This window comes from Pseudomonas sp. JAI120, assembly GCF_014207255.1.
Taxonomy (GTDB): Bacteria; Pseudomonadota; Gammaproteobacteria; order Pseudomonadales; family Pseudomonadaceae; genus Aquipseudomonas.
On sequence record NZ_JACHCZ010000003.1, the window covers coordinates 286,344 to 370,802 of the forward strand.

The 84,459-nt window shown below is 61.1% G+C and carries 77 protein-coding genes; 26 read left to right on the forward strand and 51 right to left on the reverse strand.

Going from position 1 to position 84,459, the window contains the following annotated elements:
• The first annotated feature begins 54 nt into the window (after positions 1–54).
• Entirely contained in the window at positions 55–306 is a 252-nt protein-coding gene (locus HDC32_RS18835) for a YfhL family 4Fe-4S dicluster ferredoxin (RefSeq protein ID WP_008364838.1), read from the forward strand.
• Positions 307–377: 71 nt separating this feature from the next.
• Here the strand turns inward: HDC32_RS18835 and mutM are convergent, their stop codons facing one another.
• Together mutM and HDC32_RS18845 are read right to left on the reverse strand one after the other, a co-directional pair.
• Entirely contained in the window at positions 378–1,190 is an 813-nt protein-coding gene (gene mutM / locus HDC32_RS18840) for a bifunctional DNA-formamidopyrimidine glycosylase/DNA-(apurinic or apyrimidinic site) lyase (RefSeq protein ID WP_184745105.1), read from the reverse strand.
• Between the two features lie 21 nt (positions 1,191–1,211).
• Positions 1,212–2,024 (reverse strand): HDOD domain-containing protein, encoded by an 813-nt coding sequence (locus tag HDC32_RS18845; protein ID WP_184745327.1) that lies wholly within the window; start codon positions 2,022–2,024, stop codon positions 1,212–1,214.
• Between the two features lie 227 nt (positions 2,025–2,251).
• On the opposite strand from HDC32_RS18845, the gene HDC32_RS18850 reads away from it, so the two are divergent.
• The 3 genes from HDC32_RS18850 to ilvD all read left to right on the forward strand — a co-directional run bounded on the left by HDC32_RS18850 (position 2,252) and on the right by ilvD (position 6,915).
• A complete protein-coding gene (locus tag HDC32_RS18850) occupies positions 2,252–3,448 on the forward strand; it encodes a class I SAM-dependent rRNA methyltransferase (protein WP_053127951.1) in 1,197 nt (398 codons plus the stop codon).
• A gap of 249 nt (positions 3,449–3,697) precedes the next feature.
• Positions 3,698–4,858: an MFS transporter gene (locus tag HDC32_RS18855; protein ID WP_184745107.1), complete on the forward strand. Its 1,161-nt coding sequence runs from the start codon at positions 3,698–3,700 to the stop codon at positions 4,856–4,858.
• A 215-nt stretch (positions 4,859–5,073) separates the two neighbouring features.
• Entirely contained in the window at positions 5,074–6,915 is a 1,842-nt protein-coding gene (gene ilvD / locus HDC32_RS18860) for a dihydroxy-acid dehydratase (protein ID WP_131697527.1), read from the forward strand.
• A gap of 63 nt (positions 6,916–6,978) precedes the next feature.
• On the opposite strand, the gene HDC32_RS18865 is transcribed toward ilvD, so the two are convergent.
• The 4 genes from HDC32_RS18865 to HDC32_RS18880 form a co-directional block, all read right to left on the reverse strand.
• On the reverse strand, positions 6,979–9,426 hold the full coding sequence (locus tag HDC32_RS18865) for a TonB-dependent siderophore receptor (protein WP_167656946.1): 2,448 nt from the start codon (positions 9,424–9,426) through the stop codon (positions 6,979–6,981).
• Positions 9,427–9,557: 131 nt separating this feature from the next.
• Complete coding sequence (locus HDC32_RS18870) at positions 9,558–10,514, reverse strand: FecR family protein (protein WP_184745109.1); 957 nt, start codon at positions 10,512–10,514, stop codon at positions 9,558–9,560.
• Entirely contained in the window at positions 10,511–11,044 is a 534-nt protein-coding gene (locus HDC32_RS18875; protein WP_167656944.1) for an RNA polymerase sigma factor, read from the reverse strand. The genes HDC32_RS18870 and HDC32_RS18875 overlap by 4 nt, the downstream gene beginning before the upstream one ends.
• A 203-nt stretch (positions 11,045–11,247) precedes the next feature.
• On the reverse strand, positions 11,248–12,306 hold the full coding sequence (locus HDC32_RS18880; RefSeq protein WP_131697528.1) for a haloacid dehalogenase-like hydrolase: 1,059 nt from the start codon (positions 12,304–12,306) through the stop codon (positions 11,248–11,250).
• Positions 12,307–12,548: 242 nt separating this feature from the next.
• On the opposite strand from HDC32_RS18880, the gene HDC32_RS18885 reads away from it, so the two are divergent.
• On the forward strand, positions 12,549–13,940 hold the full coding sequence (locus HDC32_RS18885; RefSeq protein WP_131697529.1) for an L-cystine transporter: 1,392 nt from the start codon (positions 12,549–12,551) through the stop codon (positions 13,938–13,940).
• 95 nt (positions 13,941–14,035) lie between these two features.
• Here the strand turns inward: HDC32_RS18885 and HDC32_RS18890 are convergent, their stop codons facing one another.
• Positions 14,036–14,548, reverse strand: coding sequence for a dihydrofolate reductase (locus HDC32_RS18890; RefSeq protein ID WP_027606124.1), 513 nt, complete (start codon positions 14,546–14,548; stop codon positions 14,036–14,038).
• A 69-nt stretch (positions 14,549–14,617) separates the two neighbouring features.
• Here HDC32_RS18890 and HDC32_RS18895 point away from each other — a divergent pair, with 69 nt between their 5' ends.
• Together HDC32_RS18895 and HDC32_RS18900 are read left to right on the forward strand one after the other, a co-directional pair.
• Positions 14,618–15,997, forward strand: coding sequence for a DUF2868 domain-containing protein (locus tag HDC32_RS18895; RefSeq protein ID WP_184745111.1), 1,380 nt, complete (start codon positions 14,618–14,620; stop codon positions 15,995–15,997).
• Positions 15,990–17,357, forward strand: coding sequence for a DUF3482 domain-containing protein (locus tag HDC32_RS18900; RefSeq protein ID WP_184745113.1), 1,368 nt, complete (start codon positions 15,990–15,992; stop codon positions 17,355–17,357). The genes HDC32_RS18895 and HDC32_RS18900 overlap by 8 nt, the downstream gene beginning before the upstream one ends.
• Here the strand turns inward: HDC32_RS18900 and HDC32_RS18905 are convergent.
• From HDC32_RS18905 to HDC32_RS18935, 7 genes are all read right to left on the reverse strand, one after another.
• Positions 17,354–17,908, reverse strand: coding sequence for a phosphonate degradation HD-domain oxygenase (locus tag HDC32_RS18905; protein WP_145336951.1), 555 nt, complete (start codon positions 17,906–17,908; stop codon positions 17,354–17,356). The two genes, HDC32_RS18900 and HDC32_RS18905, sit on opposite strands and share 4 nt — an antisense overlap.
• Positions 17,908–19,032 (reverse strand): TIGR03364 family FAD-dependent oxidoreductase, encoded by a 1,125-nt coding sequence (locus HDC32_RS18910; RefSeq protein ID WP_184745115.1) that lies wholly within the window; start codon positions 19,030–19,032, stop codon positions 17,908–17,910. The genes HDC32_RS18905 and HDC32_RS18910 overlap by 1 nt, the downstream gene beginning before the upstream one ends.
• Before the next feature lie 118 nt (positions 19,033–19,150).
• Positions 19,151–20,173: a putative 2-aminoethylphosphonate ABC transporter substrate-binding protein gene (locus HDC32_RS18915; protein ID WP_167656829.1), complete on the reverse strand. Its 1,023-nt coding sequence runs from the start codon at positions 20,171–20,173 to the stop codon at positions 19,151–19,153.
• Between the two features lie 22 nt (positions 20,174–20,195).
• Positions 20,196–21,902 (reverse strand): putative 2-aminoethylphosphonate ABC transporter permease subunit, encoded by a 1,707-nt coding sequence (locus tag HDC32_RS18920; RefSeq protein ID WP_184745117.1) that lies wholly within the window; start codon positions 21,900–21,902, stop codon positions 20,196–20,198.
• Between the two features lies 1 nt (position 21,903).
• On the reverse strand, positions 21,904–22,968 hold the full coding sequence (locus HDC32_RS18925) for a putative 2-aminoethylphosphonate ABC transporter ATP-binding protein (protein ID WP_131697536.1): 1,065 nt from the start codon (positions 22,966–22,968) through the stop codon (positions 21,904–21,906).
• A gap of 246 nt (positions 22,969–23,214) precedes the next feature.
• The gene (locus HDC32_RS18930; RefSeq protein WP_167656832.1) at positions 23,215–24,078 is read right to left on the reverse strand and encodes a LysR family transcriptional regulator; all 864 of its coding nucleotides are present in this window, start codon (positions 24,076–24,078) and stop codon (positions 23,215–23,217) included.
• A gap of 16 nt (positions 24,079–24,094) precedes the next feature.
• The gene (locus HDC32_RS18935) at positions 24,095–26,347 is read right to left on the reverse strand and encodes a heavy metal translocating P-type ATPase (RefSeq protein ID WP_184745119.1); all 2,253 of its coding nucleotides are present in this window, start codon (positions 26,345–26,347) and stop codon (positions 24,095–24,097) included.
• An 85-nt stretch (positions 26,348–26,432) separates the two neighbouring features.
• On the opposite strand from HDC32_RS18935, the gene cadR reads away from it, so the two are divergent.
• On the forward strand, positions 26,433–26,873 hold the full coding sequence (gene cadR, locus HDC32_RS18940; protein WP_184745121.1) for a Cd(II)/Pb(II)-responsive transcriptional regulator: 441 nt from the start codon (positions 26,433–26,435) through the stop codon (positions 26,871–26,873).
• 55 nt (positions 26,874–26,928) lie between these two features.
• On the opposite strand, the gene HDC32_RS18945 is transcribed toward cadR, so the two are convergent.
• The 3 genes from HDC32_RS18945 to HDC32_RS18955 all read right to left on the reverse strand — a co-directional run bounded on the left by HDC32_RS18945 (position 26,929) and on the right by HDC32_RS18955 (position 29,475).
• The gene (locus tag HDC32_RS18945) at positions 26,929–27,762 is read right to left on the reverse strand and encodes a thymidylate synthase (protein ID WP_131697540.1); all 834 of its coding nucleotides are present in this window, start codon (positions 27,760–27,762) and stop codon (positions 26,929–26,931) included.
• A gap of 52 nt (positions 27,763–27,814) precedes the next feature.
• Positions 27,815–28,627 carry a prolipoprotein diacylglyceryl transferase gene (gene lgt, locus HDC32_RS18950; RefSeq protein ID WP_090401608.1) on the reverse strand — a complete coding sequence of 271 codons (813 nt, stop codon included), beginning with the start codon at positions 28,625–28,627 and terminating at the stop codon, positions 27,815–27,817.
• A 65-nt stretch (positions 28,628–28,692) separates the two neighbouring features.
• On the reverse strand, positions 28,693–29,475 hold the full coding sequence (locus HDC32_RS18955; protein ID WP_131697541.1) for a sulfite exporter TauE/SafE family protein: 783 nt from the start codon (positions 29,473–29,475) through the stop codon (positions 28,693–28,695).
• Positions 29,476–29,596: 121 nt separating this feature from the next.
• On the opposite strand from HDC32_RS18955, the gene HDC32_RS18960 reads away from it, so the two are divergent.
• Positions 29,597–30,343 (forward strand): NRDE family protein, encoded by a 747-nt coding sequence (locus tag HDC32_RS18960; protein WP_131697542.1) that lies wholly within the window; start codon positions 29,597–29,599, stop codon positions 30,341–30,343.
• A gap of 118 nt (positions 30,344–30,461) precedes the next feature.
• Here HDC32_RS18960 and ptsP read toward each other — a convergent pair whose 3' ends face one another.
• A complete protein-coding gene (ptsP, locus tag HDC32_RS18965; RefSeq protein WP_092489401.1) occupies positions 30,462–32,741 on the reverse strand; it encodes a phosphoenolpyruvate--protein phosphotransferase in 2,280 nt (759 codons plus the stop codon).
• Positions 32,742–32,763: 22 nt separating this feature from the next.
• On the reverse strand, positions 32,764–33,243 hold the full coding sequence (locus HDC32_RS18970) for an RNA pyrophosphohydrolase (protein ID WP_053128161.1): 480 nt from the start codon (positions 33,241–33,243) through the stop codon (positions 32,764–32,766).
• Positions 33,244–33,386: 143 nt separating this feature from the next.
• Between HDC32_RS18970 and HDC32_RS18975 the strand changes: the two genes are divergently transcribed.
• Entirely contained in the window at positions 33,387–34,043 is a 657-nt protein-coding gene (locus HDC32_RS18975; protein ID WP_131697543.1) for an HAD family hydrolase, read from the forward strand.
• 111 nt (positions 34,044–34,154) lie between these two features.
• Here the strand turns inward: HDC32_RS18975 and HDC32_RS18980 are convergent, their stop codons facing one another.
• Both HDC32_RS18980 and ilvA read right to left on the reverse strand, forming a co-directional pair.
• Positions 34,155–34,568: a DUF2269 family protein gene (locus HDC32_RS18980; protein ID WP_131697544.1), complete on the reverse strand. Its 414-nt coding sequence runs from the start codon at positions 34,566–34,568 to the stop codon at positions 34,155–34,157.
• Between the two features lie 41 nt (positions 34,569–34,609).
• Positions 34,610–36,124, reverse strand: coding sequence for a threonine ammonia-lyase, biosynthetic (ilvA, locus tag HDC32_RS18985; protein ID WP_145336926.1), 1,515 nt, complete (start codon positions 36,122–36,124; stop codon positions 34,610–34,612).
• Positions 36,125–36,260: 136 nt separating this feature from the next.
• Here ilvA and rpiA point away from each other — a divergent pair, with 136 nt between their 5' ends.
• Positions 36,261–36,932, forward strand: a complete 672-nt coding sequence (gene rpiA / locus HDC32_RS18990) for a ribose-5-phosphate isomerase RpiA (protein WP_131697546.1) — start codon at positions 36,261–36,263, stop codon at positions 36,930–36,932.
• Between the two features lie 71 nt (positions 36,933–37,003).
• Here rpiA and HDC32_RS18995 read toward each other — a convergent pair whose 3' ends face one another.
• The 4 genes from HDC32_RS18995 to HDC32_RS19010 form a co-directional block, all read right to left on the reverse strand.
• A complete protein-coding gene (locus HDC32_RS18995; protein ID WP_131697547.1) occupies positions 37,004–37,918 on the reverse strand; it encodes an SdiA-regulated domain-containing protein in 915 nt (304 codons plus the stop codon).
• 121 nt (positions 37,919–38,039) lie between these two features.
• Complete coding sequence (locus tag HDC32_RS19000) at positions 38,040–38,966, reverse strand: SdiA-regulated domain-containing protein (protein WP_184745123.1); 927 nt, start codon at positions 38,964–38,966, stop codon at positions 38,040–38,042.
• Positions 38,967–39,137: 171 nt separating this feature from the next.
• Positions 39,138–39,803 carry a fumarylacetoacetate hydrolase family protein gene (locus tag HDC32_RS19005; protein ID WP_184745125.1) on the reverse strand — a complete coding sequence of 222 codons (666 nt, stop codon included), beginning with the start codon at positions 39,801–39,803 and terminating at the stop codon, positions 39,138–39,140.
• Between the two features lie 22 nt (positions 39,804–39,825).
• The gene (locus HDC32_RS19010; protein ID WP_145336929.1) at positions 39,826–41,220 is read right to left on the reverse strand and encodes an FAD-binding oxidoreductase; all 1,395 of its coding nucleotides are present in this window, start codon (positions 41,218–41,220) and stop codon (positions 39,826–39,828) included.
• A 205-nt stretch (positions 41,221–41,425) separates the two neighbouring features.
• On the opposite strand from HDC32_RS19010, the gene serA reads away from it, so the two are divergent.
• Positions 41,426–42,655, forward strand: a complete 1,230-nt coding sequence (gene serA, locus HDC32_RS19015; protein WP_010167810.1) for a phosphoglycerate dehydrogenase — start codon at positions 41,426–41,428, stop codon at positions 42,653–42,655.
• Positions 42,656–42,723: 68 nt separating this feature from the next.
• Here the strand turns inward: serA and HDC32_RS19020 are convergent, their stop codons facing one another.
• Positions 42,724–43,164: a DUF4399 domain-containing protein gene (locus tag HDC32_RS19020; RefSeq protein WP_131697550.1), complete on the reverse strand. Its 441-nt coding sequence runs from the start codon at positions 43,162–43,164 to the stop codon at positions 42,724–42,726.
• A gap of 134 nt (positions 43,165–43,298) precedes the next feature.
• On the opposite strand from HDC32_RS19020, the gene HDC32_RS19025 reads away from it, so the two are divergent.
• Complete coding sequence (locus tag HDC32_RS19025; RefSeq protein ID WP_184745127.1) at positions 43,299–43,823, forward strand: transporter substrate-binding domain-containing protein; 525 nt, start codon at positions 43,299–43,301, stop codon at positions 43,821–43,823.
• On the opposite strand, the gene HDC32_RS19030 is transcribed toward HDC32_RS19025, so the two are convergent.
• Entirely contained in the window at positions 43,774–44,256 is a 483-nt protein-coding gene (locus tag HDC32_RS19030; RefSeq protein ID WP_131697552.1) for a DUF523 domain-containing protein, read from the reverse strand. The two genes, HDC32_RS19025 and HDC32_RS19030, sit on opposite strands and share 50 nt — an antisense overlap.
• Before the next feature lie 2 nt (positions 44,257–44,258).
• On the reverse strand, positions 44,259–44,891 hold the full coding sequence (locus HDC32_RS19035; RefSeq protein WP_131697741.1) for a 2OG-Fe(II) oxygenase: 633 nt from the start codon (positions 44,889–44,891) through the stop codon (positions 44,259–44,261).
• 131 nt (positions 44,892–45,022) lie between these two features.
• Between HDC32_RS19035 and HDC32_RS19040 the strand changes: the two genes are divergently transcribed.
• The gene (locus HDC32_RS19040) at positions 45,023–45,775 is read left to right on the forward strand and encodes a DUF2059 domain-containing protein (RefSeq protein ID WP_131697553.1); all 753 of its coding nucleotides are present in this window, start codon (positions 45,023–45,025) and stop codon (positions 45,773–45,775) included.
• Between the two features lie 58 nt (positions 45,776–45,833).
• On the opposite strand, the gene HDC32_RS19045 is transcribed toward HDC32_RS19040, so the two are convergent.
• Positions 45,834–46,775 carry an alpha/beta hydrolase gene (locus tag HDC32_RS19045; protein ID WP_184745129.1) on the reverse strand — a complete coding sequence of 314 codons (942 nt, stop codon included), beginning with the start codon at positions 46,773–46,775 and terminating at the stop codon, positions 45,834–45,836.
• Between the two features lie 99 nt (positions 46,776–46,874).
• Here HDC32_RS19045 and HDC32_RS19050 point away from each other — a divergent pair, with 99 nt between their 5' ends.
• Both HDC32_RS19050 and HDC32_RS19055 read left to right on the forward strand, forming a co-directional pair.
• Complete coding sequence (locus HDC32_RS19050) at positions 46,875–47,450, forward strand: DUF6436 domain-containing protein (RefSeq protein ID WP_184745131.1); 576 nt, start codon at positions 46,875–46,877, stop codon at positions 47,448–47,450.
• A 30-nt stretch (positions 47,451–47,480) separates the two neighbouring features.
• The gene (locus HDC32_RS19055; protein ID WP_184745133.1) at positions 47,481–49,835 is read left to right on the forward strand and encodes a penicillin acylase family protein; all 2,355 of its coding nucleotides are present in this window, start codon (positions 47,481–47,483) and stop codon (positions 49,833–49,835) included.
• Positions 49,836–49,864: 29 nt separating this feature from the next.
• Here the strand turns inward: HDC32_RS19055 and HDC32_RS19060 are convergent, their stop codons facing one another.
• The gene (locus HDC32_RS19060) at positions 49,865–50,836 is read right to left on the reverse strand and encodes a GlxA family transcriptional regulator (RefSeq protein WP_184745135.1); all 972 of its coding nucleotides are present in this window, start codon (positions 50,834–50,836) and stop codon (positions 49,865–49,867) included.
• A 292-nt stretch (positions 50,837–51,128) separates the two neighbouring features.
• On the opposite strand from HDC32_RS19060, the gene HDC32_RS19065 reads away from it, so the two are divergent.
• The gene (locus tag HDC32_RS19065; protein WP_131697558.1) at positions 51,129–51,770 is read left to right on the forward strand and encodes an HD domain-containing protein; all 642 of its coding nucleotides are present in this window, start codon (positions 51,129–51,131) and stop codon (positions 51,768–51,770) included.
• A 112-nt stretch (positions 51,771–51,882) separates the two neighbouring features.
• Here the strand turns inward: HDC32_RS19065 and HDC32_RS19070 are convergent, their stop codons facing one another.
• From HDC32_RS19070 to HDC32_RS19100, 7 genes are all read right to left on the reverse strand, one after another.
• On the reverse strand, positions 51,883–52,767 hold the full coding sequence (locus tag HDC32_RS19070; RefSeq protein WP_095185162.1) for an ABC transporter permease subunit: 885 nt from the start codon (positions 52,765–52,767) through the stop codon (positions 51,883–51,885).
• Complete coding sequence (locus HDC32_RS19075; protein WP_027608406.1) at positions 52,764–53,684, reverse strand: ABC transporter permease subunit; 921 nt, start codon at positions 53,682–53,684, stop codon at positions 52,764–52,766. The genes HDC32_RS19070 and HDC32_RS19075 overlap by 4 nt, the downstream gene beginning before the upstream one ends.
• The gene (locus HDC32_RS19080; RefSeq protein ID WP_027608405.1) at positions 53,681–54,823 is read right to left on the reverse strand and encodes an ABC transporter ATP-binding protein; all 1,143 of its coding nucleotides are present in this window, start codon (positions 54,821–54,823) and stop codon (positions 53,681–53,683) included. The genes HDC32_RS19075 and HDC32_RS19080 overlap by 4 nt, the downstream gene beginning before the upstream one ends.
• Positions 54,824–54,887: 64 nt before the next feature.
• Positions 54,888–55,982, reverse strand: a complete 1,095-nt coding sequence (locus tag HDC32_RS19085) for a polyamine ABC transporter substrate-binding protein (protein WP_145336937.1) — start codon at positions 55,980–55,982, stop codon at positions 54,888–54,890.
• A 155-nt stretch (positions 55,983–56,137) separates the two neighbouring features.
• Complete coding sequence (locus HDC32_RS19090; protein WP_131697742.1) at positions 56,138–57,232, reverse strand: polyamine ABC transporter substrate-binding protein; 1,095 nt, start codon at positions 57,230–57,232, stop codon at positions 56,138–56,140.
• Between the two features lie 181 nt (positions 57,233–57,413).
• The gene (locus HDC32_RS19095; RefSeq protein WP_145336938.1) at positions 57,414–58,778 is read right to left on the reverse strand and encodes an aspartate aminotransferase family protein; all 1,365 of its coding nucleotides are present in this window, start codon (positions 58,776–58,778) and stop codon (positions 57,414–57,416) included.
• A gap of 58 nt (positions 58,779–58,836) precedes the next feature.
• Entirely contained in the window at positions 58,837–60,195 is a 1,359-nt protein-coding gene (locus tag HDC32_RS19100) for a glutamine synthetase family protein (RefSeq protein ID WP_003176780.1), read from the reverse strand.
• A gap of 597 nt (positions 60,196–60,792) precedes the next feature.
• Here HDC32_RS19100 and HDC32_RS19105 point away from each other — a divergent pair.
• Together HDC32_RS19105 and HDC32_RS19110 are read left to right on the forward strand one after the other, a co-directional pair.
• Positions 60,793–62,169 (forward strand): glutamine synthetase family protein, encoded by a 1,377-nt coding sequence (locus HDC32_RS19105; RefSeq protein ID WP_003213894.1) that lies wholly within the window; start codon positions 60,793–60,795, stop codon positions 62,167–62,169.
• Between the two features lie 203 nt (positions 62,170–62,372).
• On the forward strand, positions 62,373–63,002 hold the full coding sequence (locus HDC32_RS19110) for a TetR/AcrR family transcriptional regulator (protein WP_184745137.1): 630 nt from the start codon (positions 62,373–62,375) through the stop codon (positions 63,000–63,002).
• Between the two features lie 122 nt (positions 63,003–63,124).
• Here the strand turns inward: HDC32_RS19110 and HDC32_RS19115 are convergent, their stop codons facing one another.
• From HDC32_RS19115 to argE, 10 genes are all read right to left on the reverse strand, one after another.
• Positions 63,125–63,340, reverse strand: coding sequence for a molybdopterin-binding protein (locus HDC32_RS19115; RefSeq protein ID WP_003176783.1), 216 nt, complete (start codon positions 63,338–63,340; stop codon positions 63,125–63,127).
• A gap of 28 nt (positions 63,341–63,368) precedes the next feature.
• Entirely contained in the window at positions 63,369–64,175 is an 807-nt protein-coding gene (ssuB, locus tag HDC32_RS19120) for an aliphatic sulfonates ABC transporter ATP-binding protein (RefSeq protein ID WP_184745139.1), read from the reverse strand.
• Complete coding sequence (gene ssuC, locus HDC32_RS19125; RefSeq protein ID WP_184745141.1) at positions 64,172–64,960, reverse strand: aliphatic sulfonate ABC transporter permease SsuC; 789 nt, start codon at positions 64,958–64,960, stop codon at positions 64,172–64,174. The genes ssuB and ssuC overlap by 4 nt, the downstream gene beginning before the upstream one ends.
• Positions 64,961–64,969: 9 nt before the next feature.
• Entirely contained in the window at positions 64,970–66,118 is a 1,149-nt protein-coding gene (ssuD, locus tag HDC32_RS19130) for an FMNH2-dependent alkanesulfonate monooxygenase (protein ID WP_184745143.1), read from the reverse strand.
• A gap of 25 nt (positions 66,119–66,143) precedes the next feature.
• Complete coding sequence (locus HDC32_RS19135; protein ID WP_027608397.1) at positions 66,144–67,112, reverse strand: sulfonate ABC transporter substrate-binding protein; 969 nt, start codon at positions 67,110–67,112, stop codon at positions 66,144–66,146.
• Positions 67,113–67,211: 99 nt separating this feature from the next.
• Positions 67,212–67,805: an NADPH-dependent FMN reductase gene (gene ssuE / locus HDC32_RS19140; RefSeq protein ID WP_027608396.1), complete on the reverse strand. Its 594-nt coding sequence runs from the start codon at positions 67,803–67,805 to the stop codon at positions 67,212–67,214.
• Positions 67,806–68,006: 201 nt separating this feature from the next.
• Positions 68,007–68,645 (reverse strand): peroxiredoxin, encoded by a 639-nt coding sequence (locus HDC32_RS19145; protein ID WP_184745145.1) that lies wholly within the window; start codon positions 68,643–68,645, stop codon positions 68,007–68,009.
• Positions 68,646–68,937: 292 nt separating this feature from the next.
• Positions 68,938–70,338, reverse strand: coding sequence for an OprD family porin (locus HDC32_RS19150; protein WP_184745147.1), 1,401 nt, complete (start codon positions 70,336–70,338; stop codon positions 68,938–68,940).
• Between the two features lie 622 nt (positions 70,339–70,960).
• Positions 70,961–72,262: an amino-acid N-acetyltransferase gene (gene argA / locus HDC32_RS19155; protein ID WP_090401578.1), complete on the reverse strand. Its 1,302-nt coding sequence runs from the start codon at positions 72,260–72,262 to the stop codon at positions 70,961–70,963.
• 133 nt (positions 72,263–72,395) lie between these two features.
• Positions 72,396–73,544, reverse strand: a complete 1,149-nt coding sequence (argE, locus tag HDC32_RS19160; protein WP_131697565.1) for an acetylornithine deacetylase — start codon at positions 73,542–73,544, stop codon at positions 72,396–72,398.
• Between the two features lie 159 nt (positions 73,545–73,703).
• Here argE and HDC32_RS19165 point away from each other — a divergent pair, with 159 nt between their 5' ends.
• A complete protein-coding gene (locus HDC32_RS19165) occupies positions 73,704–75,071 on the forward strand; it encodes an inorganic triphosphatase (protein WP_184745149.1) in 1,368 nt (455 codons plus the stop codon).
• Between the two features lie 62 nt (positions 75,072–75,133).
• Here HDC32_RS19165 and HDC32_RS19170 read toward each other — a convergent pair whose 3' ends face one another.
• On the reverse strand, positions 75,134–75,604 hold the full coding sequence (locus tag HDC32_RS19170) for an Lrp/AsnC family transcriptional regulator (RefSeq protein ID WP_069558544.1): 471 nt from the start codon (positions 75,602–75,604) through the stop codon (positions 75,134–75,136).
• Positions 75,605–75,731: 127 nt separating this feature from the next.
• Here HDC32_RS19170 and HDC32_RS19175 point away from each other — a divergent pair, with 127 nt between their 5' ends.
• From HDC32_RS19175 to HDC32_RS19200, 6 genes are all read left to right on the forward strand, one after another.
• A complete protein-coding gene (locus HDC32_RS19175; protein WP_184745151.1) occupies positions 75,732–76,070 on the forward strand; it encodes a hypothetical protein in 339 nt (112 codons plus the stop codon).
• Positions 76,071–76,153: 83 nt separating this feature from the next.
• Positions 76,154–77,833, forward strand: coding sequence for a GspE/PulE family protein (locus HDC32_RS19180; RefSeq protein ID WP_184745153.1), 1,680 nt, complete (start codon positions 76,154–76,156; stop codon positions 77,831–77,833).
• Between the two features lie 77 nt (positions 77,834–77,910).
• Complete coding sequence (locus HDC32_RS19185; protein WP_027608388.1) at positions 77,911–78,831, forward strand: SPFH domain-containing protein; 921 nt, start codon at positions 77,911–77,913, stop codon at positions 78,829–78,831.
• 10 nt (positions 78,832–78,841) lie between these two features.
• A complete protein-coding gene (locus tag HDC32_RS19190; protein WP_184745154.1) occupies positions 78,842–79,288 on the forward strand; it encodes an NfeD family protein in 447 nt (148 codons plus the stop codon).
• A 69-nt stretch (positions 79,289–79,357) separates the two neighbouring features.
• Positions 79,358–79,672, forward strand: a complete 315-nt coding sequence (locus tag HDC32_RS19195; protein ID WP_003176799.1) for a DUF2388 domain-containing protein — start codon at positions 79,358–79,360, stop codon at positions 79,670–79,672.
• Between the two features lie 163 nt (positions 79,673–79,835).
• Positions 79,836–80,978 carry a DegT/DnrJ/EryC1/StrS aminotransferase family protein gene (locus HDC32_RS19200; RefSeq protein ID WP_184745156.1) on the forward strand — a complete coding sequence of 381 codons (1,143 nt, stop codon included), beginning with the start codon at positions 79,836–79,838 and terminating at the stop codon, positions 80,976–80,978.
• Between the two features lie 65 nt (positions 80,979–81,043).
• Here HDC32_RS19200 and gcvH read toward each other — a convergent pair whose 3' ends face one another.
• From gcvH to HDC32_RS19215, 3 genes are all read right to left on the reverse strand, one after another.
• On the reverse strand, positions 81,044–81,427 hold the full coding sequence (gene gcvH, locus HDC32_RS19205; protein WP_028618385.1) for a glycine cleavage system protein GcvH: 384 nt from the start codon (positions 81,425–81,427) through the stop codon (positions 81,044–81,046).
• A 52-nt stretch (positions 81,428–81,479) separates the two neighbouring features.
• Positions 81,480–82,562, reverse strand: a complete 1,083-nt coding sequence (gcvT, locus tag HDC32_RS19210) for a glycine cleavage system aminomethyltransferase GcvT (protein WP_145336947.1) — start codon at positions 82,560–82,562, stop codon at positions 81,480–81,482.
• Between the two features lie 155 nt (positions 82,563–82,717).
• On the reverse strand, positions 82,718–84,334 hold the full coding sequence (locus tag HDC32_RS19215) for an iron ABC transporter permease (protein WP_131697572.1): 1,617 nt from the start codon (positions 84,332–84,334) through the stop codon (positions 82,718–82,720).
• Positions 84,335–84,459 lie beyond the last annotated feature (125 nt).

An 84,459-nucleotide genomic window follows, 5' to 3' on the forward strand; every position in this document is an offset into this window, starting at 1 on the left:
ATTGCGCGCATTAGTTTTCAGATGCCTTGGCTGACAGCCCTGGCAGGAGTTTCCATGTCCCTGATCATCACCGACGATTGCATCAATTGCGACGTCTGCGAACCCGAGTGCCCGAACGCCGCCATCTCCCAAGGCGAAGAGATCTACGTGATCGACCCTAACCTGTGCACCCAGTGCGTCGGTCATTACGACGAGCCGCAGTGCCAGCAGGTGTGCCCGGTAGATTGCATTCCGTTGGATGAAGCTCATCCGGAGTCGGAAGAGCAGTTGATGGAGAAGTACCGGAAGATTACCGGTAAAGCCTGAGGTTCTTCAGCGCCTATCAGGGCCTCATCGGGGGCAAGCCCCCGATGGCAATATCAGCATTCACACAGCAATCAGCTCTGGCACCTGGGGCAAAACACACTCGCCCGCTGCCCCAGCACCACATTGCGCAGCTCAGTCCCGCAGACCTTGCACGCCTCGCCACCCCGGCCGTAGACGAACAATTCCTGCTGGAAATACCCCGGCTGCCCGTCACCACCGATAAAGTCCCGCAACGTGGTGCCGCCACGCTCGATCGCCGCCGCCAGAATGCGCTTGATCTCGATCGCCAGCTTCAAATAACGCCCGCGTGAAATGCCGCCGGCGGCGCGACGCGGATCAATCCCCGCCGCAAACAACGCCTCAGTCGCATAGATATTGCCCACACCGACCACCACCGCGTTGTCCATGATGAACGGCTTCACCGCCATGGACTTGCCGCGAGACAACTGAAACAAGCGCTCACCATCAAACAGGTCCGTCAGCGGCTCCGGCCCCAGGCGGATCAGCAGTTCATGGTTGTGCGGGTCCTGGCTCCAGAGCATCGCGCCGAAACGCCGAGGGTCGGTGTAGCGCAGGGCCAGGCCGGACTCCAGCTCGATATCCACATGTTCATGCTTGGCCGCCGGCATGCCGACCTCCACCAGGCGCAGGTTGCCCGACATGCCCAGGTGGCTGATCAAGGTGCCCACTTCGGCGTTGATCAACAGGTACTTCGCCCGCCGCTCCACCAGCACGATGCGCTGGCCGGAAAGGCGCACATCGAGGTCTTCCGGGATCGGCCAGCGCAGGCGCCGCTCACGCACCACCACGCGGCTGACCCGCTGGCCTTCCAGATGCGGCGCAATGCCGCGCCGGGTGGTTTCGACTTCTGGTAACTCGGGCATGTGTACCTCGTGAAGGGGGGATCAGTGCGCGCCCAGTTCGCGGATCGACAACTTCAGGCTTTCGAAGTCGTAGTCCGACAGGCCCACGTAGTCCAGCACCAGGTGGCCGATGGCATTCCACTCATGATCCGCCGACTGATTGCCCAGCACGCGGTAGGACGAGCAGATGTGCTCGGCCATCTTCAGGATCGCCAGCAGGTTTTTCAGCTGCGGATTGCGCGACGACTCATCGCTGAAGACCGCCAAGGCATTGTGGTGGTTGGCGATGGCGTCGGTCACATGCTCCGGCAGGCGCCACGATTTGGCGGTGTAGTAGCCGACCACCGCATGGTTGGTGTTGAACGCATTGTTTTCGGTGTCGACCACGCGGCAGTCGGGGCCGGCGTTGGCGTAGGCTTCTTCGAGCACCGTCATGTAATTGGGGAAGCGCTTGAGCATCAGCGGCACGCCGCAATCGTGGAACAGCCCCAGGGCATAAGCCTCGTCCACCGCCTGGGCGCCGGTGCGCTTGGCCAGGGTCAGGCAGGTCATGGCCACGTCCTGGGCGGTATCCCAGAAGCGGTTGAGGGTGACGATGGTGTCGTCGCTCATCTCGCCCCGGATCGACAGGGCGTTGATCAGGTTGATGATCGACCGGCTGCCCAGCAGGTTCACCGCGCGCTGGATCGAGGCGATCTTGTTGCTCAGGCCGTAATAGGACGAATTGACGATCTTCAGCAACGCGCCGGACAGGCCCGGGTCCTGGGAGATCAACCGCGCGATCACTTCCAGGTCCGGGTCGGGCATGTACTGCTCCATCTGCAAATCCACCATGATTTGCGGCTGGGGCGGCACGCTGATGCCTTGGAGGGCCTGCTGGATCTGTTCGGCGGAAAGCTCTTGGGACATAAGTACATACTCTGGGATAGACGGGGATTCTAACCCCGATGGGAAGCTCACCGACACCTCAAAAACCGGATTGGAACCGGACCAAATGTGGGTGCCAGCTCCCACATGTCCGGCGGCGCGGCCAACAGGGGCGCAACACGGTATACTCCCGCTCTTTTTTCCGGAGCGACGTCATGTCCCTGCCAAGCCTGCGTCTCAAAGCCAACGCCGATCGTCGTTTGCGCAACGGCCACCTGTGGGTCTACAGCAACGAAATCGACGTGGCCGCCACCCCTCTCCACGGCTTCCAGGCGGGCGACCAGGCTATCCTGGAAGCGGCCGGCGGCAAGACCCTCGGCATCGTGGCCATGAGCCCGAACAACCTGATCTGCGCACGCCTGCTGTCGCGCGACATCAAGTTGCCGCTGGACAAGTCGCTGCTGGTGCACCGCATCAACGTCGCCCTTTCCCTGCGTGATCGCCTGTTCGACAAGCCGTTCTACCGCCTGGTCTACGGCGATTCCGACCTGCTGCCGGGCCTGGTAGTCGACCGTTTCGGCGACATCCTGGTGGTGCAGATCGCTTCGGCGACCATGGAGGCCCATAAGGAAGACGTGATCGCCGCACTGACCCAAGTGCTCAAGCCAAGCGGCATCCTGTTCAAGAACGACTCCGCCGCGCGCGACGCCGAAGGCCTCAACCGCTACGTCGAAACCGTGTTCGGCCTGGTGCCGGAGTGGGTGGCGCTGGAAGAAAACGGCGTGAAATTCGAGGCCCCGGTGATCCAGGGCCAGAAAACCGGCTGGTTCTACGACCACCGCATGAACCGCGCGCGCCTGGCCCCATACGCCAAAGGCAAACGCGTGCTCGACCTGTACAGCTACATCGGCGGCTGGGGCGTACAAGCCGCGGCCTTCGGCGCCAGTGAAGTGTTCTGCGTCGACGCCTCGGCCTTCGCCCTCGATGGCGTGGAGCGCAACGCCGCGCTGAACGGCGTTGCCGAGAAGATGACCTGCATCGAAGGCGACGTCTTCGAAGCCCTCAAAGAACTGAAAGCCAGCGAAGAACGCTTCGACGTGATCGTCGCCGACCCACCGGCCTTCATCAAACGCAAAAAAGACATGAAGAACGGCGAAGGCGCCTACCGCCGCCTGAACGAGCAAGCCATGCGCCTGCTCAGCAAGGACGGCATCCTGGTCAGCGCCTCGTGCTCCATGCACCTGCCGGAAGATGACCTGCAAAACATCCTGCTGACCAGCGCCCGCCATCTGGACCGCAATATCCAGATGCTTGAGCGTGGCGGCCAGGGTCCGGATCATCCGGTGCACCCGGCGATTGTCGAGACCCGGTATATCAAGAGCATTACGTGCCGTTTGTTGCCAAACAGCTAAAGCCAAGCACAGATAAAAATGTGGGAGGGGGCTTGCCCCCGATAGCCGTGTGTCAGCCAGCTAATAGGGGGCTGACACTACGCAATCGGGGGCAAGCCCCCTCCCACATTTGTTTTGTGGTTGCCGTGAAAACTTTTCCTACCCAAGCAAGCCACGTCCATTCAGGAAGTTTCTCTCAACGCTTTTGATTGAATTCCACTTTTCGCAGACTAGTATCGGTTTCTGGTTTTACTCCGGAAAACAAAAACAATGTCTGGGCCCTCCCTCTCCCGCTTTATCCTCATCACCTGCATTTCACTGATCAGCTTCTTCCCGATCAATATCCTGCTGCCCTCCTTCCCCGCGCTGGCAACCCGCTTCGAAACGCCCAGCGCAGACATCGCGCTGTCCATCAGCCTGTTCACCCTGGTCTTTTCCATCTCCCAACTGGTCGCCGGCCCGCTTTCGGATAAATGGGGGCGCAAGGAAGTGCTGCTCGGCTGCATCACGCTGTCGATCCTCGGGGCGATAGGCTGCGCAATGGCCCCGGATTACCTGACCTTCCTGCTGTTTCGCACGGTCCAGGCCATGGGCTGCGGCTTCTTCGTATTGGGCCATGCACTGGTGGAAGACCTGTTCGACGAACAGGACCGAGCCCGGGTGCGCCTCTATTACATGACCCTGAGCGGCTCGTTTGTCGCGCTGTCGCCGCTGATCGGCTCCTGGCTGCAAACCACCTTCGACTGGCAAGGAAGCTTCTATGGGTTTGCGCTCATGGCATTGGGCATGTTGATCCATGCGTTTTGCATCCTGCCTTCCAAGGCTGCCAGCCCGCACCACGCGCCAGTCTCGATCCTGGGCACGCTCAGAGCGGTCGCCGCCAATCGCGACTTCCTGCGCTACTGGTGGATCGCCGCCTTGGTGTTTGCCTGCTACTTCGCCTTGATCAGCGTGACGCCGCTGATTTTCATGGATGCGCTGAAGCTGTCCGAATACCAATATGCGTGGGTGCTGACGGTGTACGGCGTGGCCTATCTGCTCGGCGGCGTTGCTGCCTCGTACCTGCAAAAACGCATGGCGCTGTCCCGGCAAATCAACATCGGCCTCGGACTATTGCTCGTCGCGGGTGTGCTGTTGACGCTGATCATTATTTTTGAAGCCATCACCACCTTGACTCTGCTGATCCCGATGCTGATCAGCGCCCTGGCCGTGACGCTGGTTCGTCCGGCGGCGATTTCGGCGGCGATGCTGTTGTTCTCGAGCAGCGCGGGCACTGCCGCATCGGCCGGGAACAGCATCATGTTCCTCACGGCCGCCATCAGCAGTGCGGCCTTGGCACAAACCGGAACGCATCTGCTGCTGACCATTGCGGTGAGCTTCATTGTGTTCAGCCTTTGGGGCTGGTTGACGAATTTACGGGTCGGACGCTAACGCTTTCCCCCTCGCTCCTACAGGAAGACGGTGTAGAATCGGCCCTATTCATCGCCAGTCATCCCCCGGCGGGTTTATGAGCTCAAGGCCAATGCGCACGGCGATCCCGTCACGTTTGCGGCAACTTCCGGACACCAGTGCCATTTTTCGGGTGTTCCAGACGTCAATAGAAGCTCACTCCCCTTTGATACCGATTAGCCGCCCGGAGTGCTCCAATGCCTGATTACCGCTCGAAAACATCCACCCACGGCCGCAACATGGCCGGCGCCCGCGCACTGTGGCGTGCCACGGGGATGAAAGATGACGACTTCAAGAAGCCGATCATCGCCATTGCCAACTCGTTCACCCAGTTCGTACCGGGCCACGTGCACCTCAAGGACCTGGGCCAACTGGTCGCCCGCGAGATCGAACGCGCTGGCGGTGTAGCCAAGGAATTCAACACCATCGCCGTGGACGACGGCATCGCCATGGGCCATGACGGCATGCTGTATTCCCTGCCGAGCCGCGAGATCATCGCTGACTCCGTGGAGTACATGGTCAACGCCCACTGCGCCGACGCCATCGTCTGCATCTCCAACTGCGACAAGATCACCCCCGGCATGCTGATGGCCGCCCTGCGCCTGAACGTCCCGGTGATCTTCGTCTCCGGCGGCCCGATGGAAGCCGGCAAGACCAAGCTCGCCTCCCATGGCCTGGACCTGGTCGACGCCATGGTCATCGCCGCCGATTCCAGCGCTTCTGACGAGAAGGTTGCGGAATACGAGCGCAGCGCCTGCCCGACCTGCGGTTCGTGCTCCGGTATGTTCACCGCCAACTCGATGAACTGCCTGGTGGAAGCCCTCGGCCTGGCGTTGCCGGGCAACGGTTCGACCCTGGCCACCCACAGCGACCGCGAGCAGCTGTTCCTGCAGGCCGGCCGCACCATCGTCGAGTTGTGCAAGCGCTACTACGGCGAGAACGATGAGTCGGTGTTGCCGCGCAATATCGCCAACTTCAAGGCGTTCGAAAACGCCATGACCCTGGACATCGCCATGGGCGGGTCCACCAACACCATCCTGCACTTGCTGGCCGCGGCCCAGGAAGCCGAGATCAATTTCGACCTGCGCGACATCGACCGTCTGTCCCGCCATGTGCCGCAACTGTGCAAGGTCGCGCCGAACATCCAGAAGTACCACATGGAAGACGTGCACCGCGCCGGCGGGATCTTCTCGATCCTCGGCTCCCTGGCCCGTGGCGGCCTGCTGCACACCGACCTGCCGACCGTGCACAGCAAATCCCTGGCCGAAGGCATCGCCAAGTGGGACATCACCCAGACTGACGACGAAGCCGTGCACACCTTCTTCAAGGCAGGCCCGGCTGGCATCCCGACGCAAACTGCGTTCAGCCAGTCGACCCGTTGGGACACCCTCGACGCCGACCGTGAAAACGGCTGCATCCGCAGTGTCGAACACGCCTACTCCAAAGAAGGCGGCCTGGCCGTGCTGTACGGCAACATTGCCCTCGACGGCTGCGTGGTGAAAACCGCCGGCGTGGATGAATCCATCCACGTCTTCGAAGGCCGCGCCAAGATCTACGAAAGCCAGGACAGCTCGGTACGCGGCATCCTCGCCGACGAAGTGAAAGAAGGCGACATCGTGATCATCCGCTACGAAGGCCCTAAAGGCGGCCCGGGTATGCAAGAGATGCTCTACCCGACGTCGTACCTGAAATCCAAAGGCCTGGGCAAAGCCTGCGCCCTGCTCACCGACGGCCGTTTCTCCGGCGGCACCTCGGGCCTGTCCATCGGCCACGCTTCACCTGAAGCCGCCGCCGGCGGTGCGATTGGCCTGGTGCAGGACGGCGACAAAGTCCTGATCGACATTCCGAACCGCTCGATCAACCTGTTGATCAGCGATGAAGAACTGGCAGCGCGCCGGGTCGAGCAGGACAAGAAAGGTTGGAAGCCGGTGGAGAAGCGTCCGCGCAAAGTCACGACCGCGTTGAAGGCCTATGCCTTGCTGGCGACCAGTGCCGACAAGGGTGCGGTACGTAACAAGGCCATGCTGGATGGGCTGTAAGGGCTAACCGCCACACATGAAAATGCCCCGCCAAATGCGGGGCATTTTTATATCCGGATGTAATCAGAACTGCGGTGTGTAGGTCATGGTGAACATCACATTACGCGGATCGCCGTAGTAGTTGCTGCCCCAGTTCGCGTTGTAGGCAGGGATGTAGTACTTCTTGTCGAACAGGTTGTACAGGTTCGCCGCGACGGTGAACTCCTGGTTGATCTTGTAGGCCACCCGCGAATCCCACAGTGCATTGCCCGGCACGCTGAAGGTGCGGTCGTAGGCCACGGTACTGCTTTGCGCGGTCACCCCGGCGCCGACGCTGACTTTGTTCCAGTCACCCGGCAACTGGTAATCGCCCCAGACCTTGAGCAAGTGCTTGGGTGTCCAAGTGCTGAATATCTTGCCTTCGTAGGTGTCGTCCTTGAGAAATTTGGTGGTGTTGTAGGTGTAGCTGGAGACCAGTTGCAAACCCGGCAGCACTTCGCCGCCCAAGGTGGCTTCCAGGCCTTGACTGCGGACCTTGCCCGAGGCGACCGAGCAGTACCAGCCATCGCAGTTCATTGGCCCTTGAAGGTCTTGGACGCCGCGATTTTCCTGGTCATAACGGAAGATCGCAAACGAGGTATTGAGACGACCATCCGCCAACTCACCCTTGAGACCCAACTCGTAGTTCTTGCCCTCGATAGGCTTGAGCAAGGAGCCGGAAGTTGTCCGGTTGGTTTGTGGTTCGAACGCATCGGCGTAACTGGCATAGGCAGACCATTGGTCATTGAGGGCATATACCAGGCCCGCATACGGCGTGACCTTGCCACTAGTCTGAGTGGCGCTTCCAGACGGGCTGCCGTACGCCCCCCTGGAACCACTTTGGTCGATGTAGGAATAGTCATACCAACTGGTACGCGCACCAACGATCAAGGTCAGCGGATCGAGCACTTTCACGCGCCAGGTGCCGTAGATGCCCTTCTGACGAATGTCGTACCAGCTCCTCGACGCATTTCCTGCCTGAAACAGCTGGTACTTATCGCGCTGCGGACGGTTGTGGTCGATGTTGAAAATATCCGCGCCAGCCGTTGCCGCCCGCGACCACTGGTCGGTGGTGGTGAGTTTGGAATAGTTGGCGCCCAACACCATCTCCTGTTGGAAACCCAGGCCTTCAAACTCGCCGTTGACATACACATCCGCACCGCGACTTTTGGTATTGAAGTCAGTAACCCAGTCCACATAGCGCACGTTACCGGAGTCGCCGGGGTTGGGGATGGCGTCCCATGTCGCTTGGTATGTCGCGTCGTTATGTTCGTCCATCGCCACGAGGGCGGCTTTCACTTTCCAGTCGTCGTTGAAGCGATGCTCGATGTCGGCAAACACCTGGGTTTGGTTGTTGACGGCGCGGTTCCAGCTGGCACCGACGAAGGTCGAGCGTGACAGCCCAATATCGTTGCCGTTGGCGTAACGGGGCAGCGACATGAAGTTGGGGCGCGAATGGCCTTTCTGGTTGCTGATGCCCACGCCCACGGTGGTATCAGGCGTGAAGTCGTAGTCCATCGCCGCGTAGACCGTCTGATTCCAGCCGCCGACATAATCGACAAAGGAGTCGGTGGTGTCGTAATCCGCCACAAACCGGCCGCGCAACGTGCCTTCAGCGTTCAGCGGGCCGCCGGCATCGACCTGGGTGCCGTAGTGATCCCAGGAGCCGGCCTTGGCGGTGATGGTCACCGTTGGCGCCTGCTGGCCGCGTTTGCGCACCAGGTTCATGGTGCCGCCGGGGCTGTTCGCGCCTTGCAGCAAAGCGGCCGGGCCGCGCAGGGTTTCGACGCGGTCGTAGATCGCCATGTTTTCGGTGAGATAGCTGCCCAGCGCGTAGGTATTACGCGGAATGCCTACGCCGTCGTATTGCAGGGTGCCGATCTCGAAGCCACGGGAGAAGATGAACATGCCGGGGCCGGGGGATTTGGTCGCGGTCAGGCCGGGCGTGCGCTTAACCACTTCGGAGAGCTTGGTGGTGTTCTGGTCGTCCATCTGCTTGCGGGTCATGACGCTGACCGATTGCGGGATGTCCTTGAGCTTTTGCTCGCCCTTGCCCAGGGTCACCGCGCCGGTGGTGTAGGAGCCGCTGCCTTCGGTGGTGGCGCCCAGGTGTTCGGCGCTGATGGTGGTGGCGCCGACTTCGATGGCGGAGCCTGTGTCCATGTGCTTTTCCAGGGTCACGGTGTCCGCGTTGATAAACGCCGCACTCAGCCCGGTGCCGCCGAGCAGTTGCCCCAAGGCTTCGCGCTGGCCGAGGTTGCCTTTGACACCCGGCGATAGCACGCCCTGAGTCAACTCACCCGACACCAGCACCTGAACTCGCGTCACCGCCGAAAACGCCGCCAGCGCACCGTCCAGGCTTTGCCCCGCAATATCGAAGCGGTAGCTCTGGGCCTGGGTGGTTTCGGCGGCCTGCAAATACAGCGGCGCAGTGCCAAAGGCCATGGAAATGGCCAGTGCCAACAAGGACCGTGCGGCGAATCGGTGTGCCATGGATGGTGCTCCCCGGTGCAAAAAGTCTGTGATCGGCGCCGCACTACTTGAGAGTGCTTACTATTTACGCCTCAGTGATCAAGGACGAGTGCTTGGGGAGAAACCCTGAAATTTTTTTCAAAAAGTTGCGATTACGATGCCTTACCTTCGCGCAACACCAGTAAATACGGGGTGTAGTGCTCGGCGTGCAGATTGAGGGTGTACTCCAGCGCTTTGATCACGGCGTCGGGTTTGTCGATTTCAAACACACCCGACACCACGCGGTTGCGCAGCGCATCACCTAGCACCAGGGTCTTGCCGGGCCAATAGCGATTCAACTCGCTGACCACTTCCGACAGCGGTTGCTGGCGAAACACCAGTTGCCGTTGGCGCCAGGCAAAGCCACTGGCCGGGTCGAAAGCATGGACCTCGGCCAGGCGTTGGCCTTGATATTCAACGGCCCGACCTGGCTCCAGGTATACCGGCTCACCGCTGCCGGCACTGACCTGCACCATGCCCTGCGCCACCTGCACGCGTGTTTGCGCATCGCGCCGCGCAACGCTGAACTGCGTCCCGACCACCCTCACCCAGCCGTCGCCCGACTGCACCACGAACGGCCGTGCCGGATCCTTAGTGACGTCGAAAAAGCCTTCGCCACGCAGCAAACGGATTTGCCGTTCGCCCCCGCTCAAACGAATCTGCACCGCGCTGTCGGTGTTGAGTTGCAGATGCGAGCCGTCGGCCAGCTCGATGCTGCGCGACTCGCCGGTGCCGGTGGCGTAGTCCGCGCGCAGGCGGTCGAGCCATGGCGTGTTCTGGACGGTAAGCCCCACGGCCAGCAACACCGCCGCAGCACACGCCCAACGCTGCCAGGCTCGCGCCGGTTTCTGCCAGGCGGCCTGTTCGGCGCGGCGAATCACCCGCGCCGGTTCGCGCAGGCCGCCGAGCATCGCCTGCACTTCCTGCCAGGCGTCATCCTGGGCCGGGCCTTGCCCCAGCCAGGCGGCAAAGGCGTCCATGTCGGCCGCCGTCACGTCCTCGGCCTGCAGGCGGAAATACCAGCCGGACGCTTCGTCGAACAACACGTCGGCAGTGGGGGTGGCGGTCATGACCGACGTCCTTGTTCATCGCAGGCAAGCCGCGTCTTGATGTAGGCGCGGCATTCGATCAAGGCGCGGCGCAGTTGGTATTCCACACTGCGGGCCGTGATCGACAGGCGTTCGCCAATCTCGCGGTAGGAAAGTTCGTCAACATGATAGAGCAGGAAGATCTGCCGAGTCGCTTCAGGCAACGCCAGGATCGCGTCCTGCATCAGTTGTTCCTGTTGGTAGGCGGCCAATTGCTCGTCGGCACCTGGGTTGCTGCACGGCAGCTCTTCGCTGGGCTCGCCGGCGTCCAGGCGCTCACGACGGATGGCCTGGCGCTGATGATCGCGCACCAGGTTGCTGGCGATGGTGAAGAGGAAGGCTGGGAGGTTATCGATCTTTTCGCCGCAATCCATGCGAGCCAGGCGCAGGAACGACTCCTGAGTCAGGTCGGCGGCCACCTGGGCGCTGCCGGTGCGGCGAGTGACGAAGGCTTCGAGGGCTTTCTTCTGCTCCGCGAACAGGCGCGCAATCTGCGAATTCCAGGAGGACACAGCACTACCTTGAGAAGAACGTCGGGTTCAAGAAGTGCGCACGCTAGCAGAGGATGAGATTGACTCGCAATTGATATCTATTTTTGCCTGGGTTTTATGGTGTTCTTGAAGCCGCCATCGGCGGCAAGCCCCCTCCCACATTTTGATGTGTGCACACCTTCGAATGGGGGAGCTGGCTTGCCTGCGATGCAGGCGACTCGGTGTTACTGAATCTCGTCAGGCTTGACGATCACCCAGTTCTTGTCCGCCGTTACCGGCAACCCTTCCTTGGCTTGCGCCGCCGCATGCTTGGCCATCATGCCGTTGAGTTGGGCCATGTATTTGTCCTTGCGGTTGATCCACAGGTGGATGCCGCCCTTGGCCACGTCCACATCGTGGAACAGCATGTAACCGTCACTGGTCGGCGTATCGCCGCCGACGATCACCGGTTTTTTCCATTCGTCGATGTAGGTCAGGATTGCCGCGTGCTTGCCGGCCATCCAGGTCGCCGGGGTCCACAGGTAGGGGGTCAGCTCCAGGCCGAGGTTGGCTTTTTCGTCGTATTTGCCGGCGGCGATCTGTTTGCGTGCGGTGGTCAGTTCGCCGGTCTTGCGGTCCTTGAGCAAGGTCGTCACGCCGATGACATTCTCGGGTTTGACGTTGTAGCCGTACTTCGGATCGGCGGCGACCATACGCACCAGCTCTTCCGATGCGGCGGTCATTACGTACACCTCGATGCCATTTTCCATCAGCTTGTTGTACAGCTCGGCCTGGCCGGTGAAGACCTTCGGCGGCTGTACCTCGGACTGCTTCACCACGTCGCCTTCGAAATAGCTGACCGGCACCGGTTTACCGGAGGCCATCAACTCATCCACCTGGACCTTGAGTTCCTTGAGGGTGAAGCCGGAAAACACCTGCGCAACCCACGGGTAGCAGACCATGTCGTCGACTTCGCAGAGGCGATAGTAGTAGCTGAACAGACTTTCCTTATGGTCGGCGGTGTCTTTGAACGGCATAAGCTTGAGCGACGGATCGAGGCTGTCGCGGGTGATCAGGCCCTTGTTTTCCATGTAGGGCAGCAGGGACTCTTCGAGGTCGTAGCGGTAGCTGGTGTTGTCCATGTCGAACACCGCGAAGTTACCCTTGTTGGCGTTGGCGGCGATCATCTCGTTCAGTTGTTTGGCGGCGGGTGCCGGCCAGTGTTTCAACTCTGTGGCGGCGAACGCCTGGCTGGCGAGTCCGAGGCAGAATGCGGCGGCTAGTAATTTCGGCGCGAGCTTCATAGGCGTTGTCTCCCTGAGTGAAAGACATGGACGCTAACAAATCACTGTGACAGTTCCCAACACGAGCACGACGGTGTGCGTCCCAATTCCGTCACGGGCATACGTCAGAGCGTCAGCGCCTTATTCCGAAAACGACAGGCACCATTCCATATCGGTATTAAATCAATATATTTCAAGCTGTTAGCATTTCCGGCTCGCAATCGCAGGCTCACGCGATTGGCTGCTTTCTCAACGGAGCTTCAATGAATCTGCCCCTGATTCTCAACTTACTGGTGTTCGTGGCCCTGTTGCTGGGCCTGGCACAAACCCGTCGCACAAATTGGAGCCTCGCCAAGAAGGTTCTGTTCGCCCTGGTCCTCGGCGTAGCGTTCGGTACGGCCTTGCACGCCATTTACGGCGACGGCAACCCCGTGCTCAAGGCCTCCATTGGCTGGTTCGACCTGGTCGGCAACGGTTACGTGCAACTGCTGCAAATGATCGTGATACCGCTGGTATTCGCCTCGATCCTCAGCGCCGTGGCGCGCCTGCATAACGCCTCGTCCCTGGGCAAGATCAGCTTCCTGACCATCGGCACACTGCTGTTCACCACCGCGATTGCAGCGCTGATCGGTATCGGCCTGACCAACCTGTTCGGCCTCACCGCCGAAGGCCTGGTGGCCGGCACCCAGGAACTGGCGCGCCTGCAAGTGATCCAGAGCGATTACGCCGGCAAGGTTGCCGACCTGAATATCCCGCAGTTGCTGCTCTCGTTCGTGCCGGCCAACCCGTTCGCCGATCTGGCCCGGGCCAAGCCGACGTCGATCATCAGCGTGGTGATTTTCGCGGCATTCCTCGGGGTTGCCGCACTGCAACTGCTCAAGGATGACGTGGAAAAAGGCCAGAAGGTGCTCAACGCCATCGACACCCTGCAAGCCTGGGTGATGCGTCTGGTGCGCCTGGTGATGAAGCTAACCCCTTACGGTGTACTGGCGCTGATGACCAAGGTGGTCGCCGGTTCCAACCTGCAGGACATCATCAAGCTCGGCAGTTTTGTCGTGGTGTCGTACCTGGCCCTGGGCCTGATGTTTGTGGTGCACGGCCTGTTGCTGTCCCTGGCCGGGATCAACCCGCTGCGCTTCTTCCGCAAAGTCTGGCCGGTGCTGACCTTTGCCTTCACCAGCCGCTCCAGCGCGGCGGCCATCCCGCTGAGCATTGAGGCGCAGACCCGCCGCCTGGGCATCCCGCAATCCATCGCCGGCTTCGCCGCCTCATTTGGCGCGACCATCGGCCAGAACGGTTGCGCGGGTCTCTACCCTGCCATGTTGGCGGTGATGGTAGCGCCGACCGTGGGCATCAACCCGCTGGACCCGCTGTGGATCGCGACCCTGGTAGCGATTGTGACCTTGAGTTCGGCCGGTGTGGCGGGCGTGGGCGGCGGCGCGACCTTTGCCGCGTTGATCGTGCTACCGGCCATGGGCTTGCCGGTGTCACTGGTGGCGCTGCTGATTTCCGTGGAGCCACTGATCGACATGGGCCGTACGGCGCTGAACGTGAATGGTTCGATGACGGCGGGGGCAATTACCAGCCAGATCATGGGGCAGACGGATAAAGCGTTGTTGGATGCGGATGAGCATGCGGAGTTAGCGCAGGCCTGATAGGCCGCCATCGGGGGCAAGCCCCCTCCCACAGTTGATCGAGTTCCAACATGAGAATGCGGTCGAGTGTGGGAGGTGGCTTGCCCCCGATGCTTTTAGGCTTTTTCCCAGACTTCGAAGTTGTAAGCCGGCTTATCACCTTCGGCGGGGTTCGGCAGATTGGAAACCAACTTCCACTGGCTCGCATCAAACGCCGGAAACCACGCGTCCCCCTCCGGACTCAGCGCCACGCGCGTCAGGTACAGGCGATCCGCCTGTTCGAGCCCCTGCGCATACAACTGCGCACCTCCGATCAGCATCAGCTCATCCGCGCCCTGCTCCAGCGCCCAGGCTTCGGCCCGCGCCACGGCGGCATCAAGTGACGGAAAAACTTCCGCACCTTCCAGCGCCAGGTCGGTCTGACGGCTGACCACAATGTTCAAGCGCCCCGGCAGCGGTCGGCCCAGGGAGTCCCAGGTCTTGCGCCCCATGATGATCGGCTTGCCGAGCGTGGTGGCCTTGAAATATTTGAAATCCCCCGGCAAATGCCAGGGCATGCTGTTGTCGACGCCGATCACGCGGTTTTCACCGAGGGCTGCGATCAGGCTTAAAGGGAGAGTTTTTTTCATGGCGACGAGAATACCAGAGGTGCGAGTCAGCAGTTATGCTCCAGGCTCACGAACACAACAGGATGGCGCGTGACAGCACTGAACCCCCTGCAAAAACTCTGGCTGACGGAAACCGTACGCCTGCGTGAAGAACACGCCGGCCCCCTGGAAGACCAGGAAGCCAATCGCCTCGCCCGCACGGCGGGCGGCGACCTGCCGACGCGCATTCAACAACGCGCCCTGCACCTGGCCGAGCGCGATGGGTTGACCGCCGCCCTCACGCGCTGGCTGCAAGGCGCACGCCTGGCCCTGGTGCTGCTGGCGGTGGTGGCCGTCATCAGCGGCGCGGGCCTAGCCTTTGCTGCGCTGGGCAACGGCTTGACCGCGGTGAATGTGTTCTGGGCCCTGGGCAGCCTGCTCGGCTTGAACCTGATCCTGCTGTTGAGCTGGGCGTTGGGCCTGCTGTTTGCCGGCGAGCACGGCGCCAGCCTCGGGCGCCTGTGGTTGTGGTTGAGTGAAAAACTTGCGCGCGATGCCAAGGCCGCCCAGTTGGCCCCGGCGTTGCTGCTGTTGCTGCAACGGCAGAAACTCAATCGCTGGGCGGTCGGTGTGCTGGTCAACAGCCTCTGGTTGCTGGCGCTGCTCAGCGCGCTGGTGATTCTGCTGACGCTGCTCGCCACCCGCCGTTACGGCTTTGTGTGGGAAACCACTATCCTCGGGGCCGACACCTTCGTCGCCGTGACCCAGGCCCTCGGCACCCTGCCCGCCCTGCTGGGCTTCAATGTGCCGACCGTCGAGATGATCCGCGCCAGCGGCGATTCCGCCCTCAACATCGAAAGCGCCCGCCAGGCGTGGGCCGCTTGGCTGGTAGGTGTGTTGCTGATCTACGGCCTGCTGCCAAGGTTGATCCTCGCCCTGCTGTGCCTGTGGCGCTGGAAACGCGGGCGCGCCGCCTTGCGCCTGGACCTCAACCTGCCCGGCTACAGCCCACTGCGCGAACGCCTGATGCCCAGCAGCGAGCGCCTTGGTGTCAACGATGCCGCGCCGGAACAACTGCACCACGTCACCGGAGGCGTCAGTGCGCTGGACAGCGACGGTGCCTTACTCGTCGCCATCGAACTGGACGATCAGCACCCCTGGCCGCCCAAGCTGCCGGCCAATGTGAAGAACGCCGGCATCCTCGACAGCCGCGAATCGCGCAACAAGCTCCTGGAGCAACTCAGTCGCTTCCCACCCGCACGCCTGGCCATCGCCTGCGACCCGCGCCGCTCGCCCGACCGTGGCAGCCTGGCGCTGGTCGCCGAACTTGCACGCAGCGCCGCCGCCACCCGTGTATGGCTGCTGCAAGCCCCGCCCGGCCAGGCGCTGGATGCCGAGCGCCTGGGCGACTGGCACAGCGCGCTGCAACAACTGGAGCTGCCGTTCGCCGACTGCGCGCCGTTGAACTGGCTGGAGACCGGTCATGACTAAACCACTGAAACTCGCCGTGGTCGGCCACACCAACGTCGGCAAAACCTCGTTGCTGCGCACCCTCACCCGTGACGTCGGTTTCGGTGAAGTCTCCCATCGCCCTAGCACCACGCGGCATGTCGAAGGCGCGCGCTTGTCGGTCGACGGCGAAGCCTTGCTGGAGCTGTACGACACGCCCGGCCTGGAAGACGCCATCGCTCTGCTCGATTACCTGGAACGCCTGGATCGCCCCGGCGAACGCCTGGACGGCCCGGCCCGCCTGGCGCGGTTCCTGGAAGGCAGCGAAGCCCGCCAGCGTTTCGAGCAGGAAGCCAAGGTGCTGCGCCAACTGCTGGCATCGGACGCCGGCCTGTATGTGATCGACGCTCGCGAACCGGTGCTGGCCAAGTACCGTGATGAACTGCAAGTGCTGGCCAGTTGCGGCAAACCGTTGCTGCCGGTGCTCAACTTCGTCAGCAGCAGCGACCACCGCGAGCCGGACTGGCGTGAAGCCTTGGCGCGCCTCGGCCTGCATGCGCTGGTGCGTTTCGACAGTGTCGCGCCGCCGGAAGACGGTGAGCGCCGCCTGTATGAAAGTCTCGCCCTACTGCTGGAAAACGCCCGGCCGCAGTTGCAGCGCTTGATCCTCGACCAGGATGCCCAACGCCAGGCCCGTCAACAGAGCGCCGCGCGGTTGATTGCCGAATTGCTGATCGACTGCGCCGCGTGCCGACGCAGCGTGGTGACTGAAGATGAGCAACAAGCCATCAGCGATTTGCGCAAGGCGGTGCGTCAGCGCGAGCAAAAATGCGTGGAGGTCCTGCTCAAGCTGTTCGGCTTCCGCCCGCAGGATGCCGCCGCCAGCGACCTGCCGTTGCTCGACGGCCGCTGGGGTGATGACCTGTTCAACCCGGAAACCCTCAAGCAACTCGGCGTGCGCGTGGGTGGTGGTATCGCGGCGGGCGCGGCGGCCGGGGCCGGAGTGGACCTGCTGGTCGGCGGGCTGACCCTCGGCGCCGCAGCCCTGGCGGGCGCCATCGCCGGTGGCGCGTTGCAGACCGCGCGCAGCTACGGCAGCCGCCTGCTGGGCAAGATCAAAGGCCAACGCGAGCTGACCGTGGACGACAGCGTGCTGCGCCTGCTCGCCCTGCGCCAGCGTCAGTTGCTCAAGGCCCTGAACCTGCGCGGCCATGCGGCGATGCACAGCATCAAGGTCGATACGCCCCAGGACAAGACCTGGCGCGAAGGCAAATTGCCGGACGCGTTGCACAAGGCCCGCGCCCACCCGCAGTGGTCGTCCCTCAACCCCCACGCCAAACTGAGCCAGGCCGAGCGCCAAGAACAGGTCGAAGCCCTCGCCCAGCGCCTCGACGAGACTTAAGCCGCCAGCAGCTGCCGGGCCTTGGCCTTGAGCACTTGCAGGTCGAGCACCGGCACGTGCATTTGCTTGGCCTGTTCGTCCCAGTGGCGCATGCGCAGGCTGACCTGACACAGCGGGTCTTGCTCAAAGGCGCGGGCCTCCTCGGCCGTCATCACACCGCCCTGGTAACCCAGGGTGCGGCGGCTGGCCTCGCTCAAGCGTGCGTAGTAGTCCGGCTGGCTGAACGTCAGGTAGCGCTTGGCCTGGACGTGGTACTCCACCAGCCTGGCCAGGCGCTCACTGAAGCCTGCGCGACGCAAATAGTCGGCGCCCAACCGTTCATGGCTGACCACGCCGTAACCGCCCATGTTCTCGCCATCCTGGCCACAAAGATGGCCGATATCGTGGAAGAACGCCGCCAATACCACCTCATCATCGAAACCCTCGGCCATGGCCAACTGCGCGGCCTGGGACATGTGCTCGATCTGCGACACCGGCTCGCCGATGTAATCCGCCGTGCCGTGCTGCTCGTACAAAGCGAAGACTGCGGCAATCGCCTGTTCCGGGGTCATCACGCTTGCCCCCACAGGGTTGTGATATTGCGCTCGGCCATCGCCGGCCCCACGCTCATGCCCACGCCGGTGTGCATCAAGGCAGCGCTCACGCCAGGTGCGGCCTGCACAAATGAAAACGGCGCCGGGCCCCTGGCCCCGTAGACGCCCTGCCAGCGTTCCATCACCTGGATCTTGCAACCCAAGGTCTGCTCGGCCAACTCGATCATCCAGTCATCCACCTGCTCGGCATTGAACGGCGAGGCATCGCTGCCGTAGTCGTGGGAGTCGCCGATGATCAGTTCGCCATGGGGCGTCGGGCTGATCAGCAGGTGAATCCCGTGTGCATGAAGGTGGGGCGCATCGCGCAGGATCTGCGCCTGTACCGGCGCGGCTTCAGGCAGGTCGGCAAAGGCGCCGTAATGCACGCAACTGAGGCCGGTGAGCAACGCGTGTTGCAGGTTGAGATTGAGCGCAGGCCGGACGCGCAGCATTTGCAGGCGGCAGATCTGTGGGTTGAGTCCCGCGATGGCCTCGGCCAACAGAGTTTGATAATCGTGGCCGGAACAGACGATGACCTGCTCGCCACGAAAACTGCCCGCCGTGGTGTGCACCTGGCCCGGCTCCACGTCACGCACCAGGGTGGAGAAGTAAAATTCCACACCCAGTTGCTGGCTCAGGTAGTGGATCAGCGCCGGTATCGCCTCACGCGAGTACAGTTGCTGGTCGTCCCTGCCATGCAGCGCGGCGCGGTGATGGCGGAACTGGCCGCCATACAGATCTTTCAACGCCGCGCCTTGCAACAGGTCGACGTTGTAGCCGTGTTCACGCGCGCGGCCGGCGCAGAAGGCTTCCAGCAGATGCTCTTCGGCTTCGGTGCGGGCGAACAGGTACGAGCCGTTGCGCTTGAGCTGCAGGCCGGCGGTTTGTGCCCAGTGGCCCCAGATCTCGCGGCTTTCCCGCGCCAGGTCGAGCATCGGCCCCGGCGGCTGCCCGGTCACCAGGGCCTGGCCGAAGTTGCGCACCGAGGCGCCCAGGGGCGTGGCGCTGCGCTCGAACACCTTGACCTTGAGCCCACGCCTGGCGGCGGCGTAGGCGTGGGACAGGCCGAGGATTCCGGCGCCGATGATCAGTAGTTGTGTCATGAAGTGATGTCCTGTTTTCAAGACCGCCATCGGGGGCAAGCCCCCTCCCACAGGGGTACGCATTCCAAATGTGGGAGGGGGCTTGCTCCCGATGAGGCCAGTAGCCCTAACGAAAACCTTACTGCCCCGCCACCTTCTCCGACTTGCCGTCATAGCGCTTACGCCACTCGGTCAAAATGCTGTCGCGATTCTTCGACGCCCAGGCAAAGTCGTTCTTGATCAAACGCTGCTCGTAGTCGGCCGGCAATTCGGTCTGCGGCTTGGCGATCCCCGGCTGGGCGAGCACGGCGAAATTGTCCTTGTACAGGTCCATCGCCGCTGTACTGGCGGAAAAGTCGGCGAGCTTTCTGGCGGCGTCCGCATGGGCGGTGCCCTTGATCACGGCGGTGGCTTCGATATCCCAGCCCAGGCCTTCCTTCGGCAGGATGATGTCCAGCGGTGCGCCCTGGCGCTTCAGCTGCACGGCCGGATACTCAAAGGAAATACCGATCGGGAACTCACCGGAAGCCGCCAGCTTGCAGGGCTTGGAGCCCGAATGTACGTATTGGCCGATGTTCTGGTGCAAGTCGTCCATGTACTGCCAGCCCTGCTTCTCGCCGAAGGTTTGCAGCCAGGCGCTCACATCCAGGAAGCCGGTGCCGGACGATGCCGGGTTGGGCATTACGATCTTGCCCTTGTACTCGGGCTTGGTCAGGTCTTGCCAGCTCACCGGCTTGGTCAGGCCCTGTTTCTCGGCTTCGACCGTATTGAAGCAAATGGTCGCGGCCCACACATCCATGCCGACCCAGGCCGGTGGGTTGGCGGCGTCACGGTAATGCTTGCCGATCTTGTCCAGGTCCTTGGGGGCGTAGTTGTCCAGCATGCCTTGCTGATCGAGGATCGCCAGGCTCGACGCGGCCAGGCCCCAGACGACGTCGGCTTGCGGGCGGTCTTTTTCGGCCAGCAGCTTGGCGGTAATGATGCCGGTGGAGTCGCGGACCCATTTGATCTCGACGTCGGGGTTGGCCTGTTCGAAGGCTTTTTTGTAGGTCTTCAACTGCTCGGCTTCAAGGGCCGTGTACACGGTCAACTCGGTCTTGGCGAAAGCATTCAGGCTGAATGCAGTGAGTACGGCAGCGACCAGCGCCAGGGGCTTGAACATGGAGCACCTCCTTCAGGGATGTTTATTGGCCGGGCGCGGTCTGGCGCCAGGCTTGGGAGCGGCGCAGCGCGCCACGTGAAGCCCACGCCAGCAGCAGCGAAACGCCGGCCGAGGTGAACAGGATCAGGGTCGACATGGCCGCCGCGCCGCCCACATTGCCGGCGTCGTCCATGTTCAACACGGCGACGGCGGCAAGGAGGGTGTCGGGGCTGTAGAGGAAGATCGCGGCGGACACGGTGGTCATCGCCGACACAAACAGGTAGCGCACGATGTCCAGCAGCGCCGGCAGGCAGATCGGTACCGTGACGGTTAAGTAATGGCGATACAGCGGCGCCTTGAGCGACAGCGCGGCCGCTTCGAACTCGGCGTCCAGCTGGCGCAGCGCGGTGGTGGCGGTCATCTGTGCGGTGGTCAAATAGTGAGCAATGGTGCACACCACCAGCAGGGTCATGGTGCCGTAGAACACATGCAGCGGGTTGCCGCTCAGGTTGAAAAAGAACACGTAGCCCAGGCCCAGCACCAACCCCGGCACGGCCATCGGCACAAAGCTGAGCATGCGCAGCGCCAGGTTCAGGCCCTTCTGGCCCTTGGTCTTTTCCATCAGGTAGGCGCCGGTGAAGATCAATACGCTGCCGATCAACGCCGTGCACAACGCCAGGGTCAAGCTGTTGCGATAGGCCAGCCAACCGCCGCCGGCCGTGTCTTCGAACTGGTAGTGGCTGAGCGACAGCGACAGGTTGTACGGCCAGAACTTCACCAACGAGGAGTACACCGCCATGCCGAACACCAGCAGCAACACGGCACAGATCAACAACACGATGAGCAGGTAGCAGCCATCCCGTAAACGCGACGGCACCGGCTGGAAGACTTGGGCGCGGCCACTCATGCCGTCACCTTGGCGACGGCGCAACCAGGCGTCGACGCCAAAGCTGAACAGCGCCGGCAGCAGCAACACCATGCCGATCAACGCCCCCCGACCAAACTGTTGCTGACCGACCACCGCCTTGTAGGCTTCCAGCGCCAGCACCTGATAATCCCCACCGACCACCACGGGCACGCCGAAATCCGTGATGGTCAGGGTGAACACCAGGCAAAACGCCGCAAACACCGCCTGGCGCGTGGCCGGCCAGGTGATGCTGCGGAACGCCCGCGCAGGGCTGGCGCCCATGCTCGAGGCCGCGTCGAACAGACGCGCATCGGCCAGGGACAGCGCCGAGAGCAAAATCATCAGGGCATGGGGGAAGGTGTAGATCACTTCACCGAGCACAATGCCCCAGAAGCCGTAGATGTTGTCCGAGAGCAGCCCGCGCAACAGGCCCTGGTTACCGAACAGATAGACCAGCGCAATGCCCGGCAGCATCGACGGTGCCATCAGCGGCAGCAGCGACAGGCCTCGCCAGATGGCCTTGCCGGGAATCAACGTGCGTTGCAGAGCGTAGGCAAACAGGTAGGCCAGCGGTACGACAATGGCCGCTACGCTGAGGGAGACTTTCAGGCTATTGCCCAGCAGCCAGTGGAAGTTGGCGCTGGTGACCAACGCCCGTGCGGCGACCAGGCCACCGCCCTGCCCGGCTTCACTGCTGAAGCCACGCCAGAAGATCGCCAACAGTGGCAGCAATACGGCGATGCCCAGCAGCAACAGCCAGAGCAGTTTGCCGCCGACCACGAAAATACGGTCGCCGGTTTCGGCGCGTGACGCTTGACGCGCCAGAGTCATGACAGCGGCCATCTCAGGCAAACACCTGCAGGCTGCGCGGCGGCAAGGCGACCCAGATGTCCTGGGCGCCCAGGCGCGGCATGGCTTCCGGGGCCAGCTCGGCAAGCAGCGGATGGCCGGGCAGTTGCTCCAGCTCAAAGCTCATGCGGCAGCGGTTGCCGAGGAAGGTGATCTCGCGGACCTTGGCCGGGAACAGGTTTTCTTCATGCACCGGCGGGTTGACGCTGATGGCTTCCGGGCGGCAGAACAGCCGGCCAGACTTGGCCCCGCCGGCATCCTCGGCCAGGCGCATGTTCATCCCGCCGACCTGGGCATGGCTGGCACTGTTGCGGCTGAACGGCAGCCAATTGCCCTGGCCGACAAACTCCGCCACAAACGGCGTGGCCGGGCGGTCGTAGATTTCCTGGGGCGTAGCGTATTGCTCGACCTTGCCGTTGTTCATCACGGCAATGCGGTCGGCCATCAACATGGCTTCGTCCTGGTTGTGGGTGACCATCAGGGTGGTAATCCCGAGGCGCCGTTGCAGCTGGCGCAGCTCGGTGCACAGATGTTCGCGCACGCGGGCATCGAGGGCCGACATCGGCTCATCCAGCAACAGCAACGACGGGGCCGGCGCCAGCGCACGGGCCAGGGCGACGCGCTGCTGCTGACCGCCGGAGAGTTGGCCGGGGTATTTCTTTTCACTGCCCAAAAGGCCGACCAGCTCCAGCATCTGGCCGACACGCTGGCGCACTTCATCGCGACCGCTGCCGGTGAGGCCGTAGCCGATGTTCGCTTCGACGGTGAGATTGGGAAACAGCGCGTAGGACTGGAACAAAATGCCGTAGTCCCGAGCCTGGGGCGGCAGCCGGGAAACATCGCGATCACCCAGGTAAAGTTCGCCGCTGTCCTGGCGTTCCAGGCCGGCGATGCAGCGCAGCAACGTGGTCTTGCCGCAGCCGGAAGGGCCCAGCAGGCACACCAGCTCGCCGGCAGCTACGTCCAGGGACACATTGTCCAACGCAGTAAAAGCGCCGAAGCGTTTCTGGATACCGCGCACGTTCATCGGCGCGCCGGGTTGGGTCAGGGCTGTGTTCATGGTGGCACCTCATCAAACTGATGAAGGCCATGCTAGGCAGGCAATGCGTCCCTCTTGTGGCAGAAAGGCAAAACGCGGCGATAGTGGTATTCGCAGATTTGTGTAGGACTCTAAGAGCTGAGTTGCTGGGTACATCGCCATCGGGGGCAAGCCCCCTCCCACATTTGACCGAGTTCCAACATGGAAATGCGGTCACCTGTGGGAGGGGGCTTGCTCCCGATTGGTCCCCACAGCCACTACAAGGCTTTAGATTGGCGACATTTCCTGCGCCAACCCCAAAAACGCCGCCGGCAGGCGAGCGCCTTTTCGTTCTTTGAGGCAGTACAGATACTCCGGAATCTGCGGCGCATTCTCGATGGTCAGCACCCGCAATTGTGGGTCATGGGGCACTTCCTGGCGGGCGATGATGCTGATGCCGATATTGCGCAGCACCGCTTCGCGGATCGATTCACGGCTGCCGATTTCCAGCAGCGGCCCGTAATTCACGCCGGCGCCTTGCAGCATCTCTTCCGTAAGCCGTCGCGTGGTGGAGCCCGCTTCACGCATCAACAGCGTATGCCCGGCCAACGCACTGAGCGGTACATGGTCGAGCTTGGCCAGTGGGTGATTGCGGTGCACCGCCAACACCAGGGGATCGGTGCCCAGCACGCGGCGGATCAGGCGCGGGTCTTCGAGCAACTGCGAGGACGCGGCGACATCGACGCGGTAATCGTCCAGTGCTTCGAGCACCTGCTGGGAGTTGCCGATTTCCACCGACACTTCCACGTGCGGCAGGCGTTCGCGAAAGGCTTTGACCAAGTCGAGGATGTAGTACGGCGCCGTCGCGGCGATTCTCAGCGCCCCCTGGACCTGGCCGCTGTTACGCAGGAAAAACTCGATGTCCGCTTCCTGCTGCAGCAACGTCTTGACCATCGGCAGCAGGCGCGCGCCCTCGTCGCTGACGGTGAGGCGGCGCCCGCCACGGTAGAACAGCTCAACGCCGTACTGGCTTTCCAGGTTGCGAATCTGGGTGGTGACCGTGGGCTGGCTCAGGCCGAGTTTTTTCGCCGCCTGGGTGATGCTGCCCAGGCGGGCAACCATAAAAAACGCCTTCAGCTCGGCACTCAGCACACCACCCTCTCATCCTCTATTTGCGCAACAGGCGCAGGCCATTGAACACCACCAGCAGGGCCACGCCCATGTCGGCGAACACCGCCATCCACATGGTAGCCATGCCCAGGAACGTGACCACCAGGAAGATCGCCTTGATCACCAGCGCCAGGGTGATGTTCTGCTTGAGGATACTCGACGTTTGCCGCGACAAACGAATGAATGCCGGAATCTTGCGCAAATCATCGTCCATCAAGGCGACGTCGGCAGTTTCGATGGCGGTGTCGGTACCTGCTGCAGCCATCGCAAAGCCAATCTCGGCGCGCGCCAGGGCCGGGGCGTCGTTGATGCCGTCGCCGACCATGCCAACCCGGTAGCCTTGGCCGTAGAGGGTTTCGATGGCGTGCAGTTTGTCGGTGGGCAACAGGTCGCCCTGAGCCTGGTCGATGCCGACCTGAGCGGCAATCGCCTGGGCGGTGTGGGTGTTGTCGCCGGTGAGCATCAGGGTCTTGATGCCCAGCTCATGCAATTGCTGGATGGCTTCGCGGCTGCTGTCCTTGACCGTGTCGGCCACCGCGAACAGGGCCAGCGGGCCGGACGTGTCGAGCAACAGCACCACGGACTTGCCTTGTTTCTCCAGGGCAAACAGTTTTTCCTCCAGCTCCGGCGAGCATAAGCCCAGGTCTTCCACGAGGCGGTGGTTGCCCAAGTGGTAGGTCTGGCCATTGATATCGCCGCGCACGCCGCGACCGGCCAGGGCTTCGAAGTTATCCACAACGTGCACAGGCAGGTTTTTATCCACAGCCGCGTTGGCGATTGCCAGGGACACCGGGTGGTCGGAACGCCCGGCCAAACTGGCAGCCAGGGCCGGGGCGCTGTCTTCGACAGTGGGGAACAGCGCAAGGTAATCGGTTTGCACCGGCTTGCCGTGGGTGATAGTGCCGGTCTTGTCCAGCGCCAGGTAGTCCAGCTTGTATCCGCCCTCCAGGTACACGCCGCCCTTGATCAGGATGCCTTTGCGCGCCGCAGCCGCCAGGCCGCTGACGATGGTCACCGGGGTGGAAATCACCAACGCGCAAGGGCACGCCACCACCAGCAGCACCAGGGCGCGGTAGATCCAGTCGAACCAGGCGCCAGCCATGAACAGCGGTGGGATTACGGCCACGCCCAGGGCGAACAGGAACACGGCCGGGGTGTAGATTTTCGAGAAGCTGTCGACAAAGCGCTGGGTCGGTGCCCGTGCGCCCTGAGCCTGTTCCACCGCATGGATGATGCGGGCCAGGGTGGAGTTGTTGGCGGCCGCCGTGACCTTGTACTCCAGGGAACCGGCCTGGTTGATGGTGCCGGCGAAGACTTTATCGCCCACGGTCTTTTCAATCGGCAGGCTTTCACCGGTGATCGGCGCCTGGTCGATGGTGGATTGGCCGGCGGTGACTTCACCGTCCAGACCAATGCGCTCGCCAGGTTTTACCCGCACGATTGCGCCCAGTTCAATGCTTTTGACCTCCGTTTCAATCCAGCGGCCATCAGCCTGCTGAACCGTGGCCTGTTCCGGTGTCATCTGCATCAAGCCACTGATGGCATTGCGCGCACGGTCCAGGGACTTGGCTTCTATCAACTCGGCCACGGTGAACAGGAACATCACCATCGCCGCTTCCGGCCACTGGCCAATCAGGATCGCGCCGGTGACCGCGATACTCATCAGCGCGTTGATGTTCAGGTTGAGGTTTTTCAGGGCGATCCAGCCCTTCTTGTAGGTGGTGAGGCCACCGCTGAGGATCGACACCAGTGCCACGATGGCGATGACCCAGGTCGGCGCGGCGTTGGTGAAGTGCAGTATTTCTGCGCCCAACGCCCCCACACCGGACAACGCCAAGGGCCACCAATGCTTCTTGGCAGGCGGCTCGGCGGCCAGGGTACCCTCCACGATCGGGTCGGCCTGCATGCCCAGGGACTTGATCGCATCGATGATCGGCGCGGTGCTCGGCAGATCATGGGTGACGCCGAGGATGCGGTTGATCAGGTTGAATTCCAGCTGCTGCACACCGGCCAGCTTGCCCAGTTTGTTCTGGATCAGCGTCTGCTCGGTGGGGCAGTCCATGGCTTCGATGCGGAAGGTGCTCAGGCGCGAACCGGCGGTGGGCGCCTCGCTCAACTGCACCAGTGCAGGCGCGGGCGTGCCGGAACAGCACGAACCGCCATGACCGTGGTCATGCACAGGCGTGAGTTTCTTCGAGCCATGATCATGTTCGTGGTCATGTTTGTGCGGGGTATGGAGGGAGTCGCTCATTCTGTCGCGTCCGTAAAGGTGCCTGTTGCCAAGTAAAGACCCTGTAGCCACTATAGGGTCAAGCACCCATTTGGAGATTGCTGCGATGAAGATCGGCGAACTGGCCAAACTGACCGACTGCCCGGTGGAAACCATCCGTTATTACGAGAAAGAAGGCCTGCTGCCACCCCCGGCACGCACCGAGGCCAACTACCGCGTGTATACCCAGGCGCACACCGAGCGGCTGATCTTCATACGCAACTGCCGCAGCCTCGACATGACCCTGGAAGAAATCCGCAGTTTGCTCGGCTTACGGGACAGCCCTCAGGACCAGTGTGAAAACGTGAATGCCTTGATAGATGAGCATATCCACCATGTGAAAGCGCGGATTGACGGGCTGTTGGCGTTGCAGGAGCAGTTGCTGGACCTGCGTCAACGCTGTGGCGGCGGGGACCACTGTGGGATTTTGCAGCAGTTGGAGGTCAGCGGAGGTGTTGCCACCAGCGAGGCCGAGCCTTCACATGTGGGCAGAAGCCACGGCCATTAAACAGGCCAAATGTGGGAGGGGGCTTGTCCCCTTCCACACTGGACACCGTCAGACTCTAGATGGCGACATCGGCCTTGATGCTTGGATCAGCGTCATAGCCCACGATTTCAAAGTCTTCGAACTTGTAATCGTAGATCGACGCAGGCTTACGCTTGATCACCAGTTCCGGCAGCTTCTTCGGCGTGCGCGCCAGCTGGGTCTGGATCTGTTCCATGTGGTTGCTGTAGGCGTGGGTGTCGCCGGTGGTGACGATGATCTCGTGGGGGATCAAGTCGCATTGCTGGGCCAGCATGTGGGTCAGCAGCGCCAGGGCGGCGGTGTTGTACGGCAGGCCGAGGAACACGTCGGAACTGCGGATGTACAACTGCATCGACAGATGGCCGTCATGCACGAACGCCTGGTACAGCAGGTGGCACGGTGGCAGGGCTTGCTTGCCGTTGCGCGCGTTTTCCTGCGGGCTCCTGGTTTCGTCCGGCAGGTATTCGACGTTCCAGCCGTGGAACAGGATGCGACGGCTGTTGGGGTTGGTCTTGAGCGTGTGCACCATGTAGTCGATCTGGTTGATCGTGCCGCCATCCTTGGTCGGCCAGGCGGTCCACTGTTCGCCGTACACCGGGCCCAGGTCACCTTCTTCGGTGGCCCATTCGTCCCAGATTTTCACGCCGTTTTCATTCAACCATTTGATGTTGGTGTTGCCGCTCAACATCCAGATCAGCTCGTTGGCGATGCTTTTGAAGTGAAGCTTCTTGGTGGTCAGCAACGGGAAGCCGTCGGCCAAGTTATGCCGATACTGACGGGCGAACACGGCCTTGGTGCCGGTGCCGGTGCGATCGCCCTTGGTCAATCCATTGGTCACGACGTCGTTTAGTAGTTCGAGATATTGCTTCATGTCATTACCTGTATCGTTGAAGCCGGGACCTCGCAGGCCCCGGCATTCGAATTTAAAGCGCGGTGTTCTTCAGCGGTTGCGGGCGGTTGTACGCCCACCACAGCAAGCCCAGGCCGACCAGGATCATCGGAATGCTGAGCACTTGCCCCATGGTCAGCCAGCCCCACGCCAGGTAGCCCAGTTGGGCATCCGGCACGCGCACGAATTCGACGATGAAACGGAAGATCCCGTAGAACAGCGCAAACATGCCGGAAACGGCCATGGTCGGGCGCGGTTTGCGCGAGAAGAGGTACAGGATAAGGAACAGTGCCACGCCTTCCAACGCGAACTGGTAGAGCTGCGACGGATGGCGCGGCAGTTGCGCCGGGTCGCTGAACGGCGGGAACACCATGGCCCACGGCACGTCGGTCGGCTTGCCCCACAACTCGGCGTTGATGAAGTTACCGATGCGCCCGGCCCCCAGGCCGATCGGCACCAGGGGCGCGACGAAGTCCATCAGTTGGAAGAACGACTTGCCGTTACGACGGCCGAACCACCAGGCGGCGATCATCACGCCGATAAAGCCACCGTGGAATGCCATGCCGCCTTTCCACACTTCAAAGATCAGCGTCGGGTTGGCGATGTAGGCAGAGAGATCGTAAAACAGCACATACCCCAGTCGCCCGCCGACAATAACGCCCATCGACAACCAGAACACCATGTCGGAGAGCTTCTCCTTGGTCCAAGTCGGGTCGAAACGGTTCAGGCGCCGGGAGGCCAGCAGCCATGCACCGCCGATGCCGATCAGGTACATCAACCCGTACCAGTGGATTTTCAGCGGACCGATGGCCAGGGCCACCGGGTCGATCTGCGGGTAAGGCAGCATTGCGACTCCTCGTTAAATCATTCGTTATGGCGACCGGACCATGCCCGGGCGCGATTAAGCCTGCGTTACAGCAAAAAATTCAAACCGACACAAAACAGCAAGCCGGCGAACAACCGCTTGAGCAAGCGCGGCGACAACCGGTGCGCCAGGCGTGCGCCGAAACGGGCAAACACCATGCTGGTCAGGGCAATGCCCAGCAGCGCCGGCAAATACACGAACCCTAGACTATGAGCGGGCAACAGCGGGTCATGCCAGCCCAGAATCATGAAACTTAATGCACCGGCCAGGGCAATCGGCAGACCACAGGCGGACGAGGTGGCCACCGCCTGTTGCATCGGCACGCTGCGCCAGGTCAGAAACGGCACGGTCAGCGAGCCGCCGCCGATGCCGAAAATCGCCGAAGCCCAGCCGATCACGGTACCGGCCAGGGTCAGGCCAAGCTTGCCCGGCACCGTACGGCTGGCCTTGGGCTTGACCTCCAGGGCCAGTTGCACGGCGATGATCAGGGCGAATACGCCGATGATCTTCTGCAAGTTGGGGCCGGAAATCGCTTCGGCGGTCAGCGCACCAAAACCGGCGCCGAGCAGGATACCCACGGTCATCCATACAAAGATCGGCCAACGCACCGCGCCACGTCGGTGGTGCTCACGCACGGCATTGACCGAGGTAAAGATGATTGTTGCCAGGGACGTGCCCACGGCCAGGTGGGTCAGCACCTGCGGGTCGAAGCCCTGCAAGGTGAAGCTGAACACCAGCACCGGCACGATGATGATACCGCCGCCCACGCCAAACAGCCCGGCGAGCACACCCGCACACGCGCCCAGCAGCAAATACAGCAGAAATTCCATGGGAGCCCCCAAACCAAGTCCGGCATGTTAACGGATGGAAGGCATGCGACCCAACTGGATACGATGGAACGCTGCTGCCTGTGTGGGTAGAGTGGCTAAAAACACAAAAGGGAATCGCCTGATGTGCCTGATTGTTTTTGCCTGGCGGCCGGGCCATGCCCAGCCACTGATCGTCGCGGCCAACCGTGATGAGTTCTACGCCCGCCCCAGCCTGCCGCTGGCCCAGTGGCCGGATGCGCCCGAAGTCTACGCCGGCCGCGACCAGGAAGCCGGCGGCACCTGGCTGGGAGTTAATGCCGATGGGCGGTTTGCCGCCCTGACCAACATCCGTGATCCTCACCAGCCGCCTGCACGCAAGTCCCGCGGTGAACTGGTGGCGCGGTTTCTCAGTGGTTCGCTACCGATTGACGAATATTTGGCCGACGTTAACGGCCGTTCGATTGAATATGCCGGATTTAACCTACTGGTGGGGACGCGGGAAGCGTTGTGGCATTACAACGCCAATCACACCGAGCCGACGCAGTTGAAAGCGGGCGTGTATGGGTTATCCAATGCTGGGCTGGATACACCTTGGCCGAAACTGCTTAAGGCCAAAGCCGCGCTGAGTGAGTTGCTGAACGATCCCCAGCCCGAAGCGCTACTGGAGATTCTGAGCGATCCGCAGATTGCACCGTTTGCCGAGCTGCCGGATACCGGCGTGGGGTTGGCGACGGAGAGTTTGCTGTCGAGTGTGTTTATCGCCAGCCCGAGTTATGGGACACGGGCGAGCACGGCGTTGATTGTGAATGCCGATGGCACGCGGCGGATGGTGGAGCGAAGCTTTGGACCGCATGGTGGGCGGTTGGGCGAGGTAGACATCAACCTGTAGGAGCGAGGGGGACGCCTAGTTCTTGCTCGCGAAAAACCTGAGAACGCCGCGGGGAATCAGGCACCCCGCGTTATCGTTGACGTTCTTCGCGAGCAAGAACTAGGCGTCCCCCTCGCTCCTACAAGGTTTTGGCGGAAGCCGGATTGATCATCCGCGTCAGCCCCAGGTTCTTCAGCGCCAATTGCAGCGAGCTGTGGATAACCTGCGGGTTGTCGATGGTCATCAACTCCGCCAGCAGATCCTTGGCCATGCTCAGCTCAACCTGGCGCAGCATCCACTTCACCTTCGGCAGGTTGGTGGCGTTCATCGACAGGCTGTCAAAGCCCATCGCCATCAACAGCACCGCCGCCGCCGGGTCGCCGGCCATCTCACCGCAGATGCTCACCGGCTTGCCTTCGGCATGGGCGTCGCGCACCACGTGTTGCAGGGCTTGCAGCACCGCCGGGTGCAGGTAGTCGTAGAGGTCGGCCACCCGTGGGTTGTTACGGTCCACGGCCAGCAGGTACTGGGTCAGGTCGTTGGAGCCCACCGACAGGAAGTCCACCTGCCGCGCCAGCTCCTTGGCCTGGTACACCGCCGCCGGGATTTCGATCATCACGCCAATCGGCGGCATCGGCACGTCGGCGCCTTCGTCGCGCACTTCGCCCCAGGCGCGGTGGATCAGGTGCAAGGCTTCTTCCAGCTCATGGGTGCCGGAGATCATCGGCAGCAGGATACGCAGGTTGTTCAGGCCTTCGCTGGCCTTGAGCATGGCACGAGTCTGCACCAGGAAGATTTCAGGGTGGTCGAGGGTGACGCGAATACCGCGCCAGCCGAGGAAGGGGTTGTCTTCCTTGATCGGGAAATACGACAGTGACTTGTCGCCGCCGATGTCCAGGCTGCGCATGGTCACCGGCAACGGGTGGAAGGCGGACAGTTGCTCGCGATAAATCGCCAGCTGCTCCTTCTCACTCGGGAAACGCTGGTTGATCATGAACGGCACTTCGGTGCGGTACAGCCCCACCCCTTCGGCGCCGCGCTGTTGCGCGCGGGCCACATCGGCCAGCAGGCCGGTGTTGACCAGCAGCGGTACGCGGTGGCCGTCGAGGGTCACGCACGGCAATTCGCGTAACGAATCGAGCCCGAGCGCCAGTTGCTTCTCTTCTTCCACCACCTCTGCGTATTGCTTGCGCAGGACTTCGCTGGGGTTGGTAAACACCTCGCCGCGATGCCCATCGACGATCATGTCGATGCCATCGACCTTGGAGTACGGCAGGTCGACCAGGCCCATCACCGTCGGAATGCCCATGGCCCGGGCCAGAATCGCGACGTGGGAGTTACCCGACCCCAGGACCGAGACCAGGCCCACCAATTTGCCTTCGGGCACTTCGCCGAGCATGGTGGCGGTCAGTTCTTCACTGATCAGGATGGTGTTGTCAGGGTAGACCAGGTTGGTGGTGCGGTCTTCCTGCAGGTAGGCCAGCAGACGGCGACCGAGGTCACGCACATCCGAGGCCCGCTCGCGCAGGTAGGCGTCGTCCATCAATTCGAAACGGTTGACGTGATCAGTGACCACCTGGCGCAGCGCACCCTGGGCCCACTGGCCGGTCTTGATCACGGTCTTGACTTCGTTCCCGAGGGACGCGTCGTCGAGCATCATCTGGTACACATCGAACAGCGCGCGCTCTTCAGGGCGCAACTGGGTAGCCAGCTTGGTCGACAGGTTGCGCATGTCGGCGCGCACGCCTTCCAGGGCCGTCTTGAACAGTTTGATTTCAGCGTCGATGTCGTCGACGTGCTTGTCCGGCACCACATCGAGGTCGGCCGGCGGCAACATGACCACAGCAGTACCGACCGCCGCACCCGGCGAACCCGGCACGCCGACGAACTTGGCTTCCTGGATACCCTTGCCCTGGCCCCCCAGGCCGCGAATCGAGCCAGTGGCTTCGGCGTGGGCAATAACCCCGGCGAGCTGCGCGCTCATGGTCACGAGGAAGGCTTCTTCACCTTCGTCGAACTGGCGACGCTCTTTTTGCTGGATGACCAACACGCCGACGACGCGGCGGTGGTGAATGATCGGTGCGCCGAGGAACGAGGCGTAACGCTCTTCGCCGGTTTCGGCAAAGTAGCGATAACGCGGGTGATCGGCCGCGTTTTCGAGGTTCAGGGGTTCTTCACGCGTCCCTACCAAGCCCACCAGACCTTCATTGGGCGCCATGCTGACCTTGCCGATGGAGCGCTTGTTCAAGCCCTCGGTGGCCATCAGCACAAAACGGTTGGTCTCTGGGTCCAGCAGGTAAACCGAGCAGACCTGGCTGCCCATGGCTTCCTTGACGCGCAACACAATAATCCCCAACGCCGCCTTGAGATCCTTGGCGGAGTTAACTTCCTGGACGATCTTGCGCAGCGTATTGAGCATGGCTCGGGGTCGAACTCCGTCGTCAGTCGCGCGATAAAAGGCGCGGGGCAAGCTCTTTGAGAGCGCGACGATAAACCTCGCGCTTGAATGTCACCACCTGGCCCAACGGGTACCAATAGCTGACCCAGCGCCAGCCATCGAACTCCGGTTTACCGGTCAAATCCATCCGCACCCGCTGCTCGTTGGAGATCAGGCGCAGGAGAAACCATTTCTGCTTCTGGCCGATGCACAGCGGTTGGCTGTGGGTACGCACCAGGCGTTGCGGCAAACGATAGCGCAACCAGCCCCGGGTACAGGCCAGAATTTGCACATCTTCGCGCTCAAGGCCTACTTCTTCATTCAACTCACGGTACAAGGCGTCTTCAGGGGTTTCATCGGGGTTGATCCCGCCTTGAGGAAACTGCCAGGCATCTTGGTTGATTCGGCGAGCCCATAGCACCTGTCCGGCATCATTCGTAAGAATAATCCCGACATTAGGACGGAAACCATCGGGGTCGATCACGGCAACAACCTCGCAAACGCATGTCGCCGCATTGTTCCACAAAGGTTGTTCCAGCGGCAACGAGGCTTCTTACCTTATGTGCACTCTTGTGAAAAGACCGTATTCTTGACGCCTTTTTACAGACTTTTCAGCGAGTAACTGCAATGCGCCTGGCTTTATTCGACTTGGACAACACCCTTCTCGGCGGTGACAGCGACCACGCCTGGGGCGATTACCTCTGCGAACGGGGGATTCTCGACGCGGTCGCCTACAAAGCCCGCAACGACGAGTTCTATCAGGACTACCTGGCCGGCAAGCTGGACAACGCCGCCTACCTGAACTTCTGCCTGGAAATCCTCGGCCGCACCGAGATGGCACAGTTGGACGAATGGCATAACGACTATATGCGCGACTGCATCGAGCCGATCATGCTGCCCCTGGCCGCTGAACTGTTGGCCAAGCACCGCGCCGCTGGCGACAAGCTGGTGATCATCACCGCCACCAACCGTTTCGTCACCGCGCCAATTGCCGCACGCCTGGGCGTGGAAACCCTGATCGCCACCGAATGCGAGATGGAAAACGGCCGCTACACCGGACGCAGCACCGATGTACCGTGCTTTCGCGAGGGCAAGGTGACGCGCTTGAATCGTTGGCTGGAAGAAACCGGGCATAGCCTGGAAGACAGTTACTTCTATAGCGACTCGATGAATGACCTGCCGCTGTTGGAGCAGGTGACGCATCCGGTGGCGGTGGACCCCGACCCGAATCTGCGCGCTGAAGCCGAGAAGCGTGGTTGGCCGGTGATTACGCTGCGTAGCTGATGGCCCTATCGGGGGCAAGCCCCCTCCCACATTTAACCGAGTACATCCTTTGGAATGCGGTCGAGTGTGGGAGGGGGCTTGCTCCCGATGCAGCCGACGCGGTTTAAAACCCTAAACCGGCTTGGCGCCCATGAGCCCCGCAATCGCCACAAACCCCACCAGGCTCACCACCGCCAGCACCAGGGTAAAATTCAAGCTGCCGCCCTCGCCTTTGCGCAGCCGGTTAAGCCGTGCCACCAGCCAGAACCAGGCCAACGCGGCCACGGTATAGAGGATGCTGGAACCCAGGATCCAGGTCTGCCCCAATGGCCAGCCGACCAGATGCACCAGCCACCAGCCGGTAAACGGCATGCTGACCATGCAAACGCCCATCAGCAACCACACGAACGCCCACGGGCGCTGCACAGTCACGGCCGGGCCGGCGCTGCGCTTGCGCCAGGCCAACAGCGCCAGGCCGAGGCCGCTGAGCAGCAGCACCACGGTGGCCGCTATGTGGATAACTTTGAGGGTGGTCAGGGTTTCCATGTGTCGTCTTCCTTAAAGGCCGCCCCAATCAGCGTAGTCGCTCAACCGAGAAACAGTTTGTAGGCCGGGTTGTCACTCTCATCCCAGTACGGGTAGCCAATGGCTTCCAGTGCTGCCGATACCAGATGGCGCTCGTTCGCCGGCACTTGCAGGCCGGCGACCACACGGCCGTCAGCGGCACCGTGGTTGCGATAGTGGAACATCGAGATGTTCCAGCGCCCGCCCAATTTGTTAAGAAAGTTGAACAGGGCCCCCGGACGCTCCGGGAATTCGAAGCGAAACACCACTTCATCACTGACCTGGGCCGCATGCCCGCCCACCATATGGCGGATGTGCAACTTGGCCAGCTCGTTCTCGGTCAGGTCCAGCACCGGGAAACCCTGGCTGGTGAGGCTGGCGATCAGCGCACTGCGCGGGTCGTTTTCCGGGTGGGTCTGCACGCCGACAAAGATGTGCGCTTCGCTGCCGGAGTGGTAGCGGTAGTTGAATTCGGTGATCTGGCGCTTGCCCACGGCCTCGCAGAACGCCTTGAAGCTGCCCGGCTTCTCGGGGATGGTCACGGCGATGATGGCTTCGCGACCTTCACCCAACTCGGCGCGCTCGGCCACATGGCGCAGGCGGTCGAAGTTGACGTTGGCGCCGGAGTCGATGGCTACCAGGGTTTGCCCGGTGATGCCACGGGTTTCCACGTATTTCTTGATGCCTGCCACGCCAAGCGCGCCGGCCGGCTCGGTGATGGAGCGGGTGTCGTCGTAAATGTCCTTGATCGCCGCACAGATTTCATCGGTGCTCACAGTGATCACTTCATCCACATAGTGCTTGCAGATCTCGAAGGTGTGCTGGCCGATCTGCGCCACCGCCACGCCATCGGCAAAGATACCCACGGTGGGCAGCACCACACGCTCGCCGGCGGCCATGGCGGCTTGCAGGCAGTTGGAGTCGTCCGGTTCGACGCCGATGATCTTGATCTCCGGGCGCAGGTATTTCACGTACGCCGCAATGCCGGCGATCAGCCCGCCGCCGCCCACCGGTACGAAAATCGCATCCAGCGGCCCAGGGTGCTGGCGCAGGATTTCCATCGCCACGGTGCCCTGCCCGGCAATGGTGTGCGGATCATCGTAGGGGTGAATGTAGACGTAGCCTTTTTCGTCGACCAGTTTCAGCGAGTAGGCCAGGGCCTCCGGGAAGGAGTCGCCATGCAGCACCACTTTGCCGCCACGGGAGCGCACGCCTTCGACCTTGATCTCCGGGGTGGTCTTGGGCATCACGATCGTGGCCTTGACCCCCAGCACCTTGGCCGCCAGGGCCAGGCCCTGGGCATGGTTGCCCGCCGAGGCAGTGACGACGCCGCGCGCACGCTCTTCGGTGGTCAACTGAGTCAGCTTGTTATACGCGCCGCGAATCTTGAACGAGAACACCGGCTGCAAGTCTTCACGCTTGAGCCAGACCTTGTTACCCAGCCGCTCGGAGAGCTGGCGGGCGGTCTGCAGCGGGGTTTCTACGGCAACGTCATAGACGCGCGAGGTGAGGATCTTTTTGACGTACTGTTCAAGCATCGGCGGAAATCACTGGGCGGGTTGGGCAGGGCCAAGGAGTCTAACCCAGCGTTTGGCCGGGCGACCACACGAATCCAGAGGTTTTGTTGGGTTATACTCGCGCCCCTCTTTACTCCCCGCCCGTTCCGGAGCCCGCATGACCCAGGATCAACTCAAACAGGCAGTGGCCCAGGCCGCCGTCGATTTAATCCTTCCTAAACTCGACGACAAGAGCATCGTCGGTGTCGGCACCGGCTCCACCGCCAACTGCTTTATCGATGCGCTGGCCCGGCACAAAGGCGCGTTCGACGGCGCCGTGGCCAGCTCCGAAGCCACCGCCGCGCGCCTCAAGGGCCATGGCATTCCGGTGTACGAGCTCAACACCGTGAGCGACTTGGAGTTCTACGTCGACGGCGCCGATGAAAGCGACGAACACCTGAACCTGATCAAGGGCGGCGGTGCAGCCCTGACCCGCGAGAAGATCGTCGCGGCGGTGGCCAAGACCTTTATCTGCATCGCCGACGCCAGCAAGCTGGTACCGGTGCTCGGCGCGTTCCCGCTGCCGGTGGAAGTCATCCCGATGGCCCGCAGCCACGTAGCCCGCGAACTGGTGAAGCTCGGTGGCGATCCGGTGTACCGCGAAGGCGTGTTGACCGACAACGGCAACATCATCCTCGACGTGTTCAATATGCAGATCACCAACCCGGTGGAGCTTGAGACCCAGATCAACGCCATCGTCGGCGTGGTCACCAACGGCCTGTTCGCCGCACGTCCGGCGGATGTGCTGCTGCTGGGCACCGCTGAAGGCGTCAAAACCCTCAAGGCCTGATGCAAAACCAAATGTGGGAGGGGCGGTGCGACGATTCGACTTGCCCCCTCCCACATTGGGCGGCGGTATTTTCAGGATTCTGGTTTCTTGAACACGTAGAACAGGTTCGGCTCGCTGACGAGATACAACGTGCCCTCGTCATCCATGGCGATTCCTTCGGCCTGGGGCACCCGTTTTTTCAGGCCATGGCGCCCATTGAGCAGAGATAAGCTGCTCAATGGACGACCGTCGATATCCAGCTCCAACACCAGAAACGACTCATCCGACAGCGCCAGCAGATGGCCGCTGCGCTCGTCGTATTGCAGGCTCGACAGGTCGCGCACAAACAACCCGGCATCGCGCTTGGGGTTGTTGATCACGTGCACCGAGTAGGTTTTTTCCGGTTTGAAATGGGGAAAGCCGTGGACCTCGTAGATCAGCATCGGGTCGCGCTCCTTGGCCACGAACAGGCGCTTGCCTACCGAGTCATAGGCCAACCCCTCGAACCCCTTGTTGCCCCCCACATGCAGGCCCAGGGTCATCTGTTCCGCATCGGCGGCGTCGAGGAATTGGGTATCGTCGTCCACATGCACCTTGATCAGCCGCTGCTGGCGTTCGTCGGTGATGACGTAAATGTTGTCGCTGATAAATTCCACCGCCTCAGCATCACCAAACCCCACCAACGGGATACGTCGCAGGATCTTGCCCTCAAGGGACAGCTCGATCAGCTCGGCGTTTTTATTGGTAACGGTAAACAGGCTCTTGCGCACCGGATCGTAGGTGAGGGCCGAGACATCGTCGTCGAGCCCTTCGATAACCTGGGCCTCAAGGGTCACTCGGTAATCCGCCAGGCCGATGGAGCGCTCGTCCGCCGGCTGACGCCAGGCCTGCCAGTTGAACCAGGCGCGCTCGAACAGGCGAAAGTGCTGCGCAACAGCCCCGGCGCTGACCAGGGCGATCAGCACAAGCATAAAGAGAATGGGTTTGGGGCGGGCAAATCGACGCATCGGGGGGTGCTCAAAGTCAAAAGTGGCGAATGAATATCACGCCTGTCTGAATTTAAACTTAAACGCACCCTGGCGTCTGGCGAATGCCGCTAATAGAGAAATATCCGACGTGATTCGTCTGTTATTTCTGCTTTTCGAAACGATAGAACAGGTTTGGCTCACTGACCACGTAGAGCGTGCCGTCCTCATCCATCGTTACCCCTTCAGCACGGGGGATGGTGTTCTTGAGGCCATTGAAGCCACCGAGCAGGGTCATGAAGCTGACTTGTTCACCCTTCTCGTCCAACTCCAGCAACAAGTGCGAATCGGCCGACAGCACCAGCAGATGGCCGGTGCGCGGGTCGACGGCCAGGGCCGAGAGGTTGCGCATGTCCAACTCTTTACTGGCCAGTTTCTGCTTGCCGCCCTCGAGGGCCTGGCTACCATCGCTTTTCCAGGTGAATAACGCCGGCGGGCGCTCTTCGCCGAGGATCAACTGCTGGTTGCGCCTGTCCCAGGCCACGGCTTCGAAGGCTTTGTTCTGGTCTTTTGACGGACCGAGGTCGTAGTTGGGAAAGTCCGCCTTGTTCAATTGCTGGGTGGCGGCGTCGACCTTGACGATGGTCAGGCTGTGCTGGCGTTCGTCGACCACCGCCATCAGGCCATTTTCCATCACGGTCACGCCTTCCGGGTTGTCCCAGCCATTGAGCGGCATCTTGCGCAGAACATCGCCCTGCAGGCTCAGTTCGACGAGGAAGGGATTCTTGCCCATCACGGAAAACAGGGTTTTGGTCTGCGGGTTGTAGGAGATGTCCGATGCCTCATCCTTCTCCATACCCGGCAACAACTTGGCGTCGATGACGACGTGATAGTCAGGCAACCACACACTTTCGCTGCGCTCGGCGGGAGTTTCAAAGCCCTCCAACACCCACAGCACGCCGCGATCGTCCCAATGCATGGCCCAGGAAAGGCCATAGACGATCACCCCCGCCAGAAACAGCCAGGAATACCAGCGCAGGGCAAAACGAGAACGCGGCTTGGGTGTGGCGGAAGGCAGGGACACGGCCATTGGGTGCTTTTTCCGGAAAGTCAGCGGTAGGTGATAGCACAGGATCAACGGACCCGCGCGCTGGAGGCTGAGGATTATCCGGATGGCGTGTGAAAAAAATGCAAAAGCCGATGCATGAGATGGACTCGGACCCAATGTGGGAGGGGACTTGCCCCCTCCCACACCAGGTGCTTAGCGAACGCTGCTTTCGAAGCGGTTTACGCCGGTCAATTCCAACACCAGGTCATCACCCACATTCAACGGGCCCACGCCGGCCGGGGTACCGGTGAGGATCACGTCGCCGGCCTGCAGCGAGAAGCAACCGGCCATGTACTGGATCATCGGTACGATCGGGTTGAGCATGCTCGCGCTGTTGCCGTCCTGACGCACTTCGCCGTTGATGGTCAGGCGAATGCCAATGTCGGTCACGTCCACGAAGGTGCTGCCGACCACGAACGGCGCAAGCACCGCCGCGCCATCGAAGGACTTGGCGATTTCCCATGGCAGGCCCTTGGCTTTCAGTTCGGATTGCTTATCGCGCAGGGTCAGATCCAGGGCCGGGGCGAAGCCGGAGATGGCATCCAGCACTTCTTCACGGCTGGGCTTGTTCGACAGCGGTTTGCCGATCAGCACCGCGATTTCCGCCTCGTAGTGCACCGAACCACGCTCGGTCGGAATGCTGAAACCGCCTTCCAGCGGGACGACGCAACTGCCCGGCTTGATGAACAGCAACGGCTCGGTCGGCACCGGATTGTCCAGTTCCTTGGCATGTTCGGCGTAGTTACGCCCAATGCACACCACCTTACCCACGGGAAAGTGGATGTTGGTGCCGTCGACATACTTGTGCTGGTAGCTCATGAAACGACTCCTTCGGGGGCGGTTAAACAGCGAAGATCTTGCCAGGGTTCATGATCCCGTTCGGGTCGAACACCGCCTTCACTGCTTTCATGTATTCGATCTCAACCGGCGAGCGGCTGTAGGTCAGGTAATCACGCTTGGTCATGCCCACGCCGTGTTCGGCGGAGATCGAACCGTTGTACTTCTGAACGGTTTCGAACACCCACTTGTTCACGGTGGCGCACTTGGCGAAGAACTCATCCTTGCTCAGGTTTTCCGGCTTGAGGATGTTCAGGTGCAGGTTGCCATCGCCGATATGGCCGAACCAGACAATTTCGAAGTCCGGGTAGTGTTCGCCGACGATCGTGTCAATTTCCTTCAAAAATGCTGGCACTTTCGAGACAGTGACCGAAATATCGTTCTTGTACGGCGTCCAGTGGGAAATGGTCTCGGAGATGTACTCGCGCAGTTTCCACAGGTTGTGCAACTGGGTTTCGCTCTGGCTCATCACGCCGTCCAGCACCCAGCCCTGCTCGACGCAGTGCTCGAAGGTTTCCAGGGCGTGGTTGGCGACTTCTTCGGTGGTGGCTTCGAATTCCAGCAGCGCGTAGAACGGGCACTCGGTTTCGAACGGCGCGGGCACGTCGCCGCGACCGAGGACTTTGGCCAGCGCCTTATCGGAGAAGAACTCGAAGGCGGTCAGGTCCAGCTTGCTCTGGAAGGCGTGCAGCACCGGCATGATCGAGTCGAAATCGGTGGTGCCGAGCACCATCGCCGTGAGGTTTTTCGGCGCACGGTCCAGGCGCATGGTGGCTTCGACCACAAAGCCCAGGGTGCCTTCGGCGCCGATAAACAGTTGGCGCATGTCATAGCCGGTGGCGTTCTTGATCAGGTCGCGGTTCAGCTCCAGTACGTCACCCTTGCCGGTGACGACTTTCATGCCGGCCACCCAGTTGCGGGTCATGCCGTAGCGAATGACCTTGATCCCGCCGGCATTGGTGCCGATATTGCCGCCAATCTGGCTGGAACCGGACGACGCGAAGTCCACCGGGTAGTACAGGCCTTTTTCTTCGGCGACGTTCTGCAATTGTTTGGTGACCACGCCCGGCTGGCACACCGCGGTGCGGTCGGTGAGGTTCACGTCGAGGATCTGGTTCATATAGTCGAACGAAACGACCACTTCGCCATTGGCCGCCACGGCAGCAGCCGACAGGCCGGTACGACCACCGGATGGCACCAGCGCCACCTTATGCTCATTGGCCCAACGGACAATGGCCTGCACCTGTTCGGTGGTCTTGGGGAACACGATGGCGGTCGGCGCGGGCGCGAAGTGCTTGGTCCAATCCTTGCCGTAAGCCTCCAGGGAGTCGGCGTCGGTCAGCACTTTGCCGGGCTCAACCAGGGTCTTTAGCTCATCAATCAGGGCAGGATGGGTCATCGACAGAACTCTCGAACAATTCATGGTCATCCTGAGAACGCTTCACGTCGCAGGAATAGGTGTTTAGCGGGGCGCGTATGCTAGCATACCGCCCCCGCAGGACAGAGCCCAAGGGCGTTTCTGCGGTGACGGCTTTCCTGCCGTCCGGGTCAGCTTGCGCTGCTCGATTCCCTGCCATTTTTCTCCGGGATACAGGTTTACGCAGATGAGCAAGACTTCTCTCGATAAGAGCAAGATCAAGTTCCTTCTTCTGGAAGGCGTCCACCCATCGGCCGTCGACGTACTGAAGGCCGCCGGGTACTCCAGCATTGAGTACATCACCAGTTCTCTGCCGGAAGCCCAGCTCAAGGAAAAGATCGCCGACGCGCACTTTATCGGCATTCGCTCCCGCACTCAGCTGACCGAAGAGATCTTCGACCACGCCAAGAAACTCGTGGCGGTCGGCTGTTTCTGCATCGGCACCAACCAGGTCGACCTCAACGCAGCGCGCGAGCGCGGCATTGCAGTGTTCAACGCGCCGTACTCCAACACCCGTTCCGTGGCGGAGCTGGTGCTGGCCGAGGCCATCCTGCTGCTGCGCGGTATCCCTGAGAAGAACGCCTCCTGCCACCGTGGCGGCTGGATCAAGAGCGCGGCCAACTCCTTCGAAATCCGGGGCAAGAAGCTGGGTATCGTTGGTTACGGCTCGATCGGTACGCAACTGTCGGTACTGGCCGAAGGCCTGGGCATGCAGGTGTTCTTCTACGACACCCTGACCAAGCTGCCATTGGGCAACGCCACCCAGGTGTCGAGCCTGACCGAACTGCTGGGCATGTCCGACATCGTCACCCTGCACGTTCCGGAAACCGCTGAGACCCAGTGGATGATCGGCGAGAAGGAAATCCGCGCCATCAAGAAAGGCGGCATCCTGATCAATGCTGCACGCGGCACCGTGGTCGAGCTGGACGCCCTGGCCGACGCGATCAAGGACAAGCACCTGATCGGCGCCGCAATCGACGTGTTCCCGGTGGAGCCACGCTCCAACGACGACATCTTCGAAAGCCCGCTGCGTGGCCTGGACAACGTGATCCTGACCCCGCACATCGGCGGCTCCACCGCTGAAGCCCAGGCCAACATCGGCCTGGAAGTGTCGGAGAAGCTGGTCAAGTACAGCGACAACGGTACGTCGGTCTCGTCCGTCAACTTCCCGGAAGTAGCCCTGCCGGCTCACCCTGGCAAGCACCGTCTGCTGCACATCCACCAGAACATTCCTGGCGTGATGATGGAGATCAACAAGGTCTTCGCGGAAAACGGCATCAACATCTCCGGTCAGTTCCTGCAGACCAACGAGAAGGTCGGCTACGTGGTGATCGACGTCGATGCCGAGTATTCGGACCTGGCGCAAGAGAAGCTGCAGCACATCAACGGCACTATCCGTAGCCGCGTGTTGTTCTAACGCTGCAAACGCGGCACAAAAAAATGGGAGGCCCGCAGGGGTCTCCCATTTTTTTGTCTGAACACATCTTACTTGACGTTAACCGTGATGACTTTCGAGGCTACCGTCGGATCGAACTGCATGTGCAGCTTGTCGCCGGCCACCAGTTGCAGGGTGTGTTTGCCTGGGGTGAGGGTCAACTCGGTCTCGGTCTGGGCCTTCCCGTAGTGAATCACGGTGTCGGTAGCCGGGATCGGTACGCTGGCGTCAGGCAGCGCTTTCTGGTCGATCAGCAGGTGGTGGTGGCCGGTGCCTGCGGTTTGGTCAGTGGCCGGGGCCAGCTTCAGGCCTTCCATGCCGAATTTGACGGTGAAGGTTTTATCGACGGTGGCACCGTCTTTTGGCGAGACGATAAACACTTTGGCGCCTTCGGGTGGAGCGCTGCGCGGGATGCCGTCGGCGGCGGTCGCCAACATCGAGGCACCCAGCAACAGGCTGGCAATCGTTGCACGGGACAATAGGGCTTTCATTCGCTTCTCCAGTTTTTCTGTGAAATCTGTAGGGTTTCGACAACTTCGCGATAAATTGCTGTCCAAGGCACTCACCACCATAGCAAAGCGATGCTGAACGGCGCCTCGCACATTCGAATTTTCTAGGAGTGACCATGCGCTTTTCGCCTGGCCTGTTACTTTTGCTACCCCTTCTGAGCCCCCTGGCTCACGCCGAACTGATCGACGATGTAAATGATCGCGGCGAACTGCGCATCGCCCTTGAAGCCAAGACCCCGCCCTACAACTTCAAGGAAGGCGACAAACTCACCGGCTTTGAAGTCGAGCTGGGTGAACTGCTGGCAAAAGAAATGGACGTGCGCCCCTCATTTATCACCACCGATGACGCCGATATGCTGCCAGGGGTCTCAACCGGCAAATACGATGTGGCCATCAACCATATCGCTATGACTGCCGAGCTTAAGGATCGTTTCGATTTCAGCGAGGCTTATCACGAGAAGCCTGAGTTGGCGATCCCGTTCCAGAAGGGCAACCCGGCCTTCAAGACGAGCTTGGACGGGGCACTGAAGCGGGTGAAGGACGATGGCCGATTAAAGGCGCTGTCGCAGAAGTGGTTCGAGGGCGACGCCCCTACAGGCGCGCCAACGCCTGTGCCGCCTCAGGCAACTCCAGCTCACTGAACACCTGCACGCCATGGCGCTTGAGCAGCGCCGCCGTTACACCCTCGCCACTGACCTTTACACCGGTGAAGGTACCGTCATAGGTCAGCAGGTTGCCGCAGGACGGGCTATTGGCCTTGAGGATGGCGATACGGATGTTATGGCGCTGCACCAACGCCAGAGCTTGGCGGGCGCCGTCGAGGAAGGCGGCGCTGAAGTCTTCGCCCTCGGCAGTCAGCACTCGGGCGCGGCCTTCCCACACATCGATGCCCTGCCCGCCCGGAATCTCGGCAGAGGGCCTGGGCGTCGGCAAACCGCCCGACACTTCCGGGCAGATCGCAACCACACGACCTTCAGCCTGCCACGCCGCCAACGGGTCGAACGGCCCGCTGGCCCCGCCGTCGTAGCGCACCTTGTGGCCGAGCAGGCAGCGGCTGATCAGAATCTTTTGCATGGTTAAAACGGCTCGTTGCCGCGCCGGCGAAACCACCCGGTGAGGGACAGGCGTTCGCGCGTGGCTGGCATGACTTCGTGGGGCACCTCGCCCGACAGGAACACCACCAGGCTTCCGCCGGTGGGCACCACATCGTATTCGACGCCGTCCTTGAGGTACATGCGCAACTGGCCACCGTGCTCGGGCAGCCAGGCATCGTTCAAGTAGATCACCGCCGAGACCATGCGCCGGTCGTCGTCGCGAAAACGGTCGAGGTGCCTGAGGTAAAACGCGCCGGGCGGGTACATCGCGAAGTGGCTTTCGAAATCCTCCAGGCCGAGGAACAAACCACGGTTCATCGCCAGGCGCAGGCTGTCCATTACCGCCATATAGCTGTCGCAGACCGCCGCGTCGCCCTCCTCCAGCCACTGGATATGGTCGCCGCGAATGCCCTCGCGAATCTCTTGGGCCGGTCCGCGCCCCACCGCCGCAGGGGCTAATTCGCCCTCGGCCGCACGTTTACGGCACTCAGCCGCCAGTTCCAGGGTCAGAGCCTGGGGCAGGAAGCCGTTCTGCTGCGACCAGCCTTTTTCGGCCAGGTCATCAACGATGCGTTGCAGCAGGGGGTGATCGAGGGGTATTTGCATGGCGCGCATAGTATCCATACGCCTGTGAATCCGACAGAGCCGCCGAGCGTCTGAATACACTTTAGTCAGGTGACTGATAGGACTTCTCGACAAATCCTACGCCCGACACGGACAATAGTGGCCGACTGACAGGAGTCCATATGCGTCGTTTGTTTTTTTCCTTGCTGATGTTCTGCGTTTTGCCCGCCTGGGCAGACGGCCATGACCAGTTGTACAAGGTCGCCGGCTGGGCCGAACAACGTGCGCACTTCAATGACGCCCTCAGTGCTGCCCAGCAACGCTACCGCAATAGCCTGCCGCCGGCGGTGTACCAGGCGCTGGTGGACAACAGCAATAAACGCTTTGGCGCCCAGGCCATGGACCAACGTGCCGAGGCGCAACTGCGCAAGAACCTGGCGGACCCCAAGCCCGCCTTGGCGTTCTTCCAGTCGCCGCTGGGCCGCAAGATCGTCGCCGCCGAATTGCTGGCCACGCGCCGTGACCAACTGGCAAAAAATGCCCAGGGCCTGCCCAAGATCGAAGCCGACGCCACCCGCAGCCTGATCATCGGCCACCTGGCCCAGGCCCTGCCTGCCCGTGAAGCCGGGGCCGAAGTGAGCCTGGCGATTGCCGGTGTAGCCGCCGACAGCTTGAGCCAGATGATCCCCGGCCTGCTGGGTGGTGGTCAGGCTCAGGGCATGTTGAATGGGCAGCGTGAGCGGCTGATGCAACAGATCGACAAGGACTTGAACAACACGTTGCTGTACGTCTATCGGGATTTGTCCGACCCCGAGCTGGAGGAGTTCGCGACGTTTGCGGAGTCGCCGGAGGGTAAGGCGTATTACCAGGCGGCGCTGGCAGCGATTCGTGCGGGGCTGGCGGTCGGCCAGAGCACTTCAAGCCTGACGCAGTAGAAAATGTGGGAGGGGCGGTGCGACGATTCGACTTGCCTCCTCCCACATTTGGATTGTGTTATTTCAAATGGTCTGTCAAATACCGGAAATACTCTTCACGAATCTCCGGAATCTCGTTCGCCAGGTGATGCCGGCCACGCGGCAGCATTAACACCTCGGGTTGGTCGAACTTGCCCCGCAGCACCTGCAAGTTGTGCTGCCAATCCACCGTCATGTCGTCCTCACCCTGCACAATCACCGGCCGCCGTGGGCTGCGCGGGGCGGCTTCGATGCGTTTGATCCAGCGCGCCAGCGCCCCTACCCAGGCGGTTGGCAATTGGCGCGGCTGAAGCGGGTCGGCCTCCAGGAATGGCTTGAACTGCGGGTCGTTGGTGTTCTCGCTGAAACGCCGGGCGATGCCTTTGACGAACGGGCGCAGCAGGTAATAGCTGACCTGCGACCACCCCCACGCACGCGGCCGCACCAGCGGTGAGAGCAGGAAGGTCTTGCCTTGGGCCGGGCTCTCGGCCCCCTGGTTGAGCAGGTGGTCTACTACCACCGCGCCGCCGGTGCTTTGCCCGAACAAATGCCAGGGCTGCGGCAATTGCAGCGCTTGGGCCTGGACGAACAGCGCCTGCACCACATCCTGGTACACGGCAAAATCATCGATGCTGGCGCGCGCGCCGCTGGACAAACCATGGCCCGGCAAATCGCAGGCGATCACCACAAAGCCCTGGTCCAGCGCCCAGTTCACTACGTGGCGATAAAGGCCCATATGGTCGTAGAAGCCGTGGAACATAAACATCGTCGCCACCGGCACGGGCGGCCACCACACCTGAGCGACCACCTCAAACCCATCCACCTCGAAACGCCCCAGCCGACTCACTGTCGGCACTTTGCGTGTGCTCAGGTCCAGTCCATAGAAACGCTGGTAGACCCGCGCTTCGGCTGAAAGCGGTTGCGCATCCACCAGGGGCCGCAGGCTTTCGCGAAGATGATCAGGGTCAAAGGTCACGGGCATAAAGGGTTCCAGACTTGCGGCGAAGATGAATATCGAGCTGCGATATTCATCTGTCAGGACAAGCATGGCAAGCTACGCGACCTGCGAGGATAGATCCGAATGCGACAGCCTTACCGTAACGCCCTGTTCGCCAGCCTGATCCTGATCATCTGCGCCGGTGTGCTGTGGGCGGCGTATGACTGGTTCCAGGGCCGCTACCTGCGCGCTTTCAGTGAGCACACGGCAGTGTTTTCCGGCGATGCCCTGCAACTGCCCGCCGAACTCGCAGGCCCCGGGCCGATCCGCCTGGTGCATTTCTGGGATCCGGCTTGCCCGTGCAATGTCGGCAACCAGCAACACCTGGGCGAGTTGATCGAGCAGTACGCGCCCCAGGGCGTCGAGTTCTATGCCCTGCAAAAAGCCGGCAGCCACGGTCAGTTGCCCGATAACCTGCGCCAGATGAAAACCCTCACTACCCTGCCCGGCGCCGACCAGGTGCCGGCCAGCCCGGCCGTGGGCATCTGGGACCGAACCGGCAAGCTCGCGTATTTCGGGCCGTACAGCGAAGGGCTGACGTGTAACGCCAATAACAGTTTTATCGAGCCTATCCTGAAAGCCCTTGAAGCTGGGCGAGAGGTGAATGCCACGCACACCCTGGCGGTGGGCTGCTATTGTTCGTGGTCGAAAGATTTGTAGCTCGCCACCCACTCTCGGTAAGGAATGTCCATGAAGCGCGTCTTGCGGGTTCTCGCGGTTCTGCTGGTGCTGATCGGCCTCGGTGCGGGCTGGTACGTCTACAGCAAGCAACCCAGCCGCCAGGGCACGGTTGAACTGGCCAACCTGCAAGGCTCGGTCACCGTGCGCTACGACGATCGTGGAGTGCCGCATATTCGCGCCGAGAACGAGACCGACCTGTATCGCGCCCTGGGCTACGTGCATGCCCAGGACCGCCTGTTCCAGATGGAGGTCATGCGGCGCCTGGCCCGTGGCGAGTTGGCCGAGGTGCTCGGGCCGAAGCTGCTGGAGACCGACAAGCTGTTCCGCAGCCTGCGCATTCGCGACCGCGCCGCCACCTACGTGGCGCAGCAGGACCATGAGTCGGCGCACTGGAAGGCCCTGCAAGCCTACCTGGACGGGATCAACCAATATCAGGACAGCCACGCCCGCCCGATGGAGTTCGACGTGCTGGGCATCCCCAGGCGCCCGTTTACCGCCGAGGACACCATCAGCGTCGCCGGGTACATGGCCTACAGCTTTGCCGCTGCGTTTCGTACCGAGCCCTTGCTGACTTACGTGCGCGACCAATTGGGCAGCGATTACCTGAAAGTCTTCGACCTCGACTGGCAACCCAAAGGCGCCCTCAACCTGGCCGACAATGACTGGAAAACCCTCGACGCCCTCGCCGCCCTGAGCGAGCAGGCGTTGGCCGACAACGGCTTGCCGCAATTCGAGGGCAGCAACGCCTGGGCCATCAGTGGCAGCCGCACCAAGAGCGGCAAACCGCTGCTGGCGGGTGACCCGCATATCCGCTTTTCGGTGCCATCGGTGTGGTACGAGGCGCAACTGTCGGCGCCGGGGTTTGAGCTGTATGGCTACCACAACGCGCTGGTGCCCGTGGCGTTCCTGGGGCACAACCTGGATTTCGGCTGGAGCCTGACCATGTTCCAGAACGACGACCTCGACCTGATCGCCGAAAAGGTCAACCCGGACAACGCCAACCAGGTCTGGTACCACGGCCAGTGGGTCGACATGACCCGCAGCGAGCAACAGATCGCCGTAAAAGGCCAGGCACCGGTCAGCCTCACCCTGCGCCAGTCGCCCCACGGCCCGATCGTCAATGACGTGCTCGGCGAGAACGGCGGCAAGACGCCGATTGCCATGTGGTGGGCGTTCCTCGACACCCAGAACCCGATCCTCGAAGGTTTCTACCAGCTCAACCGCGCCGACACCCTGGCCAAGGCGCGCGCGGCGGCGGCCAAGGTGTCGGCACCGGGGCTGAATATCGTGTGGGCCAATGCCAAGGGCGACATCGGCTGGTGGGCGGCGGCGCAGTTGCCGATTCGCCCGGCTGGCACCAACCCAGGTTTTATCCTCGACGGCAGCACCGCCCAGGCCGACAAGCTGGGCTTCTACCCCTTCAGCGCCAACCCCCAGGAAGAAAACCCGGCGCGTGGCTATGTGGTGTCGGCCAATGCCCAGCCGGTATCGCCCACCGGCATGGAAATCCCCGGCTATTACAACCTCGCCGACCGTGGCCAGCAGTTGAACGCGCAGTTGAGCGACAAGAGCGTGAAGTGGGATGTGAACAACAGCCAGGCCCTGCAACTGGGCACCACCACCGCCTTCGGCCCGCGCCTGCTCGCGCCGCTGTTGCCGGTACTGCGCGAGGTGGTCACGGACCCGGCGCAGTTGAAGCTGGTGGAACAGCTTGCCAGCTGGAAGGGTGACTACCCGCTGGATTCCACCAGCGCCACGCTGTTCAACCAGTTCCTGTTCAACCTCGCCGACGCAGCTTTCCACCCGAAACTGGGCGATGGTATGTTCAAGACCTTGCTCACGACCCGCGTGATCGACGCCGCCCTGCCCCGCCTGGCTGCCGACCCGGCCTCGCCCTGGTGGGACGGCAAGCGCGCCGACAGCGTCAAGCGGGCCTGGGACAACAGCCTCGCGCACCTCAAGGCCACCTTCGGCGATGACCCGACGCAATGGCAGTGGGGCAAGGCCCATACCCTGACCCACAGTCATCCGCTGGGCTCACAGAAACCCTTGGACCTGATCGTCAACGTCGGCCCGTTCCCGGCCCCCGGCACCCACGAAGTGCCGAACAACCAGTCGGCCGTCATCGGCCCCGCGCCATGGCCAGTGACCTACGGCCCGTCCACCCGCCGCCTGATCGACTTCGCCGACGTGGCCCACGCGCTGACGATCAACCCGGTCGGTCAAAGCGGTGTGCCGTTTGACAAGCACTATGGCGACCAGGCAGAGACCTATATCGAAGGGGGTTACGAGCAGGCGCATTTCAGTGATGAGGAAGTCACGGCGAATACGCGCGGCACCTTGAAGCTGCTACCGGCGCGGTAGCCCTATGCAAGCCAACGCCTACAGTTGGTCTACGCCGTTGCTGGGGGCGCAAAGTTGAGCCGAAACTGCTGCGGCGTCACCCCCAGGCGGCGATTGAACACACTGCGCATGTGCTGGGCATCGCGAAAACCGCATTGGTACGCCACGGTTTTCAATGGCGCGTGAGTACTTTCAAGCATCACCCGCGCCGCATCCACCCGCGCCCGCTCAACAAATTCCGCAGGCGTAACCTGCGCCTCACGGGCAAACACCCGAGAAAAATTGCGCGCGCTCATATTGGCGGCCCTTGCCAGGTCGGCGATGGTCAGATCCCCGGTCAAATTCGCCAATACATACAGCTGCACCAGCGCTACCGCCGATGTGGTTTCGGCGTGGGGTGTAAGAAACGGGCTGAACTGCGACTGCCCGCCCGAACGCTGGGTGAACACCACCAGGCGCTTGGCCACGCTCAAAGCCACTTCCGGGCCGTGGTCCTGGGCCAGCAGGTACAGCGACAAGTCGATGCCCGCCGTGACCCCGGCCGAGGTGTAAAGGTTGCCGTCCTGCACGTAGAGGCGGTCGGCTTCGACCTGAGCCGAAGGACACAGGCGCGCCAGGTCAGCGGCGTCGTTCCAATGGGTGGTGATGGTTTTTCCGTCCAGCAATCCGGCGCGCGCCAGCATGAAGGCCCCGTTACAGATAGAGCCAAACCGTCGCGCCCGGGCGGTGGCGCCACGCAGCCAATCATCGAACGGAGCGCCGAAGTCCTCGAAGGGTAACTGCGGGCCGCCCGCGACCAGCAGCAGGTCATAGGCCTGCAGGGCTTCGCTGTAATGCTTATGGGCCTGGAGTGACAGGCCATTGGAGGCCGCCATCGTGCCGTGGCCTAAACCTATCACTTCCAACTGGTAATGATCTTCGGGCACCAGAAAGCGGTTGGCCTCGCAGAACACATCCATGGGACCGGTCACATCCAGTGACTGGACGCCGGGGAAGATCAGGATCGCGACGGTCTTGTGCATGCTCACAGACACCTTTTTCTAGCGGAATAAAATGCAAACCCTGTGGGAGGGGGCTTGCTCCCGATGGCGCTGTATCAGTCAGCAGATGCAGTGCCTGGTACTCAGCAATCGGGAGCAAGCCCCCTCCCACACTGGGATTTTCGCAGGCTTCCAGAGTGATATCGCCCGCTACACCCTAGTCGATTTCTGCTTGGCACGATGTGTCGGCACATTGGCCGGGATCGCGCCCTCACCGCGCTGGTCGCTGCACCGACCAGCGACCAAACTGACTGCTTTCCAGAGGAGAGCCACCATGACCACCACCATCGCCGGCATCAAGATCCCGGACAGCGCCCTGGCCAAGGCCACCACCGAATACATCCGCGACATCGAATCCGACCTGCTCTACCACCACTCGCGCCGGGTGTTCCTCTTCGGCGCCTTGAGCGGTGAGCGCAAGCAGTTGGCCTACAACCCGGAGCTGCTTTACGTCGGCGCCATGTTCCATGACCTGGGCCTGGTGGAAGGCCATCGCAGTGACGACGAACGCTTCGAAGTGGACGGCGCCAACGCCGCCGCGGCCTTTCTCAAGCCTTACGGGCTGAGCGACGACGATATCGAACAGGTGTGGCTGTCCATCGCCCTGCACACCACGCCGGGCGTACCGCAGCACCTGCGCCCGACCGTGGCCCTGGTGACAGCCGGCGTCGAAATGGACGTGCTGGGCATGGACTACGCCGCGTTCAGCAGCGTGCAGCGCGACGCCGTGGTGCATGCGCATCCACGCGGTGAAGGCTTCAAGGAGTGCATCATCTGCGCGTTTGCCGACGGCTTGCGCCATCGCCCGCAGACCACGTTTGGCAACGTGAAGACGGATGTGCTGGTGGATCAGGAGCCGGGGTTCAAGCCGATGAATTTTGTCGAGGTGATTCGCAAGTCGCCGTGGTTGGCGTAGCGGAGTTGAAATGCGATCAAATGTGGGAGGGGGCTTGCCCCCGATTGCTGAGTGTCAGTCACTGCATCTATTGACTGACCCACCGCCATCGGGAGCAAGCCCCCTCCCACCTTTAGACCGGCGCCTGCGCCCGACGCACGTCCGGCTGTTTCCAGCCATCGGCAGCGGCTTCTTCGATGGCTTGCTGGATGGCCTTCTTGCGCATCTCTTCGGCACGTCGGCTGAAGAACCACACCAGGAAGGTCACCAGCGACACCGCCAGCAGAATCAGGCTGGCCACGGCGTTGATCTCGGGTTTTACCCCAAGGCGCACGGCCGAGAACACTTCCATCGGCAACGTCGTAGAGCCCGGGCCCGAGACGAAGCTGGCCAGTACCAGGTCATCCAGGGACAGTGCGAACGACATCATGCCGCCCGCCGCCAACGACGGCGCGATCATCGGGATGGTGATCAGGAAGAACACCTTCCACGGCCGCGCACCCAGGTCCATCGCCGCTTCTTCGATCGACAGGTCCAGCTCACGCAAGCGCGCCGATACCACCACCGCCACATACGCCGCACAGAACGTGGTGTGGGCGATCCAGATGGTGACGATGCCACGCTCCTGGGGCCAGCCGATCATCTGCGCCATGGCCACGAACAGCAGCAGCAGCGACAGACCGGTGATCACTTCCGGCATCACCAACGGTGCGGTCACCAGGCCGCCGAACAGCGTGCGGCCCTTGAACTGGCTGATGCGCGTCAGCACAAACGCCGCCAACGTACCCAGCGCAACAGCGGCCACCGCCGTGTAGCAGGCGATTTCCAGGGAACGTGCCACCGACCCCATCAACTGGGTGTTGTCCAGCAGGCCCACGTACCACTTGATCGACCAACCGCCCCACACCGTTACCAGCTTGGATTCGTTGAACGAGTAGATCACCAGGATCAGCATCGGCAGGTAGATGAACAACAACCCCGCCACCAGCATGAAGCTTGAGAAACTGACGCGCTTCATATCTTGCCCTCCATCTCTTTGGCTTGGCTGCGGTTAAACAGAATGATGGGCACGATCAGGATCGCCAGCATCACTACCGCCAGGGCAGACGCCACCGGCCAGTCACGGTTGTTGAAGAACTCTTGCCACAACACTTTACCGATCATCAGGGTTTCCGGGCCGCCGAGCAGTTCCGGGATCACGAACTCGCCCACCACCGGGATAAACACCAGCATGCAGCCGGCGATGATGCCGTTCTTGGACAGCGGCACGGTGATTTTCCAGAAGCTGTTGAATGTGCTCGAACCCAGGTCCGATGCGGCTTCCAGCAGGCTCTGGTCATGCTTCACCAGGTTGGCGTACAGCGGCAGGATCATGAACGGCAGGTACGAATAGACCACGCCGATATACACCGCGATGTTGGTGTTGAGGATCTGCAGCGGCTCGTTGATCAACCCCATGGACATCAGGAAGCCATTGAGCAAACCGTTGTTGCTGAGGATGCCCATCCACGCATACACGCGGATCAGGATCGCGGTCCAGGTCGGCATCATGATCAGCAGCACCAGCACGGTCTGCATCTCTTTGCGCGCGGTGGCAATGGCGTAGGCCATCGGGTAGCCGATCAGCAGGCACAGCAGCGTGCTGAAGAACGCCATTTTCAGCGAGCCCAGGTACGCCGCGATGTACAGCTCATCACCTGCCAGCAAACTGTAGTTGGCCAGGTTCAGCACCACCTGCAGCTTCTGTTCGACGTAGGTGTAGATCTCGGTGTACGGCGGGATCGCTACGTCGGCTTCGGCGAAGCTGATTTTCAGGACAATGAAAAACGGCAGAGCGAAAAACAGGAACAGCCACAGGAACGGAATCCCGATGACCACCTGCTTGCCACTGGGGACGATGCGGTGCAAGCGCCGCTTGAGCTTCTTCATGTTCATGTGCGCAGTACCACGCCGCTGTCGTCTTCCCACCACACGTACACCTGGTCACCCCAGGTTGGGCGCTGGCCACGGCGTTCGGCGTTGGCGACGAAGGACTGCACCAGCTTGCCGCTTGGCAGCTCGACGTAGAACACCGAGTGGCCGCCCAGGTAGGCGATGTCGTGCACCTTGCCGCTGGACCAGTTGTGCTCGCAGGTCGGCATTTCGGTGGTGACCAGCAGTTTTTCCGGGCGGATGGCGTAGGTCACCGACTTGTCTTCCACCGAGGTGGCGATGCCGTAGCCCACGTAGATATCGCGGTCCAGGTCCGGGCACTTGAGCACCGCGTGGCCTTCGGCGTCGTCCACCACCTGGGTGTCGAAGATGTTGACGTTACCGATGAATTCGCACACCAGGCGGCTGGTCGGCGTCTCGTAGATGTCGATCGGGCTGCCGATCTGGGCGATCCAGCCCAGGTGCATGATCGCGATGCGCTCGGCCATGGTCATGGCCTCTTCCTGGTCGTGCGTCACCATCACGCAGGTCACGCCGACGCGCTCGATGATCTCTACCAGTTCCAGTTGCATCTGCGAGCGCAGCTTTTTATCGAGGGCGCCCATCGGCTCATCGAGCAGCAGCAGTTTCGGGCGCTTGGCCAGGGAGCGGGCCAACGCCACACGCTGACGCTGGCCACCGGACAACTGATGCGGCTTGCGCTTGGCGTACTGGCTCATCTGGACCAGCTTGAGCATTTCGGCCACGCGGGCATCGACCTCGGCCTTGGGGATCTTGTCCTGTTGCAGGCCGAACGCAATGTTCTGCGCCACGGTCATGTGCGGGAACAAGGCGTAGGACTGGAACATCATGTTGATCGGCCGCTCGTAGGGCGGCATATCGGTGATGTCCACACCGTCGAGGTAAATCCGACCTTCAGTCGGGCGCTCGAAGCCTGCGAGCATACGCAGCAGGGTGGACTTGCCCGAACCCGAACCGCCGAGCAAGGCGAAGATCTCGCCTTTCTTGATTTCCAGGGACACATCGTCCACGGCAATCGTCTCGTCGAACTTCTTCGTGACCCGGTCGATTTTGACCAGCACCTTTTTCGGTGTCTGGTCGCCCTCGAGGGCTTTCTTATAGGCGCCGGAGGCAACTGCCATTTACGAAACTCCCAAAAAAGAGTGCAGTTCGCCCGAGGCGGGCGAACCCAGGATAGTGTGAGCCTTACTTACCCGTCTTGACCTTGGTCCAGCTACGGGTCATTAAACGCTGCACTTTCGGGGGTAGCTCGAAGTTGACGAATGTCCTGTCGAGAACCGCCTGCGGTGGGTAAACCGCTTCGTCGGTGCGTATCGATTGCTCCATCAGCTTGTCCGCCCCTGGGTTAGGGTTGGCGTAGCCGACGGTGTCACTGACCTGAGCGATCACCTCAGATTTCAGCAAATAGTTGATGAAGGCGTGGGCTTCCTTGACGTTGGTGGCATCCTTGGGAATCGCCAGCACGTCAAACCACAGGTTGCCGCCTTCCTTCGGAATTGCGTAGGCGATGTTCACGCCTTTGCCCGCTTCGCTTGCGCGAGCCTTGGCCTGGAACACATCGCCGGAGAACCCGGCGGCCACGCAGATGTTGCCGTTGGCCAGGTCGGAGATGTATTTGGAAGAATGGAAGTAGGTCACGTAGGGCCGCACTTTGAGCAGCTTTTCTTCAGCCTTCTTGTAGTCGTCCGGGTTGGTGCTGTTAGGGTCCAGGCCCATGTAGTTAAGCACTGCCGGCAGCATTTCGTCCGCCGAGTCCATGAACGACACACCGCAGGTGGCCAGCTTCTTCATGTTTTCCGGTTCGAACAACACGGCCCAGGAGTCGATCTTGTCGACGCCCAGCACTTCCTTCACTTTGTCGACGTTGTAACCGATGCCATTGGTACCCCACAGGTACGGCACGGCGTACTGATTGCCAGGGTCGTTCTTCTCCAGGCGCTTGAGCAACACCGGATCCAGGTTGGCGTAGTTCGTCAGCAGCGACTTGTCGAGCTTCTGGAACGCACCGGCCTTGATCTGCTTGCCGAGGAAGTGGTTGGACGGCACCACCACGTCATAGCCGGTACGCCCGGCCAGTAACTTGCCTTCCAGGGTTTCGTTGGAATCAAACACGTCATACACGGGTTTGATGCCGGTGGCCTTTTCGAAGTTGGCCAGGGTGTCGGGGCCGATGTAATCCGACCAGTTATAAATATGCACAGTCGGTGCAGCCTGCACGCTGACAGCCAGCGTGATACCTGCACCTACCAGCAAGGCTTGGCGAAATAAAGAAATTGGCAAGTGGAGGTCCTCTTAAATAGTTGGGCCTTAAAGTTGTTGCCCGGCAACAAAACCGGCGCGCAACTTACCCTCGATAAACCGATCCGGCAAAACTTTCTGTCATTTATTTGTTTCATTAACCACCGCGGGCTGCGCGGTGGTTAACAAAGACCGGTTTATTTACCGGACTTGATCTTGGTCCAGCTGCGTGTCATTTCACGCTGGGTGGCAGCCGGCAAGTCTGCAATGGCGTAGAGCTTGGCTTGCACATCCGCTGGCGGGTAGATGCCCGGGTCATTGGTGATGTCTTTGTCGACCAGTGCGGTGGCCTTCTCGTTACCGTTCGGGAAGCGCACGCTGTTGGTGATCGAAGCCATGACTTCCGGCTTGAGCAGGTAGTTCAAGAACTTATAAGCAGCGTCGACGTTTTCGGCATCTTTAGGGATGGCGACCATGTCGAAGAAGCTACCGGCGCCTTCTTTCGGAATGTCGTAGGCCACCTTGACCTTGCCACCGGCTTCAGCCGCGCGGGACTTGGCCTGCTGGATGTCACCCGAGTAACCCACGGCTACGCAGATGTTGCCGTTGGCCAGGTCGGAGATGTACTTGGACGAGTGGAAGTAGCCGATCGAAGGACGGATTTTCAAGAAGAGCGCTTCGGCCTGCTTGAGGTCTTCTTTCTTCTGGCTGTCGGTTGGCAGGCCCAGGTAATGCAGCGCGATCGGCAGCATTTCGGTCGGCGAGTCGAGGAAGCTCACGCCGCAGCTCTTGAGCTTGGCGATATTTTCAGGCTTGAGCAGCACGTCCCACGAATCGATCTTGTCCACGCCCAGCGCGGCCTTGACCTTGTCCGGGTTGTAGCCGATGCCGATCGAACCCCACATGTACGGGAAAGCATGCTTGTTGTCCGGGTCGCTGACCGACACGGCTTTAAGCAGGGAGGTGTTCAGGTTGCCGTAGTTGGACAGTTTGGACTTGTCCAGCTCCTGGTAGACACCGGCCTTGATCTGCTTGGCGAGGAAGTTGTTCGACGGTACGACGATGTCGTAACCGGACTTGCCTGCCAGCAACTTGGCTTCGAGTGTCTCGTTGCTGTCAAAAACGTCGTACACCACTTTAATGCCCGACTCTTTTTCAAAGTTGGCGATGGTGTCCGGTGCAATGTAGTCGGACCAGTTGTAGACGTGCAGCACTTTATCGTCTGCCTGGGCCGCGCCCGCCATTGCGCCCATCAGGGACAAGGCCAGGAGGGTCTTGCCAGCGTTCTTCAAACCTAATGCCTTCATTTGGTGATGCTCCAATTTTTCTTTTTTGGGCCACGTTCTTTTATGTTCAGCGACCCTTCCAGAGGGCAACAAAACAGGGCGACAGTCTGGCAAGTTCAGGGGCCGGCTTTCAACCAAAGCCCCTACATTTATAACTGCCCGGTGCGCTGCGCACTGAGCCTAGCACTTAGCCCTGCAATGCCGCCAAAGTCAGGTCCAGGCAATGACGAGCCTTGGTCACCAACTCGTCGATTTCAGCCTTGCTGATCACCAGAGGCGGCGAAATGATCATGGTGTCGCCCACGGCACGCATGATCAGGCCATTCTCGAAGCAGAAGGTTCGGCAGATCATGCCTACGCCCCGGCCCTCGTAACGCTTGCGCGTCGCCTTGTCCTGAACCAGCTCAATTGCACCGAGCATGCCGACACCGCGCACTTCCCCCACCAACGGGTGATCCGCCAGCTCCCTCAGACGTTTCTGCAAATACGGTGCCGTTTCGTCGTGGACGCGGTTAACGATTTTTTCATCGCGCATGATGCGGATGTTTTCCAGGGCCACTGCCGCAGCCACCGGGTGGCCGGAGTAGGTGAAGCCGTGGTTGAAATCACCGCCTTCGTTGAGCACGGCCACCACGTCGTCGCGCACGATCAGGCCGCCCATGGGGATGTAACCGGAGGTCAGGCCCTTGGCGATGGTCATCATGTGGGGCTTGAGGTCGTAGAAATCGCTACCGAACCACTCACCGGTACGGCCGAAACCGCAGATCACTTCGTCGGCAACAAACAGGATGTCGTACTTGGCGAGGATTTCCTTGATGCGCGGCCAGTAGCTGTCTGGCGGCACGATCACGCCACCGGCGCCCTGGATCGGCTCGGCAATAAAGGCACCGACGTTGTCCACGCCCAGTTCCAGGATCTTCTCTTCCAGCTGGTTGGCGGCCCAGATCCCGAACTCTTCGGGGCTCATGTCGCCGCCTTCGCCGAACCAGTACGGCTGGGCAATATGGACGATGCCAGGGATCGGCAAGTCGCCCTGTTCGTGCATATAGGTCATGCCGCCCAGGCTGGCGCCAGCCACGGTGGAGCCGTGGTAGCCATTCTTGCGGCTGATGATGGTTTTCTTGTTCGGCTGGCCCTTGATCGCCCAATAGTGGCGGACCATACGCAACATGGTGTCGTTGCCTTCGGAGCCGGAACCGGTGAAGAACACGTGGTTCATGCCGGCAGGCGCGATGTCGGAAATCGCCTTGGCCAACTCCAGTACAGGTGGGTGAGCGGTCTGGAAGAACAGGTTGTAGTACGGCAGTTCTTTCATTTGCTTGGCGGCGGCGTCGGCCAGTTCATCGCGACCGTAACCGATCGCCACGCACCACAGGCCGGCCATGCCGTCGAGGATCTTGTTGCCTTCGCTGTCCCACAGGTAAACGCCGTGGGCTTTGGTGATGATCCGTGGGCCTTTCTCTTTCAATTGCTTGAAGTCGCTGAACGGCGCCAGGTGGTGATCACTGCTCAAGGCTTGCCATTCACGGGTTTGCGGGTTGTTGCTGGACATACCAATCTCCTAGACTTTTCAGTGAAGGGCGCACAGGTTTCCCCGTGCGCCCGGCGCATCAGACGGCGAAGAGCAGGAATTCCCGCTCCCACGAACTGATCACGCGCTTGAAGTTTTCATGCTCGGCCCGCTTGACCGCGACGTAGCCTGTGATGAATTTCTGACCCAGGTATTTCTCGATGGTCTTGCTGTTTTCCATACGCTCCAGGGCGTCTTCGATGGTCAACGGCAGGCGCAGGTTGCGGCGCTCGTAACCACGCCCCACCACCGGGGCGCTCGGGTTATGGCCTTCGACCATACCGATGTAGCCACACAGCAGGCTGGCGGCAATCGCCAGGTACGGGTTGGCGTCGGCGCCCGGCAGGCGGTTTTCCACGCGACGGTTCTGCGGGCCGGCATCCGGGACGCGCAGGCCGACGGTGCGGTTTTCTTCGCCCCACTCCACGTTCACCGGCGCCGAGGTGTCGGGCAGGAAGCGACGGAACGAGTTCACGTTGGGAGCAAACAGCGGCAGCAATTCAGGGATGAACTTCTGCAGGCCGCCAATGTGGTTGAGGAACAGTTGGCTCATGGTCCCGTCTTCGTTAGAGAAGACGTTCTTGCCGGTGGCGATGTCGATGATGCTCTGGTGCAGGTGCATCGCGCTGCCGGGCTCGCCGGTCATCGGCTTGGCCATGAAGGTGGCCGCCACGTCGTGCTTGAGCGCGGCTTCACGCATGGTGCGCTTGAACACCAGGATCTGGTCGGCCAGGGACAAGGCATCACCGTGACGGAAGTTGATTTCCATCTGCGCCGTGCCGTCTTCGTGGATCAGGGTGTCGAGGTCCAGCTCCTGCAGCTCGCACCAGTCATAGACGTCTTCGAACAACGGGTCGAATTCGTTGGCTGCTTCTATAGAGAAGGACTGGCGGCCGGTCTCCGGACGCCCGGAACGACCGATCGGCGGTTGCAGCGGGAAGTCAGGGTCTTCGCAGCGTTTGGTCAGGTAGAACTCCATCTCAGGCGCCACGATGGGCTGCCAGCCTTTGTCGGCGTAGAGCTTGAGGACTTTCTTGAGTACGTTGCGCGGCGACAGCTCGATCGGGTTGCCTTGCTTGTCGTAGGTGTCGTGGATCACCTGGGCGGTCGGCTCGATGGCCCAGGGCACCAGGAACACCGCGTTCTGGTCGGGGCGGCAGATCATGTCGATGTCCGCCGGGTCGAGCAATTCGTAATAGATGTCGTCTTCGACATAGTCGCCGGTCACGGTCTGCAACAGAACGCTCTCGGGCAGGCGCATGCCTTTTTCGGCGATGAACTTGTTGGTCGGCGAGATCTTGCCCCGGGTGATACCGGTCAGGTCGCCAATCATGCATTCGACTTCTGTGATCTTGTGGTCTTTCAACCAATCGGTGAGCTGGTCGAGGTTGTTACTCATAAATGCCTCTGGGCTGGGTTTCCTGGCATCCATTAAAGGCCAGGCGTTGGTTGACGCAGCATCCGCGTCGTTTTTTCGTTCAGGGTAGGAGCTTACCTGCCATTTGCTGCAGCGTTGCATTCCTCAAGCCAAAGTCGTGCAGAATCATGAGCGGCCGCGCAGAAGAGAGCCGGTCAGTGGCAGTCGAAATGGCAAAGAGGAGAGCGGATGGGCCGTCAAGAATATTGGCCGGTGCGTGGGCATTCACGCGGGACGAACGGACTGCGGACAAAGCCTGGCTGAAGCAGGCTGAGACGCCGAGTGGCGGCAGGCGAGACATGAAGCACCCCGGTATTATTGCTGTTATGGGTTTGAATCGAGCTTAGCCTTGTTCATTTTTTTACACAACACCCCCGTAAAAAATACAACACGGCCCGCTCAAGCCTGCGAGTCCCAAGCCCGTCAACCCGAAAAAAACGCCCCAAAAAGCCCCAAAAATGCCGTCACGGCGCTTTTTTAGGGCAAAAAAGGCCTCGCTTGACTTCGGCATGCCGTTCGGGTTGACTGAAACCAGAAAAGATCAATGATTGATATTTTTAACAACAAAGGTGTTGCATCATGTCGGTACCCCCGCGTGCCGTTCAGCTTAACGAAGCGAACGCGTTCCTTAAGGATCATCCTGAGGTTCTGTACGTAGACCTTCTAATTGCGGATATGAATGGTGTGGTGCGCGGTAAGCGCATCGAACGCACCAGCCTCCACAAGGTTTACGAGAAGGGCATTAACCTGCCTGCCTCTTTATTTGCCCTGGATATCAATGGCTCGACGGTGGAAAGCACCGGCCTGGGCCTGGACATCGGTGATGCTGACCGAATCTGTTATCCGATCCCTGACACCCTGTGCAATGAACCTTGGCAAAAGCGCCCTACCGCGCAACTGCTGATGACCATGCACGAACTTGAAGGTGAACCTTTCTTCGCCGATCCGCGCGAAGTGCTCCGCCAAGTTGTAAGCAAGTTTGACGACCTCGGTCTGACCATCTGCGCCGCCTTCGAGCTTGAGTTCTACCTGATCGACCAGGAGAACGTGAACGGCCGCCCACAACCGCCCCGCTCGCCGATCTCCGGCAAACGCCCGCACTCGACACAGGTCTACCTGATCGACGACCTCGACGAATACGTCGACTGCCTCCAGGACATCCTGGAAGGTGCCAAAGAGCAAGGCATCCCGGCCGACGCCATCGTCAAGGAAAGTGCCCCGGCGCAGTTCGAAGTGAACCTGCACCACGTGGCCGACCCAATCAAGGCCTGCGACTACGCAGTACTGCTCAAGCGCCTGATCAAGAACATCGCCTACGACCATGAGATGGATACCACCTTCATGGCCAAGCCTTACCCAGGCCAGGCAGGTAACGGTTTGCACGTACACATCTCGATCCTGGACAAGGACGGCAAGAACATCTTTGCCAGCGAGGATCCCGAGCAGAACGCCGCATTGCGTCACGCGATCGGCGGTGTGCTCGAGACCCTACCCGCCCAAATGGCGTTCCTGTGCCCTAACGTCAACTCCTACCGTCGTTTCGGCGCACAGTTCTACGTGCCGAACTCGCCGTGCTGGGGCCTGGACAACCGCACCGTGGCGATTCGCGTACCGACCGGCTCGTCCGACGCCGTACGGATCGAACACCGTGTGGCCGGTGCCGACGCCAACCCTTACCTGCTGATGGCTTCGGTCCTGGCAGGCGTGCACCACGGTCTGACCAACAAGATCGAACCGGGCGCACCCGTGGAAGGCAACAGCTACGAGCAGAACGAACAGAGCCTGCCGAACAACCTGCGCGATGCCCTGCGCGAGTTGGACGACAGCGAGGTGATGGCCAAGTACATCGATCCTAAATACATCGATATCTTCGTCGCCTGTAAGGAAAGTGAGCTGGAGGAGTTCGAACACTCCATCTCCGACCTTGAGTACAACTGGTACCTGCATACCGTGTAAGCGGTTGCTGCATTGAAAAAACGCTGCGGGCCTTTGGCCTGTGGCGTTTTTTTATGGGTTTCTTCCGGTAGATCGAGTTGGCCTCATCGGGGGCAAGCCCCCTCCCACATTTGAATGTATTCACAGATCAAAGTGTGGGAGGGGTCTGGAAGACAACACTCCTTCCTGCTCATACAATGCCCGCTGCCTTGTAGGAGACTTCCATGCCCACCCGCCCCGCTGCCCCTCGCAAACCCCGTGCCCGCAGCCAGGCGCGGATCGACGCGATTCTCGATGCCGCCCGCACCTTGCTGGCCGCCGAAGGCGTGGCGAGTTTGTCGATCTACAGCGTGGCCGAGCGCGCGCAGATTCCGCCGTCGTCGGTGTATCACTTTTTCGCCGGTGTGCCGGCGCTGCTGGAGGCGTTGACGGCGGATGTGCATGCCGCATTTCGTGCGGCCATCCAGGCGCCCATCGACCACGATTCACTCAAGCATTGGCGCGATCTGTCCTACATCGTCGAACAACGCATGCTCACCATCTACGATCAGGACGCCGCCGCGCGCCAGTTGATCCTGGCGCAGCATGGCCTCACCGAAGTGACCCAGGCCGACCGCCAGCATGATCTGGAACTGGGCGATCTGATGTTCAAGGTGTTCAACCGCCATTTCGAAGTGCCGACACTGCCCAGCGATGTGGATGTGTTCGCCCTGGCGCTGGAGCTGACCGACCGCGTGTATGCGCGCTCGGTGCATCAGCATGGGCTGATCACGCCGCGTATGGCGGAGGAAGGGATGCGGGTTTTTGATGCGTACGTGGGGCTGTATTTGCCAGCGTATCTGCCTAAGCGCTGAATCCTGGGTTGGCTGGGCCGGCCGTCATCGGGGGCAAGCCCCCTGCCACATTTTGAATGTGTTCACAGATCAATATGTGGGAGGGGGCTTGCCCCCGATGACGGCCTCAAGAGCGACGTAAATCACAACTTGGCGATCGACACCTCAGTCGACTTCACGAAGGCAATCACTTCACTGCCGATCACCAGCTCCAGCTCTTTGACCGAGCGGGTGGTGATCACGGAAGTGACGATACCGGACGCGGTCTGCACGTCGATTTCCGACAGCACATCGCCGACTACGATTTCCTTGATGGTGCCTTTGAACTGGTTACGCACGTTGATGGCTTTAATAGTCATGGTGTTCTTCCTTCTCGGGACAAGTGAGTTATTGAGCCCAACGCAATTGCGTAGGCAGCGGTGAAACAGGTTCGGGGTCCGGCGGCGTACCGGGCAACGACAGCACACGGTTGAGCACTTCGGCTTCCAGCGCGGCCAGGCGATGTGAACCACGGGCCCGTGGGCGCGGCAGATCGACGATCAGGTCGAGGCCGATTTCGCCGTCTTCGATCAGGATTACCCGGTCGGCAATGGCCACGGCTTCGCTGACGTCATGGGTCACCAGCAACACGGTGAAACCGTGCTTTTGCCAAAGGTTTTCGATCAGTTGCTGCATCTCGATGCGGGTCAGGGCGTCCAACGCACCCAGCGGCTCATCCAGCAGCAGCAAGCGCGGCTGGTGGATCAGCGCGCGAGCCAGGGCCACGCGTTGCTTCTGGCCACCGGACAAGGCCGCCGGCCACTCATTGGCACGTTCGGCCAGGCCGACCGCTTCCAGGGCTTCCAAGGCTTTAGGGCGCCAGTTGCCTTTGAGGCCCAAGCCGACGTTGTCGATGATCTTTTTCCACGGCAGCAGGCGCGCTTCCTGGAACATCAACCGCGTGTCTTCAATCGCCTCGCTCAGCGGCGCCGAACCGGCCAGCAGCTCGCCGCCGCTGGCTTTGTCCAGGCCGGCCAACAAGCGCAGTAACGTACTTTTACCGCAGCCACTGCGACCGACCACGGCCACGAACTGGCCCGCCGGAATGTGCAGATCGATTTCCTTGAGCACTTCCCGCGCGCCGAAGGCCTTGCGCAATTTGTGCACCGCCAGGGGAATCCCTTTCAGCAGGCGCGGAGGTTGTTGAGCGGTCATACCGCACCTCCTTTATTGACTTGATACGCCGGGTGCCAGCGCAGCCAAACACGTTCCAGACCGCGAGCGGCCAGGTCGGCCAGTTTGCCGAGGATGGCGTACATCACGATGGCCAACACCACTACGTCGGTTTGCAGGAATTCGCGGGCGTTCATCGCCAGGTAACCAATGCCGGAGCTGGCAGAGATGGTTTCCGCCACGATCAGCGTCAGCCACATAAAGCCCAGGGCAAAGCGCACGCCCACCAGGATCGACGGCAGCGCGCCCGGCAGGATCACTTGCCAGAACAGGCTGAAGCCGGACAAGCCATAGCTGCGCGACATTTCCACCAGAGCCGGGTCGACGTTGCGGATGCCGTGGTAAGTGTTGAGGTAGATCGGGAACAGCGTGCCGAGGGCCACCAGGAAAATCTTTGCGGTCTCATCGATGCCGAACCACAGGATCACCAGCGGAATCAGCGCCAAATGCGGCACGTTGCGGATCATCTGCACCGAGCTGTCCAGCAGGCGTTCGCCCCACGTCGACAGGCCGGTGATAAATCCCAGCGCCAGGCCGATGCTGCCACCGATCACAAAGCCCAGGCCGGCCCGCCAGCCACTGATAGCCAGGTGCGTCCAGATTTCGCCGCTGCGCACCAGGTTGACCCCGGCCTCAATCACCGCGCTGGGCGCCGGCAGAATACGCGTCGACAACCAGCCCGCCGACACCGATAACTGCCACACCGCCAACAACAGAATCGGCAGCACCCAAGGCGCGACGCGATGGCTCAATTTCTCAAAATTCATGGCGCCGCCTCAGCTCTGTGACGCAGCTTTGGGAAGGATGTCGTTGGCGACCATTTCGCCGAACGGGCTCACGTAACCGGCGCTTTTCGGCAACTCTGGACGTTCGATATCCAGGTGCGGGAACAGCAGCTCGGCAACCCGATACGACTCTTCCAGGTGTGGATAACCGGAGAAGATGAAGGTGTCGATGCCCAGCGCTGAGTACTCCTTGACCCGTTCTGCAACCGTCGGACCATCGCCCACCAGCGCGGTGCCCGCACCGCCACGCACCAAACCGACGCCGGCCCACAGGTTGGGGCTGACTTCCAGGTTATCGCGGTTACCGCCATGCAAGGCCGCCATGCGCTGCTGGCCGACGGAATCGAAGCGCGCCAGGGAAGCCTGGGCACGGGCGATGGTGTCGTCGTCCAGATGGGAGATCAGTTTGTCGGCGGCTTTCCAGGCTTCATCGTTGGTTTCGCGCACGATCACATGCAGACGAATACCAAAGCGCACGGTGCGTCCGAGTTTCGCTGCCTTGGCCCGCACCTGTTCGATCTTCTCGGCGACTGCGGCCGGTGGCTCGCCCCAGGTCAGCACCATCTCCACTTGTTCGGCGGCCAGGTCCTGGGCCGCTTCGGAGGAACCGCCGAAGTACAGCGGCGGGCGTGGTTGCTGGATCGGTGGGTAGAGCAACTTGGCGCCTTTGACGCTGATGTGCTCGCCGTCGTAATCCACGGTTTCGCCTTCCAGCACGCGGCGCCAGATGCGGGTGAATTCCACCGAAGCCTGGTAGCGCTCTTCATGACTGAGGAACAAGCCATCGCCGGCCAACTCTTCCGGGTCACCACCGGTCACCAGGTTGAACAGCGCGCGGCCGCCGGACAGGCGGTCCAGGGTCGCGGCCTGGCGCGCCGCCACCGTCGGGGAAATGATCCCGGGGCGCAGTGCGACAAGAAATTTCAAACGCTGGGTCACCGGGATCAGCGAGGCGGCCACCAACCACGAGTCTTCGCAGGAACGACCGGTGGGGATCAGCACCCCGCCGAATCCCAGGCGGTCAGCGGCCTGGGCCACTTGCTGCAGATAACCGTGATCAACAGCGCGAGCGCCTTCGGCGGTGCCAAGGTAATGGCCGTCGCCGTGGGTAGGCAGGAACCAGAAAATAGTGAGGCTCATGGAGTTGTCTCCTGAAGAAATCGGATTACGGCGCTTTAGCCACGGCAGCAGGTGGCGTCCAGATCACGTCCTTGATGCTCAAGGGCTTGGGGATCAATTTGAGTTGGTAGAAGCTGTCGGCGATTTTCTGCTGGGCCGCCACCACTTCCGGGGTCAGGAACAGCGCGCCGTAGCCCTGGCGTTTTACCGAGGTCAGGGTGATGTCAGCCGGCAGGCCGAGCAGTGGTGCGACCTGCTCGGTCACTTCCTGAGGGTTGGCCTTGGACCACTCGCCCACCGCACGCACTTCTTCGATCAGCGCCTTGACCACTTCAGGGTGTTTTTCGGCGTACGGCTTGGTGGCCAGGTAGAACTGGTGGTTGTCGGCGATGCCGGTGCCGTCACGCAGGGTGCGCGCTTGCAGTTGTTTCTCGGCGGCGGCCTGGTACGGGTCCCAGATCACCCACGCATCCACGCTGCCACGCTCGAAGGCGGCACGGGCATCGGCGGGCGGCAGGAAGACGGTCTGCACGTCGGTGTATTTCAGGCCGGCGTCTTCCAGGGCACGCACCAGCAGGTAGTGCACGTTGGAGCCTTTGTTGAGCACGACTTTCTTGCCCTTGAGCTCGGCCACCGATTTGATCGTCGAGTCTTTCGGCACCAGGATCGCTTCACTGGTGGGCGCTGGCGGCTCGTAGGCCACATAGAGCAGGTCGGCACCGGCGGCCTGGGCGAAGACCGGCGGGGTTTCGCCGGTGACACCGAAGTCGATGGAGCCGACGTTCAGGCCTTCGAGCAGTTGCGGGCCGCCGGGAAACTCGGTCCATTGCACCTGCACACCTTGGGCGGCCAGGCGTTTTTCCAGGGTGCCCTTGGCCTTGAGCAGCACCAGGGTTCCGTATTTCTGGTAACCGATCCGCAGGGTCTCGGCGGCTTGAGCCTGAACGATGGCGCCGAAGGACACAGCCGCAGCAAACAGTGCGACCAGACCACGACGCAAGATGACAGTGCGCATGGCGCTCTCTCCAAATAGTGCGATGAGGGGGTTGGCTGCACCTGCTTGGCCGTTGGCGGCTGAGTAAGGTGAGTACATCTATATAGCGGTGAGGCTTACTTAAATGCTCCAGCGAGCACTCAACAAACGTTCATTCAACACATGCGGGTCCAGCGGTTTCGGACGACGGGCCATGGCGCCATAAAGCGTCTCCAGGGCTTCGTGCAAACGGTGTTCGAGGACCGGCACCAGTTGCGCCTGGGCACTGCCTTCGCCGTAGGCGATCTGGCTGTCTTCGGCGAAAATCCCGTGGAGCAGTTCCTGGGCTTTGAGGGCCGACAATACCGGCTTCAAGGCGTAATCCACCGCCAGCATGTGGGCGATGCTGCCGCCGGTCGCCATCGGCAGCACAACCTTGTGGGCCAGGGCGCGTTCGGGCAGCAGGTCCAGCACGGTTTTCAACGCGCCGGAGAACGACGCCTTGTACACCGGCGTGGCGATCACCAGGCCATCCGCGTTAGCCACCTGTTGCAGCAGGTCAATGACCTTGGGGCTGTCGAAGCGCGCATGCAGCAAGTCTTCAGCCGGGAAGTCCCGTATCTGGTAACTCACCACTTCAACGCCTTTGTCTTGCAACCACTGACGGGTTTTTTCCAGCAAGACCCCGGAGCGGGAACGCTGGCTGGGACTGCCTCCAAGTGTTACGACCAACATGCAGGAATTCCTTGAGCAAGTGCCGGCGGTTCGCTGTGTGGCGATAGCGCCAAGATGGAACAGACCTTAGCAGCAGATTTATATATCTATAAATCTTATTTTTTCATTTGTTTATTCTTTAAATGCATATACAGATTCTGAGTCTTTAGGCGAAAAAAAAGGCCGTAAACACGGCCTGAAAACCCCAGTTGTGATTCAGTTTCACCGATTGGGTTGTGGAGTAAGCCGCAGGTAGGGCTTCACCGCCCGATAACCCTTCGGAAAGCGCTTCTTGATCTCTTCCTCATCCTTGAGCGACGGCACGATCACCACTTCGTCACCGTCCTGCCAGTTGGCGGGGGTTGCGACTTTGTAGTTGTCGGTCAGTTGCAGCGAGTCGATGACCCGCAGGATTTCGTGGAAGTTACGGCCGGTGCTGGCCGGGTAGGTGATGGTCAGGCGGATCTTCTTGTTCGGGTCGATCACGAACAAGGAACGCACGGTGAGGGTGTCACTGGCGTTCGGGTGGATCAGGTCGTAGAGGTCCGAAACCTTGCGGTCGGCGTCGGCCAGGATCGGGAAATTGACGACGGTGTCCTGGGTTTCGTTGATGTCTTCGATCCACTTGTGGTGCGAGTCCACCGGGTCCACCGACAGGGCGATGGCCTTGACGCCGCGCTTGGCGAACTCGTCCTTGAGCTTGGCGGTAAAGCCCAGCTCCGTGGTGCACACCGGGGTGAAGTCCGCCGGGTGGGAAAACAACACACCCCAACTGTCGCCCAGCCATTCGTGGAAACGAATCTTGCCAGCGCTGGAATCCTGTTCGAAGTCGGGGGCGATGTCGCCCAGTCTTAGGCTCATGGTGTGGCTCCTGGTGAGTGCTTATGGAGCCCACTGTGCATGGATTACGGGTTATTTAAAAAGAATAAATATCGATTTATCTAGACGATAAAGGAATATTAAAAATGTGTTCATTGGACGTGGGAAATGGGGAGGCGCACCATCGGTTCCAAGGTTCGAGAAGGCCTTGAGACGCTGTACAAAGAGGGGTTCAGGAAGGGCTTGCGGGGGTTTAGCCCGACTTGAAATGCAAGACACCTTGCCCGGCAGTGCGCCGGGCAAGGTTTTACGGTCTTACAACAGCGTCACGCTACTAGAACAGTGGCAGCGAGTAGCTGACGATCAGGCGGTTTTCGTCCTGGTTACGCTGGCCAGCAATGTCGTTGCGCCACATGGCATTTTTCCATGCTACACCGACGTTCTTCAGCGGGCCTTCTGGTACGACGTAGGCAACAGTGATGTCACGTTCCCACTCGTTCGCGCCATTAGAGTTTGTTTGGACCTGAGCAACACCAACTCGGCCGCGGGTATCGATATTGTCGCCACGCAGGTAAACCACACCAGCGGTCAATCCAGGTACGCCAATCTTGGCGAAGTCATATGCGTAGCGAGCTTGCCAGGTACGTTCGCCAGCGCGGGCAAACTTGGCGATCTGCGAGTCAGTGGTCAGGTAGGCCGACGCACCATCACCTTGGTTCAGGAACGGGAAGTCACTGTCGCCGTTGCTGACCTGGTAACCACCACCGAAGGTGTGACCCGCCACCGAGTACAGGAACAGGCCGCTGTACAGGTTGTTGTCGACTTTACCTTTGGTGATGTTGTTACCCGCAGCGTTAGTGCCGTAGTCACCGCTGGTGAAGTAGTTGGCGTCGTTGCTGTTGTTACCATCAGCGCGGCTGTTGAAGTAGCGCAGGTCGGTTTTCAACACGCCAGGACCTATGGCCCAGTTGTGCAGCAGGCCCAGGAAGTGTTGCTTGTAGAACTGATCCAGATTGCCGTAGTAGTACTGGGCAGTCAGGTCTTTGGTGATTTTGTAGTCACCACCGGCGTAGTAGAACTTGTTGCTGTCGCGACCAGAGGCCGTACGACCGTTGGCACCTGCGAGAGACAGGTTCTCGACGTTGCTGGAGTTACGACCCTTGGCCTTTTCGATCTGACCGGCAACCAGCGTCAGGTCCTTGATGTCGTTAGTGGTGATCTGGCCACCCTGGAAAGTCTGCGGCAGCATACGACCATCGTTGGTGATGATTACCGGCAGCTTAGGCTGCAAAGTACCCAACTTCAGTTCGGTCTGGGAAATCTTGGCTTTAGCGGTCAGGCCCAGGCTGGAGTAGTTATCAACGGCTTCGCCATTGGACTTGCTCGGGAAAACCGTGCCGCCGTAAGAGCCAGCGTTGCCAGTCGATGCCGCGGTGGCGCCGTTGGTGCCGCCGCCCGAATCCAGACGCACGCCCAGCAGGCCGATAGCGTCAAGACCAAAGCCTACGGTGCCTTGGGTGTAACCGGAGATGAAGCGCAGGTCGAAAGCTTGGCCCCACTCTTCCGACTTGTTCTGCGCGCCGGCCGCTTTAGTAGCGTCGTCACGGTTATCAGTGTTGATGTAGAAGTTACGCAGACCCAGTGTGGCCTTGCTGTCTTCGATGAAACCGGCAGCGCCCGCTTGCTGAGCGATTACGCCCAAAGCTACAGACAGTGCCAAGGTGGACTTCTTCATGTACCGCTCCTCTCATTTCTAATTTTTGTATTTCTTTGGTCTCGGGTCTGACGCCCTTGATCCACAGATGCGCGATTAGCACCGGATAGTGACTGCCAAGTCAATCGTAACCTTGTGTGTCTACTACCTTCGTCTAACCACCGTTGATTTGGTCCCTGCAGGGTAATGAGTTTTTCATACACCCAAAAAGAATTATTTCATTCTTTTTAATACGATTCAGGAATAAGCCATTCCGTGATGCGGACAGGCGAGCATAGACCATCTGCTCCACAAGCTAATTCCTAAAGGGTATTTGTTAGCGCTTTTTTAGAACGATTAGTGTTGACGCTCTGCTGCATACGTCACCCACGATCAAAAAGGCGACGCCATCATGGCCAAAGGCACATCCTCTCGTCAATTTGTTACAGTTTTTGTGTCACTAATAGTTTCTTTTGCTGTCCAAGCCGCCCATTCGACGATTCAGGTGTGTGGAACTCCCACAATCTACCCATAGCCGCCATCCTGTTATCGGCGTCAGATCAAGAATGCTTAAACTTTAGTCGTGCGTGACGGCACGCCAGATTGGCCTGCGACGCGGGCAGGCTCTTACACGAGCCTGCTCATTGACTTGGGAGGTAGGGCTTTACAAGGCCTTCTCGAAAATCTTCGAGTTACGCTGGTAGTTGTACAGCGAGGCCCGCGCCGACGGCAGGCGATCAACGCTGCTCGGCACAAAGCCGCGCTCACGGAACCAGTGGGCAGTCCGCGTGGTAAGTACGAACAAGGTCTTCAAACCCTGCGCCCGGGCACGGGTTTCGATACGCTCCAGCAGCTCATCACCACGCCCGCCATGGCGGTACTCCGGGTTCACCGCCAGGCACGCCAGCTCACCCGCGTCCGAATCGGCGATCTGATACAACGCCGCACAGGCGATGATCATGCCTTCGCGCTCCACCACGCTGAACTGCTCGATCTCACGTTCGAGCACTTCCCGCGAACGGCGTACCAGGATGCCCTGCTCTTCCAGCGGGCTGATCAGGTCGAGCAAACCGCCGACGTCTTCAATCGCCGCCTCGCGCACCAGTTCGAATTGCTCCTGAGCCACCAGCGTACCGCCGCCATCGCGGGTAAACAGCTCGGTGAGCAAGGCGCCATCTTCGGCGTAGCTGACGATATGGCTGCGCCCTACCCCACCCCGGCAGGCCTGGGCGGCCGCATCGAGCAATTCGGACTGGTAGTTGCTGCTGCCCAGGCGTTGCAGATGCGCCGGTACTTGTTGCGGGCGCAGTTCGCGCACCAGACGGCCGTTTTCATCGATCAGGCCGAGATCGGCGCCGAACAGCAGCAGCTTGTCGGCCCCCAAGTCGATGGCGGCGCGGGTGGCGACGTCTTCGCAGGCCAGGTTGAAGATCTCACCCGTAGGCGAATAGCCCAGGGGTGACAACAGCACAATGGAGCGCTCATCCAGCAGGCGGTTGATGCCCTTGCGGTCGACCCGGCGCACTTCGCCGGTGTGGTGGTAATCCACACCTTCAAGCACGCCAATAGGCCGCGCGGTCACCAGGTTGCCGCTGGCCACCCGTAGGCGCGAGCCCTGCATCGGCGACGAGGCCATGTCCATCGACAAGCGCGCTTCGATGGCGATACGCAGGTGGCCAACCGCGTCGATCACACACTCCAGCGTCGCGGCATCGGTGATGCGCATGCCTTCGTGGTAAGTCGGGATCAGGCCGCGCGCTTCAAGGCGCGCTTCGATCTGAGGGCGCGAACCGTGCACCAGCACCAGGCGCACGCCCAGGCTGTGGAGCAGCACCAGGTCGTGGACGATATTGCCGAAGTTCGGATGATCCACACCGTCGCCGGGCAACATGACCACAAAGGTGCAGTCGCGGTGGGCGTTGATGTAGGGCGAAGCGTGACGAAGCCAATTAACGTAGTCGGGCATGGAACCTGGGCCTGTAATAAAAAGCAGCCGAAAAAGGATGAGTCGTGAAAACGCACAGCGGGCTGATGGTTATCGTCGGAACAGGCTTGGCGACACGCTCGCTCTCCTTATGTACGAATGGACAGGGGTTAATTTACGCAGGTTTCAGGCAGTAATGTTCGATCAGTTCCCGCAATAGACGCACTGTAGGCGTCAAGCGTGACATTTCGAGGTACTCGCCAGGTTGATGGGCACAGGCGATGTCGCCAGGCCCCAGCACCAGGGTTTCACAACCAAGGCGCTGAAGATAAGGCGCTTCGGTGCCGAACGCTACTGCTTCGGCACGATGACCGGTCAATCGTTCCGCGACCCGCACCAACTCGGCGTCTTCGGCCTGTTCGAACGGCGGCACGGCGGGGAATAACGGCGCGTAGTCGATCTTGACTTTATGGCGTTCGGCCAGCGGTTCGAGCTTTTGCCGGATAGCCGCACGCAGCACTTCGGGATCCATGCCCGGCAAGGGCCGCAGGTCGAATTCCAGGGAGCACTGGCCACAGATGCGGTTGGGGTTGTCGCCGCCATGGATACAGCCGAAGTTCATGGTCGGTTGCGGCACGCTGAATTGTGCATTGCGGTACTCGCGCTGCCAGGCCAGGCGCAGGCCGCGCAGCTCACCGATGGCGTCGTGCATGGCTTCCAGGGCGCTGTGGCCCAGGCTTGGATCCGACGAATGGCCACTTTGGCCGAGAATGTCGATGCGCTCCATCATCACGCCTTTATGCAGGCGGATCGGCTTGAGGCCGGTCGGTTCGCCGATCACCGCCGCGCGGCCCAGCGGGCGCCCGGCTTCGGCCAATGCCCGGGCACCGGACATGGAGCTTTCTTCATCGCAGGTGGCGAGGATCAGCAACGGCTGCTTGAACGGCTGATCCAGCAGCGGCAACACCGCTTCAATCGCCAGCGCGAAAAAGCCCTTCATGTCGCAACTACCCAATCCTACCCAACGGCCGTCGACTTCCGTCAGCTTGAGCGGATCGGTCTTCCACAACGCCGCGTCATAAGGAACGGTATCGCTATGGCCGGCCAACACCAGACCGCCGGGGCCAGTGCCGAAACTGGCCAGCAGGTTGAATTTGCCGGGGCTGACGGACTGGATGTCGATGGAGAACCCCAGGTCGCCCAACCAACTGGCGAGCAGATCGATCACCGGGCGGTTAGTCTGGTCGAGAGACGCTTGGGTGCAACTGACCGAAGGCGCGGCAATCAGCGCGGCGAACTGCTCTTTCATGGACGGTAACGGCATGCGCGGTCTCCCTACTTCCCGGACGAGCCCCCACTATAGAGCCATCTGCACGACACAATAAACCGTTGCGGCGCGTTGCCGGGCTCAGTCCTGTACACTGCACGACCTTGGCAGCCACTCTTTTTCCCGGCTGCGCTCCCGATCCTGGATTTTCCGGCCATGCAGAAAGAAACCGAAATCAAGCTCCGCGTCAGCCGCGAAACACTCGCCGCGCTGCGTGAGCACCCGTTACTGAAAAAACGCAACAAAAGTGGCTGGGAACGCCGTGAGTTGATGAACCAGTACTTCGACACCCCCGAGCGCGACCTGGCCCAGGCCAAAGTCGCCCTGCGCCTGCGCAAGGACGGTGACGACATTATCCAGACCCTCAAGACCCGTGGCCAAAGCGTCGCCGGTTTGTCGGAACGCAACGAGTACAACTGGGACCTGCCCAAAGCCAAGCTCGACGTAAAGAAACTCGACGGCGAGTGCTGGCCCGAGCAGCTGGCCGAGTTGGACAAAAAGACCCTCAAGCCGATCTTCACCACCGACTTCGTGCGCGAACGCGCCGAAATCGCTTGGGGCCGTGGCAAGGCCAAGGTGGTGATCGAAGCCGCCCTGGACCTGGGCCATGTGGTGGTCGGCAAGCAGAAAGAAGAAATCTGCGAGCTGGAACTGGAACTGCGCGAAGGCGAACCGGCTGCCCTGCTGGAGTTGGCCGCCGAGCTGGCCGCCACCCTCGCACTGATGCCGTGTGACATCAGCAAGGCCGAGCGCGGCTACCGCCTGTACGACGCCAGCAGCTACTCCTTGAGCCTGCCGGCCCCGCAGATCCACGCCGAAATGCCGCTGGACGACGCCTTCGCCGCAATCATGTGGCACCTGCTCGGCAGCAGCCAGCGCCTGGCCGAGCAATACCGCTTCAATGGCCACTGGCGTCTACTGCAGGACTGGGTCGACAACCTCGGCGAACTGCGCGCCCTGATCGGCAGCCTCGGCCAGGCCGCACCACGTCAATCCACCAGCGAACTGCGCAGCGCACTCGATGCACTGCTGGAAGACTGGCGCCCGCTGGTCCAGGCCGGTGACGACGACGAAGACATTCGCAAAGCCGCGCCCGAGCAATTCGCCGAAGAATTGGATGACGTACGCTGGGGCTTGTTCTCGCTGAACACGTCGCGCTGGCTAATGGCCCGCACCTGGACCGCCGACCGCAACGTGCGCGGCAACCGCCAGGGCGCCGCGCAAATCACCAACTGGCTTCCGCGCCTGCTGGCTGACGATGCCGTCGCCCTGCAACTGCCGCGCTACCAGCAGCAACCGGAAGACCTGGCAGAGCAACTGCCGCGCATCGAACGCATCCAGGCCTGGCTGCACCATGCGCGTAACGTGGTGGATATTCCGGAACTGGATCGTTTGTACGGCGAGCTGAACAAGCTGGTGCAACTGGCCAACCAGCCGATCACCGATGAGTCGCTTGATGCGCGTATGCATCAGGCGATTGCGGTGTACCAGAACCGTGCCTGGAAGACCCTGCTGCGTTTGTAATATCGCCATCGGGGCAGTCGAATCGTCGCGGTACGACGATCCGACTGCCCCGATGAGGCCGGTCAGCGCAATACTGGCAGGCTGGTGGTCGACTTGATCTCAGACAGCGCCACAATCGAGTTGACCTCCTGAATCCCCGGCACCATCGACAGCTTCTCGAAGAAAAACCGCTCGTACGCCTCAATGTCCGACGTCACGATGCGCAGCAGAAAATCCACCGCCCCCATCAGCACATAGCACTCCAAGACTTCGGGAAACCCACGAATCGCTTCGGTGAACTCGGTGAAGTTGGATCGGCCGTGGGCGTTGAGTTTGACCTCGGCGAAGATCTGCGTATTGAGGCCGATCTTCTTGCGATCCAACAGGGTGACCTGGCCGCGAATCACCCCTTCGTCCTTGAGCCGCTGGATGCGCCGCCAGCACGGCGACTGGGACAGGCCCACTTGCTCGGCGATCTGCGCGCTGGACAGCGAGGCGTCCTCTTGCAACAGGGCCAGGATGCGGCGGTCATAGGCGTCCAACTCGCTGTGCATAGAAATACCTTTAATTCTGGCTATTCTGAATTGATTGATTCGATTAATCGCAAATCAGGCTCATCTTAGATAAGAAATCTCCCGAGGCGAATGTAAAAATTTCTCCAGTCGAATCTGGAGAATCAGCATGCATGTCGTCGAAACCACCCACCCCCTGACCCGCGTCGATGTGTGGGCCGCCAACAGCGCCCATTGCCGAGCGCATTACCAGATCCTCGCCGAAGCGGAGCCCGATGTGTTGTGTCGGGTACTCAACTATTTTGCGTTGCAGTTCTTAACACCGAGCCAGGTCACCGTGAGCCGCCAAGAAGACCTGCTGAACATCGATATCGTGATGGAAAGCCTGAGCTGGCATCGCGCCCAAGTGATCGGTGAAAAGATTCGAAACCTGATCAGCGTGTGCACGCTGCACGTGTGGCCGGTTGATTCCGTAGGGCCCGCAGCAGTGGCGGCAGCAGCTCAGTAAAGGCCTGCAACATACGCTGGGAGGAGGATCTTCGAGGGCCGGCTAGCCTGAAGTTTCGTCCGAGGCTACCCAGGAAAACCTTCATGTCTGTTGATCACCGATTGGAGCTGCATCAGTTGCTCCCGGCCTTGGTCGAGGGCGGCTTGATCACTGCCGACATCGCGCAGCGCTTATCGGCGCTGCCAGGCGGTAACGCCCAGCACCCGCTGGAGTGTATCGCCGCCTATGGGCCGGCACTGGAAACCCTGACCCAGTGGCTTGCCCAGCATGCCGGGCAACCTTATTGGCGTATCGACCCACTGCAAATCGATGTCGCGGCGGTGGTGCAGCTGATGTCCCAGGCGTTTGCCCAGCGCCACAGCATCCTTGCAGTGGCCGTGGACGCGCAGACCGTCACCGTTGCCAGCGCCCAGCCCCATGTCACCAGCTGGGAGTCGGGACTGGCACAGGTACTCAAACGCTCGATCAAGCGCGTGGTTGCCAACCCCCAGGACATTCAGCGTTGTATCAGCGAGTTTTACCGGTTGGCGAAGTCCGTCAGCGGGGCGGATCAAAAGGTCGCGGCGCCTGGCAACTTCGAGTTGCTCAACCTCGGCGCCGGTGACCAGGAGCCGGATGCCAACGACGCGCATATCGTCAATATCGTCGATTGGCTGTTGCAGTACGCCTTTGCCCAGCGGGCCAGTGATATTCATATCGAGCCGTGCCGTGAACAGGGCCGCATGCGCTTTCGCATTGATGGGCTGTTGCACGACGTCTATCAATTTCCACCCCAGGTGACGATGGCGGTGGTCAGCCGCCTGAAAAGCCTGGGCCGCATGAACGTGGCGGAAAAACGCAAACCCCAGGACGGCCGGATCAAGACCAAAAGCCCCACAGGCGCAGAAATCGAGTTGCGCCTGTCGACCTTGCCCACCGCCTTTGGCGAAAAACTGGTGATGCGGATTTTCGATCCGCAGGTGCTGCTCAAGGACTTCGACAAGCTCGGTTTGTCCGCTGAGGACCAGCAGCGATGGCACGCCATGACCCGCCAGGCCAACGGCATCATCCTGGTCACGGGCCCTACCGGTTCAGGCAAGACCAGTACCCTCTACACCACGCTCAAGCAACTGGCGTCCCGAGAAATCAACCTCTGCACCGTGGAAGACCCGATCGAGATGGTCGAGCCGGCCTTTAACCAGATGCAGGTGCAGCACAACATCGACCTGACGTTCGCCAGCGGCATCCGAGCCCTGCTACGCCAGGACCCGGACATCATCATGATCGGCGAAATCCGCGACCAGGAAACCGCCGAAATGGCGATCCAGGCCGCACTGACCGGACATTTGGTGCTCTCGACGCTGCACACCAACGATGCGCCCAGCGCCATCAGCCGCTTGCAGGAACTGGGTATTGCTCATTATTTGATCAAGGCCACATTATTGGGGGTAATGGCGCAGCGCCTGGTGCGGCTGCTGTGCCCTCATTGCAAGCGGGCGGTAGGCGATGTCCACGAGGCGGTGGGATGTGCGGAATGTCGAAACAGCGGATTTCAGGGGCGTGCAGGGGTCTACGAGATCATGGTGTTGAATGAATCGCTTCGTGCGCTGATCACCCCAGGCACCGACGTGCAGTCCCTGCGCAGAGAGGCGGTTGCGCAAGGCATGTGCAGCCTGCGCCTGGCCGGTATGGGAAAAGTAAAGGCGGGGCTGACCACGATGGCCGAGGTGTTGCGCGTGACACCTGGGGATTCGGTAACAAATGCTTTGATTACCGCGGGCTGAAACCGTTCTTATCGGTGACAAGACCGTTACAATCGGCCGAACGTCGTTTAACTGACACCATCAGATAGGGAATCGCTATGCAGATCGGAACCGTACTGCTTCTTTTCGTGGGTTTGGCCATTGCCATCCTGTTCATGGGCTTCAAGGTGGTACCCCAGGGCTATCAGTGGACCGTCGAGCGCTTCGGCCGTTACACCAACACCCTCAAGCCGGGTCTCAACATCATCATCCCGGTCATGGACCGCATCGGCCGCAAGATCAACGTGATGGAAAGCGTGCTGGATATTCCGCCCCAGGAAGTCATCACCGCCGACAACGCCACCGTGCAGATCGATGCCGTGTGCTTCTTCCAGGTGGTCAATACCGCCCAGGCCGCCTACGAGGTCAACAACCTCGAACACGCTATCCGCAACCTGCTGCAAACCAATATCCGCACGGTGCTCGGCTCCATGGAGCTGGATGCCATGCTCAGCCAGCGGGACGGCATCAACGAAAAACTGCTGCGCACTGTCGATGAAGCCACGGCGCCGTGGGGCATCAAGATCACCCGGATCGAAATCAAGGACATCAGCCCGCCCGCCGACCTGATGGCCGCCATGTCCGGCCAGATGAAAGCCGAGCGGATCAAGCGCGCACAGATCCTGGAAGCCGAAGGCCTGCGGGCATCGGCGATCCTGACTGCCGAAGGCAAGAAGCAGGCACAGATTCTTGAAGCCGAAGGTGGACGCCAGGCCGCGTTCCTGGAGTCTGAAGCCCGTGAGCGCCAGGCAGAGGCAGAGGCCCGCGCGACCCAGGTGGTTTCCGAAGCGATCGCCACCGGCAACGTGCAGGCCATCAACTACTTCGTCGCGCAGAAATACATCGATGCCCTCGGCAAGCTGGCATCGGCCAATAACAGCAAAGTGATCCTGATGCCGCTGGAAGCCAGCCAGGTGATCGGCGCTGTCGGCGGCATTGGCGAAATCGTCAAGGCGACCTTCGACAACAAGAAAGCCTGAGGCGATCGACATGTGGGATTTCCTGCAGCATCTTTCGTTCTGGGACTGGCTCGCGCTGGGTACGGTGCTATTGATTCTTGAGGTATTCGGCGCCGGTGGTTACCTGCTGTGGATGGGTATAGCTGCGGCAGCCGTGGGCGTGATCAAGTTTCTGGTGCCGCCGCTCGGGTTGGAGTGGCAACTGTTGCTGTTCGCTGTGCTGTCGATCCTGACGGCGGTGTACTGGTGGAAACGCCAGCGCAGCAGTGCCAAAGCCAGTGACCAACCGGGGCTCAACGAACGTGGCTCGGAGCTGGTCGGCCGCGTCTTCGTGGTGCATCAGGCGATTGTGGATGGCCGGGGCAAGGTGAAAGTCGGTGATGGCGTATGGATGGTGACCGGTCCTGACACCCCTGTAGGCGCTCAAGTGCGTGTGGTAGGCCTGGATGGCGTCATTTTAAAGGTAGAAACTGTTTAGTCAGGGATGGAACTCGGTTGGGCTAACTACAATCAAACGGTACAGATCACCCACCCGGAGTCACCCATCATGCGTCTTAAATATGCTGTCGCAACCCTCGCTGTGCTTTCCCTTCCTGTCGGTTCAGCCATGGCCGATAGTTTCTGGCGCAATGTCATTTCGTCGGGCGCCACTACCGGCTCGACGTACCTGACCTTCAAGGACCACAAGCTGGTGGTTGCCGCACAAGACGACGCAGGCAGCTTTGTTGCCAGCGACGGCGGCATCCGCGGACCGTACCTGGAAGCCGCCATGCAGAAAGTCCGCGCCGATAACCCTGGCCTGCAGGCCACGGATATGGAACTGGCCAACGCCATCCTCGCGAAGAACGCTGTTACCGAGTGATTCCCGCACGCTGAAGAATGCCGCTTTTGAAGCGGCATTTTTTTGCCCGCAATGTGACGATTCATTCACAGGCGACAGGCTATATTCAGTCTTACCGTGCCACCATGCTGGTACTGAATCCTCGCTTACTCATCGCCAATCTGAAACGGACTCCTTCGTCGTTATGAGCCAACAGCCCTTTCTGCCGTTCTCCAAACCTACCATCGATGAAGCCACCATCTCGGCGGTCGGCGATGTACTGCGCTCGGGATGGATCACCAGTGGGCCGAAAGTGCAGGCTTTCGAGGCGCAACTGTCGGAATACTTTGGCGGCCGGCCGGTGCGCACGTTCAACTCTGGCACCTGCACCATGGAAATCGCCTTGCGTATCGCCGGTATCGGGCCTGGGGATGAAGTCATCACCACACCGATCTCCTGGGTGGCCACGGCCAACGTGATTCTGGAGGTGGGGGCCACACCGGTGTTCGCTGATATCGATCCGATCACGCGCAATATCGACCTGGCCCAGGTGGAAGCCGCAATCACCCCGCGCACCAAGGCGATCATCCCGGTGTACCTGGCCGGCCTGCCCCTGGACATGCCGATGCTGTACGCACTGGCCAACAAGTACAACCTGCGCATCGTCGAAGACGCCGCCCAGGCCCTGGGCTCCAGCTGGGATGGCGAACGCATCGGCGCTACCGGGGACTTTGTATCGTTCAGCTTCCAGGCCAACAAGAACATCACCTCTTCCGAGGGCGGCTGCCTGGTGTTGAACAATGCCGAAGAAGCCCGCCTGGCAGAAAAATACCGCCTGCAGGGCGTCACCCGTACCGGCTTCGACGGCCTCGACGTGGATGTACTGGGCGGCAAGTTCAACATGACCGACATCGCCGCCGCCATCGGCCTGGGGCAGTTTGCCCACATCGAGAAGATCACCGCCCATCGCCAGCACCTGGCACAGCACTACTTCAAATGTTTCGGCGATGATTTCGAGGAAAAGTACGGCGCGCAACTGCCGCCGGCCGACTTCGAAAACAGCAACTGGCACCTGTTCCAGTTAGTGCTGCCGGAGCGCCAGGACGGCCTGCCCGCCCGCGCGACCTTCATGGAGAAAATGCAGGCACAGGGTGTTGGCATTGGCTATCACTACCCGCCTATTCACCTGCTGAGCCTTTATCGGGCACAGGGATTCAAGGAAGGTATGTTCCCGGTAGCGGAAAAGGTTGGACGTTTGATCGTGTCGTTGCCGATGTTTACGGCAATGACAGAGGCAGATGTGGAGCGGTCGGTGGCGGCGGTAAAGGCAGTCCTGAAAGCGAACTGAACACTCACGGCTCCCGACGATTGAATGTGGGAGGGAGCTTGCTCCCTCCCACAGGGGTCTTGCGGTTACTCGCCGATGGCGGCTTTGTAGCCAGCCGCATCCAGCAGTTTTTCCAGATCAGCCGGGTTGCTTGGCTTGAGCTTGAAGATCCACGCGCCGTAAGGGTCGGAGTTCAGCAACTCAGGGCTACCACTCAGCTCTTCGTTGACGGCAATCACTTCGCCGGCAACCGGGGCGTAGATATCCGAAGCGGCCTTCACCGACTCAACCACACCCGCCTGGCCTTCGGCTTCAAACGTAGCGCCAACTTCGGCCAACTCAACAAACACCACATCACCCAGAGCTTCCTGTGCATGGTCGGAGATCCCGACGGTGACAGTACCGTCAGCTTCCAGACGCGCCCATTCGTGACTTTCGGCAAAACGCAGGTCGGCAGGGATATCGCTCATAGTCTGTGTCCTCAAGAAGAAATGTCAGCAGCCATTGGCCTGCCGGAAATAGTTAGATCAAGGTTTTGCCATGACGCACGAAGGTCGGTTTGACCACTCGAACCGGGTACCACTTGCCGCGGATTTCCACTTCGGCCCGATCGGCAGTCGCCGTCGGTACACGCGCCAGGGCAATGGATTTGCTCAGCGTAGGTGAGAAACTACCACTGGTGATCTCCCCTTCGCCAACATTGGCGATACGAACCACCTGGTGAGCGCGTAAAACCCCACGTTCTTCCAGTACCAGCCCGACCAGTTTGAACTGCACACCGGCGGCCAGCTCTGCTTCCAGCGCCGCACGCCCGATGAAATTGCGCTCGGCAGGTTCCCAGGCAATGCTCCAGGCCATGTTCGCCGCCAGGGGCGAAACGTTCTGGTGGATATCCTGGCCATACAGGTTCATGCCGGCTTCCAGCCGCAGGGTGTCCCGCGCGCCGAGGCCTATAGGTGAAATACCCGCACCTACCAGGTCGTTGAAAAATCCCGGCGCCTGATCGGCAGGCAGGACAATTTCCAGGCCGTCTTCGCCGGTGTAACCCGTGCGCGCGATAAACCAATCACCGTCGGCATACCCTTCAAAGGGCTTGAGCTGGTGGATCAGGGTGCCGCGAGACTGGGTGACCAACTCGGCAATCTTCTGCCGGGCGTGGGGACCTTGAATGGCGAGCATGGCCAACTCGGGCCGCTCATGCAGTTGCACTTGATAGCTGCCAAGTTGCGCCTGGATCCAGGCCATGTCCTGGTCTCGGGTGGCGGCGTTGACCACCAGCCGGTACCCGGCCTCGGTGCGGTAGACAATCATGTCGTCTACCACGCCACCCTGCTCGTTGAGCATGGCGCTGTACAACGCACGGCCACAGCCGTGCAAACGCTCGACATCATTGGCCAGCAGGTACTGGAGCCATTCCTTGGCCTGGGGGCCGGTGATATCGATCACGGTCATATGAGATACATCGAACACCCCGCAGTCGCGCCGCACCTGATGGTGCTCCTCAACTTGCGAGCCGTAATGCAAAGGCATATCCCAACCGCCAAAATCGACCATTTTCGCGCCGAGGGCGAGATGCAGGTCATACAGAGGCGTACGCTGTCCCATGGGTTTCTCCTTCCGGGCTTGGCGAAGGTGCGCAGGCCGTTGCCCGTGCCGGACACCTTGAATTACAAGGCCTGCGGCGACGTACAGCGACTCGATCCGAAGGACGGAGCGCACCGAATGCCGCGCATTGTAGCCGCAAGCCGTAGGACTGGCACCTAACCGATGGGGCGGGCGGAGCGTCGGATCAGCCCGATGACCGGCAGCAGCCCCACCAGCACCAGTGTCAACGCTGGCAGAGAAGCCCGCGCCCACTCGCCTTCGCTGGTCATTTCAAAGATCCGCACCGCCAGGGTGTCCCAGCCGAACGGGCGCATCAGCAGGGTCGCGGGCATTTCCTTGAGCACGTCTACGAACACCAGCAGTGCTGCACTCAGGGTGCCGGGTAGCAACAGCGGTAGATACACTTTGCAAAACAGTCGCGGCCCACTCACGCCCAAACTACGCGCAACTTCCGGCAACGAAGGGCGGATGCGCGCCAGGCTGTTTTCCAACGGCCCGTAGGCCACGGCCAGAAAGCGCACCAGATACGCCAGCACCAGCGCCGACAGACTGCCCAGCAACAATGGCTTGCCCGCCCCTCCGAGCCAGCCGGACAGCGGCACCACCAGCTCACGGTCCAGGTAACTGAACGCCAGCATGATCGACACCGCCAGCACCGAGCCCGGCAAGGCATAGCCGACATTGGCCAGGCTGATACCGGAGCGAATCGTCCGGGTCGGCGCCAGACGGTTGGCGAAGGCCAGTACCAGCGCCACGCTGACCGTGATCAGCGCCGCAATGCCGCCCAGGTAAAGGGTGTGGACGATCAGGCCCGAATAGCGCTCATCCAGATCGAACCGTCCACGCTGCCAGAACCAGGCCACCAGTTGCAGCACCGGGATGACAAAGGCGCAGGCGAACACCAGGCCACACCACCCACTGGCCGCTACCGCTTTGATCCCCTTCAAGTGGTACAGCGCCTTACCCCGGGGACGCTCGTTGCTGGACCGGCTGGCGCCCCGGGCACGCCGCTCGCCGTACAGAACCAGCATCACCACCAGCAGTAACAGGCTCGCCAGTTGGGCCGCGCTGGACAGGCTGAAAAAGCCGTACCAGGTCTTATAGATGGCGGTGGTGAAGGTATCGAAGTTGAACACCGAAACCGCACCGAAGTCCGCCAGGGTCTCCATCAGTGCCAACGCCACCCCGGCCCCTATCGCCGGCCGCGCCATGGGCAGGGCCACATGCCAGAACGCCCGCAAGGGTGACTGCCCCAGCACCCGCGCCGCCTCCATCAAGCCCTTGCCCTGGGCGAGGAATGCGCTGCGCGCCAGGAGGTACACATAGGGATAGAACACCAGCACCAGCACGATGATCACGCCGCTGGTGGAGCGCACCCGTGGCAGGCGCAAGCCGGTGCCGAACCATTCGCGCAGCAGGGTCTGCACGGGGCCCGAAAAATCCAACAGGCCGACAAACACGAAGGCCAGCACATAGGCGGGAATGGCAAAGGGCAGCATCAACGCCCAGTCAAGCCAGCGCCGGCCGGGGAATTCGCAAAGGCTGGTGAGCCAGGCCAGGCTTACGCCCAACAGGGTTACACCGACGCCGACCCCCAGCACCAAGGTCAGGGTGTTGCCCAGCAGGCGGGGCATCTGGGTTTCCCAGAGGTGGGACCAGATTTGCGCGTCGATGCTTTGCCAGGACAGCAACAGTACGCTCAACGGCAGCAGCACCAGGGCGGCGACGGTGAAGACCGGCAGGTACCAGCGGCGTTGGGCGGGGTGGGCCAAGGGTTGGTTCTCAATAATGAATATCTTCAAATCACAACAATTCAATGTGGGAGGGGCGGGGGGGGGGGGTCAAAAAGAAACATGGGCCACCCCCCCCCCCCCAAAAACCCCCGCCCACCACCCCA

Coding starts and splice junctions, on each gene's coding strand:
- ssuE (WP_027608396.1), bottom strand. CDS start 67,805: ATGTTGGTCGTAACACTTGGAGGCAGTCCCAGCCAGCGTTCCCGCTCC.
- HDC32_RS19180 (WP_184745153.1), top strand. CDS start 76,154: ATGTCTGTTGATCACCGATTGGAGCTGCATCAGTTGCTCCCGGCCTTG.
- HDC32_RS18955 (WP_131697541.1), bottom strand. CDS start 29,475: ATGGAATTTCTGCTGTATTTGCTGCTGGGCGCGTGTGCGGGTGTGCTC.
- HDC32_RS18915 (WP_167656829.1), bottom strand. CDS start 20,173: ATGTTCAAGCCCCTGGCGCTGGTCGCTGCCGTACTCACTGCATTCAGC.
- HDC32_RS18850 (WP_053127951.1), top strand. CDS start 2,252: ATGTCCCTGCCAAGCCTGCGTCTCAAAGCCAACGCCGATCGTCGTTTG.
- HDC32_RS19195 (WP_003176799.1), top strand. CDS start 79,358: ATGCGTCTTAAATATGCTGTCGCAACCCTCGCTGTGCTTTCCCTTCCT.
- gcvH (WP_028618385.1), bottom strand. CDS start 81,427: ATGAGCGATATCCCTGCCGACCTGCGTTTTGCCGAAAGTCACGAATGG.
- argA (WP_090401578.1), bottom strand. CDS start 72,262: ATGCCCGACTACGTTAATTGGCTTCGTCACGCTTCGCCCTACATCAAC.
- HDC32_RS19185 (WP_027608388.1), top strand. CDS start 77,911: ATGCAGATCGGAACCGTACTGCTTCTTTTCGTGGGTTTGGCCATTGCC.
- HDC32_RS19010 (WP_145336929.1), bottom strand. CDS start 41,220: ATGACCCATCCTGCCCTGATTGATGAGCTAAAGACCCTGGTTGAGCCC.
- HDC32_RS19170 (WP_069558544.1), bottom strand. CDS start 75,604: ATGCACAGCGAGTTGGACGCCTATGACCGCCGCATCCTGGCCCTGTTG.
- HDC32_RS18995 (WP_131697547.1), bottom strand. CDS start 37,918: ATGCGTCGATTTGCCCGCCCCAAACCCATTCTCTTTATGCTTGTGCTG.
- HDC32_RS19065 (WP_131697558.1), top strand. CDS start 51,129: ATGACCACCACCATCGCCGGCATCAAGATCCCGGACAGCGCCCTGGCC.
- HDC32_RS19150 (WP_184745147.1), bottom strand. CDS start 70,338: ATGAAGAAGTCCACCTTGGCACTGTCTGTAGCTTTGGGCGTAATCGCT.
- HDC32_RS18880 (WP_131697528.1), bottom strand. CDS start 12,306: ATGAAGCTCGCGCCGAAATTACTAGCCGCCGCATTCTGCCTCGGACTC.
- HDC32_RS19055 (WP_184745133.1), top strand. CDS start 47,481: ATGAAGCGCGTCTTGCGGGTTCTCGCGGTTCTGCTGGTGCTGATCGGC.
- cadR (WP_184745121.1), top strand. CDS start 26,433: ATGAAGATCGGCGAACTGGCCAAACTGACCGACTGCCCGGTGGAAACC.
- HDC32_RS18945 (WP_131697540.1), bottom strand. CDS start 27,762: ATGAAGCAATATCTCGAACTACTAAACGACGTCGTGACCAATGGATTG.
- HDC32_RS18925 (WP_131697536.1), bottom strand. CDS start 22,968: ATGAACACAGCCCTGACCCAACCCGGCGCGCCGATGAACGTGCGCGGT.
- HDC32_RS19050 (WP_184745131.1), top strand. CDS start 46,875: ATGCGACAGCCTTACCGTAACGCCCTGTTCGCCAGCCTGATCCTGATC.
- ilvA (WP_145336926.1), bottom strand. CDS start 36,124: ATGCTTGAACAGTACGTCAAAAAGATCCTCACCTCGCGCGTCTATGAC.
- HDC32_RS19060 (WP_184745135.1), bottom strand. CDS start 50,836: ATGCACAAGACCGTCGCGATCCTGATCTTCCCCGGCGTCCAGTCACTG.
- HDC32_RS19190 (WP_184745154.1), top strand. CDS start 78,842: ATGTGGGATTTCCTGCAGCATCTTTCGTTCTGGGACTGGCTCGCGCTG.
- HDC32_RS19020 (WP_131697550.1), bottom strand. CDS start 43,164: ATGAAAGCCCTATTGTCCCGTGCAACGATTGCCAGCCTGTTGCTGGGT.
- ssuB (WP_184745139.1), bottom strand. CDS start 64,175: ATGACCGCTCAACAACCTCCGCGCCTGCTGAAAGGGATTCCCCTGGCG.
- HDC32_RS19100 (WP_003176780.1), bottom strand. CDS start 60,195: ATGAGTAACAACCTCGACCAGCTCACCGATTGGTTGAAAGACCACAAG.
- HDC32_RS19115 (WP_003176783.1), bottom strand. CDS start 63,340: ATGACTATTAAAGCCATCAACGTGCGTAACCAGTTCAAAGGCACCATC.
- HDC32_RS19105 (WP_003213894.1), top strand. CDS start 60,793: ATGTCGGTACCCCCGCGTGCCGTTCAGCTTAACGAAGCGAACGCGTTC.
- HDC32_RS18980 (WP_131697544.1), bottom strand. CDS start 34,568: ATGGAAACCCTGACCACCCTCAAAGTTATCCACATAGCGGCCACCGTG.
- HDC32_RS19025 (WP_184745127.1), top strand. CDS start 43,299: ATGCGCTTTTCGCCTGGCCTGTTACTTTTGCTACCCCTTCTGAGCCCC.
- HDC32_RS18905 (WP_145336951.1), bottom strand. CDS start 17,908: ATGACCCCGGAACAGGCGATTGCCGCAGTCTTCGCTTTGTACGAGCAG.
- HDC32_RS19080 (WP_027608405.1), bottom strand. CDS start 54,823: ATGGCAGTTGCCTCCGGCGCCTATAAGAAAGCCCTCGAGGGCGACCAG.
- HDC32_RS18935 (WP_184745119.1), bottom strand. CDS start 26,347: ATGAGCGACTCCCTCCATACCCCGCACAAACATGACCACGAACATGAT.
- HDC32_RS18865 (WP_167656946.1), bottom strand. CDS start 9,426: ATGGCACACCGATTCGCCGCACGGTCCTTGTTGGCACTGGCCATTTCC.
- HDC32_RS18890 (WP_027606124.1), bottom strand. CDS start 14,548: ATGAAAAAAACTCTCCCTTTAAGCCTGATCGCAGCCCTCGGTGAAAAC.
- rpiA (WP_131697546.1), top strand. CDS start 36,261: ATGACCCAGGATCAACTCAAACAGGCAGTGGCCCAGGCCGCCGTCGAT.
- gcvT (WP_145336947.1), bottom strand. CDS start 82,562: ATGGGACAGCGTACGCCTCTGTATGACCTGCATCTCGCCCTCGGCGCG.
- HDC32_RS19005 (WP_184745125.1), bottom strand. CDS start 39,803: ATGAGCTACCAGCACAAGTATGTCGACGGCACCAACATCCACTTTCCC.
- HDC32_RS19135 (WP_027608397.1), bottom strand. CDS start 67,112: ATGCGCACTGTCATCTTGCGTCGTGGTCTGGTCGCACTGTTTGCTGCG.
- HDC32_RS18975 (WP_131697543.1), top strand. CDS start 33,387: ATGCGCCTGGCTTTATTCGACTTGGACAACACCCTTCTCGGCGGTGAC.
- HDC32_RS19200 (WP_184745156.1), top strand. CDS start 79,836: ATGAGCCAACAGCCCTTTCTGCCGTTCTCCAAACCTACCATCGATGAA.
- HDC32_RS19045 (WP_184745129.1), bottom strand. CDS start 46,775: ATGCCCGTGACCTTTGACCCTGATCATCTTCGCGAAAGCCTGCGGCCC.
- HDC32_RS19175 (WP_184745151.1), top strand. CDS start 75,732: ATGCATGTCGTCGAAACCACCCACCCCCTGACCCGCGTCGATGTGTGG.
- HDC32_RS19095 (WP_145336938.1), bottom strand. CDS start 58,778: ATGTCCAGCAACAACCCGCAAACCCGTGAATGGCAAGCCTTGAGCAGT.
- HDC32_RS18960 (WP_131697542.1), top strand. CDS start 29,597: ATGTGCCTGATTGTTTTTGCCTGGCGGCCGGGCCATGCCCAGCCACTG.
- ptsP (WP_092489401.1), bottom strand. CDS start 32,741: ATGCTCAATACGCTGCGCAAGATCGTCCAGGAAGTTAACTCCGCCAAG.
- lgt (WP_090401608.1), bottom strand. CDS start 28,627: ATGCTGCCTTACCCGCAGATCGACCCGGTGGCCCTGGCCATCGGTCCG.
- HDC32_RS19145 (WP_184745145.1), bottom strand. CDS start 68,645: ATGAGCCTAAGACTGGGCGACATCGCCCCCGACTTCGAACAGGATTCC.
- HDC32_RS18910 (WP_184745115.1), bottom strand. CDS start 19,032: ATGACACAACTACTGATCATCGGCGCCGGAATCCTCGGCCTGTCCCAC.
- HDC32_RS19030 (WP_131697552.1), bottom strand. CDS start 44,256: ATGCAAAAGATTCTGATCAGCCGCTGCCTGCTCGGCCACAAGGTGCGC.
- HDC32_RS18885 (WP_131697529.1), top strand. CDS start 12,549: ATGAATCTGCCCCTGATTCTCAACTTACTGGTGTTCGTGGCCCTGTTG.
- HDC32_RS19075 (WP_027608406.1), bottom strand. CDS start 53,684: ATGAACATGAAGAAGCTCAAGCGGCGCTTGCACCGCATCGTCCCCAGT.
- HDC32_RS19165 (WP_184745149.1), top strand. CDS start 73,704: ATGCAGAAAGAAACCGAAATCAAGCTCCGCGTCAGCCGCGAAACACTC.
- HDC32_RS18870 (WP_184745109.1), bottom strand. CDS start 10,514: ATGACCGCCACCCCCACTGCCGACGTGTTGTTCGACGAAGCGTCCGGC.
- HDC32_RS19040 (WP_131697553.1), top strand. CDS start 45,023: ATGCGTCGTTTGTTTTTTTCCTTGCTGATGTTCTGCGTTTTGCCCGCC.
- mutM (WP_184745105.1), bottom strand. CDS start 1,190: ATGCCCGAGTTACCAGAAGTCGAAACCACCCGGCGCGGCATTGCGCCG.
- HDC32_RS19000 (WP_184745123.1), bottom strand. CDS start 38,966: ATGGCCGTGTCCCTGCCTTCCGCCACACCCAAGCCGCGTTCTCGTTTT.
- serA (WP_010167810.1), top strand. CDS start 41,426: ATGAGCAAGACTTCTCTCGATAAGAGCAAGATCAAGTTCCTTCTTCTG.
- HDC32_RS18900 (WP_184745113.1), top strand. CDS start 15,990: ATGACTAAACCACTGAAACTCGCCGTGGTCGGCCACACCAACGTCGGC.
- HDC32_RS19070 (WP_095185162.1), bottom strand. CDS start 52,767: ATGAAGCGCGTCAGTTTCTCAAGCTTCATGCTGGTGGCGGGGTTGTTG.
- ssuD (WP_184745143.1), bottom strand. CDS start 66,118: ATGAGCCTCACTATTTTCTGGTTCCTGCCTACCCACGGCGACGGCCAT.
- HDC32_RS19035 (WP_131697741.1), bottom strand. CDS start 44,891: ATGCGCGCCATGCAAATACCCCTCGATCACCCCCTGCTGCAACGCATC.
- ssuC (WP_184745141.1), bottom strand. CDS start 64,960: ATGAATTTTGAGAAATTGAGCCATCGCGTCGCGCCTTGGGTGCTGCCG.
- HDC32_RS18920 (WP_184745117.1), bottom strand. CDS start 21,902: ATGGCCGCTGTCATGACTCTGGCGCGTCAAGCGTCACGCGCCGAAACC.
- HDC32_RS18855 (WP_184745107.1), top strand. CDS start 3,698: ATGTCTGGGCCCTCCCTCTCCCGCTTTATCCTCATCACCTGCATTTCA.
- HDC32_RS18835 (WP_008364838.1), top strand. CDS start 55: ATGTCCCTGATCATCACCGACGATTGCATCAATTGCGACGTCTGCGAA.
- argE (WP_131697565.1), bottom strand. CDS start 73,544: ATGCCGTTACCGTCCATGAAAGAGCAGTTCGCCGCGCTGATTGCCGCG.
- HDC32_RS19110 (WP_184745137.1), top strand. CDS start 62,373: ATGCCCACCCGCCCCGCTGCCCCTCGCAAACCCCGTGCCCGCAGCCAG.
- ilvD (WP_131697527.1), top strand. CDS start 5,074: ATGCCTGATTACCGCTCGAAAACATCCACCCACGGCCGCAACATGGCC.